We start from the raw sequence: 94,888 nt of genomic DNA on the forward strand, positions 1-94,888 counted from the left end.
TACGAGATTCTTCATCGTCTCGTGGGCTCGGAGATGTGTATAAGAGACTGGAATTCAACACCGCCATCGCAGGCAAGCCAGCTCCCACATGTTTAACCGTGCCCGCTTTAAGCCGCGAATGCCGGTCGAACCGCGATCTGCTCTGCTTCAGGCACCGGCCCAAACAACGCCTTCTGCACCGCCTGCTGCGCCTGGAACGCCAGCGCTGCACGCTCCTGCCCGGCACAGGCAATTGGCTTGAGCACATGGATTTCCACATCGCCCTGATCATTGGCAAACAGTCGCATCAAGTGCGACAGCAAATCATCATCGCCAATAAACGGAGCCAACGAATCCACCTGCCCATCACGCAGATACCGGATCGCCACCGGTTGCAGCGACACGTCTGCATCGATGGCACTGGCCAGCAAACGCCCGTGGAAGGTGCGCAGGCTGCGTCCGTCGGTAGTCGTGCCTTCGGGGAACATCAGCAGCGGGTGCTGTTGTTCCAGATGGCGGGTCATCTGCTTGCGGATCAACTGGCTGTCGCCCGAACCGCGGCGGATAAACAAGCTGCCCGCCTTGGCCGCCAACCAGCCGGCCACCGGCCAGGTGCGCACTTCGGCCTTGGACAGGAACGACATCGGCGTGACCATCCCCAGCAACGGGATGTCGGTCCAGGACACGTGATTGCTCACCCACAGCATCGGGGTTTGTGGCAACTCACCGTGCACCGTCACGCGAAAGGGCAGGGCGTTGGTCAGCCGTGCCATGAAAAACCGCGACCAACGCTGGCGACGCACCATCGAGTTGGCAATGCCCAAACGCTCGAACACACCAAACACACTGGCCATGCTCAAGCCCAGCGCCACCACCAGCAGCACGCGGGCAATGCGCCCGTACACCCGCAGGCGGCTCATCACATTGCAGCCTTGAAGTGACGGGCATAGCGGGGGCACAACTCGTCGCGCTTGAGCAGGATGAACACGTCGGCCACCTGGAAATCTTCATCCCAGCACGGCTCGCCGCAGATCTTCGCGCCCAGGCGCATGTAGGCCTTGAGCAAGGGCGGCATCTCGGCGATCACGTTGGACGGCAGGTCCAGTGCCGGCAGTGGCTTCTTCGGTTCGGCGCGCAGGTGTTCGTTGCACAGGTAGCGTTCGCGCAGGCGCTGCATGATCGCGTGGGCCTGGATGCCGCCGTCGTGCATCGGGATGCTCGCGCAGCCCATCAGGTAGCTGTAGCCGCCCTGGTTCAGCACCTCGGCCAACTCGCCCCACAACACCGCGATGGTGCCGCCGTTGCGGTAAGCCGGGTCGACGCAAGTACGGCCGATTTCGAGGATCGGGCCTTGCAGGTGCAGCAGGCCATGCAGGCTGAATTCTTCTTCGCTGTAGAAACGACCCAGGGTGCTGGCCGCCTGGTGGTCGAGCAAACGGGTGGTCGCCACCAAGCGGCCGGTGTTCAAGTCCCGCACGCCGATGTGGCTGCAGTGAACATCATAGTCATCCATGTCCAGACCCTGTTCCGCACCTTTCAGCTTGGCGTTGAACTCGCCGCTGAACACGTTGAAACGCAAGGCCTGGGCTTCCTGCAAAGCCTGTGCGCCAATCAGGCGTTCGGCTTGCAGACGGCGTTCATTGCCGGTGTCGCTGATGCGGGCGATCTGAGTCATGGCGAATCTCCGAGTGCCAGCCACTTTCGGCCGGTCGACTTGTTTGTCCAAACTCAGGCTATGTAGGCTCGGTGTCATCTCCATGAAGTTCCGGTGACGGTTGGATGACAGGGGGTTATCCGTTATTTCGGTGATGGCTGATATCGGTTCCGCTCTTACAGCGGCTCACTTTTGATAGAGCGCAAAAGTAAGCAAAACGCTCTTGCCCCAACACTCGGCACCTCGCCTAGGCTCGGTGTGCCCGTAATCCGACAGTGATTTGGGGGGCCGCCGCCACGCGCCATCCATGGCGCGGGGCGGCTAAACCGGCATCCCTGCCGGTTTACCCCCCAAATCCCTGCCGAATTCCGGCCAGCGTGTTTGACGGGGCGCCTAAGATCAAAGTCAAAAGCAAAAGCACAGCGGCCTGACAGCCGGCTTGAGTGGTGTAGATCAAAAGCAAAGGCCAACGCAGTCCACTGTAGGAGCCGGCTTGCCGGCGATGGTCGTCAACGATGACACTAAAAACCAGGCAGAATCCGGTGCCCTCATTGTGGGAGCTGGCTTGCCTGCGATGGCATCAACCGGGTATGCCTGATTCACCGAGGTGTCTGCATCGCCGGCAAGCCAGCTCCTACACGTATCTGCCTTTGATCTAACCACTCAGGTCGGCTACCAGGCCGCCGTGCTCTTGCTGTTGATCTTGATTTTGATCTTAGGCGCCCCGTCAAACACGCTGGCCGAACGCAGGCTTGAATCCGTGGGTAACCCGGCAGGACGCCGGGTTAGCCGTCCTGGGCCATGGATGGCCCATGACGGCGGCCCACGGATTCAAGCCGGAGTGAGGGCACACCGAGCCTAAGCGAGGTGCCGAGTGTTGGGGCAAGAGCCCTTTTGGCTGGGCCGGCATTCCGGGCTCTTTTCCAAAAGTGACCCGCCGTAAGGGCGGAACCCATATCAGCCATCACCCATATAACGGATATGCCCCCAACCCCCCGGTCACAAAACCGTCATCCCCCTCATCTAGCCTCGCGACCACGAATGCCCCCCGTGAGTCCGCATCCATGTTCAGAGGCCTGCTATCCGTCGCCCTCCTGCTAGTCACCGTCACCGTTACCGCCCACGCCGAAACCTGGCCAGACAAGGACTGGGCCAAGGGCACGCCGCTCGCAGGTCCCGCCGTCGATGCCCTGAATGCCTACGCTTTCCCCCCTCGTGACGACAACACCCGCCAGGGCATCCGCACCGACGCGCTGTTGGTGATCCGCGACGGCGAAGTCATCTACGAACGCTACGCAGCGCCCACCACCGTCAGCACGCCGCACCTGACCTGGTCCGTCAGCAAGAGCCTGATGGCGACTGTATTGGGCGTGGCCTACGGCGAAAATCGCTTCAAACTGACCGACCCCGCCGCACGCTTTTACCCGCCGATGAAGCAGCATCCCAAAGTCACCATGGCCGACTTGCTGCACTGGGCGTCGGGCCTGGACTGGCAGGAAGACTATGAATTCGCCCCGCTGAAATCCTCGGTGGTGGCGATGCTTTACACCCGCGGCCGCGCCGACATGGCCGACTTCGCCGCCGATACGGACGCCGCCAGCGCGCCCGGCCAGGTGTTCCGCTATTCCAGCGGTGACACCAACATCCTGTCCGCCACGCTTAAAGGCATGCTCGGCCACAAGGCGTATATGAGCTACCCGTGGGACGCGCTGTTCAAACCATTGGGCATTCGTAGCGCCACCTGGGAAACTGATGCCGACGAGACGTTCGTGGCCTCGTCCTACGCCTACCTCACCGCCCGCGACCTGGCCCGCGTCGGCCTGCTGATGGCGCGCGATGGTCGCTGGGGCGAGCAGCAATTGCTGCCCAAGGACTGGGTCGCCTTCAATCGCCAACCCTTCACCAATTACCGGGCGGGCCAGGATGAGGCCGTGCCGGGTGGCCATTGGTGGCTCAATAAAGGTGCGCCGCGGCCTTGGCCGGATGCTCCCGGTGACACGCTCGCTGCCCTCGGCCACTGGGGACAGGCGCTGTACGTGATGCCCGCCGAACACTTGGTGATCGTGCGCTACGGCGATGACCGCGACGGCAGCTACCGCCACAACGACCTGCTCAAGCACGTGCTCGCGGCGGTGCAACCATGATCCGTCGCCGGCCGTTTACCAGTGTGTTTCTGTTGCTGGTGCTCGCTTTGCTGGGCTGGATCTGGCACGAGCGCGTCAACCTGCAAGCCTTCCCCGACATCATCGCGGCGTACACGGCCAAGGAGTACTGCTCGTGCCGCTACGTCGAGAACAACCCGGCTGACTATTGCCGGGGCTACGTGAAGCAATACGTGCCCACCAGCGCGTTCAGCGACAACCCCGAGCGCAGCGAAGTCACCGCCAGCGGGCTGGGCCGCACCCACACCGCCCGCTGGCTCGGCGACCGCCACGGCTGCCGCCTGACGCCCTGACCCACCCCCCATCCCCTTGTGGGAGCGGGCTTGCCCGCGATGAGGCCAGGTCAGACGCTGCATGCGGTGACTGATCCACCGCCATCGCGGGCAAGCCCGCTCCCACAGGGTTCGGTGACCAACAGTAAAACCCTGAGGTTCCACAGGGTGGAACCACCTTTGATTGTCCTCCTGCGCACATCGCGGTTAGCTGGCGGTGTGCAGCAAACAAGAACGGGAATACCCGCCTGTGAGGAGAATCACCATGCGCCCACACCAGCACATCCTGGATTGGCTCAGCGACGTTGCCGGCGACTTGCACGCCGTGCGCCACGACATCCACGCCCATCCTGAACTCGGCTTTGAAGAGAATCGCACCAGCGCACTGGTCGCCCGATCCTTAAAGGACTGGGGCTACGAAGTGCACACCGGCATCGGCAAGACCGGTGTGGTCGGTGTGCTGCGTAACGGCAGCAGCCCACGCACCCTGGGCATTCGCGCCGACATGGACGCCTTGCCCATCATCGAAAACACCGGCGCGGCCTACACCAGCCAACACGCCGGTTGCATGCACGCCTGCGGCCACGACGGCCACACCACCATGCTGCTCGGTGCCGCCCGCTACCTGGCGGCCACGCGGCAGTTCGACGGCACGTTGAACCTGATCTTCCAGCCCGCCGAAGAAGGCCAGGGCGGTGCCGAAGCCATGCTCGCCGACGGCTTGCTGGAGCGTTTCCCCTGCGACGCGCTGTTTGGCATGCACAACATGCCGGGGCTGCCCGCGGGGCATCTGGGCTTGCGCGTCGGGCCGATGATGGCGTCCCAGGATTTGCTCACCGTGACCCTCGAAGGCGTCGGCGGCCACGGTTCCATGCCGCACCTCACGGTGGACCCGCTGGTGGCGGCCGCGAGCATGGTCATGGCGTTGCAGACGGTGGTGGCGCGCAACATCGACACCCAGGAAGCCGCCGTGGTTACCGTCGGTGCCCTGCAGGCGGGCCAGGCCGCCAACGTGATTCCGCAGCAAGCGTTGTTGCGTTTGAGCCTGCGCGCACTCAACCCAACGATCCGCGAGCAGATGCTGGAGCGCGTGTTCGCCATCATCCACACCCAGGCCGCCAGCTTCGGCTGCACCGTGCAGATCGAACATCGCCCGGCGTACCCGGTGCTGGTCAACCACCCCGAAGAAACCGAATTCGCGCGCCAGGTCGGCGTGGCTCTGCTCGGCGCCGACGCGGTGGACGGCCACACCCGCACGCTGATGGGCAGTGAAGACTTTGCCTGGATGCTGCAACGCTGCCCCGGCAGTTACCTGTTTATCGGCAACGGCGTGTCGCGGCCGATGGTGCATAACCCCGCCTATGACTTTAACGACGACATCCTGCTGACCGGCGCCGCCTACTGGGGCGCGCTGGCCGAGAGCTGGCTCAAGCCTGCCTGACGCCCCTCACTTTTTTCTGCCGCTGGACCCTTTCCCACGTTCGGTTGAATGGAGTGTTCCTCATGCAGACTTCACACACAGGCGTCTCCCGCACCCGCCAGGTCGTGGCGGCCGTGATCGGCAATGCGCTGGAATGGTATGACTTCATCGTTTATGGCTTTCTGGCCAGCATCATCGCCCGGCAGTTTTTCCCCTCGGACGATGAGTACGCGTCGCTGTTGATGGCCCTGGCCACCTTTGGCGTGGGCTTTTTCATGCGCCCGGTGGGCGGCATCCTGCTGGGCATCTACGCCGACCGCAAAGGCCGCAAGGCCGCGATGCAGTTGATTATCCGGCTGATGACGGTGTCCATCGCGTTGATCGCCTTTGCACCTAACTACGCGGCCATCGGCATGGGCGCGCCGCTGTTGATCGTGGTGGCGCGCATGCTGCAAGGCTTTGCCACCGGCGGTGAGTACGCCAGCGCCACAGCGTTCCTGGTGGAAAGTGCACCGGCCCATCGCAAGGGCTTGTATGGCTCCTGGCAATTGGTGGGGCAGTGCCTGGCGGTGTTTGGTGGCGCGGCCATGGTGGCAGCGGTTACGCACTTCTTCTCGCCGGCAACGCTTGACCTGTGGGGCTGGCGCCTACCGTTCGTGTTCGGCTTGCTGATCGGCCCAGTGGGGCTGTGGATTCGCCGGCACATGGAAGACCCGGAGGCATTCATCGAAGCCCGCAAGCAAGCCACCGGCCCCGCGCCGAGCCTGATGCAGGTGGTGCGCGAACACCGGCGCAGCATTCTCGTGTCGATGGGCCTGGCCTGTGGCGCAACGGTGTCGTTCTACGTAGTGCTGGTGAACATGCCGACCTTCGCCCACAAGAACCTCGGCCTGCCGCTGGACCAGGTGTTGATGGTGCAGATGTTCGCGGTGGCGCTGATGACCGTGGTGATCCCGCTGTCGGGCCTGGCTTCCGATCGCTTTGGACGGCGGCCGGTGTTGATGGCGTTCACCTTGGCGTTTTTTGTGATGGTCTACCCGCTGTATGTGTGGGTGGCCGCCGCGCCATCCATCGAGCGCTTGCTGGTGATGCAGGTGCTGCTGTGCACGGCCATTGGCGGGTTCTTCGGCCCCGCGCCGACCGCGCTGGCCGAGCAGTTCCCCATCGAAGTGCGCTCGACGGGCGTGTCGGTGGCCTATAACGTGGCGGTCATGGTGTTTGGCGGGTTTGCACCGCTGATCGTCACCTGGTTGAGCAAGGTGCTGGGCACGCCGGTGGCGCCAGCCTTCTATGTGTTGTTCGCGTGCGTGCTCACGCTGCTGGGCACTTACTGTATGCAGGAAGCACCGCGGGCCAAGCAGCCGCAGCCGTTTTCCAAAGAGGTGAAGCCGTGAGTATTGTCGATTGGGATGCCACGCAGCTGTCGCAGGCGATCCATGCGCGGCAGGTGTCGTGTGAAGACGTGATGCAGGCGTATCTGGCGCAGATCCAACGCTTCAACCCGGGCGTGAATGCGCTGGTGTCGCTGCGCGATGCCGATGAGGTACTGGCCGAAGCCCGGGCCTGTGACCGTGAGTTGGATCAGGGCCAGTCACGCGGCTGGATGCACGGCATGCCCCAGGCGATCAAGGACCTGGCGGCCACCAAAGGTTTGCGTACCACCTTGGGCTCGCCGCTGTTCGCCGAGCAGGTGCCGAGCGAAGACGCCATCAGCGTGGCGCGGGTGCGGGCCAGTGGCGCGATCATCATCGGCAAGACCAACGTGCCGGAATTCGGCCTGGGCTCGCACACCTACAACAGCCTGTTTGGCACCACCGGCAACGCCTATGACCCGCGCTTGAGCGCCGGTGGCAGCAGCGGCGGGGCGGCGGTCGCGTTGGCGTTGCGCATGCTGCCGGTGGCCGATGGCAGCGACATGATGGGCTCGTTGCGCAATCCGGCTGCATTCAACAACGTGTTCGGCCTGCGCCCGTCCCAAGGGCGCGTGCCCCACGGGCCGATGCCGGAACTGTTCGTGCAGCAACTGGGCACCGAAGGCCCGATGGGGCGCAGCGTGACGGATGTGGCGCGGCTGCTGAGCATCCAGGCGGGTTACGACCCTCGGGTGCCGCTGTCCTCCAAGGACGACGCCACTGTGCTGGGCCAGCCGTTGCAGCGTGACTTCAGGGGTGCGCGCCTGGGCTGGCTGGGGGATTACAACGGCTACCTGCCGATGGATGACGGCGTGATGAGCCTGTGCGAATCGGCCCTCGGCGACTTCACCGCGCTGGGCTGTGAAGTTGAAAGCTGCCAACCGGATTTCTCCCTGGCGCGCCTGTGGCGCAGCTGGTTGGTGCATCGCCACTGGCTGGTGCACGGCAACCTCGGCGCGGCCTACGCCAACCCGCAAAAACGCGCGCTGCTCAAACCTGAGGCGCAGTGGGAAGTGGAGGGCGGCCAGGGCTTGAGTGCCCAGCAGGTGTACCAGGCGTCGGTGGACCGCAGCGAGTGGTATCGCGCCCTGGCCAAGCTGTTCGAGCGTTACGATTTCCTGCTATTGCCCACCGCCCAAGTGTTCCCTTTCGATGCACAACAGCCCTGGCCACGCCTCGTCGGTGGGCGCGAAATGGACACCTACCACCGCTGGATGGAAGTGGTGATCGGCCCCACCCTGGCCGGCTTGCCCAGCATGAGCGTGCCGGTGGGCTTCAACCCTCAAGGCTTGCCCATGGGCGTGCAAATCATTGGCCCGGCCCAGGCGGACCGGGCGGTGTTGCAACTGGCTTACGCCCATGAACAGCTGACGCAATGGGTGCAGCGTCGCCCGCCGACCTGCCTTGAGTCGACGTGTTGAGGCACGACCGGGCCTGTATCTTGCTGTGAACAATGATCATCCACCGGCATCAGGGAGATCGAACATGGAGACAGGCACGGTACGCTCGGTTGAACGCGCACTGGCAATCGTCGAGCTGCTGGGCGAACACCAGGCCCTGGGGCTGGAGGAACTGCACTACCTCACGCGCCTGCCCAAGGCCACGGTGTCGCGCATGTTGCTGACCTTGCAGGACCAGGGCTGGGTCTACCGCGGCTTGAGCGACCGGCGCTATCGCCTGCGTGCCCAACGCCTGTTCGGTGACAGCCAGCAGCGCTTCAAGCGCCAGGTGGTGGAAAGTGCTGCGCCGTGGCTGCTGGAACTCAGCGAACGCACCGGGCTGGTGGTGGATTTGTCATGCTTTGATGGTGAGCGTCTGGAGGTCATGGAAAGCGCGATTCCCGGCGTGCTGCGCAAGCTGTATCCCAACAATTGCCAGATCGTCGGCCAGCACGCCAGCCTGTTTCATTCGGCCATGGGCAAGGCGTGCCTCACGCAATTGCCGGCCGAGGAAGTGCAGCGCCTGGCAGGCCGTGACCATGTGGCGGCGCACGAGCAATACGATGCCTGCGAGAGAACCCAGCACCAGGGGTTCGGCCAGCGCACCGAAGGCTATTGGGAATACCCGGTGCGCCTGCCGTTCCTGATCCGCGCCGTAGCCTTGCCGGTACAAGCCAACGGCCGCCTGGTAGGCAGCATGGCGCTGCATTGGCCGATGCACCAGGCGCCGGTGGAGCGCGTGTTGAACCTGCACATGGCCAGTCTGGAGCAGACCGTGCGGGAAGTGCAGCGCGCATTGGCCTGACAGTCACCGCCTCCTCACTGAGGGAATGGTGGTTTATGTGGGACCCGGGCTTGCCCGCGATGCAGGCAACTCGGTCTGTCAGTGATACCCAGTCGATGCCATCGCAGGCAAGCCAGCTCCCACATTGGGTTTGCGTCGCTTGTGACATGCGCTTAAGGTTCGTTCAGGTTTTTCGTCCCACGAGTCTTCAATGTCAATCAAACCCCTGGCCTTCGCCCTGCTGGCCGCCGCTGCTGCGCCTGCCCAGGCCGACTGGTACCTGGATAACGAATCGTCACGCCTGTCGTTCGTCACCACCAAGAACACCGAAATCGCCGAAGTGCAGCGCTTCCTGGTGCTGCACGGCAAGGTCGACAGCAAAGGTGCTGCGCAATTGGAAGTCGAGTTGGAGTCGGTCAACAGCGGCGTTCCATTGCGCGACGAGCGCATGCGCAATCAACTGTTCGACATCAAGACATTCCCCGACGCGCTGATCAACGCGCAGATCAACCTGCAGCCGATCAATGATTTGGCGCCCGGCGCACAACTGGAGTTGCGCCTGCCGTTGGCCGTGACCCTGCACGGCAAGACCCAGACCTACAACGCCGAGCTGCTGGCCACGCGCCTGGATGACCGACGTTTCCAGGTGGTGACCCTGGAACCGCTGGTGGTGCATGCCGAGGACTTTGACCTGGTGCCAGGCGTGGCGGCGTTGCGCCAGGCCGCTGGGCTCGAGTCGATCAGCCTGTCGGTGCCGGTGGGTGCGGTACTGATTTTCACGGCGCGCTGACATGAGCGGCGCAGTGTTCCCCTGGCGCAGCGCCAACCGTTTCGAGTTGTTGATCGACGGGCCACAGTTCTTTCCGCAGATGCTGGTGGGCATTGCCCGGGCCGAGCGCCAAGTCGATCTGGAGTTGTACCTGGTGGAAGCCGGCGCCTGCGCCGACGCCATGGTCAGCGCCCTGGTGCAGGCCGCTGAACGCGGTGTGCGCGTGCGTTGCCTGTTTGATGATTACGGCAGTCTGGCCTTTACCCTCGGCTTGCGAAAACGCCTGACCGACGCCGGTGTGGAGCTGCGCTTTTACAACCGCCTGAGCTGGCGTCGCTGGATGCGCAACCTGTACCGCGACCATCGCAAGGTGTTGCTGATCGATCAGGACGTCACGTTTGTCGGTGGCACTGGCGTCACCGATGAGTTCTGGACACCGGGGCAAGACCCCGCCGACTGGCATGAAGTGATGGTGCAGATCAGCGGCCCGCTGGTGATGGATTGGCAGGCGTTGTTCGACCGTCAATGGCATGCCAACGCGGCCCGCCGTGAGTGGAAACCTGCCACCCATTTTGGTTTGCCACGGTTGCCCAAACTGCCGGCGACCGGGCCAGGTCTGGGCCGTGTTGCCTATGCCGACGCCCGCCAGCATCGCGACATCCTGCAATCGTTGATTCGCGCCCTGAACAGCAGCCAGACCCGTATCTGGCTGGCCACGCCGTACTTCCTGCCCACCTGGAGCGTGCGCCGGGCCCTGCGCCGTGCGGCCGGGCGCGGGGTGGATGTGCGTTTGTTGCTCACCGGCCCGCGCACCGATCACCCGTCCGTGCGCTACGCCGGGCATCGCTATTACCCGCGCCTGCTGCGCTCGGGCGTGCAGATCTTTGAATACCAGCCGTGCTTCCTGCACCTGAAGATGGTGCTGGTGGACGATTGGGTCAGCGTGGGCTCGTGCAACTTCGATCACTGGAACCTGCGTTTTAACCTGGATGCCAACCTGGAAGCGCTGGACCCGGAATTGACGCTGGCCGTGGCGGGCAGTTTCGAGCGGGATTTCGAGCAGAGCCAGGCGGTGAGCCTGGAGGCGTGGAAGGCGCGACCGTTATGGCGGCGGGTGAAGCAGCGGGTGTGGGGGTGGATTGACCGGTTGGTGGTCAATTTGCTCGACCGACGCGGCTAAGAAGCACACCGCAAAACAAATGTGGGAGCGGGCTTCTGTGGGAGCCGGGCTTGCCCGCGATGCAGGCACCTCGGTGTGTCAGTCATACCGAGGTGATGCCATCGCAGGCAAGCCAGCTCCCACACAAGCCGGATTTACAGCCTTGGGTTACAGCAGTTCGAAGGTCTGCTGCTGCACATCCTGGGAATCCAGCCCGATCTGCACATTGAACTCGCCCGGTTCTGCCGCGTACTTGAGCTGGGTGTTGTAGAACTTCAAGTCGTCCTCGGTGATGGTGAAGTGCAACGTGCGTTCTTCACCGGCCTTGAGCATGACTTTCTGGAAGTTCTTCAGCTCCTTGATCGGGCGGATCATCGAGCCCGCCACGTCCTGGATGTACAACTGCACCACGGTTTCGCCATCCACCTTGCCGGTGTTCTTGACGGTGACGCTGGCGTCGAGCTTGCCGGTCTTGTTCAGGGTGGTGGACGACAGCGCCATGTCCGACAGGCTGAAGCGGGTGTAGCTCAGGCCATAACCGAACGGAAACAGCGGCCCGGTGATGTCATCGAAGTACTGCGAGGTGTAGTTGCCCGGCTTGCCAGGGGTGAACGGGCGGCCGATGGTCAGGTGGTTGTAGTAGGTCGGAATCTGCCCCACCGAACGTGGGAAGGTGATCGGCAGCTTGCCCGACGGGTTGTAGTCACCGAACAGCACGTCGGCGATGGCGTTGCCGCCTTCGGTGCCGGCGAACCAGGTTTCCAGGATCGCGTCGGCCTGTTGGTTTTCTTCCAGGATCGACAGCGGACGGCCGTTCATCAGCACCAGCACCAATGGCTTGCCGGTGGCCTTCAGGGCCTTGATCAGGTCGCGCTGGCTTTGCGGGATGTTCAGGTCGGTGCGGCTGGACGACTCGTGGGACATGCCACGGGACTCACCCACGGCTGCCACGACCACGTCGGCGTTTTTGGCAGCCTTGACTGCTTCGTCGATCAACGCTTGCGGCGAGCGAGGGTCATCCACCACTTCCGGGGTGTCGAAGTTGAGGAAGTTGAGGTAGTCGACCACGGCCTTGTCATTGGTGATGTTGGCACCGCGTGCATACACCAGCTTGCCTTTGCCTGCGAGGGCGTCGGTCATGCCTTTGAGCAGGGTCACCGATTGTGCCGGGCGGCCGGCAGCGGCCCAACTGCCCATGATGTCGATCGGGGCATCGGCCAGCGGGCCGACCAGCGCGACGGTCGCGGACTTCTTCAGCGGCAGGGCGTCGTTCTGGTTTTTCAGCAGCACCAGGCTGCGGCGCGCGATATCACGGGCATCGGCGCGGTGCAGTCGGTCTTCGGAATAGGTATCGGCCGGGTCATCCTCGGCCTTGCCGATGCGCAGGTACGGGTCCTTGAACAGGCCCATGTCGTACTTGGCAGCGAGCACCTCACGCACGGCGTTGTCGATGTCGCTCTGTTCGATTTCACCGGACTTGAGCAAGCCGGGCAGTTCCTTGCCGTACAGCGAGTCGTTCATGCTCATGTCGATGCCGGCCTTGATTGCCAGCTTCGCCGCTTCACGCCCGTCCTTGGCCACGCCGTGCTTGATCAGCTCGACGATTGCGCCATGGTCACTCACGGCCAGGCCCTTGAAGCCCCAGTCCTTGCGCAGCAGGTCATTCATCAGCCAGGTGTTGGCGGTGGCGGGCACGCCGTTGATCGAGTTCAACGCCACCATTACGCCGCCCGAGCCGGCCTTGATTGCCGCGTGGTACGGCGGCAGGTAGTCCTGGTACATCTTGACCGGGCTCATGTCGACCACGTTGTAGTCGCGACCGCCCTCCACCGCGCCGTACAGGGCGAAGTGCTTGACGCTGGCCATGATGCTGTCGGCGTTGGCCGGGCTGACACCCTGGAAGGCCTTGACCATCACTTCGGCAATGCGTGAAACGAGGTAGGTGTCTTCACCAAAACCCTCGGAGGTGCGGCCCCAGCGCGGGTCGCGGGAGATGTCGACCATCGGCGCAAAGGTGATGTCGAGGCTGTCGGCGGCGGCTTCCTGGGCGGCGATGCGCCCGGAGCGGCCGATGGCGTCCATGTCCCAGCTGGAGGCGAGTGCCAGGCTGATCGGGAAAATGGTGCGGTGGCCGTGGATCACGTCGTAGGCGAAGAACATCGGGATCTTCAACCGGCTGCGCATGGCCGCGTCCTGCATCGGACGGTTTTCCGGGCGGGTGATAGAGTTGAACGTGCCGCCGATGCGACCGGCGGCGATTTCCTTGCGGATCATCTCGCGGGGCATCTCGGGGCCGATGCTGATCAGGCGTAATTGGCCTATCTTTTCATCGAGGGTCATCTGCTTGAGCAGGTCGTTGACGAACGCGTCCTTGTCCTTTGGCGCGGCGGACCCTGTTTCGGCCCAGGCGGGGTGGCAGGCCAACGTGGCCACAAGGCCGAGCAAACACAGCTTCTTCATGAATATCCTTTCGTGGCGTACTGCGCAGCGACAAAAGGAACGCTGCTCGGCCAAAGTGTTTGGAACATATGTTGTTGTTCGAGTGTTATGTCAGACGAATGCAGCACACATCTGAACTCTGATTCGCGCAGGGCATCTTTTTAGCTGATTGGGTCGATGCATGCCAGTCGTGGTGGCGGATTATGCCCCAGGCGCACGATGTACAGGGTTATCAAATTTCACAGCAATGGTTGCGGAGAGACTTATGTCAGTTATTCAAGGATATCGCTGGGGCTTCAAGGCGGCGGCGATGCTGCTGATCGGTGCGGTGTTGAGCGGTTGCGGCATCAACAAGATCCCCACACTCGACGAACAGGCCAAGGCGGCCTGGGCCCAGGTGCAGAACCAGTACCAACGGCGTGCCGACCTGATTCCCAACCTGGTGGAAGTGGTGAAGGGCTACGCGGCCCATGAACAGGACACCCTCACGGCCGTGATCGAGGCGCGGGCCAAGGCCACGTCGATCCAAGTGGACGCCGGCACCCTGGACAACCCCGAGAAACTCAAGCAGTTCCAGCAAGCCCAGGATGGCCTGAGCGGTGCACTCAACCGGTTGATGGTGGTGTCCGAGCGTTATCCGGACCTCAAGGCCAACCAGAACTTCCTCGCCTTGCAATCGCAGCTTGAAGGCACCGAAAACCGGATCGCCGTGGCCCGTCGTGACTTTATCCAGGCGGTGCAGGCCTACAACACTGAAATCCGCACCTTCCCGGGCCGCCTGTGGCACAGCGTGATGTACAGCGACTTGCCGATCCGCGCCAACTTCGAAGCCACCAGCGCCGATGCTGATAAAGCGCCGCAAGTGAAGTTCTGATGGGCGCACGGGGCTGGTTGTTCGCTGCTTTGCTGCTGTGCGGTCAGGTGATGGCGGCTGACACCCCGGTGTCGGTCGAGGCCTTGATCGCCGAGCAGTTTGCCCAGCTGGACGGTCGCATCGTCGACCGCGCCGGCCTGCTCGACGCCGCCAGTACGGCGGCGCTCAAGCGCACGCTGGATAGCCACGAGCAGCAGACCGGCGAGCAGATTGTGGTGGTCACCCTGGACAGCCTGCACGGCAACACCCTGGAAGACTTCGGCTATCAGCTGGGGCGTCACTGGGGCGTGGGCGAAAAGGGCAAGAACAGCGGCGCGTTGTTGATCGTGGTGCCCAAGGCTCATCAGGTGCGGATCGAAGTGGGTTATGGCCTGGAAGATCGCCTGACTGATGCCCAGAGTTCAGTGATCATCAATCAGGTGATCATTCCCCCGTTCAAGCAGAGCCGCTTTGCCCAGGGGATCACGGCAGGCGTGAACGCCATGGTCCAGGTGCTGGGCGGCAAGCCGGTGCACGCCAAGGCCACACACAAAAACTGGGTGGGGTGGATCTTCGGGTTGGCCGGCCTGTTTGTGCTGGTGATCGGTTTTGTGGTGATCAAGTACGGACGCCGGACCACGCCCTTCGACGATGACGATGACGCCCCGCGCCCAGGCGACAGCGACAAGCGCTCCGATTCTGGCGGTGGCGGCGGCAGCTTCGGTGGCGCAGGGGCGACCGGCAATTGGTAGTCAGGCATTCACAGGCCAAGGGGGCATGATGCGAATGATACGAATGGGCCTGGCGCTGTTGCTGTTGCTCGGCGCCATGACGGCCCAGGCGGCGCTCACCTTTCCGGCGTTGACCGGGCGGGTGGTGGACGATGCCCAGATGATCGACCCGGCCACGCGCCAGCAACTGACCCAGCAGTTGCAGGCGCTGGAGCAGGCCTCGGGCGACCAGATCGTGGTGGTCACCGTGCCCAACCTGCAAGGTGTGCCCATTGAAGACTTCGGTTACCAGTTGGGCCGCCAGTGGGGCATCGGCCAGAAGGGCAAGGACAACGGCGCGCTGTTGATCGTCGCCCGGGATGAGCGCAAGTTGCGCATCGAAGTCGGCTATGGCCTTGAAGGCGTGCTGACGGATGCGCAGTCGTGGGTCATCATCAACCAAGTGATCGCGCCCAAGTTCAAGGCCGGCAACTACAGCCAGGGCATCAGCGACGGCGTGGTGGCGATGTTGCAGGTGGTGGGCGGTGACCCGTTGGCGGTGCCGGCGCATGTAGCCGACGCGAACTTTGCCAAGGATAATCCCGGGTTTTCCATCGGCCTGTTCATTCTGCTGATCGGCGTCTTGTGGTTGTGCCATCGCATGGGCCTGCCCGTGGGCGCCATGCTCCTGGCCATCCTCAGCAACAGCGGGCGTGGTGGCGGTGGTGGTGGGGGAGGCGGTGGCGGCTTCCGGGGCGGCGGCGGTGGTTTTGGCGGCGGCGGGGCTTCAGGCGGGTGGTAATGACAATAACTAAAAAAGAGCATCGACAACCATGGCTTTACTGACTGAACACGAGCAGCGCCAAGTCGCCGAGGCGATCGCCCGCGTCGAGAAAACCACCGACGCCGAACTGGTGACCGTGCTGGCGGCGCGTGCCGACGACTACGCCTACATTCCGTTGTTGTGGGCCAGCCTGATCGCCCTGGTGGTGCCGGGCGTGGTGCATTACCTGTCCGGCTACCTGACCATGTACACCTTGCTGCTGGCGCAATGGGCGACGTTCATCGTGTTGTGCCTGGTGTTCCGATTGCCCAAGGTCACCACGCGGTTGATCCCCCGTTCGGTTCGCCACTGGCGCGCGTCCAACCTGGCGCGGCGCCAGTTCCTGGAGCAGAACCTGCATCACACGCTGGGCAGCACCGGGGTGCTGATTTTCGTCAGCGAGGCCGAGCGGTACGTGGAGATTTTGGTGGATGACGGGATTTCCCAGCGCCTGGATGACAGCAGCTGGGAGGTGATCGTCAAGGCGTTTACCCAGCAGGTGAAGCAGGGGCAGACGCTGGCGGGGTTTATCGCGTGCATCGAGGCCTGTGGCGAGTTGCTCAAGGTGCATGTGCCGTTGACGCAGACGCGCAATGAGTTGCCTAACCGGTTAATCGTGTTGGAGTGACCCTGACACACTGATCTCTCTGTGGGAGCTGGCTTGCCTGCGATGCGGGCAACTCGGTCTGTCAGTTAAACCGAGGTGATGCCATCGCAGGCAAGCCAGCTCCCACACAAGCCCGCTCCAAGGTGTGCTAATCGACCGTTGATCAAATAACCCCGTGCCCTCGAGCCCCATCCCCCCTAAAATGCCCGGCATTCCCTGCCCGAGGCGTTTTTGTTCATGTCTGTCACTGTTCAACCGGATCATCACGCCCAGTTCATCGCACTGTTGAGCGACAGCCTTGCGCAGAATGCTTTCATCAAGCTGGTGCTGGCCAAGTACGTCGGTGCCGAAGCCGAATTGCAGCGGCTGATCATCAAGCAGGTGATGGTCAAGGAGCAGGCCTGCCTGTCGTTCGTGTACCGCTACAAGACCCGCGACATCACCAAGAACCTGCCCCTGGCCGACGGCGTGGCGGCGATTGCCGAGCTGTTGCCGGCCCAGTTCAAGAACGCGCACCTGTTGTCGCTGACCGATGAAGCCCAGCTGGAATACAGCAAGAAGAACAAAAGCTCACTGTTCAAAAGCAAGCCGCAGCAGTTGCGCGAGGCGCCGTCGGCAGAGCACAACCGTGAGAAGAACCGCTACCTCGACCTGAGCCGGCCGTTTCTCGCCGACCTGGGCGTGACCGACGCCAAGCAGGCGCTGATCCCGTCGATGTCGCGCAAGTGGAAGCAGATCAACAAGTTCATCGAAGTGTTCAGCCATGCGCTGACCTCGTCACCGTTGAAGCTGGACCAGCCGGTGCGCGTGGCCGATTTTGGTTCGGGCAAGGGTTACCTGACGTTTGCCATCCACGATTACCTGCGCAACACCCTCAAGGCCGAGGGCGAAGTCACCGGTGTGGAGTTGCGCGAAGACATGGTGACCCTGTGCAACACCGCTGCTGCGCGCCTGGAGCACCCGGGGCTGGTGTTCAAGTGTGGTGATGTGCGCAGCGTGGCGCCGAGCGAGCTGGACGTGATGATCGCGCTGCACGCCTGTGACATCGCCACCGACTACGCGATCCATACCGGCATCCGTTCCGGTGCGTCGATCATCATGTGCTCGCCGTGCTGCCACAAACAGATCCGCCTGCAGATCCAGAGCCCGGTGCTGCTCAAGCCAATGCTGCAATACGGTTTGCACCTGGGCCAGCAAGCCGAGATGGTTACCGACAGCCTGCGCGCGTTGTTTTTGGAAGCCTGTGGGTATGAGACCAAGGTGTTCGAGTTCATCTCGTTGGAACACACCAACAAGAACAAGATGATCCTGGCGGTGAAACGCGCGGAGCCTGTGGACAACGCGCAGTTGCTGGAGAAAATCCAGGAACTGAAGGTCTTCTACCACATCACCGAACACTGCCTGGAAACCCTGCTGCGCGCCGACGGTTTCTTAAGCTGAACACACCCCCTGTAGGAGCCGGCTTGCCGGCGATGGCGGTGGTTCAGTCAGCACCGCTATCGCAGGCAAGCCAGCTCCCACATTAGATTGTGTTCGGCCTTGGAATTGGCGCGGGTTGTACGGCGGTCTTGCGCCCCAACATCACCGTCACGATCACCCCACACGCAAACAGCCAGGTAATCGGCTCGATATGCTCACCAAAGAACAGCGCCGAAAACGCGATGGTGAAGAAAATCTGCAGCAGCTGGATCTGGCTGACCCGCGCAATGCCGCCCATGGCCAGCCCGGCGTACCAGGCGAAGAACCCCAGGAACTGCGAGAACAACGACACATAGCCGAACGCCCACCAGGCACGCATCGAGATTGCGCCTTGATGCTGAGCCGCCAGGTACCACACCGGGCCGATCAACACGGGTGTTGAGAGCACCAGCGCCCAGCAGATCACCTGCCAGCCGCCCATTTCCTTGGCCAACCGACCGCCTTCGGCATAACCCAGGCCACCCACGGCAATCGCGCCAAGCATCAGCAAGTCGCCGGCCTGGATACTGCCGGCACCGGTGATTAATGCATAACCGAGCACCAGGGCACTGCCCAGCGCGGCACAGGCCCAGAAGGCCTTGGATGGCCGCTCATGGGACAGCCAGGCGGCATACAGCGCCACGCACAGCGGTTGCAGACCGTTGACCAACGCGCCATGGGACGCCGGCAGGGTTTGCATGGCCCAGGCCGACAGCACCGGAAAGCCCAGGATCACACCGGCAATCACCAGGCACAGCCCGCGCACTTGGCGCCAGGTCGGCCAGCGTTCACGGCGCCACAGCAGCAACGCCGCCGCCGGGATCGCGGCGAACAGCGCACGGCCCAGGCCGTTGAGCAACGGGTGGATTTCCTGCACGACGATGCGCGTGAACGGCAAGGTCAGGCTGAAGATGATGACGCCCAGCAGGCCGAGGGCCATGCCGGTGTTTTCGCGCGAGCTCATGGTGAGGGGACCGGGATCAAAAGGGCTTCAAGGGAAACCCATCTAGCCACAACCCCCGGCAAATCAGGGCCTACAGCTGGGTGCGGATTTATCCGTACAGTTTCAAAAACTGCTGGGTGGGTGCAACGACAAAGATCCACTGTAGGAGCCGGCTTGCCGGCGATGCAGGCAACTCGGTTTTCAATTGGACTGAGGGGATGCCATCGCTGGCAAGCCAGCTCCTACAGGTGTGCGGGTTTAGAAGAAGCGCGTGACGCTGATCTTCGCATCGCGGCCCTTGGTGTAGGCGCGGTCGCCGCTCAAGGCCGGGCGGAAGTTGTTGTTGAACAGGTTGTCCACGGTGAAGTTCACCTCGGTGCCCTTGAGGTAGGCCTGCTGCGGTTTCCATTTGGCGAACAAACCCTGGGTGTTGTAGCGCTTGTTGCCGTACTGGTCGTAGAACAGGTCGCCGACGCTGCTGCCCGGGCCAGCGGAATAGCTGTCGCTGGGCAGGCGTTTGGTGGCGCCGATGAACTGGCCCATCCAGCCTACCTGCGCGTCCAGCGCCGGGATGTTGGTACCGAGCACCAGCACCCATTTGGTCGGCGGAATATCCCGCGCGGCCACATCCGGCCCCCATGGGTTGGTGTAGGCGCCTTCGTGATCGCCCTTGGCGTAGGCGAACGACGCCGAGCCGAACAGGTAGGTGGAGTTGTAGAACGTTTCCAGCTCAAAGCCCTTGATGGTCAGCCCGCCGATGTTGCGGTAGTTGGACATTGCGCCGGGTGGGCAGGCGCTGGAGATGGTGCCGCCGTTGATGGCCTGGTTCTGGCAGCCGACGCCGGTGGCCTTGAAGATTTCGTCCTCGACCTTGTTGTGGAAGAAGGTGGTGCGCACTTGCAGGTTGTCGTCCCGGGCGATCAGGTTGTCGAAGCTGCTGACGCTGCCCACGCTGATCGAGGTGATGCGTTCCGGGTCGAGGTCTACGCTGGTGGCGGTGCGACTGCCCAGGCCCTGCACTTCGTATTGCTCGTCGATCACGGGGGCGCGCCAGGTCTGGCTCCAGTTGGCGAACAGCCCCAGGTTCGGGTTGACCGTCCAGAACAACGCCAGGCGCGGCGACCAACCGGTGTAGGTGCGGTCGCTGTAGTCGTGGCCGACGGCCGGGTCCGGATTGTTGTAGTAAGGCGCATCGTTGCCTTCACCACGGTTGCGCACGTGGTCGTAGCGCAGGGATGGCGTGATGGTCACATCGCCGATAGTCACCGCGTCCTGGATAAAGAAGCTGTTGGTATCGACCTTGCCGTGGGGCATGAAGCCTGGCTGGAAGTGCCCATAGTTGTAGCGCGGGGTGTTGTAGGTGGCGCCGGGCATCCACATCTCGGTTTCGCGGATGTGCTTGCGGATCTGCCCGCCGACGGTGACGGCGTGTTGCAAGGGACCTGTGTCGAACAGGCTGACGTTACGGATATCGAGGTTCTTGTCGGTGTAGGACGTGTCCATCTTGCGCCCACCGGTAGCCAGCTGGAAAAACGCGGTGGCGTCGCGCTCGTCGGTCTGCTCGGTGTTGGACTGCGAATATTTGACGGTCAGGTCCACCAGCGGGTTGTCCACCGGGGTGAACTCATACTTGCCCGACCATGTGGTGTCGACGGTGTCGCGATGGGCCAGAAAACGCTTCAACGCCCCTTCGTAGCCGTAGCGGTCGATGTTGGCCTGGGTTGGCGGCGTCGGGTAGCTGGCGGCGGAGAATGGCGTCCAGCGGTTGCTGTGGGAGCGGGAATAGGAAAGGCCGACGCTGTGTTCCTCGCTGAGGTGAGCGTTGACCTTGAACAGCTTGCCGTCCACATCCTGGGCAGTGTTGGGCAGGCGCTTGGGGTTGATCGGGTACTGGTTGTTCTCGTTGGGCAGTTCAGCGGCCACCTTCATGTCGCCGCCGTCGCGTTGGGTCAGGTAGGCCAGTGCGTCAAAACGGCCGTCGTCGGTACGGCCATATACTGCGCCGCTGTAAACCTGTTCGTGGTCATTGCTGGAGTAACCGTATTTGAGCATGGCGCCACTGTTGCGGCCGTCCTTGAGCAAGTCGGGGGCGTCCTTGGTGGTCATGTTGACCGTGCCGCCAAACCCGCCATTGCCGGTGAAGGGCGAGTTGGGGCCTTTCTCCACTTCAATGCTCTTGATCAGCTCGGGCTCGATAAACACCGTGCCTTGCTGGTAGCGCTCGAAGCCGCTCTTGGTGGCGCCGTCGACGGTCAGCGGTACGTCTTCGGCATCGCCGAAACCGCGGATGTTGATGGTCTGGCCACCGGGTTTGAGCGAGCCGCCCTGGCTGACACCGGGCAGGGTCTGCAACAGGCTGGGAATGTTGTTGGACTGGTAGCGGTCGATGTCTTCCTGGGTCAGGGTCGAGCGGCCGACCGTACTGGAGTTCACTTCCGTGCCGGTGCCGATCACGCTGAGGGTGTCCAACTGGATCGCGCCGCTGTTGGTGGTTTTGCCTTCATCGGGGCGTACCACGTAGGTGGTGCCGACTTTGATCAAGGTGAACTCGCCGTTTTTCAGCAGGGTGCGGATCGCCACTTCCGGGGTGAAGTCACCGTTGAGTGCCGGCGCCTGCACGTTCTTGAGCAGGGTCTCATCGAACAGCAACTGGATTTTTGCCTGTTGCGCCACTTGGCTCAAGGATGTCGCCAGCGGCTGGGCGGGCAGTTGCAGCGTGAGCGACTCGGCCTGGGCGCTGAGGCTGAATGCCAGGCAGGTGGCGATGATCGACGGTCTAAGAAACAGGTGCGAAACGTGGCAAGGCGCGCGAAACATGAAATCCCCCGGAGTGGCCAAACGGCCAAAAAGGCGTGCGTATCAAACGCAGACGGGGGGAAGACGGGGCAGGCAAAAAAATCCACACATGCGAATGCAAAATATTCTCAAGTGTGGGTTTTTTGCGGGGTTATTTGCTCGGTTCGATTCGCACGATGCCATCCGCTGACGGCACGGTTTTCACTGGAAGCAGGGCCGGCAGGGCGTTGAGCAGGGCGTCTGGGTCATTCACGTCCAGGTTGCCCGACACCTTCAACTGCGCCACCGCACGGCTCACTTGCAACGGCGCCTGGGGGCGGTACAGGCTCAGTTCGTCGATCAGGCTGGCCAGCTCGCGATTGCGAAACGTGAGGTGCCCGCTGCGCCAGTCGGCGACTTCTTCGGCGTTCAGGCTTTGCTGCTGCAACGTGCCCTTGGCATAGCTGTAGGTGGCGCGCTGCTGGGCGCCGAGCAGGGCTACCGGGCTCTTGGGGGCCGGCTCGAAGGCCACCTGGCCGTGGGCCACGCTCACCACCAGTTGCTGCTGGCTGCGGCGCACATCGAAACCGGTGCCCACCACCCGCACATTCGCCTCGCCGGCCTGCACGTAGAGGGGTCGTTCCTTGTCGGCGGCCACCTCGATGTAGACCTGGCCTTTGTCGAGATGAATGATGCGTTGGTGCGCGGTGAAGTCGATTCGCACGCGGGTATTGGCATTCACATACAAGGTGCTGCCATCGGGCAGGTTCAAGGTGCGCATGCCTTTGGCATGGGCGGCTACCTGGCTGTGGTAGAGCGCACGTGGGGCGTCGATAGCGCTGGCCATCACGGCGCAGACCAGGGCAGCGGCCACCGCCAGGGCAGGGCGCCACACCGAGGGTTTGCGTTTGGGCAGCGCCACGGGTTTGTTCAGTTGCTGCAACTGGGCGAGGTCGGCCCACAGTTGTTCGAATTCGGCGTAGGCGCGGGCATGGGCAGGCTCCGCTTGCCAGGCGGCAAAGGCTTTGCGGTCGGCACGCCCCGCCTCGTTGCGGTTGCGGGCAAACCAGCTGGCGGCTTGGGCATCGATGGAGTCGCTCTGCTCGATGTCCAGGGCGTCGATGTCGCTCAGGCGGTTCATTCTGGCTGCTCCGTGCCGGGTTCGTTGTGAAGGCGTCGCTTGCAGTGCAGCAGGGCAAAGGCGATGTGCTTTTCCACCATGCTGGTCGAAATGCCCATGCGCTCGGCGATCTGCGCCTGGCTCAAGCCTTCGAAGCGGTGCAGCATAAGGGCTTCTCGCCTTCGGGGCGAGAGTTCGGCGAGGACTTCTTTCAACTGTTCCAGGCGTTGCAAGCGCTGCGCGGCGGCCATGGGATCGTTTTGCTCATCGGTGACCGGCTCGGCGTCCATGTCGGCCGGATCTGAGTGGACGGTCTGCCGTACCTTCTGCTTGCGCCAGTGATCACGCAGCAGGTTGCGCGCCATCTGGAACAGAAACGCCCGTGGCTGCTCGACCTTGGCCCGGTCGCGGTAGTCCAGCCATTGGGTGAAGACATCCTGGGTCATGTCCGCGGCGTCGCTGGCGTTGTCCGTGCGTTTGCGCAGGAAATACAGGATATCTGTATAGAACCCGCGAAAGGCATCGGCCGACAACGGGTCGGGCTTGGGACGAGACATGGAGACCCTTCTTGAGGAAGCACGACGTAGAAAAGTCGTGAATGGTATCGAGAACCATTGTCATTTGTCTCTATGAATCGGATGTCCCCTTCCAAAATTGTGCACGGGTTCCCTGTAGGGGCCGGCTTGCCGGCGATGCAAACACCTCGGTGTAATCGTTAACCGAGGTGATGCCATCGCCGGCAAGCCAGCGCCTACAAGGGTTAGCGCAGCAATGTTTTCAGCTGTTCGATCGCCGCTTCACCCAGCGGGAAAACCGGCAATCGAGGATCACCCGCTTCCAGCCCGGTCAACCGCAACCCCGCCTTGATCGTCGCCGGCAACCCACCTTTGAGGATGAACTCCAGCAACGGCAACTGGCGATAAAACAGCTCTCGCGCCTTGACCAGGTCATTGGCCAATACCGCCTCATACAAATCCAGATTGAGCTGCGGGATCAGGTTCGGCGCCGCCGTGCACCAGCCCTTTGCACCTGCCGCGAAGGCTTCCAGTGCCAGCGGGTTGCAGCCGTTGTAGAACGGCACCTCCGTCTGGCGATGCAGCTGATGCATGCGCTGAACATCCCCGGTGCTTTCCTTGACCATGGTCACGTTGGCCACCTGCTTGATGATGCGCAGGATCAGCGCCACCGACATGTCCGTACCACTGGTGGCCGGGTTGTTGTAGAGCATGATTGGCACGCCGATGCTGTCGCCAATGGCGGCGTAGTGGGCGAGGATTTCCGCTTCACTGAGCTTCCAGTACGACGCCGGCAACACCATCACCACGTCGGCGCCGTTGGCTTCGGCGTAACGGGCGCGGCGCACGGCCTTGGCGGTGGTCAGGTCGGACACGCTGACGATGGTCGGCACGCGCCGGGCAATCTTTGCCAGGCTGTAGGCGCTCACTTCGTCCCACTCGGCGTCGCTCAAGTAGGCGCCTTCGCCGGTGCTCCCCAGGGGCGCGATGGCGTGCACGCCGCTGTCGATCAAGCGGTCGATGGAGCGGCCCAGGGCGTCAAGGTCGATGCGCTGGCCGTCGGCGCTGAACGGGGTGATGGTGTAGCCGATGATGCCGTGAATCGTTGGGCTGGACATAAACAGTCTCCGGTCAAAAAGGGGCAATCAGTTCAGGCAATCGGCGTGCTGGCGCAGGTTCTGCCGGGCGTAGTAATTGAACGCGGCGCCAAAGCGTTTGGGCTTGGAGATCCAGTCATGGGCCTCGCGCCCGAGTTCCGGCAGGATCGGCTTGATCGTACCCGCGGCCATCGCCAGCAACTGCAACCTGGCTGCGCGTTCGATCAACTGCGCGATCACGCAGGCCTCCTCGATGCTCGCCCCGGTGGACAACTGGCCGTGGTGCGAAAGCAGAATCGCGCGTTTGTCCCCCAGTGCCGCCGTGATGATTTCCCCCTCTTCATTGCCCACCGGCACGCCGGGCCAGGCTTCCAGGAACGCGCAATCCTCGTACAGCGGGCAGAGGTCCATGTGGGACACCTGCAGCGGCACTTCCAGCATCGACAGCGCCGCGATATGGGTAGGGTGGGTGTGGATGATGCAATTCACATCCGGCCGCCCACGGTACACCCAGGTGTGAAAACGGTTGGCCGGGTTGGGAATGCCATGGCCTTCCAGCACTTCCAGGTCTTCGTTGACCAGCAACAGATTGCTCGCCGTGATCTCATCAAAGCCCAGGCCCAGTTGCTGGGTGTAATAGGTGCCAGGCTGTGGCCCGCGTGCAGTGATCTGCCCGGCCAGGCCGGAATCGTGACCGTGCTCAAACAGGATGCGACACGTGAGCGCCAGCTTTTGCCGGTCGGTCCACGTATTATCCGCCAGGGTGTTTTGCATCTGGATCAGCGCTTGCTTGACCAGTTGGTCTTTGGGGAGTGCTAATGTCTTGGCCATATCGGGTGCCCTCGGTGGCTGCAAATGACACTAACGATGCTATATGACACTTTGTGTCATTGGCAAGCATGGCTCTTGCCTTTCTGCAGGGATTAACCGCAGCACATGTCTATCCGTTTGAAACTATTGAGAAAAAAACTTGGCGTGACCCTGGAAGCCCTGGCTGAAAAATCCGGGATGACCAAGAGCTACCTGTCCAAGGTCGAACGCGGGCTCAATACGCCGTCGATTGCCGCCGCGCTGAAGCTGGCCAAGGCCTTGAACGTGAAGGTGGAGGAGCTGTTCAGCGAAGACAGTGTCAGCCTCGACAGCTACAGCCTGGTGCGCAGCCACGAGCGCCCCGACACCTCGCCGGGTTACGCGGTGCTCGCCCATCAGGTCAGCGAGCGCAGCCTGCTGCCGTTCATCATCTACCCGCCAGCGGAGTTCACCGACAAGACCTTCAAGGAGCACGTAGGGGAAGAGTTTCTGTTCGTGCATGAAGGCCGGGTGGAGGTGGACTTCATGAACGAACGGGTGATTCTGGAGCGCGGTGATGCGCTGCATTTTAATGCGCAGAAGCCTCATCGCCTGCGTTCGGTGGGCGATGTTCAGGCGCAGCTGCTAGTCGTAGTCCACAGCTCGGAAGACTGACTACGCCAATGACCTGAAATGCAATCCACTGTGGGAGCTGGCTTGCCTGCGATAGCGGTGGGCCAGCTTGCACATGGTTAACTGACAGATCGCTATCGCAGGCAAGCCAGCTCCCACAGTTGAGCGAAATCGCCCGTGAGATCAGCGTTCGACAGGGACGGACAGTGCAGGGTTGCCCAGCGCATGGGTGCGTGCTGCAAAGAACCTCAGTTCCACCCCCGTACCCTCGAACAACGCCGAATACCGCCGCTTCTGCTGACGAATAAACCCGTCACTGCGCCCCGACACCGAGATCGCCAAGGTCGACACATTCGCCTGGCGAATCGCGTCCACCAGGTGCTGGTCCTGCGCGCCCAGCTCATGGCCAAAGATGCACAGCGCCCCCTCATGAGTCAGCAACTGCTCATAACAGAACGACAGGTAATCCGAACTGCGGATGGTCTTGAGCTTCTCTTCAACCTTGCCCTCGCTGACAAACAGCGGCACATCGTCCAGGGTCTTGATCGTGTTGTTGATGGCAAAACTGCTGAGCAGGGTGCTGTCGGTGGACGGCAATTTGCGTGCGGTGCCGTCGAGGTTGCGCACCAGGTGCAGGCCACCGTGCAGGTAGAGGATGCGCGTCGCTTCGGTGCGGGTGTTGCGCAGGTCGAAGCTGGCGTCGGCGCTGCTAAACAAGTCGTCAATGCCGGGGGTGTGCAGGATTGCCCAGTAGTTGAGCAAATCGTAGTTGCTGGTGAATACCGTAGCGTAGCGCGCCAGTTCAGCGTTGATCGTCGCCAATGTCGACGGCTGCACCAGGCGCCAGGGAATGTGCACGCTGTGGATGGTGTTGATCAGCGCTTCCTTGATCGCGTAGTAGCGATTACGCGGCGCCGCCGAGCTGACGGCCAGGGCCTTGTTGACCCGGCTGGTGGTTTTCAACGCCCCCAAGGCCTGCTCGAAGCTGCGGGTTTGCAGGGCGTCGAACACGCTGAGTTCGGACTGGCTCAGGGGTTTTTCTTCGACGGTGCGCGCGTTTTCGAACAGCGAGTCGTAGGCAAAGTCTTCCCAAATCGTACGGCTGGCACCGTTGCCGATCAAAATCGCGCTGAAGTCGACGGCGCTGCGCAGCGCATTCCAGTCTTCTAGGTGGGCGTCACTATCCTGGAAATCCTTCATTGCGGCAGGTCTACTCGAAATCGGCTGGGCGGTGACTTTATCACGAGCCGGCGTTGATCCTGATCAAGATACGCCGCGCGGTAGAGGTGGATTCTGTTGGCATAACGCCTCTGAGGATTGACCATGAGCAGCACCTTCTTCATCCCCGCCGTGAACATCATGGGCATCGACTGCCTCGACGAAGCCATGACCGCCATCCGCAACTATGGTTTTCGCAAGGCGCTGATCGTCACCGACGCCGGCCTGGCCAAGGCCGGCGTGGCGGCCATGATCGCCGAGAAACTGGCCATGCAGGACATCGACTCGGTGATCTACGACGGCGCCAAACCCAACCCCACGGTTGAGAACGTCGAGAACGGCCTGGCGCTGTTGCAGCAAAGCGCCTGTGATTTCGTGGTGTCCCTGGGCGGCGGTTCGCCCCATGACTGCGCCAAGGGTATCGCCCTGTGTGCCACCAACGGCGGGCACATCGGCGACTACGAGGGCGTCGATCAATCGAGTAAGCCGCAACTGCCGCTGGTGGCCATCAACACCACGGCCGGCACCGCCAGCGAGATGACCCGCTTCTGCATCATCACCGACCAGACCCGCCACGTGAAAATGGCCATTGTCGACCGCAACGTCACGCCGCTGCTGTCGGTCAACGACCCGGCGCTGATGGTCGGCATGCCCAAAGGCCTCACCGCCGCCACCGGCATGGACGCCCTGACCCACGCCATCGAAGCCTACGTGTCCACCGCCGCCACGCCGATCACCGATGCTTGTGCGATCAAGGCCATCGAACTGATCAGCGCCAACCTGCGCCTGGCGGTCCGCGACGGCAGCGACAAGGCCGCGCGGGAAAACATGGCCTACGCGCAATTCCTCGCCGGCATGGCCTTCAACAACGCATCTCTGGGTTTCGTGCACGCCATGGCCCACCAACTGGGCGGCCTGTATGACCTGCCCCACGGTGTGTGCAACGCCGTGTTGCTGCCCCATGTGCAGAGCTTCAATGCCAGCGTCAGCGCCAAACGCCTGAGCGACGTGGCGCGCGCATTGGGCGCCGACATCAAGGGCCGCACCCCGGAAGAGGGCGCCCAGGCCGCCATCGTCGCGATTCGCACGTTGTCCCACGACGTCGAGATCCCGGCCGGCCTGCGGGAGTTGGGGGCTAAATTGCAGGACATTCCGCTGCTGGCCACTAACGCATTGAAGGACGCATGCGGGCTGACCAACCCACGGCGCGCGGATCAGCGTCAGATCGAGGAGATCTTTCGCAGCGCGTTCTGATCGGACCTGCATCGGGCGGCGCACGCGAATGCGCCGCCCGCCAGCGCCATGCACATCAGCGCCAACGGCCAGGCCTGCACGGTTACCAGCAGGCTTGCCAGGCCACCAATCAGCGCGGCCATCATTTGATGCATAAAACCACTGAGTGCCATCGCATAAGAGCCACCTACCGGCGACTCATCGTTGGCCAGTGACAAACTGATCGGGTAACTCATCGACTGGCCCAGCACGGCGAGGCAATACGGCAGCCATAGCAATACTGCGAGCCCGCTGGCAAACACACTGCCCAGCAGCATCACCGCGGTGCCCAGAAACACCAGCGTCACACCCCAGTTCATCATCGTCGACCGCCCAGTGCGGGCAACGAAACGATTGACCATCAACGCCCCCGCCAAATACGCCCCGCTGATCGGCCACCCCAGCCAGCCATATTGCGCCGCACTCCATTCGAAATGCCCCTGCAAGATCAGCGGCGCGCAGGTGTTAAACGCAATGATCACCCCATAACCCAGCCCACCGGCCAACGCCGCGTGCAGAAAGGGCGGATGTTGCACAATCTTGGTATAGATGCGCCACGTAGACTCTGGCGAGTCAGCCTTCACCAAGGTCGGGAACGTGACCCGCTGCAACACCACCATCAACGCCAAAGCCCCGGTCGTCAACGCATAAAAGATCGCTTTCCAGCCAAACGCCAGCTGCAATATCGATCCCATGAACTGGCCGATACCCAGCGCGATCACAAACGTCATCCCCAGCCACGACAAACCCTTGGCCAGCAAGGCGCCGCTGAAACTGTCCCGCACCAGGACGCGCGCCATCACTGAAACGCCCCCGGCGCCCAGGCCTTGGATCAGCCGTAAACACAGAAAGGACTCAATGTTGAATGCCGATGGAATCGCCACACTCGCCAACGCATACAGCGCCAGTGCGGCGAGCAGTACGGGCTTCCTGCCAAACCGTTCACCCAGGCTTCCCCATAACAGCATTGGCAATGCCATGCCCGCCAAATAGATCGCGAGTGCGAGCGCCACCTGATCCTCTGCAGCGGGCAGAGAATGGGCGATGGCCGGGACTGCGGGCAAGTAGCTACTGATGCCCACTTGGCCGAGGAAGGCGGCGCAGCAGGCGAGGGTGAGGATCGCGGTTTTTTTCAACGAAAGTCATCCATCACTGAAAATGTTGAGTGGATAAAATTAAACCAGACTATCGGATAATCCATAGAGCACGTAATTTTTCTGAGTGCGTGAAAGCCTCAGGCTAGTTTGTGATTTTGTTTTCCTCTATCAGACTCAATAGTTTTGAGCAAAATGAATATATCGTCTCGTATTCCATGTCTGCTCGGAGCGTTATTCGAATGGCAGCTTTGTTTTTTGGAACCACAGGGAAAAATACGGCCGAAGTGAAAAAGCCGCTGTCTGCGAGTTGTATGGCAAGCGCGTTCGCTTTTTCAGCCGTTCCGCAGGTCACTAAGCGAACTGCGGTGTTGGTGTTGTGTTGCTCCGTGTGTATGAGGCTGTCAAATAACCGGATGTTGGCGAGGAGCTTTTCTTGGAGTGCGGGTAGTTCTGCCGATCGATGGATTTTTATTGACGCTAAGCCAGCGCCGATAGCTGCTGAATTTAGGCTTTGGGACCAGTTGCTGGGGCCGCCGTATCGATACATTAAGTTCTTTTGTTTTTCATTTCCGAACATTATCAAACCACCGCTTGCGCCAAATGCTTTTCCGAGAGAGGCTACGATTAATGTTCGATCATCTAGCTCTTTCAGTTGTGGTCGTATAAACCCGCTTCCTTGCTCGCCGAATGCCGATAGCGCGTGTGAGTCGTCGAGGTAAAGAAATAACCCATAGCGAGACTTGAGATGGAGCAGCCCATCAATATCTGCCTTACCGCCCATGCTGTAGAGGCCGTCCGCAATGTACGCGACATTTTTGCGCTTTTTACAAATTTCTTCAATGAAGGAGATGTCGTTGTGAGGAGCTGTTACTACCTCAGATTCATCTGCGCAAGAAGCTTTGATATGGTTCATTGAGTAGTGAGAGTGTTTGTCGAATATCATAATAGGTGGGCAGTCATTGGTCAGCGCTCCACTGGCAAGTAGAGGCAGTAATCCTGAACTAGCAGCGCTGCAGGATAAAGTGCTCAGGCAGGTCGATTTGAAAAGACTCGATAGTTCGACTTCATACTGTTCAAGCATTTGAAGCTTGCATCGATTTTTTGAATTGGCAATGCGAAGTGTCTTTGCTGTTATTAATCCGTTTATGGCACCTTCCAATATGTCTTGGTGGTAATCAAGGCCAAGGTATGAAGTGGTGCAGAAGTGATGGAGCTCACGTCCAAATTGATCTGTAAGATAGTTGCATTTTTTTACGACGACATTTAGTTCGCTAATTCGACCTGTTTTAGCCGAATGCCAATCATTGTCAGAGATGTCGATTATTTTCTTGTAGTTGGAGAATTTATTAAGTTGCCCTGTGTTTTCCATTTTTTATTCGTCCTTGGGGATGGGTGGAAAACAGTAGCGGGATTTTTTTATTGAATAAGTCAGGCGTTTCCTATGCAAACTACTCTGGATGATGGTTTCGGCGTGAGTAGGTTCCTACATTTCTGATGGCTAATGGGTGTCGTTTTGATATTGTTTGATGGTGTTTAGGCAAAGACGCACCTGACTGCGGTGTTGTGGATAAATAGTGCAAGCGTCACGCTATTTACTGAGGTCGAAGTGCACCAGATTGAGTAAGGTGTCAACTGAATGGCCGAATGTGATGATGGCCTTCAAAGATCTGACTGTTGGGTAGTCAAAACTGGCTGGATGAAGGAAGTACTTGATGAGAGTTCTATTATTCGGCGCCACCGGCATGGTCGGACAAGGCGTGCTGCGTGAGTGCCTGTTGGCCGCCGACGTCCAGGAAGTCGTCGCCGTCGGCCGCACGCCGTTGACCCAGGAGCACGGCAAGCTGCATCAGGTGTTGCACAGCGACATGCTAGATTTTCAGCCACTGGAAAACCTGCTGCAAGGCTTCGACGCCTGCTTCTTCTGCCTCGGCGTTTCTTCGGCCGGGATGAACGAGATCAAGTACACCCACCTCACCTATGACCTCACGTTGGTCGCGGCCAGCACCCTGGCGCGGCTCAATCCGCAGATGACGTTTATCTACGTGTCCGGCGCTGGCACCGACAGTTCCGAAGCCGGCAAGTCGATGTGGGCGCGGGTCAAGGGCAAGACCGAGAACGCCTTGCTGCGCCTGCCGTTCAAGGCGGTGTACCTGTTCCGGCCGGGGGTGATCCAGCCGTTGCATGGCGTGCGTTCGAAGACGCCGTTGTACCAGTCGTTCTATAACGTGCTCGGGCCGTTGCTGTCGTTCTTTCGCCGGATCAAACCGGATTGGGTCGTGAGCACCGAGACCGTCGGCCGGGCGATGTTGCAGGCGGCGAGCGTGGGGGCGCCGCAGCCGGTGGTGGAGCAGGCCGGGATCAATCGCTTGGCTGACGAGCGTCACTGATGTTGCACAAGAGCCTGGTACGCCGTCTTGATTTGATCACGCTGCAATTGTTCGTCGCGGTGTATGAAGAAGGCACGCTGACCCGTGCCGCCAACCGCGAAGCCATTGCTGTGTCGGCGGCCAGCAAGCGCTTGATGGAGCTGGAGCAAGTGCTCGGCGTGAGCCTGTTCGTGCGCCGTGCCAAGGGCATGGACCTGACCGCCGCCGGGGAAACCCTGTTGCACCACGCCCGGCAGATGTTGTTCAACGTCGAAAAAATGGGCCTGGAACTGGGTGAGCACAGCCACGGCGTACGCGGGTATGTGCGGATGCTGGCCAACCTGTCGGCGATCATTCAGTTTCTGCCCGAAGACCTGCGGGACTTTTCCCAACTGCACCCCGAAGTGAAAACCGATCTGGAAGAGCGCCCCAGCAACGGCGTGGTGCAAGGCGTGCTCGATGGTGTGGCCGACCTGGGCATCTGCTCCAGTGACACCGACACCAAAGGCTTGCCCGGCGTGACCTACCGTCTCGACAAACTGGTGGTGCTGATGCCCGCCGATCATCCGCTGGCCACGCGCGACAGCCTGGCGTTCGACGAGACTCTGGACAGCGATTACGTCGGCTTGCACGCCGCCAGTTCGATCAACATGCGCACCCACGCGGCCGCGCGCGAGGCGGGCAAGATGCTGCGCCTGCGCATTCATGTGCCGGGCTTTGATGCGATGTGCCGGATGGTCCAGGCGAACATGGGCATTGGCATCCTGCCGCACAAGGCCTATGAATTGTTCGGGCGGGCGCTGGGCCTGCACGCGGTGCCGTTGACGGATGCCTGGTCGGATCGCAGCCTGATCCTGGTGGTGCGCGATGAGGCGCAACTGTCGCCGGTGAGCCGCCTGCTCTACGACTACCTGCGCAAGGCGCTGGTGTAACTGAAACCCTGTCGGCCTCATCGCGGGTAAGCCCGGCTCCCACAGGGGAATGCGGTCATCTGTAGGAGCCCGGCTTGCCGGCGATGGCGGCCTCGAAACCGGCGCAAACCTTGAGACAGCCATCGCCGGCAAGCCGGCTCCTACAGATAATTCCCTAATCGTTCGTGTTTGGCGAACGCTCGTTGCCAACTGACGGTTGGATTTCTCCTGGCGCTGCCCTCTAGTCTTGGCCCCACATTCCAAGAACAAGAGGTACACCCCATGACGGCTCCCCTGAGCGGTATCAAGGTGATCGAGATCGGCACCCTGATTGCCGCGCCGTTCGCCGCCCGGCTGATGGCCGAGTTTGGCGCCGAGGTGATCAAGATCGAAGCCATGGGCCAGGGCGACCCGCTTCGCAAATGGCGAAAGCTGCACGAAGGCACATCGCTGTGGTGGTACCTGCAATCGCGCAACAAGAAGTCCTTGGCCCTGGACCTCAAGTCCCCGGAAGGCCTGGACCTGATCAAGCAACTGCTTGGCGACGCCGATGTACTGATTGAAAACCTGCGCCCCGGTGGCCTGGAAAAGCTCGGCCTGGGCTGGGATGTGCTGCAGGCCATCAACCCCAAGCTGACCCTGGTGCGCATCTCTGGCTACGGCCAGACCGGCCCTTACCGCGATCGTCCTGGCTTCGGCGCCATCGGCGAGGCCATGGGCGGCATTCGCTACACCACCGGCAACCCGGATTCACCGCCTGCGCGGGTCGGGGTGAGCCTGGGCGATTCCCTGGCGTCATTGCACGGCGTGATCGGCGCGCTGATGTCGCTGCTGCGGGTCAAGACCGGGCAGGGCGACGGGCAGGTGGTCGATGTGTCCCTGGCCGAAAGCGTGTTCAACCTGATGGAAAGCCTGGTGCCCGAATACGACATGCTCGGCCATGTGCGTGAGCGCAGCGGCGGGGCGTTGCCCGGCATTGCGCCGTCCAACACCTACCTGACCGCCGACGGCGCCTATGTGGTGATCGCCGGCAACAGCGACCCGATCTACAAGCGCCTGATGGCCACCATCGGCCGCGCCGATCTGGCCGACGCGCCCGAGTTCGCCCACAACGATGGCCGCGCCGCCAAGAGCGGTCTGCTCGACGCGGCGATCACCCACTGGACCAGCAGCTTGCCCATCGACCAGGTGCTCAGCGCCCTGGAAGCTGCCGAAGTGCCGGCAGGGCGCATTTACTCCGTGGCCGATATCGTCAGCGACCCGCACTACCAGGCGCGCGATATGTTGCTCACTGCCGAGCTGCCGGGTGGTGTGTCGGTGAAAATGCCGGGCATCGTGCCCAAGCTGTCGGAAACTCCGGGCGGCGTGAACTGGCAGGGGCCGAGCCTGGGCCAGCACACCGACGATATCCTCGGCAGCCTGGGCCTGACCGGGGCCGATATCCAACGCCTGAAAACCGCGGGAGTGGTGCAATGATTACTGATTATTCCGACGCGCTGATCGTGCAGGAAGTGTCCCCGCGTGACGGCCTGCAGATCGAACCGACCTGGGTTGAAACCGCTGACAAGATCGCCCTGATCGACGGGCTGTCCCAGGCCGGGTTTTCGCGGATCGAAGCCGGCTCGTTCGTTTCGCCCAAGGCCATCCCGGCGCTGCGCGATGGCGAGCAGGTGTTCCAGGGCATCACGCGCACGCCGGGTGTGATCTACGTGGCGCTGATTCCCAACCTCAAGGGCGCTCAGCGCGCCATCGAGTCCCGCGCCGATGAACTGAACCTGGTGATGTCCGCCAGCCAGACCCACAACCTGGCGAACATGCGCATGCGTTGCGAGGCGTCGTTGGCGGCGTTTGGCGACATTGTCAGCTTTGCCGCCGAGCATCCGGTGAGCCTTAACGGCAGCATCGCCACCACCTTCGGTTGCCCGTTCGAAGGCAAGATTGATGAAGACCGCGTGCTGCACATTGTCGACGCTTACCTGGCGTTGGGAATACCGGGCATCAGCCTTGCTGACACCACCGGCATGGCCAACCCGCGTCAGGTAGAACGCTTGGTAAAACGTGTGCTGGAGCGTGTGCCCGCCAGTGACCTGACCCTGCATTTCCACAACACCCGCGGCCTGGGTTTGTGCAATGTGCTGGCCGCTTATGAAGCCGGTGCCCGCCGTTTTGATGCGGCCCTTGGCGGCCTGGGTGGCTGTCCGTTCGCGCCGGGGGCATCGGGCAATATCTGCACCGAAGACTTGGTGAACCTCTGCGACGAAGTCGGCATTCCCACCGGCATCGACCTGCCGCACCTGCTGGACATGTCTCGCCGCTTGCCGGCCCTGCTGGGCCATGAATTACCCGGCCAGGTGGCCAAGGCCGGGCGCAACTGCGACCTGCATCCGCCACCGGCGTACATCGCCACGTTGTAACGCCGCACCAGACAACAAAAACAATCGGGCGCCTGTGAGCAGCCCGCTGGAGAGAAACCATGAGCACTAATACGTTAGAGGCCGGCGCGCGCACGGCTGATGAGATTGACGCGGAAAAAGCCCTGGTCAGCAAGGTCGCCTGGCGCCTGATGCCACTGATCATGGTGTGCTACCTGTTCGCGTTTTTTGACCGGATCAACATCAGCTTCGCCAAGTTCCAGCTGCAGGCCGACCTGAGCCTGAGCGACACCGCCTACGGCCTGGGGGCCGGGTTGTTTGTGGTGGGCTATGTGATCTTCGAAGTGCCCAGCAACATGATGCTGTACAAGGTCGGCGCCCGGCGCTGGATTGCGCGGATCATGATGTCCTGGGGGCTGGCCACGGCGGCCATGGTGTTTGTCACTGCCGAGTGGCAGTTCTATGCGCTGCGTTTTCTGATCGGTGCCATGGAGGCGGGTTTCGCGCCGGGCGTGCTGTATTACCTGACGCTGTGGTTTCCCCAACACTTCCGTGGACGCATCACCTCGATGCTGTTCCTGGCCTCGGCCTTTGCCGGGCTGGTAGGCGCACCGTTTTCCGGCCTGGTGCTGGAGCACCTCGACGGCGTGCTGCAAATGCGTGGCTGGCACTGGTTGTTCCTGCTTGGCGGCTTGCCGTGCATCGGCCTGGGCTTGATGGTGTTGACCCTGCTCAAGGACCGCATCGAAGACGCCCATTGGCTGACAACGGCGGAGAAGGCCTTGCTGTCGAGCCGTATCGCCAAGCATGAGCCGAACTCGCACGGCGGTTCGCTGCTGTCGGCGATCCGTATTCCCGGTTTCCTGATGCTTGGTTTTATCTACTTCCTGATCCAGGTCGCGTCCTACGGTCTCAACTTCTGGGCACCGCAGTTGATCCGCAGCGCCGGCACCCAGAGCCCGGTGATGATTGGTTTGCTCACGGCCATTCCCTATGTATGTGGTGCGATCAGCATGGTGGTGATCGGGCGCTTGTCGGACGCTACCGGCGAGCGACGCAAGTTTGTCAGCGGCCTGGTGTTGCTCGGTGCCGTGGGCTTTTTCAGCGCCGGCATCTTTGCCGACCACACCACCTTCCTGATCATCGCCCTGGGCATGTTGGGAGCCGGCATCATCGCCTCGATCCCAACCTTCTGGACCTTGCCACCCAAGCTGCTGGCCGGTGCCGGAGCAGGTGCGGCGGGCGGCATCGCGGTGATCAATACGCTGGGGCAATTCGGCGGCATCGTCAGCCCGGTGATGGTGGGGCGCATCAAGGACCTGACCGGCAGTACCACACCAGCGCTGTACGTGATCGGTGTGTGTGCGCTGTTGGCGGCGGCCCTCTTGTTGTGGGGCTTGCCGCAAAAATTGCGCACCCTCGACAAGGGCTGATCAGCCCGCCGTTGCCAAGGCTCGGGCCGGTGTGGCGCTGAACTGAATCAACGCCACGCCGCCGATCAATAACAACGCCCCCAACACGCGGGGCGTTGTCAGTTGGCGCTCCACCAGGCCGAACAGGCCGAAGTGATCGAGCAGCAGCGAGGCGAGAATTTGCCCGGCCATGGCCAGCGCGATAAACCCTGAGGCGCCCAGCTTGGGCAGCAGCATCAATGCCAGGGAAATAAAGCACACGCCGAACGCACCACCGGCCCACATCCACAGCGGCGCTTTGCTGATAAAGGCCAGGCTCGGCAAGGGCAGGCGCAGTGCCAGGATCACCGGCAGCAGCACGATGATGCTCACCAGCAAGGAGGCCAGGGTGGCCCACAACGGGTGGCCAAGCCCGCGCCCGAGGTTGGCATTGATTGCGCTCTGAAACGGCACCACCGCGCCGGCGATCACTGCCAGCACCAGCAAACCCACCCAATGCAACGTCGTCATGTCGAATCTCCCAGAGGTTTTGCTGGACTCTAAGGTATTCGTCACGCACATTTAAATTCCAAGTTCTTATGGTGAGCATGCAGCTGATGAATGATCTGCGTCGCATCGACCTCAACCTGCTGGTGATCCTCGACGCGTTGCTGACTGAGCAACATGTCACCCGCGCGGCCGAGCGTTTACACCTGAGCCAGCCGGCCGTGAGCCATGCGCTGGCGCGCTTGAGGGACTTGCTGGGCGACCCGCTGCTGGTCCGCCAGGGCGGCAGCCTGGTGCCCACGGCCCGTGCCTTGGAGCTGGCAAACCCACTGGCCGAGGCGTTGGCGCAGGTGCAGGCGCTGCTGGCGCCGAACCGGTTTGATCCGGCGTCGGCCAAGCGCCGGTTTCGGGTGGCCATGTCGGACTACAGCGCGGCGATTTTCCTGCCTGGCCTAGTGCGTACCTTGCGCCGCGAAGCACCGGGTATCGACTTGCAGATTGTCCAGGCCAGCCGTGAAGGCATGGTCGATGGCGTGCTCAATGGCGACCTTGATTTGGCCGCCGGGGTGTTCCCCGACATGCCCGCCGAATTACGCACCACGCCCTTGTTCGAAGAGCACTACACCTGCCTGGTGGACCGCAGCAGCCTGCCGGAGGACGGCTCGCTGGAGTTGGCCACTTACCTGTCGCGGCCCCATGTACTGCTGGAAATGCGCGGCAGCGGCACGCCGGAAATCGAGCGCGCCCTGAGCGCCATTCGTGAGCGGCGACATGTGGCAATCAGCCTGCCGCATTGGGGGGTGGCGCCCCAGTTGATCCAGGGCACGGACCTGATCTTGACGGTGTCGTCCCGGGGCTTGCTCAGCATCGATCACCCGGCGCTGGTGAGCGTGCCGCCGCCGTTTCATATTCCTTCGTTTGCCGTTGAACTGGCGTGGCATGCGCGGCGGGGCGGGGATTCGGGGTTGCAATGGTTGATCGAGCAGGTGCAAGGCGTCTTGTCTTACACCCCCTAACTGTAGGAGCTGGCTTGCCAGCGATTGCGCCGGGTCAGCTTGCCCACGTATTGCCTGACAGTCCCCAATCGCCGGCAAGCCGGCTCCTACAGGAGGGCGGGGTTTTTTTCAGGATTGCGCTCCTCGGCAGAACGTGCAGAATCCCATCACCTTCCAACCGTTTGTTTGAGTCGCGCCCATGACCCCATCCTTGCTGCTCGCCGTCCTTGCTTCGGGTTTTATCTACGGTATTACACCCGGCCCGGGAGTACTGGCCGTATTCGGTATTGGCGCCGCTCGTGGCCGTCGTGCCGGTGCGGGTTTTCTGTGCGGGCACTTGCTGGGGGATGTGGTGTGGTGCAGTACGGCGCTGATCGCCATTGTTGGCGCGCGGGAAGTCGGCAGCAGTGCGTTTGATGTGCTGGGCGTACTCAGTGGCCTGTACCTGTTCTGGCTCGGCTGGCGCGCGATCCGCACCCAGCGTCGCAGCAGCGATGCGCCCCAGGGGGCGGCCCGCCATCCGTTCTGGCACGGCATTCTGTTTGGCCTGACCAACCCCAAGGCTTACCCGGTGGCAGTGGCAACCTTCACGGCATTGCTGTCCAGCCGCGCCGAATTGTTGACCTGGGCGATGCTGCCTTCGCTAATCTTCCTGAGCTTTGTCGGCGGTCTGCTGGCCTACGCCATCCTCATCGGCGTAGTCGGTGCCCAGCGCGTGCGCACGGTGTACCAGCGTCATGAAATCCTGATCACCAAGCTCTGCGGCGTGATGTTCATCGGTTTCGCCATCAATGCCCTGGCACACGCGTTGCCGGGCCTGTTTGGCAGTAAACCGGCCTGATAGACCGACGACCGTTCGTCGCACTGGCGAGTTTTTTCTAAACCTTTGCCGCCCTGAAAATTCGAATTCAGGGCGGGGCGTATTCTCCCCGCACTTATTTTTGCCCTGGAGGAACCCATCATGAGCCGCATGGCTATCCGGTTACGCACCGCCAGTTTCGCGATGCTGCTGGGCCTCGGCGCCAGCAATGCTTTCGCCCAGTCGCCTGCCGAATTCATCGAGCAGGCTTCGGCCAAAGGTATGGCCGATATCGAAACCAGTCGCATGGCCCACGCCAAAACCTCGTCCCAGGAAATCAAGGACTACACCATCGAGGTGATCAACGAACGCACCCTGGCCAACCAGCATTTGGCCGCGATCGCCAAGAAGCTCGACTTGCCTGTGGCGCCCCGGGAAAAGATCGTCGACAAGGCCGAGACTTTGATGCCTGAACTCAAGGACGGTGATTCCTTCGATGCCGCCTACACTGCCCAGCAGGTCAAGGAAAACGAAGACGCCATCGCTCTGTTCAAACAGGAAGGCGCGGCGTCGGATGTGCCCGAAATAAAAGCACTGGTGGATGAGACGCTGCCCAAGCTGGAAGAGCGTCTGCAAAAAGCCCGTGCCCTCGCGTCGACCTATGGCAAAGGTCATCAAGGCGACGGTTGATCACATCACCTGACAAAAAAACGGCGGTTAGAGTCCTCTCCAACCGCCGTTTTTTTACGCCTGGTTCAAATCGGTTTTGCTCGGCGCCGCATCATCGGCAGCCTGCCCGCAACTGCTGTTGAGGTTCACGGTGCCGGTGTTGCCGATGCTGCGGTATTCCTGGCGCAGTTTTTCCAGCTCCTTGCGGTCCAGGCCGTCCAGGCTCAACACGGCATTCTGTGCATCCTTGGAGACCCGCAGCAGCTCGTCGATCTTGATGTGCAGGATGTCGTTGTCGCGGTTCTGCGTGTTCTGGATCAGGAACACCATCAGGAAGGTGATGATGGTGGTCGAGGTGTTGATGATCAGCTGCCACGTGTCGTTGTAATGGAAATACGGCCCGCTCAGGCTCCACGCCAGAATCAACACCACCGCCGCGTAGAACGTGCGGGGGCTGCCTGCCCAGCGGGACAGGGATTGCGACACTGCGGAGAATTTCATGACCGTGATTCCTTGAACAAGGGGGTGATGAAAGTATGGACCGCAGGGTCGTTCTGAAATTTCTTTTTACATTTGGGTCGGAGGGTTTCTCAGAACGCCCAGCGCGCCTGGCCTGTACCTTCCAGCGCGAGTAGATATTGCTTGGCTTCCAGCCCTCCGGCAAAACCGGTGAGTTCGCCTGAAGCGCCGATGACCCGATGGCAGGGCGCGATGATCGAGATGGGGTTGCGCCCATTGGCCGCCCCGACCGCACGCACGGCCTTCGGGTTGCCGATCTGCCGGGCGATGTCGCTGTAGCTGCGGGTTTCGCCGAAGGGAATGGTCAACAACGCCTGCCAGACCTGCTTCTGAAAATCGGTGCCGGTGAAGTCCAGTTCGAGTTCGAAATGGTTGCGCGTGCCGGCAAAATACTCCTTCAACTGACGCTGGGTTTCCAGCAGCACCGGGCTGTCATTGGCTTCGTGCAAATCCCCCAGGCGCACGCGGTTGGGCCGGTCTTTTTCCCACAGGATGGCGTTGAGTTTGCCGTCGCGTGCCACCAGGGTGAGCTGGCCGACGGGGGAGGGCATGAGCGTGTAGTGGAATAGCATGGTCGGGCTCCTGGGTGAGGTGTCGTTGCAGTCTAGGGCGACGGGCACGTCGGCAAACTACGTTTCTTGCGGTTGAATTCGGCCCGGTCAGTTGGCCTGCTGGAGCACCTTGAGCGCAGCCGAAGCGAGGAAGCCCGAGCGGCTTTTTTCTTCGGGGTGGTGCAGTACATATTCATCAATGCGGTTGAGCAGATAACCCGGCAGCGTGATGTTGAGCTTCTGTGCCTTGCCCAGGTACTTGGTGACATCAATGTCTACGACAGCCCAAGTGCATCCCGCGTATTGCGGGTTGGCGGCATGCAAGGTGACTTTTTGCGCGGTGGGAATCGGTGCGCCATCTTCGGCAAGGATTTCGAAGTGCCCTTCGATTGCTTCGCGAGCCATGGCCATGGCGTCGTCCAGGTCGTCACCCGCCGAGTAGCAGCCAGGGATGTCCGGTACTTCCACGCCCCATGCGTGGTCGTCGTCGCCGGTTGAAATTGCGATGGGGTAAAGCATGTCTGTTGTCCTCCAGGGACGCTCAACTCAATAGCGCCTGTTTCAAAATACTCTTGGCGGTCTTGTCCAGCAGGTCCTTCTTTGGATGAGGGATCGTCACCAGCCCCGGTTTTGTCGGGTGCTTGAAGTGGTGATGACTGCCTCGTATGCGCACCAAATACCAGCCGTCTGCAACGATGTGACCTATCAAATATCGGCTATCCACAACACCTCCTTGTGGTGTGTGTTGGTGGTGACTATAACCACTGAAATTAATTTATCAACACTCTACCTACCGGCGGTCGATGGCCCGTATTTCGGTAGGGGGTCAATGCAGTGTATGAGCGCGCAGGAATGGCGCCGGAAAGAGGTATTGCGAGGTTTTTCGAAGGTATTAGCGGATGTGTAAGGCGTCGGTGATCACGTTGAGAAACGCATCGACTAACACACTTTTAGTCTTGGCAGGCGTCAGCACCAACAACTGCGCACACGCATCCACCTCCACCAACGGCCTGTATGTCACGCCCTTGTTCATCAAGCTCTGCGTACAGGCCGGCACCAGTGCCACGCCTTGCTCAGCCGCCACCAGCGCAATGATCGAGGTGATCTGCCGCCCGGTCGGCCCTGGGTGCAGGGGCTGGCCGTGATGGCGGTAAAGCTGTTCGATGGACTGGTTCAGCCCAGAGCCATAATCGGCAGGAAACAGGATCAAGGGATAGGCACTGAGTTGCGCCAGGCTGACTGCATCAAGATCGGCCAGCGGGCTGTCCTTGGACACTGCCGCTACCAGGCGTTCCTCACCCAGGGACAACGCCTGGACCTCGTCGCCCTGGGGCAGCAGGCGGCTCAAGCCAATGTCCAATCGGCCATCTGCGACCTGAGCACCCAGGCTGCCGGATGCGCACTCCACCAGGGTCAGTTGCACGTCCGGGAAGCGCTGGGCAAACGCCTGGATGGCGTGGCTGAACAGGTCCGACAAGGCGATCGAGCTGACATAGCCCAACGCCAACTGCCCGGCTGTGCCTGCCGCGAGCTTGCCGGCGATCACCTGCGCCAGCTCCACTTGCTCCAGCACACCGCGCGCGTAGGGCAGAAATGATCGGCCTTGCGCGGTGAGGGTCACCGTGCGGCTGGTGCGATCAAACAGTTTGAAACCCAGCTCGGTTTCCAGCGCGGAAATCTGTCGCGTCAGCGGCGGCTGGGCGAGGTGCAGGCGAAGGGCGGCGCGGCCGAAGTGCAATTCTTCGGCGACCGTCAGAAAGTACCGCAGCTTGCGTAGGTCGAGCATCCTGGCCCCAGGGTATTGATCGGTCCGAATTCGGTATTGGTTCAGCACCTGCCCGCCATTCTATAAAGACCTCACAAAATAAAACGAGGGGTTTCATGAAACTGCACCTGCATTGTGCCCGCCTGGCCCTGTTCCTCTGTGGCTGCGCGGCGTTTCTCAACCTCTATGCCACCCAGAGCATCCTCCAAGTGTTTGCCGCGCAGTTTGATATCGGCGCCAGGGCGGCGGGGTGGAGCATTACCGTCACCACCTTGGCCGTGGCGATCACCGCGCCCTTTGTCAGCTGCCTGACCGGCCGTTTCGAGCAGCGAACGGTGATCAGCGTGGCGGCGTTGCTGCTGGCGGTGCCAGCGCTGATGACCGCCAATGCCGACAGCTTTTCCGAAGTGCTGGTGTGGCGATTTGTCGAAGGCATGCTGATTCCGATGGTGTTTGCCACCAGCGTGGCTTACATCGGCGACCGCTGGCGCGGCGGCACTGTGACGGAGGTCACCAGCCTGTATGTGGCGGGCACCGTATTGGGTGGGTTTGCCGGGCGTTTCGTGACCGGCGTGATGACCGAATACGTGGGCTGGCGCGAGGCTTTTGAATTGCTGGCAGTGCTGAGCCTGATGGTGGGCGGGTTCATTCAGTTCCTGCTGCCGCCCAGTCGTTCTCGGCCTGTGCAGGTCAACGCGTCGGTTTCGAGTGTTTTTCGCAGGCCGCTGTTGGCTGCCTATGCCGTCGGTTTTTGCGTGCTGTTCTCCCAAGTTGCCGCCTTTACCTACGCAGGTCTGTACCTTGGCCTACCGCCGTTCAACCTGGGGCCTGCCGCATTGGGCACGCTTTACATGGTGTTCTTGCTGGCGCTGATCGTGATCCCCATCGCCGGCCGTCTCAGCAAGGCCCGGCCCCATGCTGAACTGCTGAGCATCGCCGCCGTGCTGGGCGTCGTCGGCTCAGCCCTGACCCTGGCGCCATCCTTGTGGTGCATCGTGTTGGGCCTGGCCCTCAGTTCGACCGGTGTGTTCCTGGCGCAGGCGGCGGCGAATGCCTTTACCACCGCCACTGCGCGCGACAACAAGGCCGGCGCGGTGGGCGTGTACCTGACCTGCTATTACCTGGGCGGCAGTTGCGGCGCCATCGTCCCGGCATTGATCTGGGAACGTTGGGGCTGGGCGGGCTGCGTGGTGCTGATAATCACCTTTCAACTGTTGACCCTGCTGATCGCCCTGACCGGCTGGAAGCCCCCCAAATCTGAACCGATCCCAACACCATGACCCTGACTGCCCGCGAAATAATCACCCGCCGTCGCCACCTGGTCGCCAGCTGCGGCGCCCATGCCGTGCACGATGGTCTCACCGATGTGATCTACGTGTTGTTGCCGATCTGGCAAGCGCAGTTCGCCTTGTCCTACGCTCAGATCGGGCTATTACGCGGCGCCTATTCCGGGATGATGGCGGTGTTCCAACTGATGGCAAGCCGAGCCGCCAGGCGCTGGGGCCGCGTACCGTTGCTGGTGGGCGGGACTGCGCTGGCCGGGGTTGCCTACTTGCTCGTTGGGCAAGCTACGGGACTGGTCATGCTGCTCCTGGCGTTGCTGTTGGGCGGCCTGGGCGCCAGTACCCAACATCCACTGGCTTCCTCGATGATCACCGATGCCTACGAAGACGGCGGGGGCGTGAAGCAGGCCTTGTCCCAGTACAACTTTTCCGGCGATATCGGCAAGACCTTGGTGCCCGGCCTGGTTGGCCTGCTGCTGACGGTGATCAGTTGGCGCGCCAGCGCCACGTTGCTGGGCGTGCTGGGGCTCGCATCGGCCGGGTTACTGTGGTGGTTGATTCCCCGTCAGCCGCGCATCGCCACAGCCCCGGTGGCCGCCAAGCTTCATGCCGGAGCCGGCTCTGTTACGGGCCTGCGGGCCTTGATCGTTCTGGGCACCCTCGACAGCGCAGTGCGCATGGGCTTCCTCACGTTCTTGCCGTTCCTGTTGCAAACCAAAGGCGCTGGCACCGCCGGCATCGGCCTGGCCCTGACCCTGCTGTTTATCGGCGGTGCGTTCGGCAAGTTGTTCTGTGGTTACCTGGGCGCGCGCATCGGCATGATGAGGACCGTGTGGCTGACGGAAACCAGCACGGCCGCGCTGATCGTTATGGCGGTGTACCTGCCGCTGGAGGGCTTGATGCTGATGCTGCCGCTGCTCGGCCTGGTGCTCAATGGCACGTCTTCGGTGCTGTACGGCGCCGTGCCCGACCTGGCCGGCGCGGGTAAGCGGGAGCAGGCGTTTGCGCTGTTCTACACCGGCACCATCGGCGGCGGAGCGCTGGCGCCGGTGGTGTTTGGTGGCGTGGGGGATGCGCTGGGCGTGCCGGTGGCGGTGATGGTGTTGGCGGGGGTGTTGTCGGTGACGTTGCCGTTGGCGTGGGTGGTGCAGCAGGGTTGCACCTCTCAAGAGGGTTGATGGGTGCAATGACCAGGCCGAGCCAATAGGTCAATGCCGAGTGAGTGAAGCACCTTGAGCACCGTTTCAAAGCGAGGTTTCGCGCCAGGGGCAAATGCCTTGTACAAACTCTCGCGGCCCACGCCCGCGTCTGTAGCGATTTTCGTCATTCCACGGGCCTTGGCCACGTATCCGATGGCTCGAAGAAACTCTTCGTTGTCGCCGTCTGCAAGCACCTGAGAGAGGTATTCGCTGATCGCTTCGTCACTGTCGAGCAGTGCAGCCATATCAAATGTCGTCAGTGTTTGAGTCATTATCACACCTCTTTTGCTAATTTCTTTGCTCGCCGGATATCGGCATCTTGTGAAGATTTATCGCCGCCTGCCAGCAATATGACGATCTCCCCGCCTCGCAAGGTGAAATACACGCGATAGCCCACACCCACGTCTATCCGCATTTCTGAAATACCGCCACCCATCGTCTTGATATCGCCCAGGTTACCCCGACTGGCTCTTTCGATACGCCGAGCAATGGCGATTTTTGCTCGCAGGTCGCGTATCGCTGAGTGCCAGTGCGTGAACGTTTGTGTTTGCTGGATCAAATAGTTCAAAGAGCCTCACAGGAATTCAATGTATCCATATGGATACGAGCTGGCAAGAGAAATGACTGTGTCGAAGGCGGGGGAGAATGATGCGAGGGGCGTGTCGGTTTCAAACGTTCTTCAGGGGTTTCCTATTGCCAAAAGTTGCAGTAGGAACGGGAGAGTTGGAGCGTTTTAAAGTCTTGCGCCAACACCTAGGAAGCGATCGCCGGCGCGGGCCCTATGACCGGCGAGTTTGTCGAAAACCTGCCCAACTAGCGTCGCTAACTGACTGCAGCGCATCTAAAGGGGCGACGTCAGCGAAAACGGAATGCGCATTGCACCGATGGGCCCTTCACGTGTACCGCACATTTCGTCGTGCACACAGTGCTGCACCAGCACACAGGGAAACGGCGGCACCCGTTTCAACAGGCCGCGCAAATGTGTGGTGGAGCCAATACGCAGTGGCTTGGCATCATCGTCCATCAGTGTCGCCTCGGCATGCTCCAGCCTGACACGCGCAATGTAGAAACCTCCCTCGAGAGACAGCAGTTCCAATTCGCGTATCTCACCGTTCACGGCCAGTTCGGTCAGCCTATGCAGATTCATGATTCACCTTCGCTGTGGGTCACTTATTGGCGACGAAAGAACAGCGTGACCTGGCCCCATTCGACGCCGAACTTGGTCATGCTGGAACGGTTGATCAAGGTGTCGTCGTCCATCAAATACATCCAGTCATCAAAGCTGACTTCGTAGACCGAGCCGTCCACTGGCAGGTTCAGCCGGTAGCGCCAACGCAGTGCGTTACCCGACACTTCACCCAGCGCCTCGCCGACCACATCACCGGCACGCCCTCGCCAGCGTCCCGGGCCATCCGGCGTCAGCGTCCACACCCGTTGCTGGCGCGTGCCATCGCTGTACAGGAAGCGTTCGTCAAGAATCAACGCGTTGCCTTCGCGGCGGCTGGCAATGGTGACCTCAAAGCGTTTGGCCACTTCCCCCGAGCGCTTCTGGAAAATCCCCCACGCCTTGACGGGCTTGCTGAAGAAACGCACCAGGTCCAATTGCGGCTGCTGGTCTGCGTAGTGCTCCACCCCTACGTTGCCGCAACTGCTCACACTCAATACCAACAACAATGAAACCAATAGACGTGTCATTGCCCGGCTCCGTGTTCACGCGCGGCGAAGCGCCAACGCCAATCTTGATACTTGTACAGAAATTTTGATTTGTACAGGTTTTGCATGGCGAATAGCCGATACATCAAATCGCGCCCATAAAAAAACCGGCCACCAAGGACCGGTTTTTTACGCATCCTCCGTCAAGATCAATCTGACAGAGGCGCACTATCTGAGTGGAGCGGGTAGAGGGAATCGAACCCTCGTCGGAAGCTTGGGAAGCTACTGTTCTACCATTAAACTATACCCGCTCAGAGCGGCTGACTTTGTACCAGATGTTTGCCTGGATTTGAAGTTTTTCTTCAAAAATGTGTGGGTTACAGGTGCAGAGGCTGACTTGTCTGCGATACCGGCACTTCTGTGTGTCAGTCACACTTCGGTGATGCTATCGCAGGCAAGCCAGCTCCCACATGAGCCCAGTTCCTGCATAACCAGGTAACTCTCCGATACTGCATTTCAGATTGCAAAGGCATGCTGCGTCTGGCCCTGGTGGTAGCGCAAGCGACTGACCGGGCGCTGTTGTTTCAGGAAACCAACGACTGCGTCCCGGCTGTCCCGGCACGCCGCCTTGTGCTCCATGTCCAGGAAATGCCCGGTGGCCTGGATGGTGCTGAAGCTGCTGTTGGTCACATGCTGGCCAAACAGCTTGGCGTCCTGGGCGCTGGTGTACTCGTCCCATTCACCGTTCAGGAACAGCACCGGGATGTCGATCTGCTTGGCCGCCCTGAGGTAGCACAGGCGATCGCTGTTGAGCACGTGGCTGATGTGAAAGTGCATCTGCCCATACTCATGCTCGGCCAGGCTGCTCACGTGCTTGTAGTTGAACCGCTTGAACAGCGACGGCAGGTGTTTGCCGATGGTGCTGTTGACCAGGTGCCCGACGCGGTCGCGGTCGAGGTTGCCGAGGTAGTCGACCCCACGCTCCAGGTAGTCGCGCATGGGCGCGTTGATCACTGGGGAGAACGAACTGATCACCGCCTTCTCGACACGACGCGGCCGGTGGGCGAGGGCGACCAGGGTGGCGGCGCCGCCCCAGGAAAATGACAGCACGTGTTCAGCGGCGAAGTGGTCGATGAGTTCCAGCAAAATCTGGCCTTCGACTTCCTTCGTCAGCATCTGCTCATGACGGTTATGGATCTTGGAGCGGCCAGCGTAGGGCTGGTCGTACAAAACCACATTGAACTGCGGGTACAGGCTTTTCACGGTTTGGGCGAAGGATGCCGTGGTGGCCATCGAGCCGTTGACCAGGATGATGGTCTTTTCAGCAGCGTCCGCGCGATAGAACTCCGTGTAAACCCGATACTGACCCTGTATATCCAACACAGCGATTTCTGGCCTCATGTCGTAAGACTCCTGGCAAGCGGGTAGGGCGCGCAGATCACTCTGCACGAGCTTTGTGACAGGTAGGCATACGCCTGGAAAAGGTGGGCCCATGTCGATCCGATGACGGCTGGCCGACGGGTGTTGTTATGGCGGGCTGTTTGCCTGAGAGGCCCGTAGATCAAGCGCGGGCGTGGCAAGGTGTCTCTTGGAGGTTATGGGTGACTCGCCAGTCATCATTTGGCTGACGGTTTGATTCAAGCAGCAGACCCGGGATGTCGCAAGTCACACAAATGGGTTTTTGCCATCACCGGCCGAACGGTCATCAGACCTGTCGGATTTCGTCGTCGGTCAGTGCCCGGTACTCGCCTGGCGCCAGGGCGGCGTCCAGTTCCAGCGGCCCCATGCGCTCACGGTGCAGGCCGATCACCTTGTTATCAAAGTGCCCGAACATGCGCTTCACCTGGTGATACCTGCCTTCGATAATGCTAAGCCGCGCTGTGGTCGGCCCCAGCACCTCCAGCTCGGCGGGCTGGGTGGTGAGGTCTTCGAAGGCGAAATACAGGCCTTTGACGAATGTCTCAGCGTACTCGGCGCCGATGGTCTGTTCGGTCTCGACGAGGTAGACCTTGGGCAGCTTGGTCTGGGGCTGGGTCAGGCGGCGCGACCATTGGCCGTCATTGGTGATGACCATCAGACCGGTGGTGTTGAAATCCAGACGACCGGCAATGTGCAGCTCATCCTTATCCGGCTCATCGAGCCAATCCAGCACCGTCGGGTGTTGCGGGTCCGACGTGGCGCTCACACAGCCCTGGGGTTTATGCAGCATGAAATACCGCGCTGGCTTACCCGCCTGCAGCACTTCATCGCCCACGCACACCCGGCTGAATGCCCGCACCTCATGGTGAGGATCGCTGACCACTGCGCCATCCACCGTCACCCGCCGTTCCACCAACAACAGACGCACTTGCTTGCGATTGAAACGCGGCAGATTGCTGAGGAACCGATCAACGCGCATTACGAGCGCTCGGCCCCACGTAACTGTGCGTCCACCTGGGCACAGCGCGGGCACAGGCACGCTTTATTGCGCAGTTCGTCGGGCAACGCTTCAAGCACCGCAGGGTCGATGGTGACGCTGTAGCACCAGCACGCCTGGTCGGCCGTGCGTGGGTCGGCCAGGGTGCAATCGTTGCGGGCGCCGCAGGCCGGGCAGAGGGTTGGCGTGGTCATGGGGGTATCGTGCAGGACGGTTCAGAGCCTGCACGATACAGCGCCGGTCAGTCCCGTTCCAGTACCACGACCCGTTGGCCGGCGCCGATGCCACTGCCCGGTTGCACCGGGATTTCCCGTACCACGCCGGCAAACGGCGCCAGCACCGGGATCTCCATTTTCATCGACTCCAGAATCACCAGCACATCCCCCGCCGACACGCGCTCACCTGTCACCACCTGAACCTGCCAGAGGTTGCCCGCGATAGGGCTGTCGATGCTGTGCTCGTTGGCCTGCAACGGTGTGTCCGCAGCCTGCGGTGCCGCCAGTTCCTCGCTGTCGAAATGCGCCTGGCCGCTGGCGATCCAGCGTTCGCGCTCGGCGTTGAACGCCTGCTGCTGTTGCGCGCGAAACGCGTCGATGCCCGAGGCTTCGCACGCCAAAAAGGCCTGGTAATCCGCCAGGTTCAACTGGCTCTGCTCGATAGTCAGGTCATAGCGCCCCAGCGGGAAGTCGCGACGAATGCGCAGCAACTCCTCAGCACTCACCGGGTAAAACCGGATCTGGTCAAAGAAGCGCAACAACCACGGCTTGCCGTCGAACGCCGCCACTTCTCGATAGCGGTTCCACATCTGCAAGGTGCGCCCGACAAACTGGTAACCCCCCGGGCCTTCCATGCCATACACACACAAATAGGCGCCGCCGATGCCCACCGAGTTTTCCGCCGTCCAGGTGCGCGCCGGGTTGTACTTGGTGGTCACCAAACGATGGCGCGGATCCAGCGGCGTGGCCACGGGCGCGCCGAGGTAAACGTCGCCCAGGCCCATCACCAGGTAGCTGGCATCGAACACCGTGTGGCGCACTTCATCGAGATTGGCCAGGTCATTGATGCGGCGGATGAACTCCAGGTTGCTCGGGCACCACGGCGCATCCTTGCGCACGGTGGTCATGTATTTTTCGATGGCCAGCTGGCACGCCGGGTCGTCCCACGACAGTGGCAGGTGCACGATGCGCGACGGCACCTGCAGGTTTTGCGTGGCGCACACGGCGGTCCATTCGCTGGCGATTAGCGTGAGCAACTCGGCCAGGGGCAGTTGCTCGGGTTGGTAGTGGATTTGCAGCGAGCGGATGCCGGGCGTCAGGTCGATCACGCCATGCAGGGCACGGGCTTCCAGCGCTTGCATCAAGGCATGGGCGCGAAAGCGCAGCACCAGGTCCAGTTCGGGCGCGCCGATTTCCAGCAGCAGGTGCGTGTCGCCGGCGAGGCGCGCGACCAGGCGAGTGCTGCCTTCACCCCTATCGAGCACCACAGGAGACCTGTAGGAGCCCGGCTTGCCGGCGATGGCGCCCTTGAGCATGTCATCGCCGGCAAGCCGGCTCCTACAGGTGGTCCATTCCAGGGCGAGGTGGCGGGCGGTGGGTAGATCGACCGGCTCGAAGCGGATTTTATCGCCGGCCTTGAGCTGGCCCAGTTGCCATAAGTCCGCCTCGATCACCGTGACCGGGCACACGAAGCCGCCCAGGCTTGGGCCATCCGGCCCGAGGATCACCGGCATGTCCCCGGTGAAATCCACCGCGCCGATGGCGTAGGGGTTGTCATGGATGTTCGACGGGTGCAGGCCGGCCTCACCACCATCCGTGCGTGCCCACAATGGCTTGGGCCCAATCAACCGCACGCCGGTGCGGCTGGAGTTGAAATGCACTTCCCATTGAGTGGCGAAGAAGGTGTCGATGTACGCGGGCAGGAAGTATTCCGGCGCGCCGTGGGGGCCGTAAATCACCCGGATCGTGCGCACGTCTGCCAAGGGCTCGGGGACGATCTGTTGCCCGGCACTGGTGTCTTGCAACGGCAGCAGGTGCAACACGTCACCGGCCCGCAACGCGCGCCCGCCGTGCCCACCAAACTGGCCGAGGGTGAAGGTGCTCTTGCTGCCCAGGTAGTCCGGCACCTGCAACCCGCCGCGCAGGCACAGGTAGCTGCGCGCACCGGCACCGGCAATCGTGCCGAGGCTCAACACCGACCCGGCCGGGATCAGCAATGCGGTGTTCATCGGCACCGCTTGATCATCCAGCAACAACGGGATTTCAGCCCCGGTAACGGCTACCACCGCCGCGCAATTGAAGCGCAGCAGTGGCCCGCTCATGGTGACCTCCAGCGCGGCGGCGCCTTCGCTGTTGCCCAGCAGGCGGTTGCCCAGGCGCAGTGCGCGGCTGTCCATCGGCCCCGATGGCGGCACGCCCACGGCCCAGTAACCGAGACGACCGGGGTAGTCCTGCACGCTGGTCTGGGTACCGGCGCTGAGTACCTCGAACGTGTCGGCGGTGTAGACCAAACCTTCCAGGCAACGTGTCCATGGCCGGCCACTGGCGAAGGGCGCCGCGAGCAGGATCTGGCGCAGGTAGTCGCGGTTGGTTTCCACGCCGTACAGCTGGCTGTCGTTGAGTGCCTGATGCAGGGCCAGGCGCGCCTGTTCGCGAGTGGGCGCCCAGGTGATGAGCTTGGCGATCATCGGATCGAAGTAGGGCGGGATCTCGCAACCGGCCTCGACCCAGGTGTCGATTCGCAAACCCTCGGCCACCGGGAAATCCACCTGGGTCAACAAGCCAGGGCTGGGCTGGAAATCCCGGCCGGGGTCTTCCGCGTATAGGCGTGCCTGAATGGCATGGCCCTGAGGCGTTAACTCCAACTCACTCAGCGGCGGCATTTCTCCCGCCGCCAGTTGCACCATCCAGCGCACCAGGTCCACGCCCCACACCTGTTCGGTGACGCCATGTTCCACTTGCAGGCGCGTGTTCACTTCGAGGAAATAGAAGCGACCGTCGGCGCTGTCGAAGATAAATTCCACGGTGCCGGCACTGCGGTAGTTCACGGCTTTTGCCAGGGTGATGGCGGCCGCGCACAAGGCGTCTGCCATGCCGTCAGGCAAGTTCGGTGCCGGGGTTTCTTCGAGGACTTTCTGGTTGCGCCGCTGCACCGAACAGTCGCGCACGCCAAGGGCGACCACCTCGCCGGCGCCATCGCCGAATACCTGCACCTCCAGGTGGCGTGCGTGCTCGATGTACTTCTCGATAAACACACCGGCATCGCTGAAGTTGTTCTGCCCCAGACGCTTGACCGCTTCGAAGGACTCACTCAATTCCATTGCACTGCGGCATACGCGCATGCCAATCCCGCCACCGCCGGCGGTGCTCTTGAGCATCACCGGGTAGCCCACGTTGTCGGCGGCCAGCAAGGCGGCTTCAAGGCTGTCCAGCAGTTCGGTGCCTTCCAGCAGCGGGATCTGATGCCTCTTGGCCAAGGCCCGCGCCGTGTGCTTGAGGCCGAACACACGCAGTTGCTCCGGTGTTGGACCGATGAAGGCAATGCCGGCGTTTTCACAGGCTTCGGCGAACGCCGCGTTTTCCGAAAGAAACCCGTAGCCCGGATGAATTGCCCGGGCACCCGTGGCCTTGGCGGTGGCGAGGATTTTCTCCACCGCCAGGTAAGTGTTCGCCGCCGCGCCTTCACCAAGGCTATAGGCTTCGTCGGCCTGCTGGATATGCAGGCTGGCCGCGTCGGCTTCGGCATACACGGCGACGCCTGTGACGTGCAGCTCGCGCAAGGTGCGCAGGATGCGGCAGGCAATGGCGCCACGGTTGGCGATCAAGACTTTTTCGAACATGGCAAAACCCTGCGGGCCGTCCCGCACAATGGGGCAAGCGCCCACGGTCGTCCGTGGCGCAAATCTATGGAGTCAATGTGGGGCCAATGTGGGAGCTGGCTTGCCTGCGATAGCGGTTTATCAGCCACCTGATTGGTTGGCTGGCATACCGCAATCGCAGGCAAGCCAGCTCCCACATTTGAACCTCATGGCCTACGCAGGCACTGCCCGGCGCGGGCCTGGCACAGGGTGAACAGCCATTGGCGCAGTTGCTTTACTCTCAGTTCCATACCAGCAGCTCCGCAGGGGTGGGGTTGTACGCATTGCACGGGTTGTTCAGTTGCGGGCAGTTGGAGATCAGCACGATCACGTCCATTTCCGCACGCAGGTCGACGTACTTGCCGGGGGCGGAAATCCCGTCTTCGAAGGTCAGCCCGCCGTCGGCCGTCACCGGCACATTCATGAAGAAATTGATGTTCGGCCCGATGTCGCCTTTACCCAGCCGGCCATCGTGGGCGCAGGCGCGCAGGTAGTTGTCGCGGCAGCTGTGCATGTAGCGTTTTTCCAGGGCGTAGCGCACCGTGTTGCTCTCCTGGGCGCAGGCGCCGCCGAGGGTGTCGTGGCGCCCGCAGGTGTCGTCGACGATGGTCAGCATCGGCTGGCCGAGGTTGGAATACAGCACGCTGCCGGTGCCCAGGTACACGCTGTTCTGCCGACGCAACGTGCGTTGCACGTCGTAGCGTTCGCGCGGGTTCTTGAGGCTGTAGAACAGCGTGTCGACGGCCTGGTTGCCTTCCAGGTCGAGGATGCGCAGGGTCTGCCCGGCCTTGACCTCCATCAGCCAGGGTTCACCGGCGGGAATGGTGGCGCGGTACACGGCCGCATCCGCTTGTTTGATTGCGATAGACATGGCAGCTCCTCAGGCGAACAGACGGTTGGTGTTGATAAAGCCGCGCTCGTTTTCCGGGCGCGAGGTGCGGCAGTGTTCGGCGACGCTGGGGTCGGCGTTCATCCAACTGAGTTTCAGCGGTTGGGGCGCGTAGTCGGGGTTGGGGTCCATCGGGTGTTGCAGGGCGGTGAGCACCACCAGGGTGTCCATCGGCGCATAGAGTTCGATGCAGTCGCCGGCTTTTGAATTACCCGGCACGAAATGCAAACCGCCCTCGCTGTCCACGTTGACGCGACTGAACAGGTTGAGGGTCATCAGCAGGTCGGATAGCCCCAGGCCCCATTTGCCCAGCTCCACCAGCAGGTTGTCGGTGCCGTTGCGAAAGAAGCCGTTGCGCAGTTCCTGATAGCGGCCCTGGCCGTACTTTTCGGCGACTTCGGCGGCGCAGAGCACGCCGCCAATGCTGTCACTCCAGCCGCAGGTGTCGGCGGTAATGGCAGCCAGCACGCGGCCCATGTCCGAGTACAGGCAGTGGCCCGCGGTGAGCTTGGCGGTGTGTTGGCATTTGAGGCTGTCGGGCAGGTTCAGGCGCTCGGTTTTTTCGTTGGCGTTGAGCAACGTCAGGCTGACGTTGGCGCCACCGCGCAGGTCGGTCAGGCGCAACAGTTGGCCGCGCTTGAGCACGAAGGAACGGTGGCCGCCACCGGGGAGCATTTCCTCGGCGAAGGGGGTGAACAGGTGGGTGGATTCGGTCATTTGGAAGTCGCTCCAAGTTCAGCGGCGAGCGCCTTGCGGCGGTCGCTGTTCAAAGGGATGTCGTAGGTGATGCGGGCGCCATAGGCGCCGGGGGCGTGGGGGTCGACGCGGACCTTGTCGAATACCAGCAGGCGGGTGCCCAGGCTGAAACCTTCGCTGAGGTCGTGGGTGACCATGAACACGGTCAGTCGGGTTTCGCGCCACAGTTCCAGCAGCAACTGGTGCATGTCTTTGCGAATGCCCGGGTCGAGCGCGCCGAAGGGTTCGTCCAGCAGCAAGACGCGGGGCTTCATGATCAGTGCCTGGGCGATCGCCAGGCGCTGTTGCATGCCCCCGGAGAGTTGCGCCGGGTACTTGTCGAACGCATGGCCGAGGCCGACTTTTTGCAGCAGGATGGCGGCCTGTTCGCGGGCGTCTTTCTTGGCCTTGCCCAATAGCCGGCCAAGGAAGCGTGAGCGCGGCAGTTCAAGGCCCAGGGCAACGTTGTCGAGCACGCGCAAGTGCGGGAACACCGAGTAGCGCTGGAACACCACGCCACGGCTGGCGTCCGGCTCGGCGGCGAGGGCTTTGCCGTCGAGCAGGATCTGGCCCTTGCTCGCGGTTTCCTGGCCGAGCAGCAGGCGCAGGAAGGTGGACTTGCCACACCCGGAGGTGCCGACCAAGGTGCAGAACTCGCCTTCGCTGACGTGCAGGTTGAGCCCTTCGAGCACCACCTGGTCGCCATAGCGCTGCCACACATTGTTGACGCTGATAAAGCTCATGGCCGCGCTCCTTCGTACCAGGGAAACGCACGTCGGGTCAGGGCCTTGAGGCCCCAGTCCATCAGCCAGGCGAGCAGGGTGATCCACACCACGTAGGGCAAGATCACGTCCATCGCCAGGTAGCGGCGCACCAGGAAGATCCGGTAGCCCAAACCGTCGGTGGAAGCGATGGCCTCGGCCGCAATCAGGAACAACCACGCCGAGCCCAGCATCAGCCGCAGCGAGATCAGCAGGCGCGGCAACAGTTGCGGCAAGACCACACGCAGCATCAGGGTCCAGGTGGAGGCGCCGAGGGTCTGCGCCTTCACCAGCAGCTCGACGGGAATTTCCCGTGCGCGCTGTTCCAGGTCGCGGGCCAGCGCCGGGGTGATGCCGATCACGATCAGCATCACTTTGGACAACTCCCCCAGCCCGAACACGATGAACAGAATCGGCAGGATCGCCAGCGGCGGCACCATCGACAACACCGTCAGCAACGGTGACAGCGGCGCGCCGAACAGCGGCAAGGTGCCGGCCGCAATGCCCAGGCACAGGCCAGCGAGGGCGCTGATGCCCAGGCCAATGCCCAGGCGGCGCAGGCTTGACGCGCTGTCTTGCCACAGCACGTATTCACCGGTGCGCGCGTCGGCACTGAATGCCAGGCGTTTTATGGCGTCGCCCATTTGCACGGCGCTGGGCAGCAGCTTGTCGTTGGGGTTGTCCGCCAGTCGCTCGGCCGAGCCCACGAAGTAGGCGAACAGCAGCAGGGCGAACGGCAGCAGCACCAACAACAGGCGGCTGGAGCGTTCCGGGTGACGGTTGATCAGGCGCATGGCCGGGTCCTCTTACAGCGTGCCGTCGGCCGCCATTTGCACGTAGCGGGGGTCGAAATGCAGCTTGAGGTTGGCGGTGTCGCCGCTGGTCACGCCGTTGGCAAAGCTCATGCCCACCGCGCTGGTGTCCTTGGCGCCTTCGCCGAGCAGGCCGTGTTCAAAGGAGAACTCGGCGACCTTGCGCATGGTGGCCGGCAGTTGCGCGCTGGTGGCAAACGCCAGGGCTTCCTTGGGCGTGGCGAACAGCTTGGTGGTGTCCAGTTGCGCCTGGAACCCCTTGAGGTCGGTGCCGGAGGCCTTGGCCATATGTTCGAGGGCTTCGGTGCTGGCGGCGCCTTTGGTGTTCATCAGCGCGACGGTTTCAAACCAGGCGCCGGTGAGGGCCTTGCCCAGGGCCGGGTTGTCCTTCAGGACCTGGGTGTTGACCACCATCATGTCCATGATTTCGCCAGGCACTTTGCTGGAGTCGAACACCTGGGTGACACCGGGCTTGGCCTTGATCTCGGAGAGCATCGGGTTCCAGGTGGTCACGGCTTGCACCTGATCGGTGTTGAAGGCGGCGGCAATGTCGGCGTCGGAGGTGTTGACCACCTTCAGGTCTTTTTCCGTGAGGTCAGCCGACTCCAGGGCGCGGGCCAGCAGGTAGTGGGACACGGAGAGTTCCACCAGGTTGACGTTCATGCCCTTGAGGTCGGCCACGGTCTTGCCGGTGCCCTTGATCACCACGCCATCGTTGCCGTTGGAAAAGTCGCTGACCACCAGTGCGGTGCTGTCCACACCGCCTGCGGCGGGAATGGTCAGCGCATCCATGTTGGTCATGGTGCAGCCGTCGAACTGGCCGGCGGTGTACTGGTTGATGGATTCGACGTAGTCATTGAGCTGCACCATGTCGATCTTGATGCCGTACTTCTTGGCCCACTTGTCGAGGATGCCCTGGCTGCCGGCATACTCCCACGGCATCCAACCGGCGTAGATGGTCCAGCACACGCTGAAGTGGTCTTTGGGGGCCGCTTGGGTTTGAACACTCAGCACGGCGGCAAACGCGGCGGCGAGCAAGGCGGGTAAACGCAGTGAGGGCATGGGGCTTCTCCAGTTGATCAAGGGCGAGCAGGAGCAACGCGGCACCGTGAACGGTGGCTTGTCTCCCGGGCTTTTATCCCGCCGTGTAACCTCAACTGGAGGTCGCCAACTCTCGGACCAGCCACTCGCTGTTGGCGAGCCGGAACCCTAGTCGGCCATTGCAAATTGTGGTGCCGCGAACCTGTTTTCAATCCTGCACATTCCGGACAAAGCGAGAGTCGTGCCAAGTGGCAGGCGCACCTGTAGATCGCGGGTTTGCGCGATACACGAGAACAGGCAGGGCAGGCTGGTGCGTTGTGCTGGTGCGCTGACGCACTGAGTTGAAGCATCCGTTTCGTCTGAAACAGATGTTTCAATCTGTGTCGGAAACGCACCAGATTCGGTTTTTGATGTCAGATATTTCGTCATTCAGTGAAAGACGAATGCCGCCCTCCAGCGTCGCTGGAGGTGCTCTTCCGCGGTCCAGGAGGCCGCCATGTATCGACGATTGCTTCTCAGCGCTTTACTCGGTCTGACCCTTTCTGCGTGTGTGCCCTATTACGAGGGCGGCCAGAGCTATTACCGTTCCGAGGTCTACACCGCACCGGCGCCAGCGTATTACTACGGCGGCGGCACGGCGTATCAATACGGGCGCAGTTACTACCCGGCGCCGCGTTACTACGCGCCGCAACCGCGCTATTACTCGGCACCGCGCTACTACCAACCGGCACCGCGCTATTACCCACGGCCCGATTACCGGCCCTACCCGAACCAGGGCTGGGGCAACCGTTGGGGTAATGGTGGTGGTCACAACGGCGGCGGTGGGCATGGCGGCCATGGCGGGCATGGAGGCCGCTAAACGTCGGACAAGTCCGCCAGTGGGTGCCGGCCTTCCCAGGCCTTGTGGAAGTGCGCGTGCACCACGGCGTCGGGAATCGCGTTGATGTCCGGCCAATGCCAGTGAGGTTTCTGGTCTTTATCGATCAAGCGTGCCCGCACGCCCTCGGCGAATTCCGGATGGCGGCAGCAGTTGAGGCTCAAGGTGTATTCCATCTGGAACACCTGGGCCAACGACAGGTGGCGGGCGCGCTGGATCTGTTCCCACACCAGGTGCGCGGTCAGCGGGCAGCCCTCGCTCAAGGTGGTGCCGGCACGCTTGAACAGTGGGTCGGCGTGATCTCGCAGCAGGCTCAAGGCCCGCCAAGCGCAGCGCACATCGCCCACGTCCAGCCATTCGTCGATCTGTGCCCGGCGCGGTAGCCACTGGGCTTCGGGTTGCTGGCCGACCGCTTCCTGGGCCAGGGCCTTGAGCAGGCTGTTGAGCTGCATCGCGGTCTGTTCCTGCCAGTTCAGTTGCAGCAAGCCTTCGATCAGTTCGTCTTGCTGGTCATCGCGCAGGAAGCGGTCGGCCAGGCCCAGGTCCAAGGCATCACGGCCATTGATATGGGCGCCGGTCAGGCCGAGGAACAGACCGAGCTTGCCGGGCAGGCGTGACAGAAACCAGCTGGCGCCCACGTCCGGGTACAGGCCGATGCTGATCTCCGGCATCGCCAGGCGGCTGGTCGGCGTGACGATGCGCACCGCCGCACTCTGCAACAAGCCCATGCCACCGCCCAACACGTAGCCGTGGCCCCAGCAGATCACGGGCTTGGGGTAGGTGTGCAAGCGGTAGTCGAGGCGGTACTCCGCAGCAAAGAACTGTGCGGCCAACGCCGGCACTTCACCAGGCTGTTCACGGCAGGCCAGGGCCAGGCTGCGCACTTCGCCACCGGCGCAAAACGCCTTGGCGCCATTGCCGCGCAACAGCACACAGACAATGTTGGGGTCTTTGGCCCAGGCGTCCAGGCGTTCGCCCAGCGCCAGGATCATCGGCAGGGACAAGGCATTCAGGGATTTTTCAGCGTCCAGGCTGGCGATGCCCAGGCGGGCACCGTCGCTGCCGGTCAGCTCTTCGAAGTGCAGGTTCATCATGACCTCATTCGGGGGAGTGAAGGTTCAGTATGCTCGCATCCCAGGAAAGTGCCGCAGGTGTGTCAGATCAATTGACAAGCGGGGGCGGCTTTCCTAGGGTTCGCCTCATTCTTTTTTACAAGACCATTCAAACATGACCGACGGCGACCGTATCAAACTCGAACCCAGCTGGAAGCACGCCCTGCGTGATGAGTTCGAAAAGCCCTACATGGCCGAGCTGCGCGAGTTCCTGCGCCTGGAGCACGCGGCCGGCAAAGAGATCTACCCGCCGGGCCCGCTGATTTTCAATGCGCTCAATTCCACGCCGCTGGACAAGGTCAAGGTGGTGATCCTCGGCCAGGACCCGTACCACGGCCCCGGCCAGGCCCACGGCCTGTGCTTCTCGGTGCAACCGGGCGTGCCGACGCCGCCGTCACTGGTCAACATCTACAAAGAACTCAAGCGCGACCTGAACATCGACATCCCCAATCACGGTTGCCTGCAGAGCTGGGCTGACCAGGGCGTGCTGTTGCTCAACACCACCATGACCGTCGAGCGCGCCAACGCCAATGCCCACGCAGGCAAGGGCTGGCAGTTCTTTACCGATCGCATTATCGAGGTGGTCAGCGAGCACCAACCCCACCTGGTGTTCCTGCTGTGGGGCGCCCATGCCCAGGGCAAGCAGAAGCTGGTCGATGCCACCAAGCACCTGGTGCTGACTTCGGTGCACCCGTCGCCGCTCTCGGCGTATCGCGGGTTTCTGGGATGCGGGCATTTCAGCCGTACCAACAAGTTTCTTGAGCAGAATGGCGAGACGCCGATTGAGTGGTGTTTGCCGCCGCTTTAAGCACGCGTGGGGACAACGCAAGCAAGCTTTGCGCCGTAGGCACCTGTGAGTTCTGACAGTATTCAACCTGTCGATTTACGTTTTAACTGTTCTCCTGACCGTAGGCGGAGGGTTCGCACCAGCGCAGTAGCCCATGGTCGCCACATCATGGGTTGCGTTGGGAGAATGAGATGACTGACTCGAAGGTGCGCCAACAGAAAAAAACCGTCGCCCAAAAGGCCCGTCCCAACAAAAGAAAAAAGAGCTCTCCTGCCGGGCTTGCCGCTCCATCGCCAGGGGTGGTGGGCCCACTACCGGAAGACGGCCTTCCACTGTTATGGGACGAAGCCGCACACAAAATCCCCCTGTCAGTTCGGGGCCAGCCTTTCAAAGTCACCATTCCAAGCGTGTGGACGCCCAATAACGCAGCCACAAACGTGCGCACCAACATTGAATACTTCTGGAAGGGCGACCACGTGTGGACCGAGGAGATCCTCGGCCCCTATGATCCCGCCGTCTTGTTCCCGTACACCAAAGCGCTGCCGGCATGGTTGCTGGATACGCCCGGTGTCAGCCAGATGTATTACAAGATCAGTGGGGTATTGTTGCCGACGGGCGAGTCGGAGCGAACGCTGATTGATGTCGACGATCTTGCCCCCAACCAGGATAACCCGGGTGCCGAACTTATATTCGGCCCCGACACACTTGACGGCGTGAGTGATGCCGAGCTCACCGCCGACGCAGGTATCCCCTGTGAAGTTCCACGTTACCTGGTCATGCGCACCGAAGACGTGGTCATGGTGTTCTTTGGGACCATCCCCAATATCGACTATGTCGGCAGTTTTACGGTTGAACGGCGTCACATTGAAGACGGTGACCCACTGCTGTACCTGATTCCCGAGGCAGTTGTTCGCACCAGTGGTGGTGGTGAAAGGTGGGCGTCCTATCGGTTGATGGACCGTGTCGGCAACATCGGACCTTTTTCCGATCCGGTCAAACTCGATATCAACCTGGTTTCCTTGCCCGATTTGCTCCGGCCTTTGGTGCCTCGGGCAGAAACCGATGGCCTGATTGACCTGGATGATATCCGCCAAGGCGTGAGTGTCTCCCTGCAGGAGGTGATAGGGGCGGAGGAGGGCGATACCCTGACTCTGCGCTGGAACACCCATATTCTGGCGACGATTACCGTAGGTGCGACGCAGATCTGGCCCATTTCCGTGGACGTCACGTGGCCGATATTCCTGGTTGGCGGGTTTGACGCTCGATACCCGGTAAGGGTGTGGTACGCGTTTGCGCGGGGTTCGCTCACCAAGAACTCACCGGACACCTTCATTGAAGTCGATGCTACGGTGGCAGGTGATCCCCCGGTCAGCCCCGATCCGATCAACCCCGCGTTGCCGATTGTAACGGTCAAAGGGGTCACCGCGGATAACGTGGTCACTCCCGCAGACTCACCCGGCCCTGCCTTGGTTGAGGTGCCTTTGTTCTTCAATCCGCAGGTGGGGGAAAACCTGCGTCTGTTCTGGGGCAATGACGCCACATTTGCCGATATAAAAGTGGTCGATCCCGGAGATGTCGCCGGGCAAACCGTGCAGCTGTATGTGCCGTGGGCCTTGATCGTCGCGGGGGGTGGGCTGGTAGAGGTTTATTACTGGACCTATAACGGCGTCAATTATCAACGAAGCCGTGCCACCCAGGTTCGTGTTGAGTTGGATACCTTGACGGGGCTGGCAGCGGCAAGCTTGCTGAACAATCACCCGTCTAAAATGATCGCGTGCGATACCGTACCTCAGCCCTATGAGGCGGTCATCCTGGGGATTCCCTGGAGCACGACTCACTTTGAAGTCGGCGATAAGGTCAGGTTGTTCTGGAGCAGTCACCGCACGACCAATGGTGGGGGGGCGCCTATTGCGGGGTCTCAGGTCTGGTTTGAACTGGAACTGACGGACGCCCACAGGACTGCTGGAGTGGCAGAGGTCTACATAGAACCCTTCGACCCGTTGATCACAGTGCCTGGGCTGATTTCAACCAATGGTTCCGGGTTGTTTTACTACCGTCTCTACAAAATGTCGGGCCCAACCGGCAAGTCAGCTGCCAATTTCGCACGGATTGATCTGATTCGGCCCGGTGGAACGACATGCCTCGCGCCTCCTGCAGGTAAACCGTCGAAACCCGGCAAAGCAAAAACCCAGTAGAAAACAGGTTGAATGTCAGGGGGGCCTTAGGCCCCCTTGTTGTTTTGATTCAAGCGGGCACTGGCAGGGTTTGATCACATTAAATCAATCGTGCATGTCCTTATTGTCGTCAGCGATGTGCGTAGGGGCGCGACGATAAAACAACGACGACGCAGAAGTGGATAACACGCAAAACTGTCAATGTTGACAGGTGTGCGAATGTTTTTTGGGGCGCTTAATACAAGTGGCTACCTGTCTGTTTTTGAAGCGGGCACGTTATCTAAACTTCCGGAGTCAACCAAGATGGCAAGTTTAAAGAAACCCAAAAATATCAAGGAACCCAAAGCGCCCAAGAAAGCCAAGAAAAAAGCCAAAGCTTCCGGTCGCTCGGTTTTGACAGAGCCTCGATCCACGCGAAGAGCCCCACGGGCAGGCTCACTGGCTGCCATAGACGTGTTGAATGCACTGCCAGATGTGCCCGGTGGCCAGCCTGGTTTGATGAGTCTCCAGACGCTTTACCTGGAGGGTTTGATGATTGAGATCCCCAGATGGTCCCCAGGGGGAGGCGGCCCGTTTGCGAGGTACGCTCTGGAGATCAGGATCAATAATGTGCTCGTGGGGCCCCGTGAGGACCTTGGCCCCAACCTGAATGCCCCCGAGCTGATATGGCCTCGCCCTTACACGTTCGATCAAGCGCAATTGGGTGATCACGGTCTCAAAAACCTGACCTACGAAGTGTTTCATGGTACGACGTCTGATAGTTCGAGTGGGCCCGCGGTCGTTACGGTTGACCGATACGACACACACGCCGGGACCCGGCCGGCCAGAGCAACGCTTCCGGCCTGGGTGGTCAGTGGCAAAGTGACGGTGGAATTGCTCAACGTTCCGACCAACATTTTCACCGTCACCTGCAGCCCTCGGTTTGATCCTCAGGTAGGGGATCAACTCAGTATTTTCTGGCATTACACGGATCCGACGCCGATTGCCACAGTCACCGATTTGCCCGTCAATAATTTACCGGTGAGCGTTACCTTGGACAAGGCGGACATCTTGGACATGGAGTCAGGCGTCTACCAACTGGCGTATACCTACTACGACCGCGCCGGTAATGAAACGACCTTCCCCCCTTATTTGACGGAGATAACGCTTACAGTTGACCCCAGTCCTTCAAACCTGCAACCGCCTGTCGTGCCCGAAGCGCCGCTGGATCGGAAGGACGCTCAGTTGAATCGCGCCTATGTTCGAATCACGGGCTACGACAACGTTAAAATTGGCCAACAAATCGTTGTCAATTTTAACGGGCTATTGATCTATGCACCGGTGAACAACTTAACGTTCCCTAAAGACATTCCAATACCGTGGAACGTTTTGGCGTCTGGAGGTGAGGATGCCCCTTATATCGCCGATGTCTTTTACGTGGTTGTTGCAGACGGTAATGCCTCGCCGTCTTCCAGCACGATCAGCGTTCCCGTGGATCTGACGGCTCCGGGCCTGATTCCCGATCCGGGTGGCCCCGGTCCGGTCAATCCTAATCTTGGGCTGCTCACAATCACCTCGGCTGGCGGTTTGACCAACGAGATCGGCCCGGGCGATACAGGTAATGCCACGGCCACTTTTGCGGTCTATACCGGCGCTGTGGCAGGTGACCGAATCCAGATTTACTGGAACGGCTCTCCGGCTCTTTTACCACCCTACACCGTCACGCTGGCGGATGAGACGGCTTCACAATTCAGTATCCCGGTTCCTGCGTCAGTCATTGCCCTGGTGGGTAACGGAGTCCACGATGTTTATTACAGCCTCAACAATGGAACCAACAACAATTTCATTGATTCCCTGCCAACCCCAGTCGATGTAAAAGCGTTCGTGATTGGAGATTTGGAACTGCTGCAATATCCAGATGCGCAGGGGACTGGGGCTGACGACGATCCGTTCTTCATTAACTGTGATGATGGCATTACGTCAGGCATCAAAACCAAAATCATCAGCCCGGGCAAATTGAAAGCTGGCGATCAAGTGACCCTGGTATGGGTGATCTATGGGCCTGATGACTTCTTCTCGTCAGTCGTGGTGCTCGAACATGAGTTCCCTCCGGTGACCGTCACGTTGGATCACTTTGCCGGACACCCTGGCGAAATATTCACGGTGCCCTACGCCACTTACATCTCCCCCGTCACACAGGGGCGTGTCGAGGCTTATTACAAAGTACTCACGCTGGGGGGGACTCCGGGAGAGTCCGACCCTAGTGCCTTGTACGTCAGTCGGTATCAGCTGGGCGGAGGCGTTTGCGGTTAAAGCGCTGTTTCAAATGCATTGAGTGACGCCCATTAACCCTTGGGGGCAAGCCCCAAGGGTTATCGATGCTGGCTTGAGGGTTCACCTCAAAATTTCGCCCACCCACCATTAAGGAAAGTCCTACAGGGTCGTTGATTCGGCCTACATGAAGTTCCCCTTCGGGTACGTAACCTCGGCGCCTCTGAAAGCCTGAGTCGATGAGTCCTGTAATCGATTGGCTTGTTCAGTCATCCGACTAGAGGTTCTACCCTATGAATACCCAAGTACTCTTCAAGCGCTCGCGCTTGTCTACCGCGATCAAAATCCTGGCGATTGCACCTTTTTCACTGGCGGCAACTCACGTGTCTGCCGTAGACCTGGGCGCAGGTCAGCAACTCGTCATTGATGCCGAGAGCCCGTTTGATCGCTACACCCTGAAAGACGGTGCCAAGCTGACTTCCAACGGTGGTTCGATTCTCAGCGTGCTGTCGCAGAATTCGATCTTTGAAATGAATGGCGGCCAAGTGGTTGCGGGCTCCGAAGACGGCGTTCGGTTGTTCGGCAGCCAGGCAGCCATTCGCGACGCTCACATTTCCAGTGCAAGCGGCATTGGGCTGGTCGTGGGCGAGCAGGATGGTGTGGGCAGTCACGCGGTGGTGTCCAACAGCCTGATTGAAGGGGCCACCTATGGCGTCAACCTGGGGCGGGAAAGCACGCTGCAGATGATGAACACCGATGTCGTCGGTGGAGAGTTCGGTGTGTTGGCGATCGACGGTAACCTGGCCGCCCAAGGCGGCAGTCTGACCGGCGGCACCAATGGTCTTTACGTCTATCGCAGCGGTGGAGAAACCGCACCCACCCGCTTTCACCTTGATGGCACCCGCGTCGTCGGTCAAACCGGTGCCGCCATTGTGGTGGATGGGCCGGGGACGGGAGTTACACCGATTACCCTCAGCAATGGCACCACACTGGAAGGTGGCAACGGCAACATGCTGGAACTGATCAACGGCGGCTCCGCTGACGTACTGGTCAACAACAGCAACCTGGTCGGCAACATCCAGGTCGGCAGCGGCAGTGCGCTGGACCTGAACCTGGATTTCGCCTCGATGACCGGCGACATCATCAACAACGGCGGCACTGCCAATGTGGGCCTGAACAACGGCGCGATCCTCACCGGCCGCCTGGAAAACGTCGACAAGCTGTCGGTCAACAGCGACGCCACCTGGGTGCTGGTCGATGGCCAGGATGAACTCAAGGAACTGTCGATGAATGGCGGTAACGTCAAGTTCGGCGACTCGGGCGCGTTCTACCAACTGGACGTGACCAATCTCAATGGCACGGGCGGCACCTTTATCATGAAGGCGGATTTCTCCACCTTGACGGGTGACTTCCTCAACGTGACAGGGACTTCGTCCGGCGCCCACCAGTTGCTGATCTCCAGCACCGGTGCCGACCCGTTGTCCGATGACCGTTTGCATGTGGTCCACACCGCCGACGGCGGTGCCACATTCAGTCTGGTCGGTGATCGTGTTGATGTGGGTACCTATTCGTACGGCCTGGTCAGCGATAACCGTGACCAGGACTGGTACCTGGACCCGAACAACAAAGTGATCAGCCCGAGCACCAATTCGGTACTGGCGCTGTTCAACGCGGCACCAAGTGTGTTGTTGGGCGAAATGACCACCCTGCGTACCCGCATGGGTGAGTTGCGCTTCAACGATGGCAAATCCGCCGGGTTGTGGAGCCGTGCCTACGGCAACAAGTATGAAGTGTCCAACGACAAGACCGGTCTGGGTTACAACCAATCCCAACGCGGTTTCACCATCGGTGCCGATGCACCGCTGCAAGCCGGTGATGGTCAGTGGTTGATCGGTGCGATGGCCGGCCACAGTACTTCGGACCTGGACCTCAACCGTGGCAGCAAGGCTGAGATCAAAAGCTACTACGTGGGTGGTTATGCCACTTGGCTGGATGCCGAAAGCGGCTTCTACTTCGACGGCGTGCTCAAGCTCAACCGCTTGCACAGCGATTCTGACGTGGCGATGAGCGACGGCAAGAAAGCCAAGGGCAACTACACGCAAAACGCTGTGGGCGCTTCGGCGGAAGTGGGCCGTCACATCAAGTTGGACGATGGCTATTTCGTTGAGCCGTATGGACAAATCGCGGCAGTGATCACCCAGGCCCAGAGCTACACCCTGGACAACGGCCTGCAGGCTAAGGGCGATCGTTCGAGCACGGTGATCGGTGAAGTCGGCGTGACCGCTGGCCGCAACTTCCAACTGGAAAGTGGCAGTGTGTTGCAGCCGTACCTCAAGGCCGCAGTGGCCCATGAGTTCGACCAGAGCAACAAGGTGTTCGTCAATGACAATTCGTTCAATAACGACCTGTCGGGGTCACGCTTGAAGCTGGGCGCGGGCGTGGCGATGTCGGTGTCGCAGAATGTGAAGTTGCATACTGACCTGGAGCACAGCACTGGCAAGAATATCAAGCAGCCATTTGGGGTTAATTTAGGGTTACGGTACGAATTCTGATTCTGAGTACCAGGCACAAGATTCTTGTGCCTGTGTTGCATCACAAAAAACGCCCTGTGCTGCTGAGCACGGGGCGTTTTTTGTGTCAGCGCAGTTCATTCAAGCAAGTTGGCCTTAGTTCTCGCCTTCTTCACACTAGGGCACCAAGCACCAGGCCCAAAATTGATTGTTCGGGTTTCGGCAGTAGATGCCGTTGGGGTACTGGATGCTCCAGACCGCCCTGGATAATGCATCGCATCCACCGTCAAGGCATAGCCAATAGACCGATCCCTGGTCAGTAAACCAAGTACTGGGAGGGCCATAAACCCTCTCCATGAGGTTTATCCCATCGTAGTAGGGCAGGCCCACTGCACCGGACAACGAGTTACGCCAACTGATCGCTTGATTGAATGTCAAGCCCGAATTATATGTGTACAGTTGCCATACATTTCTCACCGATACTGGATACGAGACGGTATTGCCAAGGCTATCCCGTGCATCGATAACCGTGTCGCCGTTGTGCCTTCCGATTACTTTACCGGTTGCTGCCGCTACGGTCGCTATACCCGTATTTCTGGATGAATAGGAAATCGAACCTGTACCGCCGGAGGCCGTACGAGTTTGAGTGTTGCCGATGTAGTCTTGCCCATTGTGGTTCAGAGTGGGCGCGTAAATCGCACGGCCATGTAAATTCATCTGGGAGGTATCAATGGTGAGCGCAGGGGCTTGTTTGATCTGATACGCCACTGGTTTGAGCTTGATTGCTGTCGCTTTGTCAGCCATCTCGTCCAATGACACATGGGCTTGAACTGTTACTGACGTCCCGTTGGGAAGAGCCATCAAGTACGCCTTCTGAATCAAGTTCACCGTTTGTTTGGCAGCGAACTCCGCGGCGCTGACTACGACGCCGTTTCGCACATTCTGGTCGCCAGAAGTGTGCAGGATATCGACGAACACCGGTTGTCCAGCCTTGAAAAATGGCCACTGCGTAACGCGCACATTGTTGGCGCCATTGGCAGTAATAACCCCTCCCACCGCTTCAGGTACGCTCACTAATTCAGGTGTTTGTTCCGACAGCGCATCCACGTTAACGGTCAGCTTAGGAGACTCAATAACGTTTCCGTTGCGCTGCACTTCAGCATGCGCGGTGAAGGGCTCACCCAAATAAGCTGCGACAAAGTCACTGCCGTAGGCAAACGTGATGTAGTCATGGCCTGCATCCGGAACGCCGGGTTTAGACGGGATAGAGGGCATTCCCAGACCTGGCTTGCCCTGCACCACCAGTGTCACAAGATCTGTAGGCTGCATCAGATATTTGACCCTGAATGTGACGATACGAGGCGAGGGCGTCCAGACGTTCAGCGGATTAAGTTGCGTGACGCAAGGTGACACAAAGGTGCTTTCGAGCAGGCTTGGGCAGTCGGTGATTTGCAGCATCGCGCCTACGTTGACGATCAACGGTAGAGATTTGAGCGGTGTGTCTGTAGGCAGTGTCCTGACTTCCCAGTGCAGTGTCATGGTGCCTTCTTTGTTCGCCAGCACAATCGCGCGCGCAATCGTGAAAGGCAGCGGTGAGTTAAACCAGGTGGACGTCACTTTCAACCACGCGGTGGTGATACTGCCACCTGGTTTGCTGCCAATGGCAACAACCCGGACCTCATCGTTCAGGGCGATGCTCGAATGTGGATGGACGAGTGCCTTCAGGTTGCCTTTGCTGACGAGTTCATCAAATACATGGTCAGGCGGTGGTGCTTCTGGCGAAGTAGGAGGCGGCAGTGTCACCGCAATGTCGCCCACCTGAACGACTACCGATTTCGACGGACGAGTGGTGTCGTCATTGACCACATAGTACGCCTTGAAAGATGAACCCTCCAGAGGGGCGAATACGCTGGAGTAGTCCAGAAAGTAGTCGAGGTCTCCCGTGCCTGCGATCTCAGTGTATTTCGCATACACAGGGGTGCCGTCCAGGGCCTTGCCTTCGATGATCAGGTCGACCTTGTCACTGGGGTCTTGTCCGAAGAAGGGCACGGTAATTTCCACTGGATCAGTATCTACCGGCAGGACACCGCCTACGAGCCCTTTGACCACGGGGGCTGGCCGGCTGTTGTCAACAGGCGTGCCGCGCATGCTGTAAACGACGGCATTGGAGGGCGTATTCGCCTCACCCACTCGCACGCGTTCGTAAGTAATCAACAAGCGGCCCCCCGCAAGTTTTTTGGCAAACTCCAATGGTAGGGGAACGTAAATTCGCAACGCGTTGGGCTGTGGTATGTCAGCGGTTTCGATATGCTTGAGAGGCTCACCTGTCGAGGTAAGCCCTAGATAGGTGACAAGTACTTGGTCGTTGAGGGCCCAGCCATAATTTCTGATTGATATTTCAGTGTTCAGGTCGCTCAATTGTGCATCAGTGTCAATGAAGTCTTCGTCTGAACCCCCGTCGTAATCGGATTCAAGCACATACGGTTCAGGCAACAACGGGCCGGTGCCCCCGCCCACATTGTTTTGTATAAGCCTTGGAATCGAAAAGCCGTGGGACTGATTGCCGGCCTTATCCCGCACGAACCATTCAAAAATGTTTACACCGGGCGTTACCTGCTGCCAGGTGCCATAGTTGATAGTGATAACGATGGGCGCGCTGCCGGAGGCCTCAAAACTGGTGACTGTGTGGGTGACGATCACCCCGCCAATACTGATGAAGATCACATCACCTTCTTTGCGGTGGTAGACCTGATCCACCAGCGGGTTCACCGGGTAATCATCAATGATCACCTTGATGCCGAGTTGAGCGGCCGCCTGGGTGATGATGCCGAAGGCTTCGATGGTGGGATCTTCGAAGCGGGGACGCGCCAGGTTTTCATTGATGGTGGGGGTACTGGCCTGTGGGTCTAGGCCCCCGGGCGCTTTGGTGTCCACCCAGACGTTCAAAAGGGTGGTCTCCTCGACGACACCGCTCAAGCGCCTGACGAAGCCTTGCAGTGTGTTGTTTGCCTGGTCGATAAACCGAACGGACTCAATGTTCAGCGTAATATCCTTGCCAAGGGTGGCGTCAGTGTCGGAGACGTTGTAGTTGGCGACTTCCAAACCATTGAGTTCAACCCAGACAAAGTCATTCTCGGCCTGCTCGAGCCAGGCGTAGAGGATGTAGATGACGCCGAGGGCGCTGACTGTCAGGGCGGCGTTATTGAGGGCTCCGTCTGTGCCGACGATGGGAGTGAGATTCGGAATATAGGGGTACAGCGCAGCGAAGGGCTGTCGGGATGACGGTGGCCTGTGAAAGCCTGGGGGGCAGCCTCCAGGATCAGGCCTGTCAGGTAGGCGCCCCCCAGGTTTTCTACCAGGTTTTCTGCGTTGCACTATGGGTACGCAGCCGCAGGGCACGGCTGGCGGCTGGGTTTGATCAGATGTCAAATCCGTCGATGTGCAGCTACAGGTGGTAGCTGGTAGGGAGTTTTGATCATGTGTCATGACGGGATACCTGTCTGAGTATTAATCAAGAGCACGACCCGTGATTCATCGTTGAATTGAGTCGAGGCCTTGATTCAGCGCTCCGCCTCACGGCCTGACCAGCTGTGAGAATTGACAGTTCAGACCAGCGGCCGTAGCGCGTTGCGAGCCACGCCCGTCCAGGTCAAGGTTGGCGGTTCCAGTGCCGGAACAACGGCTCCGCCAGAAACAACACAAACAACAAGCGCATCACCTGCATCGCCGTCACCAACGGCACCGACAGTTGCAGGGTTTCGGCGGTGAGGCTCATCTCGGCAATGCCGCCGGGCATCATGCCCAGGGTCAGCGAGCGCAAGTCCAAATGAGTCAGCGCACTCAACCCCACCGCCGCCAACGTCGCCAGTGCCATGGTCAGCGCGGTGCCGATCAAGGTGCGGCCCATGAACGAAGGCGCGCGGCGAAAGAACTGCCGGTTGAAGTGGCAACCCAGGCCGCTGCCGATCAACCATTGGCCGATCTGGCTGCCGCCATCGGGCAAGCCGATGTGCAGATCCCACACAACGCTGGCAGTCGCACTCACCAGTAAGGGCCCGAACAGCCACGGGTTCGGCTGGCGTAAACGTTGCCAACCCCAGGCCACCAGTGCGCCCATCGGAAACAATGCGAACAGCCAAGGCCAACTGACCGGTGCCGGATGAAACTGTGGCGTGCCGCCTTCAAGCAGGTACTTGAAGATCGCCGGCACACACAGCACCACCACCAACACCCGCAGACTCTGCCCCGCCGCGACACGGCTGAGCACCGCGCCGTTGCGTGCGCCGAGGTTGACCATCTCACCGGAACCGCCCGGCATGCTGGAGAAAAACGCCGTGGCGCGGTCTTCACCGCTGCGGCGCATCAACCACACGCCGACAATGCTCGACAGGCTGGTGACCAGTGCGCCGAAGAAGATCAGCCCGAAGTGGCTCATCACCTGCTCGATCACCACCGGGGTGAAGTGCAGGCCAATGCCGATGCCCACCACCCATTGGCCGCATTTGCGCCCGCCGGGAATCTCCGCCAACTGCCACGGCGTGAGGCAACGCACCAGAATGATCGCCAGCAACGAGCCGACCATGTACGGCAAAGGCCAGCCGACCAGGCTGGCCAGGTAACCGCCGGCCAGGCCGACCAGCGGTGTTCCCCACCAATGTTTAAAGGTGACCTCAGACATCGGCCAGGGCACGACGCTGCAGGGCACGTTTGCGGTAGATGCGCACCAGCGGGAAGGCCAGCATCAGCGCGGTCAGTACCCACACACCAAAGGTGATCGGGCTCGACCAGAGGATGTCCAGCGCACCGTTGGAGATCGACAGCGCCCGGCGCAGGTTCTGCTCCATCAGGCCGCCGAGGATAAAGCCCAGCAGCACCGGCGACAGCGGGAAGTCGAGCTTGCGCAGGATATAACCGAAGATGCCGATACCGACCATCAGGAACAGGTCGAAGGTGGTGGCGTGAACCGCGTACACACCGATCGCGGTGATGATGGCGATCACGGGTACCAGCGCCCAGTTCGGCACGGCGAGGATGCGCGTGAAGATACGGATCATCGGGATGTTGAGGATCACCAGCATGATGTTGGCGATGAACAACGACGCGATCAGGCCCCAGACGATGTCGGGTTGCTGTTGGAACAACAGCGGACCCGGGGTGATGTTGTACAGCGACAGGGCGCCGATCATCACCGCCGTGGTGCCCGAACCGGGTACGCCGAGGGTCAGCATCGGCACCAGGGCGCCGCAGGCAGAAGCACCAATGGCGGTTTCTGGGGCGGCGAGGCCGCGCATGTCGCCCTGGCCGAATTTGCCGCTGGCACCGGCCAGGCGTTTTTCGGTCATGTAGGCAACGGCCGAGGCCAGGGTGGCGCCGGCGCCGGGCAACACGCCCATGATGAAACCCAGCAGGCCGCAGCGGATGTTCACCACGAAGACCGCCGAGGCTTCCTTGAAGTTGAACAGCATGCGCCCGGTGGCTTTGACCGCTTCCTGGCCGCGGTGGGTTTTTTCCAGTAGCAGCAGAATTTCGCTGATGGAAAACAGGCCCAAGACCAGCACGACAAATTGAATGCCGTCGGTGAGGTGGATGTTATCGCCGGTAAAACGGTACACGCCGCTATTCGCGTCGATACCGACCGCCGACAGGAACAGGCCGATCAGCGCCGCCACGAAGGTCTTCAGCGGTTTGTCACCGGCCATGCCACCGAGGCAGACAATCGCGAACACCATCAGGACGAAATATTCCGCCGGGCCGAAGGCAATCGCCCATTTGGCCAGCAGCGGCGCAAACAGCACCATGCCGCAGGTGGCGATAAAGGCTCCGATGAACGAACTCCACGCCGACAACGACAGCGCCACACCGGCCAGGCCTTTGCGGGCCATCGGGTAGCCGTCGAGGGTGGTCATCACGGTGGAGGCTTCGCCCGGGATGTTCAACAGGATCGAGCTGATACGGCCGCCGTATTCGCAGCCCAGGTACACGGCTGCCAGCAGGATCAACGCTGACTCCGGCGGCAGGCCCAAGGCAAACGCGATGGGGATCAACAGCGCAACGCCGTTGATCGGGCCCAAACCCGGCAACAGGCCGACCACGGTGCCGATCAAGGTGCCGCACAGCGCGGTCACCAGGTTGTAGGGGGACAGTGCAACGCCGAAGCCCTGACCCAAATAGCTGAAAGTATCCATGTCAGTTCTCCAGAACGTCGAGCAGGCCGAGGGGCAGCGGTACATCCATGGCTTTGTCGAACAGCAGGTACAAGCCGATGGCCATCAACGTGACGATCACCACGCTCGGCAACCAGCGGCCACCGTACAGGCGGGCCATGGGGATGCCGATCAGCATGCTGCTGAGGATGAAACCCAGGGGTTCGAAGGTGCCGGCAAACACGATCAGCAGCGCCACGCAGATGCCGATCTTGATCAGGGTCTCGCGGTCCAGCGCCGGTTCGTCTTCGGTGTGCTTGGTGGGCTGTGGGCGAAACAGCATGTAGATCAGGCCCAGGCTCATCAGCCCAAGCATCAGCAGCGGGTAGGCACGCGGCCCCACCGGCTCGTAGGAAAACGCGGCCTGGTACGGCCACGCCATCAGCGCGAGACCGGCACAGACCAACAGCATCACGCTGGCGAAAATGCGTTGTAAAAGCATAGGAAGCTCCTAGGCCGCTTTTGTGGGAGCGGGCTTGCCCGCGAAAAATCCAAGGACGCCGCGCGTGTCCAGGCAGCACGCGTCATCGTTGATGTCTTTCGCGGGCAAGCCCGCTCCCACAGAAGGGCGTTTACTGGATCAGGCCGAACTCTTTGGCCAGCACTTTGTAGTCAGCCACCTGTTTCTTCACGTAGGTGTCCAGCTCGGGGCCGGTCATGGCGAACGGGAACAGCTCGCGCTGGTCACGCAGCTTGGCGAACTCGTCGGACGCCAGCAGTTTGTCGAACGCGTCTTTCCACCAGGCGTAGTCGGCATCGCTGACTTTTGGCCCGAGGTAGAAGCCGCGCACTACTGGCCAGACGATGTCGTAGCCTTGCTCTTTGGCCGTCGGAATGTTCTTCATTTCTGGCTCGTCCAGGCGCTGCTCGGAGAACACCGCCAGCAGGCGCATGTCACCGCTGAGGATGTGCGGCATGGAGTCGGAGATGTCGGTACTGCCGACCTGAATGTGACCACCGAGCAGGGCCGTGGCGATTTCACCGCCGCCTTCGAGGGCCACGTAACGCAGTTCGCGCGGATTGATCCCGGCGGCCTTGGCGATCAGGGCGGTTTGCATCCAGTCCTGGCTGCCGACGGTGCCACCTGAACCGATCACCACGCTGCCCGGATCTTTCTTCAGGGCTTTGACCAGGTCGTCGAGGGTCTTGTAGGGCGAATCGTTTTTCACCGCGATGGCACCGTAGCTGGTGCCGACGGCTGCCAGCCATCGCACGGCGCTTTCATCGAAGCGGCCGAACTTGCCCTGGGCCAGGTTCAACAACGAACCGCTGGACCATGCCACCAGGGTGCCGGCGTCCGCAGGGCGCTGTGCGACCACCGCGTTGTAGGCCACCGCGCCCACGCCACCCGGCATGTAGGTCACGCGCATTGGCTTGCTCAGCAGCTTTTCGTTGACCAGCGCGCTTTGCGCCAGCTTGCAGGTCAGGTCAAAACCACCGCCTGGCGAGGCCGGAGCGATGCACTCCGGGCGCTTGGGCTCGTCGGCGGCCAACAGTTGGCCGGCGAACATCATGCAGCCGGCGGCGAGGGCCAATTTACGCAGTGAAAAGGTCATCTGTTTATCTCCGTCTTTGTTGTTATGAGTGGCTACTTACCAGAGGGCACTTACCAGAGAGCGACGCTGTAGCTGACCAGCAAGCGCACTTCATCCGCATCACGGGCCGAGTAGTTGGTGCGGTAGGTGGCATTGCGCAGGCGCACGGCCACATCCTTGAATGTGCCGCTCTGCACCACGTAGCGGATCTCGCTGTTGCGTTCCCATTCCTTGCCGGTCTCGCCGTTCTTGAGCTTGATGTTGTCACCCGACAGGTAACGGCTCATGAAACTCAGGCCGGGAATGCCCAGCTTGGCGAAGTCATAGTCGTAGCGGGCTTGCCAGGAGCGCTCTTCGGCGCCGGCAAAGTCGTTGATCTGCACGAAGTTGACCAGGTACGGGTCGCTGCCATCCACATACGGGAACGCGCTGTCACCGAACATGCGCTGGTAGCCGGCGCTGAGCTTATGGCCATTGAGGCCATAGCTGAACAGGCTGCTGAAGGATTTGTTGTCGATCTTGCCGCCACGGGCGCTGCCGGTGTCATCACTGATGGCCAGGCGCAGGTCGGTGCCGAAGGTGCCGGGGCCCATCGGGCGCGCGGCGACCAGGCCGAGGAAGTGCTGGCGGTACACGTCGTCGAGCTGGGCGAAGTGGTAGCTGCCGGTGATCTTGTCGGCGAATTTGTAGTCGGCGCCACCGAAGTTGAAGTGCTTGCCGGTGGCTGCGGTCAAGAAGCGGCTGTTCTTGTTGTTGAGGGCGATATCTTCGTAGTTGGTGTCGTCGCGGTCCTTGGCTTTGTCCAGGCGGCCAGCGGTGAACACCAGGTTCTTGAACTCTTTGGAGGTGATCAGGCCGCCGTTGAAGGTCTGCGGCAGGATGCGGCCATCGTTGGGCTTGAGGATCGGCAATTCCGGGATCAGCGAGCCGATCTTCAACTCGGTGGCGGAGATTTTTACTTTGCCGGTCAGGCCCAGCTTGGAATACTCATTGGCAGCGCGACCGTCGTCGTGGGTTGGCAACAGGCCGGTGCCGGTGCGGTCGGGGCTGGAGTCGAGCTTGACCCCGAGCATGCCCAGCGCGTCCACGCCAAAACCGACGGTGCCGTCGGTGTAGCCCGATTGCAGATTGAGCATGAAGCCCTGGGCCCATTCGTCGCGCTTGGATTGTTGGGCGCTGGTGCCGTCGCGAAAGTCGCGGTTGAAGTACATGTTGCGGGTTTCGAGGGTGGCGCTGCTGTCTTCGAAAAAGGCAGCCTGGCTGAGCGGCGAGAAGCCGGCAAAGGCAGCGGCACTGGCGAGGGCGGTCTGGGTCAGGCGGGAAAAACGCACAGGCGAGGAGGCCTGGGGCTGTGTCGACAGCATCGTTGTGTACTCCGTTATTGTTCTTATTTTGGCGAAAACGCTTCGAGGCGTTTTTCGGGCGCTACGGATCAGGTAGCTGGGCGGGCAGAACCCACCGTTGCCCGATGCTAAAGGGCGAAGCTTTCACTAACCTTTCAGTTGCCTTTCAATGTTTTCGGGCTTCACAGGGCAGGTAGCGCCTGTAAACTGCCCGGCAAAGCGTGGCGTCGACCATGCCCGAATGAGGTAAAAAAACCATGCGTGTCCTCCTGGTTGAAGACCATTTGCAGCTCGCCGAAAGTGTCGCCCAAGCGCTCAAGAGCACGGGTTTGACCGTCGACGTGTTGCACGATGGGGTGGCCGCGGACCTGGCCTTGAGCAGCGAGGAATACGCGGCGGCGATCCTCGACGTGGGGCTGCCGCGCATGGACGGTTTCGAGGTATTGGCACGCTTGCGCGCCCGTGGAAAAAACTTGCCGGTGCTGATGCTGACGGCTCGCAGCGATGTGAAAGACCGCGTGCACGGCTTGAACCTGGGCGCCGACGACTACTTGGCCAAGCCGTTTGAACTGACGGAACTGGAGGCGCGGGTCAAGGCGCTGTTGCGACGCAGCGTGTTGGGAGGCGAGCGTCAGCAGGCCTGTGGGGTGCTGGTCTATGACCTGGATACGAGGCGCTTCACCGTCGGCGGCGAGCTGATGACGTTGACCTCTCGCGAGCAGGCGGTACTGGAGGCGTTGATCGCTCGCCCGGGCCGCGTGATGAGCAAGGAACAACTGGCCTCCCAGGTGTTTGGCCTGGACGAAGAAGCCAGCCCTGACGCGATTGAGATCTACGTGCACCGCCTGCGCAAGAAACTCGATGGCCAGCCCATCGCCATCGTGACATTCCGCGGTCTCGGCTACCTGCTGGAAGCCCGCGATGCATAAGCCCAGCAGCCTGCGCTGGCGGCTGCTGTGGAACCTGGCGCTGTTGCTGGTGCTGTTGATGCTGGCCAGTGGCATGAGTGCTTACTGGAATGGTCGCGAGGCGGCCGATACGGCCTACGACCGCACGTTGCTGGCCTCGGCGCGCACCATCGCAGCGGGCCTGACCCAGGTGGACGGCACCCTAAGCGCCAATGTGCCGTATGTGGCCTTGGATACGTTTGCCTACGACAGCGCCGGGCGTATTTATTACCAGGTCAATGACATCGACCAGAAGCTGATCTCGGGTTACGAGCACCTGCCCGGCCCACCGCCCGGCACGCCGCGCACCGATGATTATCCGGCGCTGGCACGCTTTTACGACGCCGTGTATCAGGGCCAGCCAGTGCGCGTGGTGAGCCTGCTCAAGGCCGTCTCCGAGCCGAACATGAACGGCATGGCGGAAATCCGCGTGGCGGAAACCGACGAAGCACGGGTGGCCATGGCTCGCAGCCTGATGGCCGACACCTTGCTGCGCTTGGGCATGCTGGCCATTGGTGCGTTGATGTTGGTGTGGTTCGCCGTAAGTGCGGCGCTGCGCCCGTTGGAGCGCCTGCGAACGGCGGTAGAAGAGCGCCAGCCCGATGACCTGCGCCCACTGCCGCTGGTGGAAGTGCAGCATGAGTTCGGCCCGTTGGTGCGTTCCCTCAACCACTTCACCGAACGCCTGCGCGGGCAGTTTGAACGCCAGGCGCAGTTTATTGCCGATGCGGCCCACGAGTTGCGCACGCCGCTGGCGGCGCTCAAGGCCCGGCTCGAACTGGGCCTGCGTGCCGAAGAACCGGCGACCTGGCGCAGTACCCTGGAAACAGCGGCCCAGGGCACTGATCGCCTGACGCACCTGGCCAATCAGTTGCTGTCCCTGGCGCGCATCGAAAATGGCGCCCGGGCGATTGCCGAAGGTGGCGCGCAATTGCTCGACCTCAGCCAATTGGCCCGTGAGCTGGGCATGGCCATGGCGCCTTTGGCCCACGCACGAGGTGTTGCGCTGGCCCTGGAGGCGGATGAACCGGTGTGGTTGCGCGGGGAGCCGACGCTGCTCAATGAACTGCTGAGTAACCTGGTGGATAACGCCCTGGCCCACACGCCACCGGGTGGTAATGTGATTTTGCGCGTGACGACGCCGGCAGTGCTGGAAGTAGAAGACGATGGCCCCGGCATCCCGCTGGATGAGCGGGACCGGGTGTTCGAGCGTTTTTACCGACGCAACCAGCAAAGCATGGGGTCAGGCCTGGGGCTGGCGATTGTCGGGGAGATCTGTCGGGCACACCTGGCGCAGATCAGCCTGCATGATGGCGAGTTGGCGGGGTTGAAGGTGCGGGTGAGTTTTATCGCGGGTGATCAATAAAACATCGAACGCGCCTCATCCAGCTCGGCGCGCAGCGCGTCGCTGTAAGGGTCTACGCGCAGCTTCTTGATCGCCGGAAGACTGGAGACAGCCACACTCGCCAGCGGGTGTTGGGTGCCACGATGGCAATACAGCACGGCGACCTGCACCAGGTCGATGTAATCCAGGGTGGCCGAGTCGCGTTCCAGGTCCAGATACTGGCCCGGCAGGTTCGCCAGCATTTCCGGGAAGTCCCAGCCACGCAGCAGTTTGTCGCCCAGTACGGGATGGATGCTGTCGATCACATGGTTGAGGCTGACCGGGTCGGACAGCAGCTCGTAGTGGTCTTCGGCGTAGGTGAGGATCGGTAGCACGCCGATCTGGTGCACCAACCCGCCGAGCGCGGCCTGATCCGGCTTGAGCTGGCTGTGGCTGCGGCACAGGGCGTAGCTCACGCCCGCCACTTCCAGGCTGCGACGCCAGACGTCGCGCATCTTCTGCTCGACGGCTTCGGAGCGGGCGTGAAAGATCTGTTCCATCACCAGGCCAATCGCCAGGTTGCTGCTGTAGTTGGTGCCCAGCCGAGTGATTGCGGTGTGCAGGTCGGTGACTTCCTGGGACGCGCGCAGCAGCGGGCTGTTGACCACTTTGATCAGGCGCGCCGACAGCGCGGTATCGCGACCAATCACTTTGCTTAAGTGGCTGATGCTGATATCCGGGTCTTCTGCGGCCTGACGGATGTTCAGGGCCACTTCCGGTAATGTCGGCAGAACCAGGTCATCGTTATCGATGGCCGTCACCAAAGCCTGTTGGACTTTTTCCGCCAGCTTGTTCATTCATGCTCTCTAGGGTGTTGCAAAAAGGTACGGCGATCAGCGCTGGATCTCTCGGTCACGGTCGAGCGTGTAAGGCAGGTCATGCAGTTGCAGGCTGGGGCCTTCCAGTGTGCCTAAGTGCACATCGCCACTATCGGCAGCTTCGGCTTGCAGCACGGCAAGAAGTTCAATCGTCTGGTCAGCTTTTGCCGCCAGCACCACTTCGCCGATCGAGCTGTTGTGGCTAGGGGAAAACAGCGGGGTTCCTGGCTCAGGCATATGCGGCGCATCGAGGCTCAAGCGGTACAGGCGACGCTTGAGTTTGCCCAGGTACTGCATGCGCGCGACGATTTCCTGGCCGGTGTAGCAGCCTTTCTTGAAGCTGACGCCGCCTACGGCTTGCAGGTTGAGCATCTGCGGGATGAACAGCTCGCGGGTTTGCGGCATGACCTGGCCGATGCCGGCACGCACTTGGCCGAGCAGCCAGTCATTCAAGTCAGCTTCTTTCAATTGGGCGGCCAATTGGCCGTGCACGGCATCGGCCTGGTCGGCAGGCACCCAGAGCTCGGCGCGACCAGGGGAGACGCGGATGGCGATCAGCGAATCGGTACGTGCGACGCTGTCGTTTTCAGCCGGCAGCTCAAGGCCGAGGCTGGCCAGGGCTTGATCCGCCTCCACCAGGCCGAAGCGTGCCCATGCAGCGCTTTCGTCGGTGAGCTTGGATTTGGAGAACACGGCGTATTTTTTCAGGTCGGCCAGTTGCGGTTCGAGCAGCTCGGTGGCCATGGCCAGGAGTACGCCATCACCATGCAACAGGATGCGAAAGCTCGACTGCATGCGGCCTTTTTGCGTGCAGCGCGCGCCGAGGCTAGCCTGGGTATCGCTCAGGTAATTGAGGTTGCAGGTCAGTTGCCCTTGCAGGAACTTGGCAGCGTCGGCGCCGCGGACGGCGAGAACGCCTTCGTGGGACAGGGGGCAGAAGAAAGCAGAGTCAGCCATGGGTCATCGCAGGTCAAAAAGTCATGGGTGCATCATAGAGGGGCGCCCGGCAAATGGATAGTTTCCGTATGGGGCGACCAAAGCCGACTGTTCCAGTGCCGTCGGGGCTGTATACTTGCCGCCTATTTGAGGAGCGCTCCATGGTCGAAGATGTAGAAATCAATCGTCTCTTCTGGCACAGCCGTCGTGGCATGCTGGAGTTGGACGTGTTGCTGGTGCCTTTCACCAAAGAGGTCTACGCGACCCTCAACCAGGTCGATCGCGACCTCTACGTCCGGTTGCTGACCTGCGAAGATCAGGACATGTTCGGCTGGTTCATGGAACGTTCCGAATCCGAAGACCCAGAGCTGCAGCGTATGGTCCGGATGATCCTGGACCGTGTCCAGCCCAAGTAACCGATTCGAATGCCGCTGGCAGGCCTCACGGTTATTGCTGGCGGCGTATCTTTTTGCCCAGCTGTTCGCGCTGGGCGCCTGTTTACTTGTTGATTTACTTTATTCGAGCCTCGGCCTGCTGGTGTGCTTGGCGCATGCCGCCTGGGTTTTACCGCGACACATCCTGCTGATTCACCGTTCGTCGGCTTGTGGCCTGCGCCGTGACGAGGACGGCTGGCAGCTGTTCAGTGCAGAGCGTGGTTGGCACAGTGTGCAGCTGTGCCCCGACAGCCTGGCGTTGCCGTTGATCGTGGTGCTGCGCTATCGGGTGCCGGGAAAGGGGTGGGTGCGCTCGATCTGTGTGCCGAGGGATTCGCAGGTCGCCGATGTGCACCGGCGCCTGCGGGTACGCCTGAAGTTCAGCCGCCGTAGGTGGTTGGCACCAGGATAGTGTCCCGGGCTTCGGGCAGCATCTGCGGGTAGTCGAGGGTGTAATGCAGGCCCCGGCTTTCCTTGCGCTCCATGGCCGAGCGGATCATCAACTCCGCCACCTGGGCCAGGTTGCGCAGCTCGATCAGGTCGCGGCTGACTTTATAGTTGCTGTAGAACTCGTCAATTTCATCAAGCAGCAAGCGCACGCGATGCTGTGCGCGTTGCAGGCGTTTGTTGGTGCGCACGATCCCTACGTAGTCCCACATGAACCGTCGCAGCTCGTCCCAGTTGTGGGCGATGATTACGTCTTCATCCGAATCGGTCACCTGGCTGGCGTCCCAGCGGGGCAGGGCGGCGGGCACTGCGATGCGTGGCAGTTGTTCGAGGATGTCGGCCGCCGCTGAGCGGGCGTAGACGAAGCATTCGAGCAAGGAATTGCTGGCCATGCGGTTGGCGCCGTGCAGGCCGGTGAAGCTGGTTTCGCCAATCGCATACAGGCCCGGCACGTCGGTGCGGCCGTGCTGGTCGACCATCACGCCACCGCAGGTGTAGTGCGCGGCCGGCACCACGGGGATCGGGCCTTTGGTGATGTCGATATTGAAGGCCAGGCAGCGTTCATAAACGGTGGGGAAGTGGGTCTTGATGAAGGCTTCGGGCTTGTGGCTGATGTCGAGGTAGACGCAGTCGATGCCTAGGCGCTTCATTTCGTGGTCAATGGCGCGGGCGACGATATCGCGCGGGGCCAGTTCGGCGCGCGGGTCGAAGCGCTGCATGAAGCGCTCGCCGTTGGGGAGTTTCAGGTGGGCGCCTTCGCCGCGCAGGGCTTCGGTAATCAGGAAACTCTTGGCTTGCGGGTGATACAGGCAGGTGGGGTGGAACTGGTTGAATTCCAGGTTGGCCACCCGGCAGCCCGAACGCCAGGCCATGGCAATGCCATCGCCGCAGGCCCCGTCGGGGTTGCTGGTATAGAGGTAGACCTTGGCGGCGCCGCCTGAGGCAAGAATAGTGAAGCGTGCGCCATAGGTGTCGACTTCGCCACTGGCGCGATTGAGCACGTAGGCGCCGAGGCAGCGCTCGCCTTCCAGGCCCAGGCGTTTTTCGGTGATCAGGTCGACGGCGACGCGTTGCTCCAGCAGTTCGATGTTGGGGCGCTGGCGGGCTTGGTCGAGCAGGGTCTTGAAAATTGCCGCGCCGGTGGCGTCGGCCGCGTGGATGATGCGGCGGTGGCTGTGGCCGCCTTCGCGGGTCAGGTGGAACTCGAAGCCGCCGTCGTCACTGCTGGCGTGTTCGTCGCGGGTAAAGGGCACGCCTTGGTCAATCAGCCATTGGATGGCTTCGCGACTATGCTCGACGGTGAAGCGCACGGCCTCTTCGTTGCACAGGCCGCCACCGGCGTTGAGGGTGTCTTCGACGTGGGATTGCACGGTGTCGGTGTCGTCCAGCACGGCAGCGACGCCGCCCTGGGCCCAGAATGTCGAGCCATTGGCCAGGTCGCCTTTGCTCAGTACCGCAATCCGCAGGTGGCTGGGAAGGGTCAGTGCAAGGCTCAAACCGGCCGCGCCGCTACCAATCACCAGGACATCGTGTTGAAACTGTTGGCTCATTTGAAGGATTCCGCAAAAAGCGATCCGAAGGGGTGGCGCAAACAGGACGCCTGGATCGGCGAATCAAAGGGTCACACGGGCCACTAGTATATAGAGGGGGGGAGCGGCACAATAGCCGGGCATTCGTGGCAATGTGAGATTACGGTGCACGGCTTGGGTCAGATCGGCCAGTTATTGAAACGGGAACTTTTTGCATAGCCCCGAACTCAATAGCAGGTTGCCCGAAAGCTGGGAAAACGTTGAGTTTATTGGCCCGTCGGGAGCATTGGACGCGTCAGAAAACCGGCGACAAGATTATTCGCGCAGCCGGCGATGCCCGCGCTGCGTTTTTCGTGTGTGCCAAATCAGTGCGTGCCGGAAACTTGCTTGAAGGGGGAGAACTTTTGCGAAAAGTCCGAGTCTATGTTTGCAAGCCTGATCGTTTAGTTATGCAAGCCTCCTTCAAGTACAACGAGGAGTGTTCATGCTAACCCAGGAAGAGGATCAGCAGCTTGTCGAGCGCGTTCAGCGCGGCGATAAGCGGGCATTTGATCTGCTAGTGCTGAAATACCAGCACAAAATTCTCGGGTTGATCGTGCGGTTTGTGCACGACACCCATGAAGCGCAGGACGTTGCACAGGAAGCCTTTATCAAGGCCTATCGTGCACTTGGTAATTTTCGCGGTGACAGTGCGTTTTATACGTGGCTGTATCGCATCGCCATCAACACGGCGAAGAACTATCTGGTGTCTCGCGGACGCCGCCCGCCAGATAGTGATGTGAGTTCAGAAGATGCAGAATTTTACGATGGTGATCACGGCCTCAAAGATCTCGAGTCGCCGGAGCGTGCATTGCTGCGCGACGAGATCGAAGGAACCGTTCATCGCACAATTCAGCAACTGCCAGAAGATTTACGTACGGCGTTAACTTTGCGTGAATTCGATGGTCTGAGTTACGAAGACATTGCGAGCGTCATGCAGTGTCCGGTGGGGACTGTAAGGTCACGGATCTTCCGGGCCCGGGAAGCCATCGATAAAGCCTTGCAACCGTTGTTGCAGGAAAACTAAAGACAGCGGCGACAGCCAAGAGAGGAACCGCCATGAGTCGTGATGCCCTGCAGGAATCGCTGTCCGCAGTGATGGATAACGAAGCGGATGAACTGGAACTTCGTCGAGTGCTCAATGCATTTGATGACGCCGAAACCCGTGATACCTGGTCTCGTTACCAAGTCGCTCGGGCGGTGATGCACAAGGATCTTCTAATCCCTCGTCTGGATATTGCTGCGGCCGTTTCTGCCGCGTTGGCCGATGAAGCCGTTCCGGCAAAAGCTGCTCGTGGACCTTGGCGTAGCCTAGGCCGCCTGGCAGTTGCTGCCTCGGTAACTGTTGCAGTATTGGCGGGTGTTCGCCTGTATAACCAGGACGAAATTGCTGGTGCCGAACTGGCCCAACAGACCCAACAGCCGGTGATGGCTGGACCTCAGGTCAAAGGCCCTGCGGTATTGGCCGGCTACAAGGAAAGCTCTGACAGCACCGGCCCGATGGCCAATGGTGTACTGCAAGGGCAATCCGGCTGGCAGGACCAGCGTCTTCCAGGCTACCTGCGCCAACATGCACAGGAATCGGCTCTGAAAGGCACTGAAAGCGCCCTGCCTTATGCGCGTGCCGCAAGCCTGGAAAACCGCTGATTCGTAAGGAGCTCTATGCGCGCCATACCGCTCCTTACGCTTTTGCTCAGTGGTTGGTTTGCACTCCCCGCCCACGCCGATGAAGCCCAAGACTGGCTGACTCGACTTGGGCGTGCAGAGCAGCAGCAAAGCTTCGAAGGTTCGTTCGTCTATGAACGTAATGGCAGTTTTTCTACCCATGACATCTGGCATCGTGTCCAGGACGGTCAGGTCCGAGAGCGGCTTTTGCAGCTCGATGGTTCCGCCCAGGAAATTGTGCGGGTAGATGGCCGAACCCAATGTGTCAGCGGCACGCTCGTGGCCGGCCTTGGCAACTCGCGCGAGGGTTCTTCCCCTGCGCTTGATCCGCAAAAACTCACTCAATTCTATGATCTGGCTGTCATCGGTAAATCCCGTGTGGCCGGTCGCAATGCCGTGATTGTTTCAATCACGCCCCGCGACCAATACCGCTATGGGTTTGAGTTGCATCTGGATCGCGAAACAGCGCTGCCGCTCAAGTCGTTGCTACTCAATGATCAAGGGCAGTTGCTGGAGCGCTTCCAGTTCACGCGCTTGAATACTTCGGTGACCCCGGACGATCGCAACCTGCAGCCCAGCAGTGAATGCACGCCTGTCGCGGTTTCCGACGGCAAGGCCCCGCAAGTGCCTGCCACTCAGGCCTGGCATCTTGATTGGTTGCCCCCTGGTTTCCAGCTCACCAACAGCAGTGCACGCAAAGACTTCGAGACAAAATCCACCGTCGACAGCCTTATGTATGACGATGGGCTTGCGCGTTTTTCGGTGTTTCTTGAGTCGACCGACGGTGCGAGCGTCACCGAGACCCGCACTCAGCTGGGCCCGACAGTTGCAGTGTCTCGCCGCCTGAATACAGTCGAGGGTGAGGTGATGGTAACGGTTGTCGGCGAAGTGCCCATCGGCACGGCCGAGCGCATTGCGCTCTCGGTACGCGGTGAAAAGACCGCTGCAAAACCATGAGCCGTTAATCCTATGTTCATCCTGATCTTTCAATGTCGTTGCATGCCAGGTCTGTTGCCGAGAGCATGAAATGTCCGGATCAGTATTTTCACTTGCAAAAATCCCCTATGTTTTTTATAGGTCAGGGCCTGTTGGCTCTGGCCTTGTTTTGTTCGCGGAACAAAGATGTCGGTGGCAGTTTCCGGCGTTTCTTGAACCCTGTCGCTCAACCCTGCTCGTCGTAACGGGAGCTGTATGTCGATACCACGTTTGAAGTCTTACCTATCCATAATTGCCACGGTATTGGTGCTGGGTCAGGCCGTGTCTGCGCAAGCAGCCGAACTGCCTGACTTCACCCAACTGGTTGAGCAGGCCTCGCCCGCTGTGGTGAACATCAGCACCACGCAGAAATTGCCGGATCGCAAAGTGTCGAACCAGCAGATGCCAGACCTGGAAGGCCTGCCACCGATGCTGCGCGAGTTCTTCGAGCGTGGCATGCCGCCGCAACAGCGTTCTCCTCGCAGCGGTGGCGGTCAGCGTGAGGCGCAGTCCCTGGGTTCGGGCTTCATCATTTCGCCGGATGGCTACATCCTCACCAATAACCATGTGATTGCCGATGCGGACGAGATCCTCGTCCGCCTGGCCGATCGCAGCGAGCTGAAAGCCAAGCTGGTGGGCACAGACCCACGTTCTGACGTGGCCTTGCTAAAAATTGACGGCAAGGACCTGCCCGTGCTGAAGCTGGGTAAATCCCAGGACCTGAAGGCCGGTCAGTGGGTTGTCGCGATCGGTTCGCCATTTGGCTTTGACCATACCGTCACCCAAGGTATCGTCAGCGCCATCGGCCGTAGCTTGCCAAACGAAAACTACGTGCCATTCATCCAGACCGACGTGCCGATCAACCCGGGCAACTCCGGTGGCCCGCTGTTCAACCTGGCCGGTGAAGTCGTGGGGATCAACTCGCAGATCTACACCCGTTCCGGTGGTTTCATGGGCGTATCCTTTGCGATCCCGATTGACGTGGCCATGGACGTTTCCAACCAGCTGAAAAGCGGTGGCAAGGTCAGCCGCGGCTGGTTGGGCGTTGTGATCCAGGAAGTGAACAAAGACCTGGCTGAGTCCTTCGGCCTTGACAAGCCAGCCGGTGCCTTGGTTGCGCAGATCCAGGACGATGGTCCGGCTGCCAAGGGTGGCCTTCAAGTGGGTGACGTGATCCTGAGCATGAACGGCCAGCCAATCGTCATGTCGGCCGACTTGCCGCACTTGGTCGGCGCACTCAAGGCGGGTAGCAAGGCCAAGCTTGAAGTGATCCGCGACGGCAAGCGTCAGACTGTTGAACTGACCGTCGGTGCGATTCCTGAAGAGGGCGCAACCCTGGATGCTCTGGGCAACGCCAAGCCCGGCGCGGAGCGCAGCAGCAATCGCTTGGGTATTGCCGTGGTCGAACTGACCGACGAGCAGAAGAAGAGCTTCGACCTCAAGAGCGGCGTCGTGATCAAGGAAGTCCAGGACGGCCCGGCCGCCCTGATCGGCCTGCAGCCTGGTGATGTGATCACTCACCTGAACAACCAGGCGATCAACTCCACCAAGGAATTCACCGATATCGCCAAGGCGTTGCCGAAGAATCGTTCGGTGTCGATGCGTGTCCTGCGTCAGGGCCGCGCCAGCTTCATTACCTTCAAATTAGCCGAATAATCCGGCAGTAAAAGAAAAGCCCCGCCTTCGTTAAGCGAAGACGGGGCTTTTTTGTGGGCGATGGGTTTAGCTCATCATCCCTTTGACCAGGCGTTCCTGTTCGATCAACTCACGCTGGCGTGCGTCGATACGCGAAGACAGAGGAAAGTTGTTGCCGGCCCGGCGCTTGGCGAAATCCAGTTGCTGAATGGCCTGTTGGAAGTCGCCCACCAAGGCAAAGTATTCGGCGCGCGCCTGGTGCAGGCCGATGATATTGCCGGACAAACCGCGCGTCTCGGCGACCTGGTACCAGACGTCCGGGTCATCAGGGCGGGACTTGAGCAACCCATCCAGCGCCTTCTCCGCATCGGCCGTGCGATTCTGTTTAAGCAGCAGGTCCACCCGCACCTGGTTCAGCGGATAGTTACCGGGGTATTGGGTGAGCATGCGATCAGTGCGTTGCTGGGCATCCGGAAAGCGGCTGTTGGCAATGTCCAGTTCGATCTGCGCCAAGTTATACGTGATGTCGTTGGGGGCTTTCGCCAGCAGGGGCGCCAGGCTTTCCCGCGCTTCTTTGTACTGGGTGCCCTTGATCTGGGCGATGGCCAGCCCATAACGCGCCACATCGTTTTTCGGGTTTTCATCCAGCTGCGCCTGGAAGCGTTTGGCTGCCAACCCAGGCGTGTCTTCGTATTGCAACTGCACCCGAGCGCGAATCAACTGGTAGCGCAGGCTGTCTTCCTTGCCACCGGGCTTGGCCTGTTCCGCGCGGTTGCGGGTGTCAGCGATTCGGGACTCGGTCACCGGGTGTGTCAGCAGGAATTCCGGTGGCTTGGCATCGAAGCGGTACTGACGCATCAGGCGTTCGAACATGGTGGGCATGGAGCGGGGGTCGTAGCCGGCCTTTTCCAGGTTGAGGATGCCGATACGGTCCGCCTCCTGTTCGTTCTGACGGGAAAAGCGGCGCTGCTCCTGGATCGCTGCTGCCTGGCTGCCGGCAATGGCGGCAATCCCAGCATCACCTGCACCGGCTGCCGCCGCGATGATGCCGCCGAGCAAAGCGGCCATCATCGGGATCTGCATGCGCGATTGCGCTTCTACGCCCCGGGCGAAGTGACGCTGGGACAAGTGGGCCAATTCGTGGGCGAGTACCGAAGCATATTCACCCTCGGTCTGGGCATTGAGAAACAGGCCGCCGTTGACGCCCACGATCCCGCCAGGTGCGGCAAAGGCGTTGAGCTGCGGGCTGTTGATCAGGATGAACTCCAGGCGCCGGTCATTGACCTGGCTGGTCTCTACCAGTTTATACACGCTGGTTTCGACGTAGTCCTTGAGCTGAGGGTCATTGAGTTGCGAGACCTGGCCGCGCAGGTAAGCGAGCCATGCGCGACCCAGTTGGTATTCCTGTTGCGGCGAGACAATGGCAGAACTGGCGTCGCCAAGTGACGGCAGGTCGTCAGCAAAGCCCGGAGAGGCCAGCAGGCAAGCCAGCGTCAGCAGGGTAGGGCGCAAAAAAGTCATGCACAAAGCCTTTCGACAAAGAGCTTACTGTAGCCGGACACTGAGCTTCGGACCAGATATTCTAGGCAGCCCGAACCCATGCCCGGAGTAAATTCATGACCGACGCTGTAGCCTTTGACGCCGAGCTTGATGCCAGTGGACTCAATTGCCCGTTGCCTTTGCTGAAGGCCAAGCTGGAACTCAATCGACTGGCCAGTGGTGCGGTGCTCAAGGTAACCGCCACGGACGCTGGCTCCCAGCGGGATTTCCGGACGTTTGCCAGGCTGGCTGGGCATACGCTGTTGCACGAAGAAGATGTCGCCGGCGTGTACCGCTATTGGTTGCGCAAGGCCTGAACCGTTTGCCCATACCCTCCGAGGTTGATTGATGTTCAAAGTGTTACGAGACTGGATTCAGCGCTACTTCTCCGATGAGGAGGCCGTGGTGCTGGCAGTCCTGCTGTTCCTGGCCTTTACGGCGGTACTCACCCTAGGTGGCATGCTGGCTCCTGTGCTGGCAGGCATGGTGCTGGCTTACCTGATGCAAGGTCTGGTGACCACGCTGGAGCGTATGCGCCTGCCAGGTGGCGCCGCAGTTGGGCTGGTGTTTGCTCTGTTCATGGGTGTGTTGCTGGTCTTCATCGTGGTGGTCGTGCCGTTGTTGTGGCATCAGTTGATCACCTTGTTCAACGAACTGCCGGGCATGCTCGCCAAATGGCAATCGCTGTTGTTGTTGCTACCTGAGCGCTACCCGCACTTGGTGTCGGATGAACAGGTATTACAGGCCATCGAAGTGGCGCGCGGCGAGATCGGAAAGTTCGGGCAATGGGCGTTGACCTTTTCCCTGTCCAGCTTGCCGTTGCTGGTCAACATTATGATCTACCTGGTGCTGGTGCCGATCCTGGTGTTTTTCTTCCTCAAGGATCGCGCCATGATCGGCCGCTGGGTGCGTGGCTACTTGCCGCGTGAGCGGGCGCTGATCACGCGGGTGGCCGAGGAAATGAACCGGCAGATTGCCAACTACATCCGTGGCAAGGTCATCGAGATCGTGATTTGCGGGGGCGTCACCTACATCGCCTTTGTCGCGCTTGGACTGAACTATGCAGCACTGCTGGCATTGCTGGTGGGGGTATCGGTGGTGGTGCCGTATGTGGGGGCGGTGGTGGTGACCGTGCCGGTGATGTTGATCGCGTTGTTCCAGTGGGGTTGGAGCGACCAGTTCATCTACCTGATGGCGGTATACGGCATTATTCAGACCCTGGACGGCAACGTGCTGGTGCCGCTGCTGTTTTCGGAGGCCGTCAATCTGCATCCAGTGGCAATTATCTGTGCGGTGTTGTTGTTTGGTGGGCTGTGGGGATTCTGGGGGGTGTTCTTTGCGATCCCCCTGGCGACGCTATTCAAGGCCGTACTGGATGCGTGGCCGCGGCAAGAACCGGTGGTTGCGCCGCTGCTTTAAACGTTGTGGGGGAATTTAAGATGCTATCGCCGGCAAGCCAGCTCCTACAGGAGAATGCGTTCCACCTGTAGGAGCCGGCTTGCCGGCGATGCGATCAAACGGTTGCCGCAGCAATCATGCCTTGTTCAAGGCTTGTGCCGCTGCCAAAACGGCATCCACATGCCCCGGCACTTTCACGCCGCGCCATTCCTGACGCAGCACGCCATCCTTGTCGATGAGGAAAGTGCTGCGGTCCACGCCCAGGTATTCCTTGCCGTACAGCTTCTTCAGCTTGATCACGTCAAACAGCTGGCAAACCGCTTCGTCCTTGTCACTGATCAGCTCGAAGGGAAACGCCTGCTTGCCCTTGAAATTTTCGTGAGATTTCACGCTGTCGCGCGAAACGCCGAACACTTCGGTGTTGGCCGCCTTGAAGGCTGCGTACTGGTCACGAAAACCCTGGCCCTCGGTGGTGCAACCCGGGGTGCTGTCCTTGGGGTAGAAGTAGATCACCACTTGCTTGCCCTTGAGGGCTGCAAGGCTGAAGGTCTGGCCGCTGGTGGCCTGGGCTTCGAAATCGGCCACAGGTGTATCGAGAGCTACCGGCATGGGATCTTCCTTACATTGGGTTCTGTGGGCGCCATGGTTCGATCAGGGCGTCGAGGTTCAAGGCGTCGGCGAAGTCCAGGAACTGGTCGCGCAGCCAACTGATCTGCACACCGGGCGGCAAGGTCACGGTGAAGGTGGCATTGAGCATGGTGCCGCCGGTCTGCGGTGCCTGGTAAGTGTCGCAGGTCAGGTTTTCCAGTTCGACGTTGTGGTCGATGAAGAACTGGCACAGCTCGTTGACGATGTCCGAGCGGTAGGCCGAACTGACGTAGGCAACATAAGGCAGCGCCTGCGGGCGGTTCTCCAGTGCGGCGCTGCGCACGACATTCACGGTGAAGTCGTGCTTCTTGGCAAGGCCCGGCAAGCCGGTTTCCAGGCGCGCCAGGGCGTCCCAGGTGCCGGAGATCTGCAGGACCAGTGCACTGCACTCGCCATGGCGGGTCAGGCGGGAGGTCACGACGGCGCAGCGGTTCTCATGGCTGGCGCGGCACAGGACGTTGGTCAGCTCCATGGGGTTGGCGCCGAGGGCACTGATAACAAGGAATTGTTCGCGAACTGTGGGGGTGGACATGCAGCCTTCCTAAAGCGATGAGCGGTCGATACCGTATGGGCCGTATCGATCAAAGGATGAAGGGTAGCGAAAAGCGTCGCCAAGGGCTAGGAGGTGGCGTTTTCATTACGTGACCGATTGGATTTCATCCTGTGTGAAGTGATGCATTGGCCCAATGATGGCATTGCCTGTCGTTTAGTTACGTCAGAACGCATCCTCACGTGGTACTTCGCTTGTACAAGCATCTTGGCGCCAGTACCATTACGGCTCTCTTTTTCCGGCAGGAGCGGTTGCATGATTGCGGGCAGTATGGTGGCACTGGTCACACCCATGGATGCACAAGGTCATCTCGACTGGGACAGCCTGGGCAAACTGGTGGACTTCCACCTGCAAGAAGGCACCAACGCCATCGTGGCGGTCGGCACCACAGGTGAGTCGGCCACCCTCGATGTGGAAGAACACATCCAGGTCATCGAATTTGTCGTCAAGCGTGTTGCGGGCCGCATCGCCGTGATCGCTGGTACGGGCGCCAACTCGACGCGCGAAGCGATCGAGCTGACCAAAAACGCCAAGAAGGCCGGCGCCGATGCCTGCCTGCTGGTGACCCCGTACTACAATAAGCCGACCCAGGAAGGTTTGTACCAGCACTTCCGCGCTATTGCCGAAGCGGTCGATATCCCGCAGATCCTCTACAACGTACCTGGCCGCACCGCATGCGACATGCAGGCTGCTACTGTGATCCGTCTGTCCACCGTGCCGAACATCATCGGTATCAAGGAAGCCACGGGCGACCTGCAGCGCGCCAAGGACATCCTGGCCGGCGTGAGCAGCGACTTCCTGGTCTACTCCGGTGACGACGCCACGGCGGTCGAGCTGATCCTGCTGGGCGGCAAGGGCAACATTTCCGTGACTGCCAACGTGGCTCCGCGTGCCATGAGCGAAATGTGCGCCGCCGCCATCGCCGGTGACGCAGTGACCGCGCGTGCTATCCACGAGAAGTTGATGCCGCTCAACAAGACACTGTTTATCGAATCCAATCCTATTCCCGTGAAATGGGCGCTGACTGAAATGGGCTTGATGCCGGACGGTATCCGTCTGCCGCTCACCCGCCTCAGCGAAGCCTGTCACGAACCGCTGCGACAGGCCCTGCGCCAGTCCGGCGTCCTGGTTTAATTGAGGAAGCACTACGCATGAAGCGATTGGCCGGACTTTCCGCACTTGCCTTGATTATCTCCAGCACCAGTGGCTGCGGTTGGATCTGGGGCCCGGAAGGCTACTTCCGTGACCGCGGTAGCGATTACCTGGAAGCCCAAGCAACCAAACCGATGCAACTGCCACCGGATGTCAACGTCGCCAAGCGCCTTGACCCGTTGTTGCCGATCCCGCGTAACGTTGCCGACGACACCACCAAGGGTGAGTACGTGGTGCCGCGTCCGCAGCCGATCTCGGCCGTGGCAGATGCCAGCGACTACAGCCTGCAAAAGAGTGGCGACAACCGCTGGATCATGGCCCAGCGTCCACCGGCCGAAGTCTGGCCGGTGGCCCTGCAGTTCTTCCAGGACAATGGTTTTCGCATTGACGAGCAGCGCCCACAGACTGGTGAGTTCACCACCGCCTGGCAGCAGGGCAGCGAGCTGTCCGCCAGCATGGCCAAGCGCCTGCAGGCCGGCGGTGTAGCCGCCGACAGCGAAGCCCGTGTGCGTGTGCGCATCGAGCCTGGCGTGCAGCGCAATACCAGTGAAGTCTACGTGGTCAGCGCCGAGCGTCCTGCCGGCAGCACTGCCAACGTCGACTTCACCAACCGTTCGGTCAACACCGGCGTGGATTCCGCGCTGGTCGACGAGATGCTGGCCAGCATGAGCCGCATTTCCGAGAAGGGCGGTTCCGTTTCCCTGCTCGCCGCACGTGACTACGACACGCCTAACCGTGTCAGCCTCACCGAAGACGGCAGCGGCAACGTGGTGTTGAACCTCGGTGAAGACCTGGACCGTGCCTGGGCCAGCGTCGGTCGTGCGTTGGAGCAAGGTCCTTGGCGTGTTGAAGACATCAACCGTAGCCTGGGCCTGTACTACATCAACGTGGCTGAAAAGGCCGAGAAGAAAGATGAAGAGCCAGGTTTCTTCGGCAAGTTGTTCGGCAGCAAGCCGACCAAGGAAGAGATCGAGACCCGTGCCGAGCGTTACCAGGTTCGTTTGAGCAAGGTGGGCGACAGCGTACAAGTGACCGTCGAGAAGAACATCAATACCGTTGCGCCAGCTGAAACGGCTCGCAAAGTACTGGGCGTGATTCAGGACAACCTGGGCTGATCCGATGCGTTTTGCCGTTCTCGGCAGCGGTAGCCAAGGGAACGGCACGCTGATCGCACATGACGACACGTATGTGCTGGTGGATTGTGGTTTCTCGTTAAAAGAAACCGAGCGGCGCCTGCTGCGCCTGGGGGTTCACCCCGCGCAGCTGAGCGCGATTCTGGTGACCCACGAACATGCCGATCACGTGCATGGCGTGGGGTTACTGTCTCGGCGCTACAATCTGCCGGTGTATCTCAGCCGTGGCACGTTGCGCGGGATGCGCAAGCCCATTGAACCTACTGGTTTCCTGGCCGGTGGCGAGAATCTGCAAATCGGTGCGCTGAGCATCGATGTGATTGCGGTAGCGCACGATGCCCGCGAGCCGACGCAATACGTATTCAGTGGGGGAGAGCGGCGCTTTGGCGTGCTCACCGACCTGGGGTCGTACTGCGCCAAGGTGCTGGAAGGGTATCGCGACCTCGATGCGTTGATGATCGAGTCCAATCACTGCCGAGACATGCTGGCTCGCGGTCATTACCCCTACTTTCTCAAGCAGCGGGTGGGTGGCGAGCTGGGGCATTTGAACAACCACCAGGCGGCGTACCTGGTGTATGAGTTGGGCTGGCAAGACCTGCAACACCTGGTCCTGGCCCACCTGAGCAGCAAGAACAACCTGCCGCAGCTTGCCCGGCAATGTTTTGTCGACACCCTTGGGTGCGACCCGGACTGGCTGCAACTGGCCGATCAAGATTCAGGGCTCGACTGGCGACACATCGCCTAGCCCACCCTTTAGTAAGCGGAGCCCATCATGGAAAAGCGTGAAGAACTCTACCGCGGTAAAGCCAAGTCGGTGTACAAGACCGACGATGCCAACCGCCTGATCCTGCTGTTTCGCAACGACACCTCGGCGTTCGACGGCAAGCGTATCGAACAACTTGATCGCAAAGGCATGGTGAACAACAAGTTCAACGCCTTCATCATGCAAAAACTCGAAGCGGCCGGTATTCCGACCCAGTTCGACAAACTGCTGGGCGACAACGAGTGCCTGGTCAAGAAGCTGGACATGATTCCAGTTGAATGCGTCGTGCGTAATTACGCGGCTGGCAGTCTGGTTAAGCGCCTGGGCGTGGAAGAGGGTCTCAAGCTTAATCCTTACACGTTTGAACTGTTCCTGAAGGACGACGCCAAGGGCGATCCGTTCATCAACGAATCCCACGTTGTGGCTTTCGGCTGGGGTACTGCTGAGCAACTGGCGCGCATGAAGGAGTTGTCCCTCAAGGTCAACGACGTGCTGAGCAAGTTGTTCGACGATGCGGGTCTGCTGCTGGTCGACTTTAAGCTTGAGTTCGGCGTGTTCCACGACGGCTCCATCGTCTTGGGCGATGAATTCAGTCCGGACGGCTGCCGCCTGTGGGACAAGGACACTAAGAAGAAGATGGACAAAGACCGCTTCCGCCAGGGCCTCGGTGATGTGATCGAAGCCTACGAAGAAGTCGCCAATCGTCTGGGTGTACCGCTTTAATCGACGCAAGCATCTGATAGCACGGAAAAAAATCGCTTTTGGGGTTTGCTTCTGCGAAACACGCTGTTATGATGCGCGCCGTTGGAGAGATGCCAGAGTGGCCGAATGGGACGGATTCGAAATCCGTTGTACCTTCACCGGTACCTAGGGTTCGAATCCCTATCTCTCCGCCATATAAGTACAGAAAGGCCCCATTTTATGGGGCCTTTTTGCATTCTGCGGTTTCTGTTTCCCTTCGCCCTTTATTTACGTGCTTTTGCTCTGCTGTTCTTTAAGATGGCTTTCGCGTTTTTGGAGCTTTTCTGACCTTTATGACAGAAATGTGAAGAAAGGCGTTGACGGCAGATTATATCTGTCTATAATTCGCCCCACTTCCGGCGCAGTCGAAACGGAAAACTCCTTGATAAACAATGGGTTATGTAGGTTTTGACGGTAAGTTGCTTCAGTTCATCGAAGCCAAAAGGAAGTTGAAAAAGAGGTGTTGACAGCAGCGTGT

At 60.8% G+C, this 94,888-nt stretch carries 88 protein-coding genes, 2 tRNA genes and 1 riboswitch; of the genes, 45 read left to right on the plus strand and 45 right to left on the minus strand.

Features of this window, described 5'->3' with window-relative positions:
- Positions 1-107 precede the first annotated feature (107 nt).
- Both AC07SU_RS16645 and olsB read right to left on the minus strand, forming a co-directional pair.
- Positions 108-899: a lysophospholipid acyltransferase family protein gene (locus AC07SU_RS16645; RefSeq protein WP_176994785.1), complete on the minus strand. Its 792-nt coding sequence runs from the start codon at positions 897-899 to the stop codon at positions 108-110.
- Positions 899-1,654: an L-ornithine N(alpha)-acyltransferase gene (gene olsB, locus AC07SU_RS16650; protein WP_176994786.1), complete on the minus strand. Its 756-nt coding sequence runs from the start codon at positions 1,652-1,654 to the stop codon at positions 899-901. Before olsB ends, AC07SU_RS16645 begins: the two co-directional genes overlap by 1 nt.
- Before the next feature lie 1,043 nt (positions 1,655-2,697).
- Here olsB and AC07SU_RS16655 point away from each other — a divergent pair.
- From AC07SU_RS16655 to AC07SU_RS16690, 8 genes are all read left to right on the plus strand, one after another.
- Entirely contained in the window at positions 2,698-3,777 is a 1,080-nt protein-coding gene (locus AC07SU_RS16655; RefSeq protein WP_494997640.1) for a serine hydrolase domain-containing protein, read from the plus strand.
- Positions 3,774-4,088, plus strand: a complete 315-nt coding sequence (locus AC07SU_RS16660; RefSeq protein ID WP_176999245.1) for an amidase — start codon at positions 3,774-3,776, stop codon at positions 4,086-4,088. The genes AC07SU_RS16655 and AC07SU_RS16660 overlap by 4 nt, the downstream gene beginning before the upstream one ends.
- 244 nt (positions 4,089-4,332) lie before the next feature.
- Complete coding sequence (locus AC07SU_RS16665) at positions 4,333-5,508, plus strand: M20 aminoacylase family protein (RefSeq protein WP_494997641.1); 1,176 nt, start codon at positions 4,333-4,335, stop codon at positions 5,506-5,508.
- Between the two features lie 62 nt (positions 5,509-5,570).
- Complete coding sequence (locus tag AC07SU_RS16670; RefSeq protein ID WP_494997642.1) at positions 5,571-6,881, plus strand: citrate-proton symporter; 1,311 nt, start codon at positions 5,571-5,573, stop codon at positions 6,879-6,881.
- Positions 6,878-8,320 (plus strand): amidase, encoded by a 1,443-nt coding sequence (locus AC07SU_RS16675; protein WP_494997643.1) that lies wholly within the window; start codon positions 6,878-6,880, stop codon positions 8,318-8,320. The genes AC07SU_RS16670 and AC07SU_RS16675 overlap by 4 nt, the downstream gene beginning before the upstream one ends.
- A 64-nt stretch (positions 8,321-8,384) precedes the next feature.
- On the plus strand, positions 8,385-9,143 hold the full coding sequence (locus AC07SU_RS16680) for an IclR family transcriptional regulator (protein WP_259171755.1): 759 nt from the start codon (positions 8,385-8,387) through the stop codon (positions 9,141-9,143).
- A gap of 190 nt (positions 9,144-9,333) precedes the next feature.
- Positions 9,334-9,912 carry a YceI family protein gene (locus AC07SU_RS16685; RefSeq protein ID WP_494997644.1) on the plus strand — a complete coding sequence of 193 codons (579 nt, stop codon included), beginning with the start codon at positions 9,334-9,336 and terminating at the stop codon, positions 9,910-9,912.
- Position 9,913: 1 nt separating this feature from the next.
- On the plus strand, positions 9,914-11,071 hold the full coding sequence (locus tag AC07SU_RS16690; RefSeq protein ID WP_494997645.1) for a phospholipase D-like domain-containing protein: 1,158 nt from the start codon (positions 9,914-9,916) through the stop codon (positions 11,069-11,071).
- Positions 11,072-11,218: 147 nt separating this feature from the next.
- On the opposite strand, the gene bglX is transcribed toward AC07SU_RS16690, so the two are convergent.
- On the minus strand, positions 11,219-13,510 hold the full coding sequence (gene bglX / locus AC07SU_RS16695) for a beta-glucosidase BglX (RefSeq protein ID WP_176999238.1): 2,292 nt from the start codon (positions 13,508-13,510) through the stop codon (positions 11,219-11,221).
- Positions 13,511-13,754: 244 nt separating this feature from the next.
- On the opposite strand from bglX, the gene AC07SU_RS16700 reads away from it, so the two are divergent.
- The 5 genes from AC07SU_RS16700 (at position 13,755) to AC07SU_RS16720 (ending at position 17,922) form a co-directional block, all read left to right on the plus strand.
- On the plus strand, positions 13,755-14,363 hold the full coding sequence (locus tag AC07SU_RS16700) for a LemA family protein (RefSeq protein WP_176999237.1): 609 nt from the start codon (positions 13,755-13,757) through the stop codon (positions 14,361-14,363).
- On the plus strand, positions 14,363-15,094 hold the full coding sequence (locus AC07SU_RS16705) for a TPM domain-containing protein (protein ID WP_494997646.1): 732 nt from the start codon (positions 14,363-14,365) through the stop codon (positions 15,092-15,094). Before AC07SU_RS16700 ends, AC07SU_RS16705 begins: the two co-directional genes overlap by 1 nt.
- 28 nt (positions 15,095-15,122) lie before the next feature.
- Positions 15,123-15,854, plus strand: coding sequence for a TPM domain-containing protein (locus tag AC07SU_RS16710; protein ID WP_494997647.1), 732 nt, complete (start codon positions 15,123-15,125; stop codon positions 15,852-15,854).
- Positions 15,855-15,885: 31 nt separating this feature from the next.
- On the plus strand, positions 15,886-16,503 hold the full coding sequence (locus AC07SU_RS16715; protein ID WP_494997648.1) for a TPM domain-containing protein: 618 nt from the start codon (positions 15,886-15,888) through the stop codon (positions 16,501-16,503).
- A gap of 216 nt (positions 16,504-16,719) precedes the next feature.
- The gene (locus AC07SU_RS16720) at positions 16,720-17,922 is read left to right on the plus strand and encodes a class I SAM-dependent methyltransferase (protein ID WP_494997649.1); all 1,203 of its coding nucleotides are present in this window, start codon (positions 16,720-16,722) and stop codon (positions 17,920-17,922) included.
- Between the two features lie 82 nt (positions 17,923-18,004).
- Here the strand turns inward: AC07SU_RS16720 and AC07SU_RS16725 are convergent, their stop codons facing one another.
- From AC07SU_RS16725 to AC07SU_RS16750, 6 genes are all read right to left on the minus strand, one after another.
- Positions 18,005-18,904 (minus strand): DMT family transporter, encoded by a 900-nt coding sequence (locus tag AC07SU_RS16725; protein ID WP_494997650.1) that lies wholly within the window; start codon positions 18,902-18,904, stop codon positions 18,005-18,007.
- A gap of 237 nt (positions 18,905-19,141) precedes the next feature.
- A complete protein-coding gene (locus AC07SU_RS16730; protein WP_494997651.1) occupies positions 19,142-21,700 on the minus strand; it encodes a TonB-dependent receptor in 2,559 nt (852 codons plus the stop codon).
- Between the two features lie 130 nt (positions 21,701-21,830).
- Entirely contained in the window at positions 21,831-22,799 is a 969-nt protein-coding gene (locus AC07SU_RS16735; protein ID WP_494997652.1) for a FecR family protein, read from the minus strand.
- Positions 22,796-23,335 (minus strand): RNA polymerase sigma factor, encoded by a 540-nt coding sequence (locus tag AC07SU_RS16740; protein WP_176999229.1) that lies wholly within the window; start codon positions 23,333-23,335, stop codon positions 22,796-22,798. The genes AC07SU_RS16735 and AC07SU_RS16740 overlap by 4 nt, the downstream gene beginning before the upstream one ends.
- 203 nt (positions 23,336-23,538) lie before the next feature.
- Positions 23,539-24,411 (minus strand): dihydrodipicolinate synthase family protein, encoded by an 873-nt coding sequence (locus AC07SU_RS16745; RefSeq protein ID WP_494997653.1) that lies wholly within the window; start codon positions 24,409-24,411, stop codon positions 23,539-23,541.
- Between the two features lie 27 nt (positions 24,412-24,438).
- Positions 24,439-25,221, minus strand: a complete 783-nt coding sequence (locus AC07SU_RS16750) for an aldolase (RefSeq protein WP_176999227.1) — start codon at positions 25,219-25,221, stop codon at positions 24,439-24,441.
- A 105-nt stretch (positions 25,222-25,326) separates the two neighbouring features.
- On the opposite strand from AC07SU_RS16750, the gene AC07SU_RS16755 reads away from it, so the two are divergent.
- Positions 25,327-25,854, plus strand: coding sequence for a helix-turn-helix domain-containing protein (locus tag AC07SU_RS16755; RefSeq protein ID WP_176999226.1), 528 nt, complete (start codon positions 25,327-25,329; stop codon positions 25,852-25,854).
- Positions 25,855-25,995: 141 nt separating this feature from the next.
- Here the strand turns inward: AC07SU_RS16755 and AC07SU_RS16760 are convergent, their stop codons facing one another.
- Positions 25,996-27,012, minus strand: coding sequence for a DUF4917 family protein (locus tag AC07SU_RS16760; protein ID WP_494997654.1), 1,017 nt, complete (start codon positions 27,010-27,012; stop codon positions 25,996-25,998).
- A gap of 123 nt (positions 27,013-27,135) precedes the next feature.
- Between AC07SU_RS16760 and yiaY the strand changes: the two genes are divergently transcribed.
- Positions 27,136-28,284 (plus strand): L-threonine dehydrogenase, encoded by a 1,149-nt coding sequence (gene yiaY, locus AC07SU_RS16765; RefSeq protein ID WP_494997655.1) that lies wholly within the window; start codon positions 27,136-27,138, stop codon positions 28,282-28,284.
- Here the strand turns inward: yiaY and AC07SU_RS16770 are convergent.
- Both AC07SU_RS16770 and AC07SU_RS16775 read right to left on the minus strand, forming a co-directional pair.
- Complete coding sequence (locus AC07SU_RS16770) at positions 28,251-29,438, minus strand: MFS transporter (protein WP_494997656.1); 1,188 nt, start codon at positions 29,436-29,438, stop codon at positions 28,251-28,253. The two genes, yiaY and AC07SU_RS16770, sit on opposite strands and share 34 nt — an antisense overlap.
- Before the next feature lie 103 nt (positions 29,439-29,541).
- Positions 29,542-30,768 (minus strand): aminotransferase class I/II-fold pyridoxal phosphate-dependent enzyme, encoded by a 1,227-nt coding sequence (locus tag AC07SU_RS16775; protein ID WP_494997657.1) that lies wholly within the window; start codon positions 30,766-30,768, stop codon positions 29,542-29,544.
- Between the two features lie 343 nt (positions 30,769-31,111).
- Between AC07SU_RS16775 and AC07SU_RS16780 the strand changes: the two genes are divergently transcribed.
- The 5 genes from AC07SU_RS16780 (at position 31,112) to AC07SU_RS16800 (ending at position 36,481) form a co-directional block, all read left to right on the plus strand.
- On the plus strand, positions 31,112-31,786 hold the full coding sequence (locus tag AC07SU_RS16780) for an NAD(P)H-binding protein (RefSeq protein ID WP_494997658.1): 675 nt from the start codon (positions 31,112-31,114) through the stop codon (positions 31,784-31,786).
- Positions 31,786-32,697, plus strand: coding sequence for a LysR family transcriptional regulator (locus AC07SU_RS16785; RefSeq protein WP_494997659.1), 912 nt, complete (start codon positions 31,786-31,788; stop codon positions 32,695-32,697). Before AC07SU_RS16780 ends, AC07SU_RS16785 begins: the two co-directional genes overlap by 1 nt.
- A 261-nt stretch (positions 32,698-32,958) precedes the next feature.
- Positions 32,959-34,152: a CaiB/BaiF CoA transferase family protein gene (locus AC07SU_RS16790; protein WP_494997660.1), complete on the plus strand. Its 1,194-nt coding sequence runs from the start codon at positions 32,959-32,961 to the stop codon at positions 34,150-34,152.
- Entirely contained in the window at positions 34,149-35,090 is a 942-nt protein-coding gene (locus tag AC07SU_RS16795; protein ID WP_494997661.1) for a hydroxymethylglutaryl-CoA lyase, read from the plus strand. Before AC07SU_RS16790 ends, AC07SU_RS16795 begins: the two co-directional genes overlap by 4 nt.
- A gap of 59 nt (positions 35,091-35,149) precedes the next feature.
- Positions 35,150-36,481: an MFS transporter gene (locus tag AC07SU_RS16800; RefSeq protein ID WP_494997662.1), complete on the plus strand. Its 1,332-nt coding sequence runs from the start codon at positions 35,150-35,152 to the stop codon at positions 36,479-36,481.
- On the opposite strand, the gene AC07SU_RS16805 is transcribed toward AC07SU_RS16800, so the two are convergent.
- On the minus strand, positions 36,482-36,970 hold the full coding sequence (locus tag AC07SU_RS16805; RefSeq protein ID WP_457409610.1) for a DMT family transporter: 489 nt from the start codon (positions 36,968-36,970) through the stop codon (positions 36,482-36,484).
- 77 nt (positions 36,971-37,047) lie between these two features.
- Here AC07SU_RS16805 and AC07SU_RS16810 point away from each other — a divergent pair, with 77 nt between their 5' ends.
- From AC07SU_RS16810 to AC07SU_RS16820, 3 genes are all read left to right on the plus strand, one after another.
- Positions 37,048-37,962, plus strand: a complete 915-nt coding sequence (locus AC07SU_RS16810; RefSeq protein WP_494997663.1) for a LysR family transcriptional regulator — start codon at positions 37,048-37,050, stop codon at positions 37,960-37,962.
- Between the two features lie 178 nt (positions 37,963-38,140).
- Complete coding sequence (locus AC07SU_RS16815) at positions 38,141-38,782, plus strand: LysE family translocator (protein ID WP_176999214.1); 642 nt, start codon at positions 38,141-38,143, stop codon at positions 38,780-38,782.
- A 120-nt stretch (positions 38,783-38,902) separates the two neighbouring features.
- A complete protein-coding gene (locus tag AC07SU_RS16820) occupies positions 38,903-39,430 on the plus strand; it encodes a DUF4142 domain-containing protein (RefSeq protein WP_016975135.1) in 528 nt (175 codons plus the stop codon).
- A 54-nt stretch (positions 39,431-39,484) separates the two neighbouring features.
- Here the strand turns inward: AC07SU_RS16820 and AC07SU_RS16825 are convergent, their stop codons facing one another.
- The 5 genes from AC07SU_RS16825 to AC07SU_RS16845 all read right to left on the minus strand — a co-directional run bounded on the left by AC07SU_RS16825 (position 39,485) and on the right by AC07SU_RS16845 (position 42,265).
- Complete coding sequence (locus tag AC07SU_RS16825) at positions 39,485-39,910, minus strand: low affinity iron permease family protein (protein ID WP_176999213.1); 426 nt, start codon at positions 39,908-39,910, stop codon at positions 39,485-39,487.
- 89 nt (positions 39,911-39,999) lie between these two features.
- Positions 40,000-40,500: a methylated-DNA--[protein]-cysteine S-methyltransferase gene (locus AC07SU_RS16830; RefSeq protein WP_176999212.1), complete on the minus strand. Its 501-nt coding sequence runs from the start codon at positions 40,498-40,500 to the stop codon at positions 40,000-40,002.
- 87 nt (positions 40,501-40,587) lie between these two features.
- Positions 40,588-40,998: a type II toxin-antitoxin system HicB family antitoxin gene (locus tag AC07SU_RS16835; protein WP_176999211.1), complete on the minus strand. Its 411-nt coding sequence runs from the start codon at positions 40,996-40,998 to the stop codon at positions 40,588-40,590.
- A gap of 22 nt (positions 40,999-41,020) precedes the next feature.
- Positions 41,021-41,203, minus strand: a complete 183-nt coding sequence (locus AC07SU_RS16840) for a type II toxin-antitoxin system HicA family toxin (protein ID WP_003189411.1) — start codon at positions 41,201-41,203, stop codon at positions 41,021-41,023.
- 168 nt (positions 41,204-41,371) lie between these two features.
- The gene (locus tag AC07SU_RS16845; protein WP_176999210.1) at positions 41,372-42,265 is read right to left on the minus strand and encodes a LysR family transcriptional regulator; all 894 of its coding nucleotides are present in this window, start codon (positions 42,263-42,265) and stop codon (positions 41,372-41,374) included.
- Positions 42,266-42,360: 95 nt separating this feature from the next.
- On the opposite strand from AC07SU_RS16845, the gene AC07SU_RS16850 reads away from it, so the two are divergent.
- Together AC07SU_RS16850 and AC07SU_RS16855 are read left to right on the plus strand one after the other, a co-directional pair.
- Positions 42,361-43,524, plus strand: coding sequence for an MFS transporter (locus tag AC07SU_RS16850; RefSeq protein WP_494997664.1), 1,164 nt, complete (start codon positions 42,361-42,363; stop codon positions 43,522-43,524).
- Complete coding sequence (locus AC07SU_RS16855; protein ID WP_494997665.1) at positions 43,521-44,705, plus strand: MFS transporter; 1,185 nt, start codon at positions 43,521-43,523, stop codon at positions 44,703-44,705. Before AC07SU_RS16850 ends, AC07SU_RS16855 begins: the two co-directional genes overlap by 4 nt.
- On the opposite strand, the gene AC07SU_RS16860 is transcribed toward AC07SU_RS16855, so the two are convergent.
- The 14 genes from AC07SU_RS16860 to AC07SU_RS16925 form a co-directional block, all read right to left on the minus strand.
- Entirely contained in the window at positions 44,693-44,998 is a 306-nt protein-coding gene (locus tag AC07SU_RS16860; protein ID WP_494997666.1) for an addiction module antidote protein, read from the minus strand. The two genes, AC07SU_RS16855 and AC07SU_RS16860, sit on opposite strands and share 13 nt — an antisense overlap.
- 2 nt (positions 44,999-45,000) lie before the next feature.
- Complete coding sequence (locus tag AC07SU_RS16865; protein ID WP_494997667.1) at positions 45,001-45,294, minus strand: type II toxin-antitoxin system RelE/ParE family toxin; 294 nt, start codon at positions 45,292-45,294, stop codon at positions 45,001-45,003.
- A gap of 273 nt (positions 45,295-45,567) precedes the next feature.
- Entirely contained in the window at positions 45,568-45,873 is a 306-nt protein-coding gene (locus AC07SU_RS16870; protein WP_494997668.1) for a DUF6482 family protein, read from the minus strand.
- A 23-nt stretch (positions 45,874-45,896) separates the two neighbouring features.
- Positions 45,897-46,421, minus strand: a complete 525-nt coding sequence (locus AC07SU_RS16875; protein ID WP_494997669.1) for a DUF3833 domain-containing protein — start codon at positions 46,419-46,421, stop codon at positions 45,897-45,899.
- A gap of 195 nt (positions 46,422-46,616) precedes the next feature.
- A tRNA-Gly gene (locus AC07SU_RS16880) sits at positions 46,617-46,690 on the minus strand.
- A gap of 205 nt (positions 46,691-46,895) precedes the next feature.
- A complete protein-coding gene (locus AC07SU_RS16885; RefSeq protein WP_494997670.1) occupies positions 46,896-47,780 on the minus strand; it encodes an alpha/beta fold hydrolase in 885 nt (294 codons plus the stop codon).
- Between the two features lie 304 nt (positions 47,781-48,084).
- Positions 48,085-48,777, minus strand: coding sequence for a 16S rRNA pseudouridine(516) synthase (locus AC07SU_RS16890; protein ID WP_494997671.1), 693 nt, complete (start codon positions 48,775-48,777; stop codon positions 48,085-48,087).
- Positions 48,777-48,989, minus strand: a complete 213-nt coding sequence (locus tag AC07SU_RS16895; protein ID WP_176999203.1) for a cysteine-rich CWC family protein — start codon at positions 48,987-48,989, stop codon at positions 48,777-48,779. Before AC07SU_RS16895 ends, AC07SU_RS16890 begins: the two co-directional genes overlap by 1 nt.
- 47 nt (positions 48,990-49,036) lie before the next feature.
- Complete coding sequence (gene uca / locus AC07SU_RS16900; RefSeq protein ID WP_494997672.1) at positions 49,037-52,630, minus strand: urea carboxylase; 3,594 nt, start codon at positions 52,628-52,630, stop codon at positions 49,037-49,039.
- 259 nt (positions 52,631-52,889) lie between these two features.
- The gene (locus tag AC07SU_RS16905; RefSeq protein ID WP_494997673.1) at positions 52,890-53,519 is read right to left on the minus strand and encodes an urea amidolyase associated protein UAAP2; all 630 of its coding nucleotides are present in this window, start codon (positions 53,517-53,519) and stop codon (positions 52,890-52,892) included.
- A 9-nt stretch (positions 53,520-53,528) separates the two neighbouring features.
- Entirely contained in the window at positions 53,529-54,254 is a 726-nt protein-coding gene (locus AC07SU_RS16910; RefSeq protein WP_494997674.1) for an urea amidolyase associated protein UAAP1, read from the minus strand.
- Positions 54,251-55,015, minus strand: a complete 765-nt coding sequence (locus AC07SU_RS16915; protein ID WP_494997675.1) for an ABC transporter ATP-binding protein — start codon at positions 55,013-55,015, stop codon at positions 54,251-54,253. The genes AC07SU_RS16910 and AC07SU_RS16915 overlap by 4 nt, the downstream gene beginning before the upstream one ends.
- Positions 55,012-55,827 (minus strand): ABC transporter permease, encoded by an 816-nt coding sequence (locus tag AC07SU_RS16920; RefSeq protein ID WP_494997676.1) that lies wholly within the window; start codon positions 55,825-55,827, stop codon positions 55,012-55,014. Before AC07SU_RS16920 ends, AC07SU_RS16915 begins: the two co-directional genes overlap by 4 nt.
- A gap of 12 nt (positions 55,828-55,839) precedes the next feature.
- Positions 55,840-56,907 (minus strand): putative urea ABC transporter substrate-binding protein, encoded by a 1,068-nt coding sequence (locus AC07SU_RS16925; protein WP_494997677.1) that lies wholly within the window; start codon positions 56,905-56,907, stop codon positions 55,840-55,842.
- 60 nt (positions 56,908-56,967) lie between these two features.
- Positions 56,968-57,069: riboswitch (guanidine-I (ykkC/yxkD leader) on the minus strand.
- Between the two features lie 313 nt (positions 57,070-57,382).
- On the opposite strand from AC07SU_RS16925, the gene AC07SU_RS16930 reads away from it, so the two are divergent.
- Positions 57,383-57,745: a hypothetical protein gene (locus tag AC07SU_RS16930; RefSeq protein ID WP_176999196.1), complete on the plus strand. Its 363-nt coding sequence runs from the start codon at positions 57,383-57,385 to the stop codon at positions 57,743-57,745.
- Here AC07SU_RS16930 and dspII read toward each other — a convergent pair.
- The gene (gene dspII, locus AC07SU_RS16935) at positions 57,742-58,854 is read right to left on the minus strand and encodes an enoyl-CoA hydratase/isomerase DspII (RefSeq protein WP_494997678.1); all 1,113 of its coding nucleotides are present in this window, start codon (positions 58,852-58,854) and stop codon (positions 57,742-57,744) included. The genes AC07SU_RS16930 and dspII overlap by 4 nt on opposite strands.
- A gap of 136 nt (positions 58,855-58,990) precedes the next feature.
- Between dspII and ung the strand changes: the two genes are divergently transcribed.
- From ung to AC07SU_RS16955, 4 genes are all read left to right on the plus strand, one after another.
- Entirely contained in the window at positions 58,991-59,683 is a 693-nt protein-coding gene (ung, locus tag AC07SU_RS16940) for a uracil-DNA glycosylase (RefSeq protein ID WP_176999194.1), read from the plus strand.
- 170 nt (positions 59,684-59,853) lie between these two features.
- Positions 59,854-61,857, plus strand: coding sequence for a hypothetical protein (locus AC07SU_RS16945; RefSeq protein WP_494997679.1), 2,004 nt, complete (start codon positions 59,854-59,856; stop codon positions 61,855-61,857).
- Positions 61,858-62,055: 198 nt separating this feature from the next.
- On the plus strand, positions 62,056-64,128 hold the full coding sequence (locus tag AC07SU_RS16950; protein WP_494997680.1) for a hypothetical protein: 2,073 nt from the start codon (positions 62,056-62,058) through the stop codon (positions 64,126-64,128).
- 251 nt (positions 64,129-64,379) lie between these two features.
- Entirely contained in the window at positions 64,380-66,638 is a 2,259-nt protein-coding gene (locus tag AC07SU_RS16955; protein ID WP_494997681.1) for an autotransporter outer membrane beta-barrel domain-containing protein, read from the plus strand.
- Between the two features lie 135 nt (positions 66,639-66,773).
- Here AC07SU_RS16955 and AC07SU_RS16960 read toward each other — a convergent pair whose 3' ends face one another.
- The 6 genes from AC07SU_RS16960 to AC07SU_RS16985 form a co-directional block, all read right to left on the minus strand.
- Positions 66,774-69,698 carry an immunoglobulin-like domain-containing protein gene (locus AC07SU_RS16960; RefSeq protein ID WP_494997682.1) on the minus strand — a complete coding sequence of 975 codons (2,925 nt, stop codon included), beginning with the start codon at positions 69,696-69,698 and terminating at the stop codon, positions 66,774-66,776.
- Positions 69,699-70,245: 547 nt separating this feature from the next.
- Positions 70,246-71,274, minus strand: coding sequence for an AbrB family transcriptional regulator (locus tag AC07SU_RS16965; RefSeq protein ID WP_176999189.1), 1,029 nt, complete (start codon positions 71,272-71,274; stop codon positions 70,246-70,248).
- The gene (locus AC07SU_RS16970; protein ID WP_176999188.1) at positions 71,267-72,781 is read right to left on the minus strand and encodes a tripartite tricarboxylate transporter permease; all 1,515 of its coding nucleotides are present in this window, start codon (positions 72,779-72,781) and stop codon (positions 71,267-71,269) included. The genes AC07SU_RS16965 and AC07SU_RS16970 overlap by 8 nt, the downstream gene beginning before the upstream one ends.
- A gap of 1 nt (position 72,782) precedes the next feature.
- A complete protein-coding gene (locus AC07SU_RS16975) occupies positions 72,783-73,241 on the minus strand; it encodes a tripartite tricarboxylate transporter TctB family protein (RefSeq protein WP_176999187.1) in 459 nt (152 codons plus the stop codon).
- Positions 73,242-73,371: 130 nt separating this feature from the next.
- Entirely contained in the window at positions 73,372-74,355 is a 984-nt protein-coding gene (locus tag AC07SU_RS16980) for a Bug family tripartite tricarboxylate transporter substrate binding protein (RefSeq protein ID WP_176999186.1), read from the minus strand.
- A 50-nt stretch (positions 74,356-74,405) separates the two neighbouring features.
- Entirely contained in the window at positions 74,406-75,698 is a 1,293-nt protein-coding gene (locus AC07SU_RS16985) for an OprD family porin (protein WP_494997683.1), read from the minus strand.
- 236 nt (positions 75,699-75,934) lie between these two features.
- On the opposite strand from AC07SU_RS16985, the gene AC07SU_RS16990 reads away from it, so the two are divergent.
- The gene (locus AC07SU_RS16990; RefSeq protein WP_010212220.1) at positions 75,935-76,606 is read left to right on the plus strand and encodes a response regulator; all 672 of its coding nucleotides are present in this window, start codon (positions 75,935-75,937) and stop codon (positions 76,604-76,606) included.
- Positions 76,599-77,990 carry a sensor histidine kinase gene (locus AC07SU_RS16995; protein ID WP_494997684.1) on the plus strand — a complete coding sequence of 464 codons (1,392 nt, stop codon included), beginning with the start codon at positions 76,599-76,601 and terminating at the stop codon, positions 77,988-77,990. Before AC07SU_RS16990 ends, AC07SU_RS16995 begins: the two co-directional genes overlap by 8 nt.
- Here the strand turns inward: AC07SU_RS16995 and AC07SU_RS17000 are convergent.
- Together AC07SU_RS17000 and ygfZ are read right to left on the minus strand one after the other, a co-directional pair.
- Positions 77,984-78,805 (minus strand): HDOD domain-containing protein, encoded by an 822-nt coding sequence (locus AC07SU_RS17000; protein ID WP_176999183.1) that lies wholly within the window; start codon positions 78,803-78,805, stop codon positions 77,984-77,986. The genes AC07SU_RS16995 and AC07SU_RS17000 overlap by 7 nt on opposite strands.
- Positions 78,806-78,841: 36 nt before the next feature.
- The gene (gene ygfZ / locus AC07SU_RS17005) at positions 78,842-79,783 is read right to left on the minus strand and encodes a CAF17-like 4Fe-4S cluster assembly/insertion protein YgfZ (RefSeq protein WP_494997685.1); all 942 of its coding nucleotides are present in this window, start codon (positions 79,781-79,783) and stop codon (positions 78,842-78,844) included.
- Between the two features lie 140 nt (positions 79,784-79,923).
- Here ygfZ and AC07SU_RS17010 point away from each other — a divergent pair, with 140 nt between their 5' ends.
- Positions 79,924-80,178: an FAD assembly factor SdhE gene (locus AC07SU_RS17010; RefSeq protein WP_176999181.1), complete on the plus strand. Its 255-nt coding sequence runs from the start codon at positions 79,924-79,926 to the stop codon at positions 80,176-80,178.
- Positions 80,162-80,608, plus strand: a complete 447-nt coding sequence (locus AC07SU_RS17015; protein WP_494997686.1) for a hypothetical protein — start codon at positions 80,162-80,164, stop codon at positions 80,606-80,608. The genes AC07SU_RS17010 and AC07SU_RS17015 overlap by 17 nt, the downstream gene beginning before the upstream one ends.
- Here the strand turns inward: AC07SU_RS17015 and nadB are convergent.
- Positions 80,577-82,193 carry an L-aspartate oxidase gene (gene nadB, locus AC07SU_RS17020; protein WP_494997687.1) on the minus strand — a complete coding sequence of 539 codons (1,617 nt, stop codon included), beginning with the start codon at positions 82,191-82,193 and terminating at the stop codon, positions 80,577-80,579. The genes AC07SU_RS17015 and nadB overlap by 32 nt on opposite strands.
- Before the next feature lie 463 nt (positions 82,194-82,656).
- On the opposite strand from nadB, the gene rpoE reads away from it, so the two are divergent.
- The 4 genes from rpoE to AC07SU_RS17040 all read left to right on the plus strand — a co-directional run bounded on the left by rpoE (position 82,657) and on the right by AC07SU_RS17040 (position 86,507).
- Positions 82,657-83,238 (plus strand): RNA polymerase sigma factor RpoE/AlgU, encoded by a 582-nt coding sequence (gene rpoE, locus AC07SU_RS17025; RefSeq protein WP_003172477.1) that lies wholly within the window; start codon positions 82,657-82,659, stop codon positions 83,236-83,238.
- Between the two features lie 32 nt (positions 83,239-83,270).
- Positions 83,271-83,858, plus strand: a complete 588-nt coding sequence (locus AC07SU_RS17030; protein ID WP_065882095.1) for a sigma-E factor negative regulatory protein — start codon at positions 83,271-83,273, stop codon at positions 83,856-83,858.
- A gap of 15 nt (positions 83,859-83,873) precedes the next feature.
- Positions 83,874-84,833 (plus strand): MucB/RseB C-terminal domain-containing protein, encoded by a 960-nt coding sequence (locus tag AC07SU_RS17035; protein ID WP_494997688.1) that lies wholly within the window; start codon positions 83,874-83,876, stop codon positions 84,831-84,833.
- A 234-nt stretch (positions 84,834-85,067) separates the two neighbouring features.
- Positions 85,068-86,507: a DegQ family serine endoprotease gene (locus tag AC07SU_RS17040; RefSeq protein ID WP_176999177.1), complete on the plus strand. Its 1,440-nt coding sequence runs from the start codon at positions 85,068-85,070 to the stop codon at positions 86,505-86,507.
- 66 nt (positions 86,508-86,573) lie between these two features.
- On the opposite strand, the gene AC07SU_RS17045 is transcribed toward AC07SU_RS17040, so the two are convergent.
- Entirely contained in the window at positions 86,574-88,007 is a 1,434-nt protein-coding gene (locus AC07SU_RS17045) for a M48 family metalloprotease (RefSeq protein WP_176999176.1), read from the minus strand.
- A gap of 95 nt (positions 88,008-88,102) precedes the next feature.
- On the opposite strand from AC07SU_RS17045, the gene AC07SU_RS17050 reads away from it, so the two are divergent.
- On the plus strand, positions 88,103-88,342 hold the full coding sequence (locus AC07SU_RS17050) for a sulfurtransferase TusA family protein (protein ID WP_176999175.1): 240 nt from the start codon (positions 88,103-88,105) through the stop codon (positions 88,340-88,342).
- 31 nt (positions 88,343-88,373) lie between these two features.
- Entirely contained in the window at positions 88,374-89,444 is a 1,071-nt protein-coding gene (locus tag AC07SU_RS17055) for an AI-2E family transporter (protein ID WP_494997689.1), read from the plus strand.
- 114 nt (positions 89,445-89,558) lie between these two features.
- On the opposite strand, the gene AC07SU_RS17060 is transcribed toward AC07SU_RS17055, so the two are convergent.
- Positions 89,559-90,032, minus strand: a complete 474-nt coding sequence (locus AC07SU_RS17060; RefSeq protein ID WP_494997690.1) for a peroxiredoxin — start codon at positions 90,030-90,032, stop codon at positions 89,559-89,561.
- A 10-nt stretch (positions 90,033-90,042) separates the two neighbouring features.
- Positions 90,043-90,603: a glycine cleavage system transcriptional repressor gene (locus AC07SU_RS17065; protein ID WP_176999172.1), complete on the minus strand. Its 561-nt coding sequence runs from the start codon at positions 90,601-90,603 to the stop codon at positions 90,043-90,045.
- Between the two features lie 273 nt (positions 90,604-90,876).
- Here AC07SU_RS17065 and dapA point away from each other — a divergent pair, with 273 nt between their 5' ends.
- From dapA to AC07SU_RS17090, 5 genes are all read left to right on the plus strand, one after another.
- Positions 90,877-91,755: a 4-hydroxy-tetrahydrodipicolinate synthase gene (gene dapA, locus AC07SU_RS17070; RefSeq protein ID WP_176999171.1), complete on the plus strand. Its 879-nt coding sequence runs from the start codon at positions 90,877-90,879 to the stop codon at positions 91,753-91,755.
- Positions 91,756-91,772: 17 nt separating this feature from the next.
- Entirely contained in the window at positions 91,773-92,888 is a 1,116-nt protein-coding gene (gene bamC, locus AC07SU_RS17075) for an NlpB/DapX family lipoprotein (protein ID WP_178921057.1), read from the plus strand.
- A 4-nt stretch (positions 92,889-92,892) separates the two neighbouring features.
- Positions 92,893-93,651 (plus strand): MBL fold metallo-hydrolase, encoded by a 759-nt coding sequence (locus tag AC07SU_RS17080; RefSeq protein WP_494997691.1) that lies wholly within the window; start codon positions 92,893-92,895, stop codon positions 93,649-93,651.
- 27 nt (positions 93,652-93,678) lie between these two features.
- The gene (purC, locus tag AC07SU_RS17085) at positions 93,679-94,392 is read left to right on the plus strand and encodes a phosphoribosylaminoimidazolesuccinocarboxamide synthase (RefSeq protein WP_010212191.1); all 714 of its coding nucleotides are present in this window, start codon (positions 93,679-93,681) and stop codon (positions 94,390-94,392) included.
- Between the two features lie 83 nt (positions 94,393-94,475).
- A tRNA-Ser gene (locus tag AC07SU_RS17090) sits at positions 94,476-94,565 on the plus strand.
- Positions 94,566-94,888 lie beyond the last annotated feature (323 nt).

The sequence above is a fragment of the Pseudomonas sp. GW821-FHT05H12 genome (genome assembly GCF_059419385.1).

Bases quoted from the DNA above. Each gene is read 5' to 3' on its own strand.
- AC07SU_RS16760 (WP_494997654.1), bottom strand. From the start codon at position 27,012: ATGAAGGATTTCCAGGATAGTGACGCCCACCTAGAAGACTGGAATGCG.
- AC07SU_RS16905 (WP_494997673.1), bottom strand. From the start codon at position 53,519: ATGTCTATCGCAATCAAACAAGCGGATGCGGCCGTGTACCGCGCCACC.
- AC07SU_RS17065 (WP_176999172.1), bottom strand. From the start codon at position 90,603: ATGTCCACCCCCACAGTTCGCGAACAATTCCTTGTTATCAGTGCCCTC.
- AC07SU_RS16835 (WP_176999211.1), bottom strand. From the start codon at position 40,998: ATGCTTTACCCCATCGCAATTTCAACCGGCGACGACGACCACGCATGG.
- AC07SU_RS16920 (WP_494997676.1), bottom strand. From the start codon at position 55,827: ATGCGCCTGATCAACCGTCACCCGGAACGCTCCAGCCGCCTGTTGTTG.
- ygfZ (WP_494997685.1), bottom strand. From the start codon at position 79,783: ATGGCTGACTCTGCTTTCTTCTGCCCCCTGTCCCACGAAGGCGTTCTC.
- AC07SU_RS16755 (WP_176999226.1), top strand. From the start codon at position 25,327: ATGTCTATCCGTTTGAAACTATTGAGAAAAAAACTTGGCGTGACCCTG.
- ung (WP_176999194.1), top strand. From the start codon at position 58,991: ATGACCGACGGCGACCGTATCAAACTCGAACCCAGCTGGAAGCACGCC.
- AC07SU_RS16705 (WP_494997646.1), top strand. From the start codon at position 14,363: ATGGGCGCACGGGGCTGGTTGTTCGCTGCTTTGCTGCTGTGCGGTCAG.
- AC07SU_RS16990 (WP_010212220.1), top strand. From the start codon at position 75,935: ATGCGTGTCCTCCTGGTTGAAGACCATTTGCAGCTCGCCGAAAGTGTC.
- AC07SU_RS16680 (WP_259171755.1), top strand. From the start codon at position 8,385: ATGGAGACAGGCACGGTACGCTCGGTTGAACGCGCACTGGCAATCGTC.
- AC07SU_RS16670 (WP_494997642.1), top strand. From the start codon at position 5,571: ATGCAGACTTCACACACAGGCGTCTCCCGCACCCGCCAGGTCGTGGCG.
- AC07SU_RS17035 (WP_494997688.1), top strand. From the start codon at position 83,874: ATGCGCGCCATACCGCTCCTTACGCTTTTGCTCAGTGGTTGGTTTGCA.
- AC07SU_RS16790 (WP_494997660.1), top strand. From the start codon at position 32,959: ATGACGGCTCCCCTGAGCGGTATCAAGGTGATCGAGATCGGCACCCTG.
- AC07SU_RS16830 (WP_176999212.1), bottom strand. From the start codon at position 40,500: ATGCTATTCCACTACACGCTCATGCCCTCCCCCGTCGGCCAGCTCACC.
- AC07SU_RS17040 (WP_176999177.1), top strand. From the start codon at position 85,068: ATGTCGATACCACGTTTGAAGTCTTACCTATCCATAATTGCCACGGTA.
- AC07SU_RS16715 (WP_494997648.1), top strand. From the start codon at position 15,886: ATGGCTTTACTGACTGAACACGAGCAGCGCCAAGTCGCCGAGGCGATC.
- AC07SU_RS16810 (WP_494997663.1), top strand. From the start codon at position 37,048: ATGCAGCTGATGAATGATCTGCGTCGCATCGACCTCAACCTGCTGGTG.
- AC07SU_RS16710 (WP_494997647.1), top strand. From the start codon at position 15,123: ATGCGAATGATACGAATGGGCCTGGCGCTGTTGCTGTTGCTCGGCGCC.
- purC (WP_010212191.1), top strand. From the start codon at position 93,679: ATGGAAAAGCGTGAAGAACTCTACCGCGGTAAAGCCAAGTCGGTGTAC.
- AC07SU_RS16945 (WP_494997679.1), top strand. From the start codon at position 59,854: ATGACTGACTCGAAGGTGCGCCAACAGAAAAAAACCGTCGCCCAAAAG.
- AC07SU_RS16895 (WP_176999203.1), bottom strand. From the start codon at position 48,989: ATGACCACGCCAACCCTCTGCCCGGCCTGCGGCGCCCGCAACGATTGC.
- dapA (WP_176999171.1), top strand. From the start codon at position 90,877: ATGATTGCGGGCAGTATGGTGGCACTGGTCACACCCATGGATGCACAA.
- AC07SU_RS16730 (WP_494997651.1), bottom strand. From the start codon at position 21,700: ATGTTTCGCGCGCCTTGCCACGTTTCGCACCTGTTTCTTAGACCGTCG.
- AC07SU_RS16855 (WP_494997665.1), top strand. From the start codon at position 43,521: ATGACCCTGACTGCCCGCGAAATAATCACCCGCCGTCGCCACCTGGTC.
- AC07SU_RS16860 (WP_494997666.1), bottom strand. From the start codon at position 44,998: ATGACTCAAACACTGACGACATTTGATATGGCTGCACTGCTCGACAGT.
- AC07SU_RS16645 (WP_176994785.1), bottom strand. From the start codon at position 899: ATGAGCCGCCTGCGGGTGTACGGGCGCATTGCCCGCGTGCTGCTGGTG.
- AC07SU_RS16735 (WP_494997652.1), bottom strand. From the start codon at position 22,799: ATGAACCGCCTGAGCGACATCGACGCCCTGGACATCGAGCAGAGCGAC.
- AC07SU_RS16805 (WP_457409610.1), bottom strand. From the start codon at position 36,970: ATGACGACGTTGCATTGGGTGGGTTTGCTGGTGCTGGCAGTGATCGCC.
- AC07SU_RS16875 (WP_494997669.1), bottom strand. From the start codon at position 46,421: ATGACACGTCTATTGGTTTCATTGTTGTTGGTATTGAGTGTGAGCAGT.
- olsB (WP_176994786.1), bottom strand. From the start codon at position 1,654: ATGACTCAGATCGCCCGCATCAGCGACACCGGCAATGAACGCCGTCTG.
- AC07SU_RS16915 (WP_494997675.1), bottom strand. From the start codon at position 55,015: ATGAGCTTTATCAGCGTCAACAATGTGTGGCAGCGCTATGGCGACCAG.
- AC07SU_RS16930 (WP_176999196.1), top strand. From the start codon at position 57,383: ATGTATCGACGATTGCTTCTCAGCGCTTTACTCGGTCTGACCCTTTCT.
- AC07SU_RS17080 (WP_494997691.1), top strand. From the start codon at position 92,893: ATGCGTTTTGCCGTTCTCGGCAGCGGTAGCCAAGGGAACGGCACGCTG.
- AC07SU_RS16795 (WP_494997661.1), top strand. From the start codon at position 34,149: ATGATTACTGATTATTCCGACGCGCTGATCGTGCAGGAAGTGTCCCCG.
- AC07SU_RS16925 (WP_494997677.1), bottom strand. From the start codon at position 56,907: ATGCCCTCACTGCGTTTACCCGCCTTGCTCGCCGCCGCGTTTGCCGCC.
- AC07SU_RS17000 (WP_176999183.1), bottom strand. From the start codon at position 78,805: ATGAACAAGCTGGCGGAAAAAGTCCAACAGGCTTTGGTGACGGCCATC.
- AC07SU_RS16870 (WP_494997668.1), bottom strand. From the start codon at position 45,873: ATGAATCTGCATAGGCTGACCGAACTGGCCGTGAACGGTGAGATACGC.
- AC07SU_RS16800 (WP_494997662.1), top strand. From the start codon at position 35,150: ATGAGCACTAATACGTTAGAGGCCGGCGCGCGCACGGCTGATGAGATT.
- AC07SU_RS17045 (WP_176999176.1), bottom strand. From the start codon at position 88,007: ATGACTTTTTTGCGCCCTACCCTGCTGACGCTGGCTTGCCTGCTGGCC.
- AC07SU_RS16655 (WP_494997640.1), top strand. From the start codon at position 2,698: ATGTTCAGAGGCCTGCTATCCGTCGCCCTCCTGCTAGTCACCGTCACC.
- AC07SU_RS17060 (WP_494997690.1), bottom strand. From the start codon at position 90,032: ATGCCGGTAGCTCTCGATACACCTGTGGCCGATTTCGAAGCCCAGGCC.
- AC07SU_RS16975 (WP_176999187.1), bottom strand. From the start codon at position 73,241: ATGCTTTTACAACGCATTTTCGCCAGCGTGATGCTGTTGGTCTGTGCC.
- AC07SU_RS16750 (WP_176999227.1), bottom strand. From the start codon at position 25,221: ATGGCCAAGACATTAGCACTCCCCAAAGACCAACTGGTCAAGCAAGCG.
- bglX (WP_176999238.1), bottom strand. From the start codon at position 13,510: ATGAAGAAGCTGTGTTTGCTCGGCCTTGTGGCCACGTTGGCCTGCCAC.
- AC07SU_RS16740 (WP_176999229.1), bottom strand. From the start codon at position 23,335: ATGTCTCGTCCCAAGCCCGACCCGTTGTCGGCCGATGCCTTTCGCGGG.
- rpoE (WP_003172477.1), top strand. From the start codon at position 82,657: ATGCTAACCCAGGAAGAGGATCAGCAGCTTGTCGAGCGCGTTCAGCGC.
- AC07SU_RS16845 (WP_176999210.1), bottom strand. From the start codon at position 42,265: ATGCTCGACCTACGCAAGCTGCGGTACTTTCTGACGGTCGCCGAAGAA.
- AC07SU_RS16690 (WP_494997645.1), top strand. From the start codon at position 9,914: ATGAGCGGCGCAGTGTTCCCCTGGCGCAGCGCCAACCGTTTCGAGTTG.
- AC07SU_RS16725 (WP_494997650.1), bottom strand. From the start codon at position 18,904: ATGAGCTCGCGCGAAAACACCGGCATGGCCCTCGGCCTGCTGGGCGTC.
- dspII (WP_494997678.1), bottom strand. From the start codon at position 58,854: ATGAACCTGCACTTCGAAGAGCTGACCGGCAGCGACGGTGCCCGCCTG.
- AC07SU_RS16890 (WP_494997671.1), bottom strand. From the start codon at position 48,777: ATGCGCGTTGATCGGTTCCTCAGCAATCTGCCGCGTTTCAATCGCAAG.
- AC07SU_RS16745 (WP_494997653.1), bottom strand. From the start codon at position 24,411: ATGTCCAGCCCAACGATTCACGGCATCATCGGCTACACCATCACCCCG.
- AC07SU_RS17010 (WP_176999181.1), top strand. From the start codon at position 79,924: ATGGTCGAAGATGTAGAAATCAATCGTCTCTTCTGGCACAGCCGTCGT.
- AC07SU_RS16700 (WP_176999237.1), top strand. From the start codon at position 13,755: ATGTCAGTTATTCAAGGATATCGCTGGGGCTTCAAGGCGGCGGCGATG.
- AC07SU_RS17030 (WP_065882095.1), top strand. From the start codon at position 83,271: ATGAGTCGTGATGCCCTGCAGGAATCGCTGTCCGCAGTGATGGATAAC.
- AC07SU_RS16965 (WP_176999189.1), bottom strand. From the start codon at position 71,274: ATGTCTGAGGTCACCTTTAAACATTGGTGGGGAACACCGCTGGTCGGC.
- AC07SU_RS16950 (WP_494997680.1), top strand. From the start codon at position 62,056: ATGTTTTTTGGGGCGCTTAATACAAGTGGCTACCTGTCTGTTTTTGAA.
- AC07SU_RS17050 (WP_176999175.1), top strand. From the start codon at position 88,103: ATGACCGACGCTGTAGCCTTTGACGCCGAGCTTGATGCCAGTGGACTC.
- AC07SU_RS16985 (WP_494997683.1), bottom strand. From the start codon at position 75,698: ATGCTGTCGACACAGCCCCAGGCCTCCTCGCCTGTGCGTTTTTCCCGC.
- AC07SU_RS16720 (WP_494997649.1), top strand. From the start codon at position 16,720: ATGTCTGTCACTGTTCAACCGGATCATCACGCCCAGTTCATCGCACTG.
- AC07SU_RS16775 (WP_494997657.1), bottom strand. From the start codon at position 30,768: ATGGAAAACACAGGGCAACTTAATAAATTCTCCAACTACAAGAAAATA.
- uca (WP_494997672.1), bottom strand. From the start codon at position 52,630: ATGTTCGAAAAAGTCTTGATCGCCAACCGTGGCGCCATTGCCTGCCGC.
- AC07SU_RS16910 (WP_494997674.1), bottom strand. From the start codon at position 54,254: ATGACCGAATCCACCCACCTGTTCACCCCCTTCGCCGAGGAAATGCTC.
- AC07SU_RS16820 (WP_016975135.1), top strand. From the start codon at position 38,903: ATGAGCCGCATGGCTATCCGGTTACGCACCGCCAGTTTCGCGATGCTG.
- AC07SU_RS16660 (WP_176999245.1), top strand. From the start codon at position 3,774: ATGATCCGTCGCCGGCCGTTTACCAGTGTGTTTCTGTTGCTGGTGCTC.
- AC07SU_RS16980 (WP_176999186.1), bottom strand. From the start codon at position 74,355: ATGACCTTTTCACTGCGTAAATTGGCCCTCGCCGCCGGCTGCATGATG.
- AC07SU_RS16995 (WP_494997684.1), top strand. From the start codon at position 76,599: ATGCATAAGCCCAGCAGCCTGCGCTGGCGGCTGCTGTGGAACCTGGCG.
- AC07SU_RS16955 (WP_494997681.1), top strand. From the start codon at position 64,380: ATGAATACCCAAGTACTCTTCAAGCGCTCGCGCTTGTCTACCGCGATC.
- AC07SU_RS16785 (WP_494997659.1), top strand. From the start codon at position 31,786: ATGTTGCACAAGAGCCTGGTACGCCGTCTTGATTTGATCACGCTGCAA.
- AC07SU_RS16885 (WP_494997670.1), bottom strand. From the start codon at position 47,780: ATGAGGCCAGAAATCGCTGTGTTGGATATACAGGGTCAGTATCGGGTT.
- nadB (WP_494997687.1), bottom strand. From the start codon at position 82,193: ATGAGCCAACAGTTTCAACACGATGTCCTGGTGATTGGTAGCGGCGCG.
- yiaY (WP_494997655.1), top strand. From the start codon at position 27,136: ATGAGCAGCACCTTCTTCATCCCCGCCGTGAACATCATGGGCATCGAC.
- AC07SU_RS16815 (WP_176999214.1), top strand. From the start codon at position 38,141: ATGACCCCATCCTTGCTGCTCGCCGTCCTTGCTTCGGGTTTTATCTAC.
- AC07SU_RS16780 (WP_494997658.1), top strand. From the start codon at position 31,112: ATGAGAGTTCTATTATTCGGCGCCACCGGCATGGTCGGACAAGGCGTG.
- AC07SU_RS16970 (WP_176999188.1), bottom strand. From the start codon at position 72,781: ATGGATACTTTCAGCTATTTGGGTCAGGGCTTCGGCGTTGCACTGTCC.
- bamC (WP_178921057.1), top strand. From the start codon at position 91,773: ATGAAGCGATTGGCCGGACTTTCCGCACTTGCCTTGATTATCTCCAGC.
- AC07SU_RS16685 (WP_494997644.1), top strand. From the start codon at position 9,334: ATGTCAATCAAACCCCTGGCCTTCGCCCTGCTGGCCGCCGCTGCTGCG.
- AC07SU_RS16850 (WP_494997664.1), top strand. From the start codon at position 42,361: ATGAAACTGCACCTGCATTGTGCCCGCCTGGCCCTGTTCCTCTGTGGC.
- AC07SU_RS17055 (WP_494997689.1), top strand. From the start codon at position 88,374: ATGTTCAAAGTGTTACGAGACTGGATTCAGCGCTACTTCTCCGATGAG.
- AC07SU_RS16825 (WP_176999213.1), bottom strand. From the start codon at position 39,910: ATGAAATTCTCCGCAGTGTCGCAATCCCTGTCCCGCTGGGCAGGCAGC.
- AC07SU_RS16665 (WP_494997641.1), top strand. From the start codon at position 4,333: ATGCGCCCACACCAGCACATCCTGGATTGGCTCAGCGACGTTGCCGGC.